This window comes from Rhodococcus sp. RCBS9 (assembly GCF_029457415.1).
GTDB lineage: Bacteria > Actinomycetota > Actinomycetes > Mycobacteriales > Mycobacteriaceae > Rhodococcus_F > Rhodococcus_F qingshengii.
In genome coordinates this window covers 3779057-3894042 of record NZ_CP120422.1, presented here as the reverse complement: position 1 = coordinate 3894042, position 114986 = coordinate 3779057, and the positions used below count along the sequence as shown (strand labels likewise).

110 protein-coding genes, 3 pseudogenes and 1 riboswitch (2 of these 114 running past the window's edge) are annotated in these 114986 nt (G+C 62.1%); of the genes and pseudogenes, 64 read left to right on the top strand and 49 right to left on the bottom strand.

Annotation, left to right across the window (positions count from 1 at the left end):
* The 10 genes from P0M12_RS18275 to P0M12_RS18230 all read right to left on the bottom strand — a co-directional run.
* A protein-coding gene (locus P0M12_RS18275) for a serine/threonine-protein kinase (RefSeq protein WP_277376679.1) crosses the window boundary here: on the bottom strand, window positions 1-747 show its beginning. 1551 nt of this gene lie to the left of the window's left edge; 747 of the gene's 2298 nt are visible here — the first part of the coding sequence; it begins with the start codon at window positions 745-747; its stop codon lies beyond the left edge, outside the window.
* An 86-nt stretch (window positions 748-833) separates the two neighbouring features.
* Complete coding sequence (locus P0M12_RS18270) at window positions 834-2249, bottom strand: FAD-dependent oxidoreductase (RefSeq protein WP_277376678.1); 1416 nt, start codon at window positions 2247-2249, stop codon at window positions 834-836.
* Between the two features lie 60 nt (window positions 2250-2309).
* Window positions 2310-3089, bottom strand: coding sequence for a glucosamine-6-phosphate deaminase (nagB, locus tag P0M12_RS18265; RefSeq protein ID WP_161120330.1), 780 nt, complete (start codon window positions 3087-3089; stop codon window positions 2310-2312).
* Window positions 3090-4007 carry an N-acetylmuramic acid 6-phosphate etherase gene (gene murQ, locus P0M12_RS18260; protein ID WP_277377926.1) on the bottom strand — a complete coding sequence of 306 codons (918 nt, stop codon included), beginning with the start codon at window positions 4005-4007 and terminating at the stop codon, window positions 3090-3092.
* 71 nt (window positions 4008-4078) lie between these two features.
* The gene (locus P0M12_RS18255) at window positions 4079-4954 is read right to left on the bottom strand and encodes a MurR/RpiR family transcriptional regulator (protein ID WP_003941452.1); all 876 of its coding nucleotides are present in this window, start codon (window positions 4952-4954) and stop codon (window positions 4079-4081) included.
* Window positions 4951-6147, bottom strand: a complete 1197-nt coding sequence (locus P0M12_RS18250; protein ID WP_042452394.1) for an anhydro-N-acetylmuramic acid kinase — start codon at window positions 6145-6147, stop codon at window positions 4951-4953. Before P0M12_RS18250 ends, P0M12_RS18255 begins: the two co-directional genes overlap by 4 nt.
* 46 nt (window positions 6148-6193) lie before the next feature.
* A complete protein-coding gene (locus P0M12_RS18245) occupies window positions 6194-7525 on the bottom strand; it encodes an MFS transporter (RefSeq protein WP_042452397.1) in 1332 nt (443 codons plus the stop codon).
* 104 nt (window positions 7526-7629) lie between these two features.
* Complete coding sequence (locus tag P0M12_RS18240; RefSeq protein WP_064075789.1) at window positions 7630-8610, bottom strand: linear amide C-N hydrolase; 981 nt, start codon at window positions 8608-8610, stop codon at window positions 7630-7632.
* Between the two features lie 17 nt (window positions 8611-8627).
* Entirely contained in the window at window positions 8628-10535 is a 1908-nt protein-coding gene (locus tag P0M12_RS18235; RefSeq protein ID WP_081557464.1) for an alkyl sulfatase dimerization domain-containing protein, read from the bottom strand.
* 109 nt (window positions 10536-10644) lie between these two features.
* A complete protein-coding gene (locus P0M12_RS18230) occupies window positions 10645-12048 on the bottom strand; it encodes an MFS transporter (RefSeq protein WP_277376677.1) in 1404 nt (467 codons plus the stop codon).
* A gap of 103 nt (window positions 12049-12151) precedes the next feature.
* On the opposite strand from P0M12_RS18230, the gene P0M12_RS18225 reads away from it, so the two are divergent.
* Window positions 12152-12763, top strand: a complete 612-nt coding sequence (locus tag P0M12_RS18225; RefSeq protein ID WP_197486235.1) for an XRE family transcriptional regulator — start codon at window positions 12152-12154, stop codon at window positions 12761-12763.
* Here the strand turns inward: P0M12_RS18225 and P0M12_RS18220 are convergent.
* Window positions 12760-13539, bottom strand: a complete 780-nt coding sequence (locus tag P0M12_RS18220) for an IclR family transcriptional regulator (protein ID WP_070160312.1) — start codon at window positions 13537-13539, stop codon at window positions 12760-12762. The two genes, P0M12_RS18225 and P0M12_RS18220, sit on opposite strands and share 4 nt — an antisense overlap.
* A 167-nt stretch (window positions 13540-13706) precedes the next feature.
* Between P0M12_RS18220 and P0M12_RS18215 the strand changes: the two genes are divergently transcribed.
* From P0M12_RS18215 to P0M12_RS18205, 3 genes are read left to right on the top strand one after another with little or no spacing between them, the layout of a single operon-like run.
* The gene (locus P0M12_RS18215; protein WP_202426212.1) at window positions 13707-14474 is read left to right on the top strand and encodes a CoA transferase subunit A; all 768 of its coding nucleotides are present in this window, start codon (window positions 13707-13709) and stop codon (window positions 14472-14474) included.
* Window positions 14471-15133: a 3-oxoacid CoA-transferase subunit B gene (locus P0M12_RS18210; RefSeq protein ID WP_007726396.1), complete on the top strand. Its 663-nt coding sequence runs from the start codon at window positions 14471-14473 to the stop codon at window positions 15131-15133. Before P0M12_RS18215 ends, P0M12_RS18210 begins: the two co-directional genes overlap by 4 nt.
* Window positions 15130-16329, top strand: coding sequence for an acetyl-CoA C-acetyltransferase (locus P0M12_RS18205; RefSeq protein ID WP_277376676.1), 1200 nt, complete (start codon window positions 15130-15132; stop codon window positions 16327-16329). Before P0M12_RS18210 ends, P0M12_RS18205 begins: the two co-directional genes overlap by 4 nt.
* Window positions 16330-16401: 72 nt before the next feature.
* Here the strand turns inward: P0M12_RS18205 and P0M12_RS18200 are convergent, their stop codons facing one another.
* The gene (locus P0M12_RS18200; protein WP_003945782.1) at window positions 16402-16617 is read right to left on the bottom strand and encodes a BldC family transcriptional regulator; all 216 of its coding nucleotides are present in this window, start codon (window positions 16615-16617) and stop codon (window positions 16402-16404) included.
* Between the two features lie 111 nt (window positions 16618-16728).
* Between P0M12_RS18200 and P0M12_RS18195 the strand changes: the two genes are divergently transcribed.
* A complete protein-coding gene (locus tag P0M12_RS18195; protein ID WP_047269303.1) occupies window positions 16729-17136 on the top strand; it encodes a Rid family hydrolase in 408 nt (135 codons plus the stop codon).
* A 22-nt stretch (window positions 17137-17158) separates the two neighbouring features.
* On the opposite strand, the gene P0M12_RS18190 is transcribed toward P0M12_RS18195, so the two are convergent.
* The gene (locus P0M12_RS18190; RefSeq protein WP_003945929.1) at window positions 17159-17428 is read right to left on the bottom strand and encodes a DUF4235 domain-containing protein; all 270 of its coding nucleotides are present in this window, start codon (window positions 17426-17428) and stop codon (window positions 17159-17161) included.
* A 187-nt stretch (window positions 17429-17615) separates the two neighbouring features.
* Here P0M12_RS18190 and P0M12_RS18185 point away from each other — a divergent pair, with 187 nt between their 5' ends.
* Window positions 17616-17831 (top strand): hypothetical protein, encoded by a 216-nt coding sequence (locus P0M12_RS18185; RefSeq protein WP_003945874.1) that lies wholly within the window; start codon window positions 17616-17618, stop codon window positions 17829-17831.
* A gap of 7 nt (window positions 17832-17838) precedes the next feature.
* On the opposite strand, the gene P0M12_RS18180 is transcribed toward P0M12_RS18185, so the two are convergent.
* The 4 genes from P0M12_RS18180 to P0M12_RS18165 form a co-directional block, all read right to left on the bottom strand.
* Complete coding sequence (locus P0M12_RS18180) at window positions 17839-18996, bottom strand: AI-2E family transporter (protein ID WP_042453495.1); 1158 nt, start codon at window positions 18994-18996, stop codon at window positions 17839-17841.
* A gap of 64 nt (window positions 18997-19060) precedes the next feature.
* The gene (locus P0M12_RS18175) at window positions 19061-19537 is read right to left on the bottom strand and encodes a hypothetical protein (RefSeq protein ID WP_042452417.1); all 477 of its coding nucleotides are present in this window, start codon (window positions 19535-19537) and stop codon (window positions 19061-19063) included.
* A 135-nt stretch (window positions 19538-19672) separates the two neighbouring features.
* Window positions 19673-19828: a DUF6131 family protein gene (locus tag P0M12_RS18170; RefSeq protein WP_003945564.1), complete on the bottom strand. Its 156-nt coding sequence runs from the start codon at window positions 19826-19828 to the stop codon at window positions 19673-19675.
* Between the two features lie 164 nt (window positions 19829-19992).
* Window positions 19993-20394 (bottom strand): nuclear transport factor 2 family protein, encoded by a 402-nt coding sequence (locus tag P0M12_RS18165; protein ID WP_007734703.1) that lies wholly within the window; start codon window positions 20392-20394, stop codon window positions 19993-19995.
* A gap of 101 nt (window positions 20395-20495) precedes the next feature.
* Between P0M12_RS18165 and P0M12_RS18160 the strand changes: the two genes are divergently transcribed.
* On the top strand, window positions 20496-21836 hold the full coding sequence (locus P0M12_RS18160) for a DUF1254 domain-containing protein (protein ID WP_054827303.1): 1341 nt from the start codon (window positions 20496-20498) through the stop codon (window positions 21834-21836).
* Between the two features lie 50 nt (window positions 21837-21886).
* On the opposite strand, the gene P0M12_RS18155 is transcribed toward P0M12_RS18160, so the two are convergent.
* Window positions 21887-22678: an SDR family oxidoreductase gene (locus P0M12_RS18155; protein ID WP_209448386.1), complete on the bottom strand. Its 792-nt coding sequence runs from the start codon at window positions 22676-22678 to the stop codon at window positions 21887-21889.
* A gap of 166 nt (window positions 22679-22844) precedes the next feature.
* Window positions 22845-23003, bottom strand: coding sequence for a hypothetical protein (locus P0M12_RS18150; RefSeq protein WP_155419158.1), 159 nt, complete (start codon window positions 23001-23003; stop codon window positions 22845-22847).
* Between the two features lie 156 nt (window positions 23004-23159).
* Between P0M12_RS18150 and P0M12_RS18145 the strand changes: the two genes are divergently transcribed.
* The 5 genes from P0M12_RS18145 to P0M12_RS18125 all read left to right on the top strand — a co-directional run bounded on the left by P0M12_RS18145 (window position 23160) and on the right by P0M12_RS18125 (window position 27871).
* The gene (locus P0M12_RS18145) at window positions 23160-24017 is read left to right on the top strand and encodes an SIP domain-containing protein (protein WP_277376674.1); all 858 of its coding nucleotides are present in this window, start codon (window positions 23160-23162) and stop codon (window positions 24015-24017) included.
* Between the two features lie 41 nt (window positions 24018-24058).
* Window positions 24059-24240: riboswitch (cobalamin riboswitch) on the top strand.
* A gap of 57 nt (window positions 24241-24297) precedes the next feature.
* On the top strand, window positions 24298-25311 hold the full coding sequence (locus tag P0M12_RS18140) for an ABC transporter substrate-binding protein (RefSeq protein ID WP_209448385.1): 1014 nt from the start codon (window positions 24298-24300) through the stop codon (window positions 25309-25311).
* Complete coding sequence (locus P0M12_RS18135; protein WP_277376673.1) at window positions 25312-26064, top strand: class I SAM-dependent methyltransferase; 753 nt, start codon at window positions 25312-25314, stop codon at window positions 26062-26064.
* Window positions 26061-27101, top strand: a complete 1041-nt coding sequence (locus P0M12_RS18130) for an iron chelate uptake ABC transporter family permease subunit (protein ID WP_042920161.1) — start codon at window positions 26061-26063, stop codon at window positions 27099-27101. The genes P0M12_RS18135 and P0M12_RS18130 overlap by 4 nt, the downstream gene beginning before the upstream one ends.
* Window positions 27098-27871 carry an ABC transporter ATP-binding protein gene (locus P0M12_RS18125; protein ID WP_003945691.1) on the top strand — a complete coding sequence of 258 codons (774 nt, stop codon included), beginning with the start codon at window positions 27098-27100 and terminating at the stop codon, window positions 27869-27871. The genes P0M12_RS18130 and P0M12_RS18125 overlap by 4 nt, the downstream gene beginning before the upstream one ends.
* A gap of 15 nt (window positions 27872-27886) precedes the next feature.
* Here P0M12_RS18125 and P0M12_RS18120 read toward each other — a convergent pair whose 3' ends face one another.
* A complete protein-coding gene (locus P0M12_RS18120; RefSeq protein WP_007734692.1) occupies window positions 27887-30247 on the bottom strand; it encodes an arylsulfatase in 2361 nt (786 codons plus the stop codon).
* Window positions 30248-30424: 177 nt separating this feature from the next.
* Between P0M12_RS18120 and P0M12_RS18115 the strand changes: the two genes are divergently transcribed.
* The 3 genes from P0M12_RS18115 to P0M12_RS18105 are packed head-to-tail and all read left to right on the top strand — an operon-like array spanning window position 30425 to window position 32750.
* Window positions 30425-31402, top strand: coding sequence for an HAD family hydrolase (locus tag P0M12_RS18115; RefSeq protein ID WP_208689817.1), 978 nt, complete (start codon window positions 30425-30427; stop codon window positions 31400-31402).
* A 12-nt stretch (window positions 31403-31414) separates the two neighbouring features.
* Entirely contained in the window at window positions 31415-32281 is an 867-nt protein-coding gene (locus tag P0M12_RS18110) for a hypothetical protein (protein WP_277376671.1), read from the top strand.
* Window positions 32282-32336: 55 nt separating this feature from the next.
* On the top strand, window positions 32337-32750 hold the full coding sequence (locus P0M12_RS18105; RefSeq protein WP_277376670.1) for a PPOX class F420-dependent oxidoreductase: 414 nt from the start codon (window positions 32337-32339) through the stop codon (window positions 32748-32750).
* 18 nt (window positions 32751-32768) lie between these two features.
* On the opposite strand, the pseudogene P0M12_RS18100 reads toward P0M12_RS18105, so the two are convergent.
* Window positions 32769-34144 (bottom strand): annotated as a pseudogene (locus P0M12_RS18100) (wax ester/triacylglycerol synthase family O-acyltransferase).
* Window positions 34145-34513: 369 nt separating this feature from the next.
* On the opposite strand from P0M12_RS18100, the gene P0M12_RS18095 reads away from it, so the two are divergent.
* The 5 genes from P0M12_RS18095 to P0M12_RS18075 all read left to right on the top strand — a co-directional run bounded on the left by P0M12_RS18095 (window position 34514) and on the right by P0M12_RS18075 (window position 39238).
* Window positions 34514-35386, top strand: coding sequence for a hypothetical protein (locus P0M12_RS18095; RefSeq protein ID WP_007734676.1), 873 nt, complete (start codon window positions 34514-34516; stop codon window positions 35384-35386).
* 70 nt (window positions 35387-35456) lie between these two features.
* A complete protein-coding gene (locus P0M12_RS18090; RefSeq protein ID WP_021333197.1) occupies window positions 35457-36245 on the top strand; it encodes a hypothetical protein in 789 nt (262 codons plus the stop codon).
* 49 nt (window positions 36246-36294) lie between these two features.
* On the top strand, window positions 36295-36909 hold the full coding sequence (locus tag P0M12_RS18085) for a hypothetical protein (RefSeq protein WP_277376669.1): 615 nt from the start codon (window positions 36295-36297) through the stop codon (window positions 36907-36909).
* A 646-nt stretch (window positions 36910-37555) separates the two neighbouring features.
* A complete protein-coding gene (locus P0M12_RS18080; protein WP_047269290.1) occupies window positions 37556-38431 on the top strand; it encodes a haloalkane dehalogenase in 876 nt (291 codons plus the stop codon).
* A 168-nt stretch (window positions 38432-38599) separates the two neighbouring features.
* Window positions 38600-39238, top strand: coding sequence for a PAS and ANTAR domain-containing protein (locus P0M12_RS18075; RefSeq protein ID WP_037132380.1), 639 nt, complete (start codon window positions 38600-38602; stop codon window positions 39236-39238).
* A 139-nt stretch (window positions 39239-39377) separates the two neighbouring features.
* Here P0M12_RS18075 and P0M12_RS18070 read toward each other — a convergent pair whose 3' ends face one another.
* Window positions 39378-39524 (bottom strand): hypothetical protein, encoded by a 147-nt coding sequence (locus P0M12_RS18070; protein ID WP_164490549.1) that lies wholly within the window; start codon window positions 39522-39524, stop codon window positions 39378-39380.
* A gap of 181 nt (window positions 39525-39705) precedes the next feature.
* Here P0M12_RS18070 and P0M12_RS18065 point away from each other — a divergent pair, with 181 nt between their 5' ends.
* From P0M12_RS18065 to P0M12_RS18050, 4 genes are all read left to right on the top strand, one after another.
* Complete coding sequence (locus P0M12_RS18065; RefSeq protein WP_042452468.1) at window positions 39706-40893, top strand: zinc-dependent alcohol dehydrogenase; 1188 nt, start codon at window positions 39706-39708, stop codon at window positions 40891-40893.
* 112 nt (window positions 40894-41005) lie between these two features.
* Window positions 41006-41533: an SRPBCC family protein gene (locus P0M12_RS18060; protein ID WP_277376668.1), complete on the top strand. Its 528-nt coding sequence runs from the start codon at window positions 41006-41008 to the stop codon at window positions 41531-41533.
* A 51-nt stretch (window positions 41534-41584) separates the two neighbouring features.
* Entirely contained in the window at window positions 41585-42172 is a 588-nt protein-coding gene (locus P0M12_RS18055; RefSeq protein WP_007734655.1) for a TetR/AcrR family transcriptional regulator, read from the top strand.
* Window positions 42169-42939: a glucose 1-dehydrogenase gene (locus P0M12_RS18050; protein ID WP_003945779.1), complete on the top strand. Its 771-nt coding sequence runs from the start codon at window positions 42169-42171 to the stop codon at window positions 42937-42939. Before P0M12_RS18055 ends, P0M12_RS18050 begins: the two co-directional genes overlap by 4 nt.
* Before the next feature lie 44 nt (window positions 42940-42983).
* Here the strand turns inward: P0M12_RS18050 and P0M12_RS18045 are convergent, their stop codons facing one another.
* Window positions 42984-43469 (bottom strand): hypothetical protein, encoded by a 486-nt coding sequence (locus tag P0M12_RS18045; protein WP_054827314.1) that lies wholly within the window; start codon window positions 43467-43469, stop codon window positions 42984-42986.
* A 384-nt stretch (window positions 43470-43853) separates the two neighbouring features.
* On the opposite strand from P0M12_RS18045, the gene P0M12_RS18040 reads away from it, so the two are divergent.
* The 3 genes from P0M12_RS18040 (at window position 43854) to P0M12_RS18030 (ending at window position 48676) form a co-directional block, all read left to right on the top strand.
* The gene (locus P0M12_RS18040) at window positions 43854-44741 is read left to right on the top strand and encodes a class I SAM-dependent methyltransferase (protein WP_228401953.1); all 888 of its coding nucleotides are present in this window, start codon (window positions 43854-43856) and stop codon (window positions 44739-44741) included.
* 184 nt (window positions 44742-44925) lie between these two features.
* Complete coding sequence (locus tag P0M12_RS18035; protein WP_054831554.1) at window positions 44926-46332, top strand: serine hydrolase; 1407 nt, start codon at window positions 44926-44928, stop codon at window positions 46330-46332.
* 1165 nt (window positions 46333-47497) lie between these two features.
* Window positions 47498-48676, top strand: coding sequence for a glutamate--cysteine ligase (locus P0M12_RS18030; RefSeq protein WP_277376667.1), 1179 nt, complete (start codon window positions 47498-47500; stop codon window positions 48674-48676).
* On the opposite strand, the gene P0M12_RS18025 is transcribed toward P0M12_RS18030, so the two are convergent.
* Window positions 48670-48825 (bottom strand): DUF6131 family protein, encoded by a 156-nt coding sequence (locus P0M12_RS18025; RefSeq protein WP_003945912.1) that lies wholly within the window; start codon window positions 48823-48825, stop codon window positions 48670-48672. The genes P0M12_RS18030 and P0M12_RS18025 overlap by 7 nt on opposite strands.
* Window positions 48826-48970: 145 nt before the next feature.
* On the opposite strand from P0M12_RS18025, the gene P0M12_RS18020 reads away from it, so the two are divergent.
* From P0M12_RS18020 to P0M12_RS18010, 3 genes are all read left to right on the top strand, one after another.
* On the top strand, window positions 48971-49174 hold the full coding sequence (locus tag P0M12_RS18020; protein WP_003945456.1) for a hypothetical protein: 204 nt from the start codon (window positions 48971-48973) through the stop codon (window positions 49172-49174).
* Window positions 49175-49251: 77 nt separating this feature from the next.
* Window positions 49252-50334, top strand: coding sequence for a M48 family metallopeptidase (locus P0M12_RS18015; protein ID WP_042452503.1), 1083 nt, complete (start codon window positions 49252-49254; stop codon window positions 50332-50334).
* Window positions 50335-50535: 201 nt separating this feature from the next.
* Window positions 50536-51570: a hypothetical protein gene (locus P0M12_RS18010; protein ID WP_007734628.1), complete on the top strand. Its 1035-nt coding sequence runs from the start codon at window positions 50536-50538 to the stop codon at window positions 51568-51570.
* A gap of 40 nt (window positions 51571-51610) precedes the next feature.
* On the opposite strand, the gene P0M12_RS18005 is transcribed toward P0M12_RS18010, so the two are convergent.
* Together P0M12_RS18005 and P0M12_RS18000 are read right to left on the bottom strand one after the other, a co-directional pair.
* The gene (locus P0M12_RS18005; protein WP_003945525.1) at window positions 51611-52777 is read right to left on the bottom strand and encodes a MinD/ParA family protein; all 1167 of its coding nucleotides are present in this window, start codon (window positions 52775-52777) and stop codon (window positions 51611-51613) included.
* A gap of 309 nt (window positions 52778-53086) precedes the next feature.
* Window positions 53087-53794, bottom strand: a complete 708-nt coding sequence (locus P0M12_RS18000; protein WP_277376666.1) for a hypothetical protein — start codon at window positions 53792-53794, stop codon at window positions 53087-53089.
* A gap of 220 nt (window positions 53795-54014) precedes the next feature.
* Here P0M12_RS18000 and P0M12_RS17995 point away from each other — a divergent pair, with 220 nt between their 5' ends.
* From P0M12_RS17995 to P0M12_RS17980, 4 genes are all read left to right on the top strand, one after another.
* On the top strand, window positions 54015-54545 hold the full coding sequence (locus P0M12_RS17995) for a hypothetical protein (protein ID WP_037132363.1): 531 nt from the start codon (window positions 54015-54017) through the stop codon (window positions 54543-54545).
* Between the two features lie 108 nt (window positions 54546-54653).
* Entirely contained in the window at window positions 54654-56084 is a 1431-nt protein-coding gene (locus P0M12_RS17990) for a PepSY domain-containing protein (protein WP_054781348.1), read from the top strand.
* Between the two features lie 25 nt (window positions 56085-56109).
* Window positions 56110-56610, top strand: coding sequence for a copper chaperone PCu(A)C (locus P0M12_RS17985; protein WP_003945769.1), 501 nt, complete (start codon window positions 56110-56112; stop codon window positions 56608-56610).
* Entirely contained in the window at window positions 56603-57820 is a 1218-nt protein-coding gene (locus P0M12_RS17980) for a Dyp-type peroxidase (protein ID WP_007734620.1), read from the top strand. The genes P0M12_RS17985 and P0M12_RS17980 overlap by 8 nt, the downstream gene beginning before the upstream one ends.
* A gap of 81 nt (window positions 57821-57901) precedes the next feature.
* Here P0M12_RS17980 and P0M12_RS17975 read toward each other — a convergent pair whose 3' ends face one another.
* Together P0M12_RS17975 and P0M12_RS17970 are read right to left on the bottom strand one after the other, a co-directional pair.
* A complete protein-coding gene (locus P0M12_RS17975; RefSeq protein WP_054800699.1) occupies window positions 57902-59038 on the bottom strand; it encodes a GIY-YIG nuclease family protein in 1137 nt (378 codons plus the stop codon).
* A 45-nt stretch (window positions 59039-59083) separates the two neighbouring features.
* On the bottom strand, window positions 59084-59671 hold the full coding sequence (locus tag P0M12_RS17970) for a TetR/AcrR family transcriptional regulator (protein ID WP_223304676.1): 588 nt from the start codon (window positions 59669-59671) through the stop codon (window positions 59084-59086).
* Window positions 59672-59849: 178 nt separating this feature from the next.
* Between P0M12_RS17970 and P0M12_RS17965 the strand changes: the two genes are divergently transcribed.
* From P0M12_RS17965 to P0M12_RS17955, 3 genes are all read left to right on the top strand, one after another.
* Window positions 59850-61415, top strand: a complete 1566-nt coding sequence (locus P0M12_RS17965) for a hypothetical protein (RefSeq protein ID WP_277376665.1) — start codon at window positions 59850-59852, stop codon at window positions 61413-61415.
* Entirely contained in the window at window positions 61412-62068 is a 657-nt protein-coding gene (locus tag P0M12_RS17960; RefSeq protein ID WP_007734614.1) for a DUF305 domain-containing protein, read from the top strand. The genes P0M12_RS17965 and P0M12_RS17960 overlap by 4 nt, the downstream gene beginning before the upstream one ends.
* 65 nt (window positions 62069-62133) lie before the next feature.
* Window positions 62134-63057: a DUF2797 domain-containing protein gene (locus tag P0M12_RS17955; protein WP_042452517.1), complete on the top strand. Its 924-nt coding sequence runs from the start codon at window positions 62134-62136 to the stop codon at window positions 63055-63057.
* 7 nt (window positions 63058-63064) lie between these two features.
* Here P0M12_RS17955 and P0M12_RS17950 read toward each other — a convergent pair whose 3' ends face one another.
* A complete protein-coding gene (locus tag P0M12_RS17950) occupies window positions 63065-63535 on the bottom strand; it encodes a hypothetical protein (protein WP_277376663.1) in 471 nt (156 codons plus the stop codon).
* Between the two features lie 704 nt (window positions 63536-64239).
* Here P0M12_RS17950 and P0M12_RS17945 point away from each other — a divergent pair.
* The 3 genes and pseudogenes from P0M12_RS17945 to P0M12_RS17935 form a co-directional block, all read left to right on the top strand.
* Window positions 64240-64608, top strand: a complete 369-nt coding sequence (locus tag P0M12_RS17945; protein ID WP_020906454.1) for a hypothetical protein — start codon at window positions 64240-64242, stop codon at window positions 64606-64608.
* Between the two features lie 112 nt (window positions 64609-64720).
* On the top strand, window positions 64721-65086 hold the full coding sequence (locus P0M12_RS17940) for a pyridoxamine 5'-phosphate oxidase family protein (protein WP_232319051.1): 366 nt from the start codon (window positions 64721-64723) through the stop codon (window positions 65084-65086).
* A gap of 78 nt (window positions 65087-65164) precedes the next feature.
* Window positions 65165-65899, top strand: a pseudogene (locus P0M12_RS17935) (HNH endonuclease family protein); the annotation flags it as partial.
* A gap of 25 nt (window positions 65900-65924) precedes the next feature.
* On the opposite strand, the gene P0M12_RS17930 reads toward P0M12_RS17935, so the two are convergent.
* The 4 genes from P0M12_RS17930 to P0M12_RS17915 all read right to left on the bottom strand — a co-directional run bounded on the left by P0M12_RS17930 (window position 65925) and on the right by P0M12_RS17915 (window position 69495).
* The gene (locus P0M12_RS17930) at window positions 65925-66095 is read right to left on the bottom strand and encodes a hypothetical protein (RefSeq protein WP_007734610.1); all 171 of its coding nucleotides are present in this window, start codon (window positions 66093-66095) and stop codon (window positions 65925-65927) included.
* Window positions 66096-66448: 353 nt separating this feature from the next.
* Window positions 66449-66817 carry a hypothetical protein gene (locus P0M12_RS17925; RefSeq protein ID WP_003945774.1) on the bottom strand — a complete coding sequence of 123 codons (369 nt, stop codon included), beginning with the start codon at window positions 66815-66817 and terminating at the stop codon, window positions 66449-66451.
* A gap of 289 nt (window positions 66818-67106) precedes the next feature.
* A complete protein-coding gene (locus P0M12_RS17920) occupies window positions 67107-68225 on the bottom strand; it encodes an Ig-like domain-containing protein (protein ID WP_277376662.1) in 1119 nt (372 codons plus the stop codon).
* A 55-nt stretch (window positions 68226-68280) separates the two neighbouring features.
* A complete protein-coding gene (locus P0M12_RS17915; RefSeq protein ID WP_064074104.1) occupies window positions 68281-69495 on the bottom strand; it encodes an Ig-like domain-containing protein in 1215 nt (404 codons plus the stop codon).
* Between the two features lie 297 nt (window positions 69496-69792).
* Here P0M12_RS17915 and P0M12_RS17910 point away from each other — a divergent pair, with 297 nt between their 5' ends.
* Genes P0M12_RS17910 through P0M12_RS17900 form a run of 3 tightly spaced genes read left to right on the top strand, consistent with a single transcriptional unit; the run spans window position 69793 to window position 72400 of the window.
* The gene (locus P0M12_RS17910; protein ID WP_233405659.1) at window positions 69793-71292 is read left to right on the top strand and encodes a SulP family inorganic anion transporter; all 1500 of its coding nucleotides are present in this window, start codon (window positions 69793-69795) and stop codon (window positions 71290-71292) included.
* Between the two features lie 35 nt (window positions 71293-71327).
* Complete coding sequence (locus P0M12_RS17905) at window positions 71328-71753, top strand: MerR family transcriptional regulator (protein ID WP_007734605.1); 426 nt, start codon at window positions 71328-71330, stop codon at window positions 71751-71753.
* A gap of 26 nt (window positions 71754-71779) precedes the next feature.
* Window positions 71780-72400 (top strand): L-threonylcarbamoyladenylate synthase, encoded by a 621-nt coding sequence (locus tag P0M12_RS17900; protein WP_003945756.1) that lies wholly within the window; start codon window positions 71780-71782, stop codon window positions 72398-72400.
* A 34-nt stretch (window positions 72401-72434) separates the two neighbouring features.
* Here the strand turns inward: P0M12_RS17900 and P0M12_RS17895 are convergent, their stop codons facing one another.
* From P0M12_RS17895 to P0M12_RS17885, 3 genes are all read right to left on the bottom strand, one after another.
* Complete coding sequence (locus P0M12_RS17895; RefSeq protein ID WP_003945738.1) at window positions 72435-74348, bottom strand: alkyl sulfatase dimerization domain-containing protein; 1914 nt, start codon at window positions 74346-74348, stop codon at window positions 72435-72437.
* A 99-nt stretch (window positions 74349-74447) separates the two neighbouring features.
* Window positions 74448-75011, bottom strand: a complete 564-nt coding sequence (locus P0M12_RS17890; protein WP_054827319.1) for a helix-turn-helix domain-containing protein — start codon at window positions 75009-75011, stop codon at window positions 74448-74450.
* Window positions 75008-76243: a cytochrome P450 gene (locus P0M12_RS17885; protein WP_042920218.1), complete on the bottom strand. Its 1236-nt coding sequence runs from the start codon at window positions 76241-76243 to the stop codon at window positions 75008-75010. The genes P0M12_RS17890 and P0M12_RS17885 overlap by 4 nt, the downstream gene beginning before the upstream one ends.
* 108 nt (window positions 76244-76351) lie before the next feature.
* Here P0M12_RS17885 and P0M12_RS17880 point away from each other — a divergent pair, with 108 nt between their 5' ends.
* Window positions 76352-77197, top strand: a complete 846-nt coding sequence (locus tag P0M12_RS17880; protein ID WP_277376661.1) for a hypothetical protein — start codon at window positions 76352-76354, stop codon at window positions 77195-77197.
* A 105-nt stretch (window positions 77198-77302) separates the two neighbouring features.
* Here the strand turns inward: P0M12_RS17880 and P0M12_RS17875 are convergent, their stop codons facing one another.
* Window positions 77303-77431 (bottom strand): hypothetical protein, encoded by a 129-nt coding sequence (locus P0M12_RS17875; RefSeq protein WP_007734598.1) that lies wholly within the window; start codon window positions 77429-77431, stop codon window positions 77303-77305.
* Window positions 77432-77638: 207 nt separating this feature from the next.
* Between P0M12_RS17875 and P0M12_RS17870 the strand changes: the two genes are divergently transcribed.
* Window positions 77639-78400, top strand: coding sequence for an SDR family oxidoreductase (locus P0M12_RS17870; RefSeq protein ID WP_042452547.1), 762 nt, complete (start codon window positions 77639-77641; stop codon window positions 78398-78400).
* On the opposite strand, the gene P0M12_RS17865 is transcribed toward P0M12_RS17870, so the two are convergent.
* Window positions 78382-78519: a hypothetical protein gene (locus tag P0M12_RS17865; RefSeq protein ID WP_003945592.1), complete on the bottom strand. Its 138-nt coding sequence runs from the start codon at window positions 78517-78519 to the stop codon at window positions 78382-78384. The genes P0M12_RS17870 and P0M12_RS17865 overlap by 19 nt on opposite strands.
* Window positions 78520-78738: 219 nt before the next feature.
* Between P0M12_RS17865 and P0M12_RS17860 the strand changes: the two genes are divergently transcribed.
* The 3 genes from P0M12_RS17860 to P0M12_RS17850 all read left to right on the top strand — a co-directional run bounded on the left by P0M12_RS17860 (window position 78739) and on the right by P0M12_RS17850 (window position 82010).
* Entirely contained in the window at window positions 78739-79683 is a 945-nt protein-coding gene (locus P0M12_RS17860; protein ID WP_277376660.1) for an alpha/beta hydrolase, read from the top strand.
* A gap of 263 nt (window positions 79684-79946) precedes the next feature.
* Window positions 79947-80720: a VOC family protein gene (locus P0M12_RS17855; RefSeq protein WP_042452552.1), complete on the top strand. Its 774-nt coding sequence runs from the start codon at window positions 79947-79949 to the stop codon at window positions 80718-80720.
* 135 nt (window positions 80721-80855) lie between these two features.
* Window positions 80856-82010: a nucleotide pyrophosphatase/phosphodiesterase family protein gene (locus tag P0M12_RS17850; RefSeq protein ID WP_277376658.1), complete on the top strand. Its 1155-nt coding sequence runs from the start codon at window positions 80856-80858 to the stop codon at window positions 82008-82010.
* On the opposite strand, the gene P0M12_RS17845 is transcribed toward P0M12_RS17850, so the two are convergent.
* The 4 genes from P0M12_RS17845 to P0M12_RS17830 all read right to left on the bottom strand — a co-directional run bounded on the left by P0M12_RS17845 (window position 81996) and on the right by P0M12_RS17830 (window position 86779).
* Window positions 81996-83624: a lipid II flippase MurJ gene (locus tag P0M12_RS17845; protein WP_277376657.1), complete on the bottom strand. Its 1629-nt coding sequence runs from the start codon at window positions 83622-83624 to the stop codon at window positions 81996-81998. The genes P0M12_RS17850 and P0M12_RS17845 overlap by 15 nt on opposite strands.
* Before the next feature lie 97 nt (window positions 83625-83721).
* Entirely contained in the window at window positions 83722-84750 is a 1029-nt protein-coding gene (locus P0M12_RS17840; RefSeq protein WP_003945837.1) for a beta-ketoacyl-ACP synthase III, read from the bottom strand.
* A gap of 161 nt (window positions 84751-84911) precedes the next feature.
* Complete coding sequence (locus P0M12_RS17835; RefSeq protein WP_042452561.1) at window positions 84912-85553, bottom strand: response regulator transcription factor; 642 nt, start codon at window positions 85551-85553, stop codon at window positions 84912-84914.
* Complete coding sequence (locus tag P0M12_RS17830) at window positions 85541-86779, bottom strand: sensor histidine kinase (RefSeq protein ID WP_277376656.1); 1239 nt, start codon at window positions 86777-86779, stop codon at window positions 85541-85543. Before P0M12_RS17830 ends, P0M12_RS17835 begins: the two co-directional genes overlap by 13 nt.
* A 109-nt stretch (window positions 86780-86888) precedes the next feature.
* Here P0M12_RS17830 and P0M12_RS17825 point away from each other — a divergent pair, with 109 nt between their 5' ends.
* The 4 genes from P0M12_RS17825 (at window position 86889) to P0M12_RS17810 (ending at window position 92733) form a co-directional block, all read left to right on the top strand.
* Window positions 86889-87671 (top strand): ABC transporter ATP-binding protein, encoded by a 783-nt coding sequence (locus tag P0M12_RS17825; RefSeq protein ID WP_047269551.1) that lies wholly within the window; start codon window positions 86889-86891, stop codon window positions 87669-87671.
* Window positions 87671-90154, top strand: coding sequence for an ABC transporter permease (locus tag P0M12_RS17820; protein ID WP_277376653.1), 2484 nt, complete (start codon window positions 87671-87673; stop codon window positions 90152-90154). The genes P0M12_RS17825 and P0M12_RS17820 overlap by 1 nt, the downstream gene beginning before the upstream one ends.
* A 21-nt stretch (window positions 90155-90175) precedes the next feature.
* Window positions 90176-90808 carry a class I SAM-dependent methyltransferase gene (locus P0M12_RS17815; RefSeq protein WP_064443187.1) on the top strand — a complete coding sequence of 211 codons (633 nt, stop codon included), beginning with the start codon at window positions 90176-90178 and terminating at the stop codon, window positions 90806-90808.
* Between the two features lie 89 nt (window positions 90809-90897).
* Window positions 90898-92733 carry an acyl-CoA dehydrogenase gene (locus P0M12_RS17810; protein ID WP_007734578.1) on the top strand — a complete coding sequence of 612 codons (1836 nt, stop codon included), beginning with the start codon at window positions 90898-90900 and terminating at the stop codon, window positions 92731-92733.
* Window positions 92734-92818: 85 nt separating this feature from the next.
* On the opposite strand, the gene P0M12_RS17805 is transcribed toward P0M12_RS17810, so the two are convergent.
* Window positions 92819-93451: a hypothetical protein gene (locus tag P0M12_RS17805; protein ID WP_230359540.1), complete on the bottom strand. Its 633-nt coding sequence runs from the start codon at window positions 93449-93451 to the stop codon at window positions 92819-92821.
* 179 nt (window positions 93452-93630) lie between these two features.
* On the opposite strand from P0M12_RS17805, the gene P0M12_RS17800 reads away from it, so the two are divergent.
* The gene (locus P0M12_RS17800; RefSeq protein WP_346772255.1) at window positions 93631-94353 is read left to right on the top strand and encodes an ATP-binding cassette domain-containing protein; all 723 of its coding nucleotides are present in this window, start codon (window positions 93631-93633) and stop codon (window positions 94351-94353) included.
* 5 nt (window positions 94354-94358) lie between these two features.
* Complete coding sequence (locus P0M12_RS17795; RefSeq protein ID WP_047269555.1) at window positions 94359-96371, top strand: YhgE/Pip domain-containing protein; 2013 nt, start codon at window positions 94359-94361, stop codon at window positions 96369-96371.
* A gap of 2 nt (window positions 96372-96373) precedes the next feature.
* Here the strand turns inward: P0M12_RS17795 and P0M12_RS17790 are convergent, their stop codons facing one another.
* Window positions 96374-96877, bottom strand: a complete 504-nt coding sequence (locus P0M12_RS17790) for a nucleotidyltransferase family protein (RefSeq protein WP_277376650.1) — start codon at window positions 96875-96877, stop codon at window positions 96374-96376.
* 126 nt (window positions 96878-97003) lie between these two features.
* Between P0M12_RS17790 and P0M12_RS17785 the strand changes: the two genes are divergently transcribed.
* From P0M12_RS17785 to P0M12_RS17775, 3 genes are all read left to right on the top strand, one after another.
* Window positions 97004-97249 (top strand): helix-turn-helix domain-containing protein, encoded by a 246-nt coding sequence (locus P0M12_RS17785; protein ID WP_007734566.1) that lies wholly within the window; start codon window positions 97004-97006, stop codon window positions 97247-97249.
* Entirely contained in the window at window positions 97246-97734 is a 489-nt protein-coding gene (locus P0M12_RS17780; RefSeq protein WP_007734564.1) for a hypothetical protein, read from the top strand. The genes P0M12_RS17785 and P0M12_RS17780 overlap by 4 nt, the downstream gene beginning before the upstream one ends.
* Before the next feature lie 85 nt (window positions 97735-97819).
* The gene (locus tag P0M12_RS17775; RefSeq protein ID WP_007734562.1) at window positions 97820-98803 is read left to right on the top strand and encodes an LLM class F420-dependent oxidoreductase; all 984 of its coding nucleotides are present in this window, start codon (window positions 97820-97822) and stop codon (window positions 98801-98803) included.
* A 4-nt stretch (window positions 98804-98807) separates the two neighbouring features.
* Here P0M12_RS17775 and P0M12_RS17770 read toward each other — a convergent pair whose 3' ends face one another.
* Together P0M12_RS17770 and P0M12_RS17765 are read right to left on the bottom strand one after the other, a co-directional pair.
* A complete protein-coding gene (locus tag P0M12_RS17770; RefSeq protein WP_277376648.1) occupies window positions 98808-101048 on the bottom strand; it encodes a VanW family protein in 2241 nt (746 codons plus the stop codon).
* Window positions 101049-101342: 294 nt separating this feature from the next.
* The gene (locus P0M12_RS17765; RefSeq protein WP_277376647.1) at window positions 101343-102698 is read right to left on the bottom strand and encodes an acetyl-CoA C-acetyltransferase; all 1356 of its coding nucleotides are present in this window, start codon (window positions 102696-102698) and stop codon (window positions 101343-101345) included.
* Window positions 102699-102828: 130 nt separating this feature from the next.
* Between P0M12_RS17765 and P0M12_RS17760 the strand changes: the two genes are divergently transcribed.
* Together P0M12_RS17760 and P0M12_RS17755 are read left to right on the top strand one after the other, a co-directional pair.
* Window positions 102829-104175 (top strand): 3-oxoacyl-ACP reductase, encoded by a 1347-nt coding sequence (locus P0M12_RS17760; RefSeq protein ID WP_277376646.1) that lies wholly within the window; start codon window positions 102829-102831, stop codon window positions 104173-104175.
* Complete coding sequence (locus P0M12_RS17755) at window positions 104175-105038, top strand: MaoC/PaaZ C-terminal domain-containing protein (protein WP_064443183.1); 864 nt, start codon at window positions 104175-104177, stop codon at window positions 105036-105038. Before P0M12_RS17760 ends, P0M12_RS17755 begins: the two co-directional genes overlap by 1 nt.
* Window positions 105039-105138: 100 nt before the next feature.
* Here P0M12_RS17755 and P0M12_RS17750 read toward each other — a convergent pair whose 3' ends face one another.
* On the bottom strand, window positions 105139-105738 hold the full coding sequence (locus P0M12_RS17750; RefSeq protein WP_003945885.1) for a TetR/AcrR family transcriptional regulator: 600 nt from the start codon (window positions 105736-105738) through the stop codon (window positions 105139-105141).
* Between the two features lie 72 nt (window positions 105739-105810).
* Complete coding sequence (locus P0M12_RS17745; RefSeq protein ID WP_277376645.1) at window positions 105811-106989, bottom strand: glycoside hydrolase family 3 N-terminal domain-containing protein; 1179 nt, start codon at window positions 106987-106989, stop codon at window positions 105811-105813.
* A 101-nt stretch (window positions 106990-107090) separates the two neighbouring features.
* On the opposite strand from P0M12_RS17745, the gene P0M12_RS17740 reads away from it, so the two are divergent.
* From P0M12_RS17740 to P0M12_RS30425, 4 genes are all read left to right on the top strand, one after another.
* The gene (locus P0M12_RS17740) at window positions 107091-107558 is read left to right on the top strand and encodes a universal stress protein (protein ID WP_058039142.1); all 468 of its coding nucleotides are present in this window, start codon (window positions 107091-107093) and stop codon (window positions 107556-107558) included.
* A gap of 45 nt (window positions 107559-107603) precedes the next feature.
* Window positions 107604-108692, top strand: a complete 1089-nt coding sequence (locus tag P0M12_RS17735; protein WP_118602748.1) for an isochorismate synthase — start codon at window positions 107604-107606, stop codon at window positions 108690-108692.
* Between the two features lie 129 nt (window positions 108693-108821).
* Window positions 108822-108995 carry a DUF2613 domain-containing protein gene (locus P0M12_RS17730; protein ID WP_003945488.1) on the top strand — a complete coding sequence of 58 codons (174 nt, stop codon included), beginning with the start codon at window positions 108822-108824 and terminating at the stop codon, window positions 108993-108995.
* A 43-nt stretch (window positions 108996-109038) separates the two neighbouring features.
* The gene (locus tag P0M12_RS30425) at window positions 109039-113373 is read left to right on the top strand and encodes an alpha-(1->3)-arabinofuranosyltransferase (RefSeq protein ID WP_346772266.1); all 4335 of its coding nucleotides are present in this window, start codon (window positions 109039-109041) and stop codon (window positions 113371-113373) included.
* On the opposite strand, the pseudogene P0M12_RS17720 reads toward P0M12_RS30425, so the two are convergent.
* Window positions 113331-114446: pseudogene (locus tag P0M12_RS17720) on the bottom strand (acyltransferase); the annotation flags it as partial. The gene P0M12_RS30425 and the pseudogene P0M12_RS17720 overlap by 43 nt on opposite strands.
* Before the next feature lie 216 nt (window positions 114447-114662).
* On the opposite strand from P0M12_RS17720, the gene P0M12_RS17715 reads away from it, so the two are divergent.
* Window positions 114663-114986, top strand: the 5' portion of a protein-coding gene (locus tag P0M12_RS17715) for a DUF3068 domain-containing protein (RefSeq protein ID WP_007734539.1). 810 nt of this gene lie beyond the right edge of the window; only the first 324 of its 1134 coding nucleotides appear in the window; the start codon lies at window positions 114663-114665; its stop codon lies off the right edge, out of view.

Sequence of the window (114986 nt, the reverse complement as noted above, 5' to 3'; positions counted from 1 at the left end):
GAACAGGACTCGCAGTGCGCGTTCCTCGAGCAGCCGTTGATCGAAGACCCGGACGATGTTGGGATGGTCGAGCTGGGCGAGAGTCTGCGGCTCGACTCCGACGTTGCGCGAGATTTTCAACGCAACCCACCGCTGCATCGAGAGTTGCCGAGCGAGGAACACTCGGGCGAATGCGCCGTGCCCGAGTTCCAACACCAGCTCGAAATCGTCCAGGTGCTGCCCGATTTCGAACTCGTCGAAACCCGACAGTCCCAACATCATCACGTCTTCGCGACCGGCCATCGAATCACGGTCGAACATCTGCTCGAAACTCTCTGCCTGCAAGGGAAACTCGCTGAGGTACTCGGCTGCTGCGACGTCCTCCCCACCCTGCTTCCGCAGCCGGAACTCCTCGTACAGGAGCTCGGCCGGTAATGGTTCTTCGAGTAATTCGGGATACTCGGCACAGTAATCCGTGAGCCGTTTCGGGCAATCATTTTTCAGCCAGCGGTACTCCATGTCGATTCCGACCAGTTCGATCAGCGCCGCCCGACGAATCTTGGCTGGATCAGGCAGATAGTCGCTCAGGTCGGACGGGGTTCGTCCCTCCTCCCAATCCGCCACAAGGCGGCCGAGGCCGTCTGCACCGTTCTGGCCGTCACGCACCACCGGCAGCGTTGGAGGGCGCAACTCGGTGACGGTGCCCCGTTCGGTCAGGGGCCCGCTCGCGATTGTCGCGTCACTGGCCTGCGCACCACGTTCATTCATGACACTTCTGTTCCGCACCTCGATCACAATGAATCGGAGTGACTCACTTCAGCGTAACCCCGGTGGTACTCCAGACCCCAGCGAATCTATTCGGCGTGAACTGCCGACTCCGTGCCGATGCGAACGAGTTCGTCGCGCTCTTTGATTTTGATCCGATCACGCCCATGCTTCACACCGAGGGCACGTTCGGCGGCATCGATGCGAAGCCATCCGTCCCAATCGACGGGCACCACTCTGCCGGCCCCGAGGACCTCCGCGATCCGGCCGTGACCGGCTCGACGCTCGTATGCCGAATCAAGTTGGTGCAGCATCGTTTCGACTGTCTGGCGAGCGTCTGGCCGCGCCGCACCGATCAGCCCCGCGGCACCTCGCTTCATCCAGCCCGTCACGAACAAGCCCGCGATCGGTAGACCGCTCTCGTCGACCGCTGCGCCGCCCTGGTGCGCAACATTGCCGCGTCCGTGATCGAAAAGCACCCCGGCAAGTGGCGTCCCGAGAAATCCGATTGCCCGGTACACAGCTTGAACCGGATAGTCGGTACAGATACCCGAAGCGGTGACGTGACCATATCCGTCCGGGTCTGTCCGCTCGACGCGGAGTGCTTCGACTTTCCCGCTGCCGAGAATCTGCGCCGGCTGTCGGTAGAAGTGCAGGTGAACTCGGCGCCGGGAAGTCCGATCGGCAGAAGCAGCGTCCGCGAAACCACGGAGTGTCTCGACTGTCAGTCGGGTGTGCGCCAACTGTTTGGTCATCCGCTCGACATGCCGGTCCGGTACGACATCGACAGAATCGACGACAACATCTACGCCGGGTAGTTCACCGAGAGCGCGCAACTCGTTCGGGGAGAAGCGAGCGTCGGCTGGTCCGCGCCGGACAAAGATGTGTACTTCGCGAACTCGACTGCCGGCGATCCCTTCCCGAACTTGGTCGGAGACGTCCGTGGCCTGCAGCGATTGCGCCTCGGCGAGGAGCATACGGGTGACGTCGAGTGCGACGTTGCCACCTCCGATCACTGCGACCGATTCCGCGTTCAGCGGCCACTGCGGCGAGCTGTCCGGGTGATCGTTGTACCAACCGACAAACTCGGCGCCACCGAAAGAACCTGGAAGCTCGACGCCGGGAATGTCGAGAGGTGCATCCCGCGGCGCACCGGTTGCAATGATCACGGCATCGTAGGACGAACGTAGGTCATCGACGGAAAGGTCCTTTCCGATCTCCACGTTGCAGAACAGCCGGAACTCACTGGCGACCAGCGTGGTGTGCAGAGAATGGGCGAACTTTTCGGACTCGGGGTGCCCTGGTGCGAGACCGTAGCGCACCAGTCCGTACGGCGTCGGTAGACGCTCGAACACGTCTGTCTTGGTGCCGGGCGCAAGTTCGGCGAGAGCGCCGGCGGCGTGGATTCCCGCCGGCCCCGCTCCGACGATCGCGACACTGAGCGGTGGTGAGAAGAATCGGGGCGCCGCAGGCGGGGATACCGCTGGACCTCTGGCGTTGATCATCCCCCGAGGCTAGGACCTCAACTGCGCTGGAGATCAAGTCCGCTTTCAGCAGCCCGCTTTTCAGTAACCCTGCTCTGCAGGCTTGTGCTCGGTTGTGTAGCGGTAGAAGTCCGCTAGTTGGAGTTCGCCGGCAGCTGCCTCGTCGACTATGACGGTCACGTGTGGATGCAGCTGCAGCACCGACGCCGGGCAGAATGCCGAGACCGGACCTTCGACCGCGGCCCGGACGGCGGGCGCTTTGCGGGCGCCGTCCGCGATCAGGACGAGATGCCGTGCATCACTGATGGTTCCGAGCCCTTGCGTGATCACATGATGCGGTACGTCGGCTGGGTCTGCGAAGAACCGTGCATTGTCGGCGCGGGTCCTCTCGGTCAAGGTCTTCACTCGGGTGCGCGATGCAAGCGAGGAGGAGGGCTCGTTGAAACCGATGTGTCCGTTCAGGCCGATGCCGAGGATCTGCACGTCGATGGGACCGTTTTCGGCGATGGCAGCGTCGTAACGCCGGGCAGCGTCACTGGGATCCGCGGCCCCGCCGTCGGGGCTGAACACTCGCGCATTGTCGATGTCGAGGTGATCCACGAGTTCCGTGCGGATGGTGTGCGCGTAGGACTGCGGCTTATCGGACGTGAGACCTACATACTCGTCGAGAAGATACGCGCTCATCGCCGCGAACGACACTCCCGATTCTCGATGCCTCTTGATCAGCTCTCGATACGTGTGCAGCGGTGATGATCCGGTCGCGAGGCCGAGCGTCCGCGCTCCGTTTTCGATTGCGCCACAAACGATATCTGCAGCGATTCGCCCGCCGTCCTCCGGACTGGGAACTATGACGATTTCCATTCAGACTTCCTCGCCGCTCTTGCCCGCTCCGACGATGGCCTCACGTACCGAACCCGAAGCGCGGTCCAACAGTTCGGTTGCTTCGGCGAAGTCGCATTCGGCCAACAACATGACGACCGCTGCCTTCACATGACCATCGGCATCGTCGATGGTCTCCGCAGCGATCTCGGTATCGACTCCGGTGGCTGCCGCGACGATCCGGTTCGCACGATCGACAAGCTTGGCATTGGTCGGCCGAAGATCGACCATCAGATTGTGGAATGCCTTCCCGGAGCGAACCATACTGGCCGTGGAGAGCATGTTGCACACCATCTTCTGCGCAGTTCCGGCCTTGAGCCTCGTCGATCCGGTGAGGATTTCGGGGCCGGTCTCCACTTCGATGGCCACGCCGGCGTGAGAACTCATTGCCGCGTTCCGGTTGCACGAGACTGCCACTGTTGCAGCGCCGAGTTCGCGGGCGTGATCGAGTCCCCCGATGACGTAGGGGGTACGACCGCTGGCAGCCAGACCCACCACGACGTCGTTGGCGTTCAACGAGATTGCGTCGAGATCGACCCCAGCCGCTCGCGGATCGTCCTCTGCCCCCTCGACGGCGTTCAGAAACGCTCCTGGGCCACCGGCGATGATGCCGATCACCTCGCCCGGATCGGTCCCGAACGTCGGAGGGCATTCCACTGCGTCGAGAACTCCCAGACGCCCACTTGTCCCCGCTCCCAGGTAGATCAGTCGACCACCTTGTGCTCGGGCCGCGACGATCAAGTCGACTGCGGCTTCGATGGCGGGTAGTACCGCTGCTACCGCGTCGGCCACGATTGCGTCCTGTTGATTCATCACCGTCAGCAGACCCGACACCGACATGACATCGAGATCGTGGGTCAGAGGGTTGGGTCTCTCGGTGGAGAGCATTTCCAATTGCATTGTGGCGAGTCCTCCTCGATCGATATTCATTACGACGACTCCTCGTCAGTACTCACAGCGACGACTCCTCGTCAGTGCCGCTTCGAAGCAATGGCATCATGGCTTCGTTGCAGAGCAGAGAGTGCGCTGGGCAGCGAGTGCGCCACCATCGCAAAAATTGTGTCGACTACCAACAGCTGACCGGTGCGGCTTGCCATCGCAGCCGATCGGAAACCGAATTCTCTACCGGCAGTGAGCAGAACGTGATGTGACTGCACGGCAAGCGTCGATCGTGCCCCTCCGGTGATCGCAGCCGTCGACGCCCCGGTTCGACGCGCAAGGGCAAGTGGTTCCACGACATCCGAAGTCTCACCCGAATGTGAGATCCCCACTGCGATGTCGTCCGGTCCGAGCAAGCTGGCGCTGACCATGGCCGCGTCTCGGTCGAGATGAACCCGGCAGTTGACGTCGATGCGAGAGAGCTTCAACGTGAGGTCTTGCGCGACGATGCCAGAGGCGCCGATGCCGTAGACCTCGACGCGGCGGGCGGATCGAATCCGGGACACAACTTCTTCGAGCGCAGCAGGATCTGTCAATTGCGCCGTGCCCTTGAGTTGTTCGGATTCGAACTCGGCGAGCTTGGCCATCACTTCACCGGCCGAGTCGGCAGCAACGATGTCCACACCGAGCGGGATCGTGTTCTCTGTACCGGACCCGCTGATCGCCGCCAGCGCGAGACGAAGCTGTGGATAACCCTCGAAACCGAGTCGTTTGGCTGTGCGGACCACTGTCGCCGTGCTTGTCGACGCTCGTTCGGCGAGGTCGTTGACCGTCAGGGTGGAGGCCAGACTGGGGTCGGCTTCGATGATTTCGGCGATCCGCAGCTCGGCAGGCGAGAGGCTACTCAGTGATGCACGAATACGAGCAAGCAGGTCGACGGACGCCGGAGCACTCCGGTCCAAAGTCATAACGCCTCGATTCGCATCGTTTTCGGAGCTGACGGTACCGATGTGATTCTAGGCAGCCCACGGCTTCCTGGCGTCAGAGATCCGAGCACACTGGCGTGACGCGCACCGGTGCACGAAGCGATGCTTCCAGGCAATCCGTGTGCGGTGAGATAGCCGAGAACCGCGAAAGCCAATGCTTCCTTGATGTCGGAAGTGACGCCGAGTTCGTCCGAAGAGACAAGCGCGATGTCGCCCAGTTCGTCACGGAGCATCGCCATCAACGTCGGGTTCTTGGTGCCACCGCCTGACACCACCACTTCGGTAGCCGCCAGCGCTTTGACGGAATCGGCGACGGTCCGGGCGGTCAGTGCAGTCAGTGTCGCGACGATGTCGGCCAGAGACAAGGATTCGTAGCCCCGCAGTGCGGCGAGTAGGTAGTCCCGATGGAACAATTCCTTGCCTGTGCTCTTGGGAGCGGGCTGCGCGTAATACGGTTCGCTCAGTAGTTGTGCGAGCAGATCGACGTTCGGTGTGCCGGCTGCGCCCAGAGCACCTCCGAGATCGAACCACTGCTCCCCCGCGGTGAATTCGCTTACCGCAGCGTCGATCAACGCATTTGCGGGGCCGGTGTCGAAGGCAATCGGTACTGCGGCACCATCTGCCGTCGATGTCGGAGCGCCTCCCGGAGCAGTGACGTTCGCGATGCCACCGAGATTGAGCGCGACGGAACCCGAAGTTCTTCCGTTGAGCCACAATACGTCGAACGCACTGACCAGTGGTGCGCCCTGACCACCCGTCGCCACGTCGCGAGAGCGCAGGTCCGACACGACCGTGCATCCGGTCTTCTCGGCTATCCAGGCCGGCTGCCCGAGCTGGAGAGTGCCTTTTACTTGCGCTCCTTCGACCCAGTGGAACATCGTCTGACCATGTGAGGAGATCAATTCCGCACTGCCACCGCACAGTTCCTCGTTCGCCCGCGCAGCGACGGCCGCAAATGCCTGTCCGATCTCGGTGTCAAGTTGGCAGATCTGACCGACAGTGGTGGACGCCGGCGGGACCGCAGCCGCCACCGCAGCCCGCAACTCACCGGAATACGGTTCGCTGACCATGCCCAGTGGGGTGAGCACAAGAGTGTCCCCGTCGATCCGGATGTCTGCTGCGGCAGCATCGATAGCGTCGTACGAAGTACCGGACATCAGGCCGATGACTCTCATGAAATATCCCTTACTCGCATCGTTTCGGCATTCGGAAAAGCTGCGGTCAGTCGACGAGTGCCCGCTTGTGGGCATTTCCTCGCAAGGTACTCAAGGCGATCGCACTGACGGCGCACGTTGCCATCACGAAGTAGGCCGGAATATCGAGATTGGAAGTTTCCTTGATCAGCCACGTGATGATCAAACCGGCGCAGCCCGAAAAGACCGCGTTGGACAGGGAGTATGCGAGTCCCAATCCGGTGTACCGAACCGAGGTGGGGAACATCTCGGAGAGCATGGCGGGTCCGGGTCCGGCAACAAGTCCCACTGCGGCGCCGGCGGCAAACACTGCAAATCCCTTGGCTGTCAGAGACGTCTGCTCGTTCTGCAGGACGTTGAGCAGCGGCAGAGCCAAGACCAGAATTATCACGGTGCCGGTGAGCATGACCGCGCGTCGTCCGATGCGATCGCTGAGTCCACCCGCGATCGGAATGGTCACCGCGAAGCCCGCATTGGCAAGCACGGAAGCAACAAGTGCCTGATGGAAAGTCGCGTTGAGCGAACTCTGAAGATAAGTCGGCATCACGACGAGGAACGTGTAACCGGCAGCAGACCACCCCATCAACCGCCCGATTCCGAGCAGAATCGCCCTGGCCGTCTCTCCGACAGTCGGCTGCACTACCGGCGCCGGCGCATCAGCTGTCGGTTCGGACTGGACTGATCGAGCACGCTCGAACGACGGCGTTTCTTCGAGCCGGAGCCTGAGCCACAGGGCAACCAGCCCCATCGGCAGTGCAAGGAGGAACGGGATACGCCAGCCCCAGTCACCGAGCTGTGACGGGTCGAGGACAGTGGCGAGGAGTGCTGCGATACCCGCACCGGCGAGCAGTCCGAGTGCGACGGTGAACGACTGCCACGAGCCGTACAGCCCACGTCGTCCGGGCGGAGCGAACTCGGTCATCACCGACACTGCACCGCCGAACTCACCACCGGCCGACAATCCCTGCAGAATTCGAAGGACCGTCAAGAGAAGCGGTGCCAGAATTCCGACGCTCTCGTAGGTGGGGAGCACACCGATCAGGGTCGTCGCAGCCGACATCAGCAGAAGAACGATCACCAGGGTAGGACGTCGGCCGATGCGGTCACCGAGTCGACCGAACAGCGCGGCCCCCACTGGGCGGAAGAAAAACGCCAACGCAAACGACGCATACGTCTTGATCAGGCTTTCGAGGTCGCCGGAACCGTCGGCGCTGAAGAAGTTCGACGCGATGATTGTCGCGAAGAACCCGTACACACCGAACTCGTACCACTCGATGAAATTTCCGACGGAGCCGGCGACGAGCGCCCTGCGCCGTTTGAGCTGCGCACCATCGTTCCGTGTCTGCACTGTGATGCCCATGCCGTCCTCCGTTGACGAAACCCGAATATGCAACAAAGTTTCATCTGAACGGAGTGGAAATGTCAAGAAGTTTCACGATTGGATTTTTACTACGCCCCGAAGCCTTATGCTCCCGCGAACGTGAATGCCTCCGCCCGTTCGAACTGGTCAGTGGAGTCACCGGAATAGACGGTGCTCTCGTTCGGTCCGAGTCCGAGCTTTCGGACGGGTGTCCCTTCCGCGAGATCCATCGACGCCACGTCCACCCAGAAGGTATTGGGCGTCATTGCCGACTCGAAGAAATAGAGCGTGCGTTTGTGATCGACGACCGTACGCCAACGGGTCGATGAAATGTTGGGCTCATCGGGAGTCGAAATCCCCAGGGGCACCGACACATTCCGAATAACACTGAAGGTGGATGCCAACGCCGCCCGCGGATCGTCCGTCTGCGGTATCGCATCGACATAGAACGACGCCCGAGCGAATCTGTCAGCGGCACGGTTGGTTCCGGGCAGCATGACGGTCCCGTTGATCTGCTTCCAGTACTCGTTGACGGCGAGTTGCTGATCGAAGATCGGCGAATTGGTCATCACCTGGTACTCACGGCTGTGATGAATCGTCGGGCGTCCACCGACGTACTCGATGATCGCGCTGTCTCCCCCGGCGTCCGAGAGCGACATGTGCAGCGTTGCGAGGCGGTCTTCGCCGGGAACGGCAGCGGTCACTACCGTGAACGGTTCCGACGCGAGTACTTCGACCGCTTCCTGAACTGTCGCAAAGCGATCCAGGACGTATTGCGCCCACGCCGCGATCGACAATCCCGGGGTCGAACCGTCATACGTCGGGTACTCGGACTCGACCAACCACAAAAGATTGGCAGACAGCCCAGCCTCGTTGACCCCGTCGGTCGTGCACATGTCGTAGGCCGTCGCGACAACACTTCCGTATTTCGACGTCCACTGTATCGAGTTCGGACCTGCACAGCCCTCTCTGGTCATGCCGCGCGGGAATGCCCAGAGGTTTGTTCCGAGGTCGACCTTCCAATCCATCGATCGAGCAGTGATCACAGTGTCGTTGGGCCCCAAGTAGACCAAGCGTGTACACATCGAAAACTATCCCTTCGTTACGGCGTGACGATATTGAAACTGGGATCGAAGGTATCGAGCAACCCTCCCAGCGTCTCGAGCGCTGATTCGTCTCCGTCGAGCGAAATCTTCCCGGCCTTGGCCAGTTCGGCGGCCGCGCCCGGTTGCAGAAGCGCTCCCACGAGTGCCGCTTTCGGGCCCGAGACCGTCAGTTGTGTGTTCGGTGACGCGCCCTTACGTGCATTGAGGACACCGCGCTTGACCCACGCAGTCCATGCCTCGTCGCCGCGATCGGTGAACACGAAATCGATCCGCAGTTCCGCGTCGGTGGCCTTGTCGCCGATGAGATGTATTGCAACGAAGTCGAAGAGGATGTCGATGGGCATCGCGAGGACACTGTCCTGACTTGCCGTGACGTACGGGGCAGGCTGGGCGCCCTCGCGTAGTTCCAACGCGGCCGAGAGATAGATCCCACGCCACTGCGGCCCTTCGGCTTGATAGCCCATCTGCTCGTAGACGTCGGCTTGCAGGTTCCTCGCTTCGGCGTTCTCCGGTTGCGCGAACACCAACTTGTGCAGGATCTCTGCCGCCCATCGGTAGTCCGCGGCGTCGAATGCCCGCTTACCCTCGTCCAGGATCTTCTGCGCGCCAAGGAGATCGACGAACCTCTTCGCCGATTCGACCGGCGGATGAGGATGAAGCGACACCGGATCGCCGTCCCACATTCCCAGTTCCTTGGTGTACACGGCGCGAACGTCGTGGTGCAGAGTGCCGTGATATCCGCGGTTGTACCACTTGCGCCCGAGTTCGTCCGGTAGTTCGATCACCTCGGCAGCTTCGAGCGGCGTGTACCCCTTGTTCGCGAGACGGAGTGCCTGGTCGTGAATGTACTTGTAAGTGTCCCTTTGCGATTCGATGAACGGCACCAGGTTCTCGTTTCCCCACACCGGCCACGTGTGCGGTCCGTAGTGAACAGCCGCGTCGTCTCCCCACCGCTCGAGAGTCTCGTCCAGATACCGCGCGAAGTTCCGAGCGTCGCGAGTGCGCGCACCTCTTAAGGTCTGGATGTTGTGGAGCGAATGATTGGCATTCTCCGCACAGGTCAGCGCGGCGAGTTCGGGGATCCAGATGTGCATTTCCTCCGGGGCCTCGGTGTCCGGCGCGTAGAGGAACTCGAATTCCAGACCGGCTATCTCACGCTTCGTTCCGGTCTCCGTGATGCTGTCAGTGGGGGAAATATACGAGACAAGTGGACCTTTCGTGCTGATCGTGCCGATGCCGCAGGTAACCATCCCTTTGGCATCGAGATCGAGCAATCCACCGAAGGCGTAGAAGGACCGTCTCGCCATGGCATTTCCGGCGACGACGTTTTCCCCGATCGCGAACTTGTCGAACGACGCGATCGTGCCCGGTGCGATGATCGGAACTCGCCCGGACGTCACGTCGTCCAGATCGACGATCCCTTTGACTCCGCCGTAGTGGTCGATGTGGGTGTGCGTGTAGATGATCGCCGAAACTGGCTTGTCGCTGACGTGCTCACGAATCATCTTCATACCCTGGCGCGCCGATTCGACCCCCGCCATACAGTCGATGACGATCAGTCCCTCGCCACCTTCGACAACCGTCAAATTTGCCAGGTCGTTGTTCCGTACCTGGTAAAGGCGATCCGTCACCTGATACAGACCACCTCGGCGCATCAGTTGTCCTTGACGCCACAGGCTCGGATTGACTGTCTCCGGCGCGGCAACATCGTCACCGAGGTATGCCATCGCATCAGGATCGAAGACCGTATGCCCGTCATCGGCGACAACCTTGCCCGGCAACGGAGCGATCAACCCTCGATCCGCGTCGGCAAAATCCTGCCGGTCGTCCATGGCATACCGTGCGACTGCCTCGCGATTCGCCGTGACTGTGGCCGGTGTTGCGTCCTTCGGTGTCTGGCACATGGCACTCCCCGCTCGGATACGACGATCTGATACCCCATCATCTGTATCGGTTGGGCACGCGCTTGGAATCACCCGCGCAGGGTGAAGCTCCCACGAACACGCGAGGTGATCAGCCGGGGAGTTCCTCGGAATTCCGAGATGCGAGTGCAATCACCAGGACCGCGATCCCACATCCGGCAACCAGGATCCATCCCGACCTCGATGCCTGCGCGACATCCACCGATGCACTGCCGCCGATGATGCCACCGGCCAGCGCAACACCGAGAGCAGCACCGAATTGGCGTGCACTGGAGGTTATTCCACCAGCAAGCCCCGCCTGCGATCTCGGCAACCCGTTGACGGCGGTGTTGGTGATCGGGGCATTCGAGAACCCGAATCCGATACCGAGGAACAGGTAAGCGGCCAAGAGCATCGGAATCGCCGTGTTGTTGTCGAGCGAGACCAGGCACAGTCCACCGAGCGTCGTGAAACTACCGGCGATCAGCAGCGGTCGCCGCGGGCCGAAGCGTCCGACGAGTATTCCGGACAACGGCGCGCAGACCGTTGCCGCAACAGCCATCGGGAGGGTGATCGCGCCGGCCAGGGCCGGACTCATACCGCGGGAGTGCTGCAAGTAGAACGTGCCGAGCAGTAGCGTCGCGTTCAACGCTACGAACACCACGACAGCGCCGACCACAGCCGACGAGAACGTTCTGCGGCGAAAGAGCGCCAGATCCATCAGCGGCTCGCGCTTGCGTGATTCGACGCGGATGAATGCGGCCAACGCTGCAGCAACAACGACATACCCTGCCGTCGCCGCGGCAGAGAACCATCCGATTCGCGGACCCTCGATCAGAAGGGCGACCGCCCCGCCGACAAGAATCACCAGTAGCAACTGACCGGGAAGATCGAGTCGTCGCGACTGCTGCGCTCGGGACTCCGGAACAAACACAGCAGTCAGGGCGAGCACGGCCAAGATCACGGGCGCGTTGATCCAGAAAACCGATCGCCAGCCGAAACTTTCGATGAGCACGCCGCCGACGATCGGACCTGCCGCCATACTCAGACCGAAGACCGCGGCCCACACCCCGATTGCCTTGGCCCGCTCCTTCGGGTCGGTCATCACGTTGACGACGATCGCCAAGGCAACCGGACTGAGCATCGACCCGCCGACGCCTTGGACGATCCGCGCCGCGATCAACATCTCGACGGACGGAGCGAGCGCGCAGGCAATCGACGCCACCCCGAAAACCACCAGACCGATCTGAAAGACTCGTCTCCTGCCGAAACGATCGGCCACTGCTCCGGACGAGATCAGCACGCTCGCCAGGACGAGTGTGTATGCGTTGACGACCCATTCCAGACCACGGGTTCCCACGCGAAATCCCTCACCGATCGTCGGCAGGGCCACGTTGACGATGGTGGTGTCCAACCCGACGACGAACAGGCTCGTGCAGCAGATCGCCAGGATGCCCCATCGCCGCCGTGCATCAAGTCCGATCACTTGCGGTTCGATCCCGCTCGAAGGTTTCATGGTCGGACTCCATCTCTCGAAGTGCTCTGCCGTACTCGACTGTCGAAAGGATCGTTGCTCTCCAGCGTCCGAAGTTGGTAAGAATTTTGCGGAAACTGCAAAGATGGACGGCATGGATGCTGAATTCGAGCAGTTGATCACCGATATCGGACCGAGACTGCGCACGCTCCGACGCGATCGCGGATTGACCCTCGAGGGCCTGTCCGAAGCCACCGGCATCTCTGTCAGCGCACTCTCACGCCTCGAATCGGGGAAGCGTCGTCCCACCCTCGATCTGCTGTTGCCGCTTGCCCGAGCGCACCGGGTCGCGCTGGACCAACTCGTCGGCGCCCCCGCTACGGGCGATCCTCGGGTCCATCTCACCCCGAGCCGACGCAAGAACGGCAGTGCCGTCGTTCCGTTGACGCGCTATCCCGGCCGCGTGCAGGTCTTCAAGCAGGTGATCGGTCCGCGTCCACCGAAGCTGGTCACCCACGCCGGCTACGAATGGCTCTACGTCCTCGCCGGGGATCTGCGTCTCATCCTGGGGGCGAACGAGGTTCTCCTACACCCCGGGGAAGTCGCGGAGTTCGACACTGCCGAGCCCCACTGGTTCGGGCCTGCCGATGAACAGGTGGTGGAAATCTTGCATCTTTTCGGCCCGCAAGGCGAGAAGGCACATGTGCGCACGAAGGCAAAAACTACTACTGCACAAGACCTGGTTCCCGAAAGTTAGTTCACTGCATGCGTTTTCAATCGGTTCGACAGTGTGTGAGCGTGCTCGAGGAGCAGCGTTCCCAACTCGGCATGACGCGCGGGCCGGAAGCGTGTTTCCACTCCGGTCAGGCTCAGCGCCCAGGCCGGGCGACCGTTGCGATCGAACACCGCGGCACCCATCCCCCAGCTTCCCTCGACGATGAGGGCTGGATTGACCGCGTACCCGGTGACACGCGTCGACTCGATTCGCTCACGGATCGATGTCTCACTGTGGATCTCACCCCATTCCGAATCCAGATTCACCCGGGCGAAATAGTCGTCGACGTCCCGCGTCGGTAAATGGCTCAAGATGGCAAGCCCCGCCGACGCGACCCCCAACGGGAACCGCTTCCCCTCGTGCAGCACGTGAGATCGCAGTGGAAAACTACCTTCCTGACTCAGGATGCAGACGGTCTCGTCACCTCGGCGTGCCGACAGGAAGGCGCTCTCCCCCGTGACCCGGGCAAGTTCGTCGACGACGTCGCGAGCCCGGTCGGTGATGTCGTACCGATTTCCGGCCGCCGCCCCCAGGAGGTACAACTCCGGGCCGAGAGACCACCGACCGGTTCGTGCGTCACGGTCGACCAGTCCTTCGGCAGCCAGGGACGTGAGCAGTCGGTGCGCAGTGGGCCGAGCGAGGCCGGTGACCTTGCCCAATTCCGTGGTGGAAGTGCCCGTTGGTTCGGACGCGCCGAGGGCTCGCAGAAGTGCAGCCACCCGCGCGACCATGGCCGGCGATTGCCCGTGAGTTGGCATGCAGCCATCCTAGCGTCCATTCAATGAACGAAATTCCTTCAGACGATCAGTAGTCGATCAGTTCTCGGTTGATGTTCGAGATTCCTTGAACCTGTGAACTGGAGATAGTTCACTGGATATCGAAGTGAGTGAGTGTCTACTCAATGAACGCTTGGCAGGGAGAGAACATGACAGCAAAGGTGTACGAGTCCGCAGCGGAGGCGGTCGCCGACATCGTCGACGGCGCAACGCTGGCCGTCGGCGGATTCGGCTTGTGCGGCATCCCCGACGTGTTGATCGACGCGATCGCAGCTACGAGTGCAACCCACCTCGAGGTGTTCTCCAACAACTGCGGCGTCGACGATCACGGTCTCGGAATCTTGCTGAGCGCCGGCCGTATCCGACGAGTGACCGCGTCGTACGTCGGCGAGAACAAGGAGTTCGCCCGGCAGTACCTGGCCGGCGAACTCGAAGTGGAACTGACGCCGCAGGGAACGCTCGCCGAGCGTCTGCGCGCCGGCGGAACCGGAATCCCCGCATTCTTCACACCGGCCGGAGTGGGTAGCCCCATCTCCGACGGCGGAATGCCATGGCGCTACGACGCCGACGGCTCGATCGCTATTGCATCGCCTCCGAAGGAGACTCGCGTCTTCGGAACCAAGCGTTACGTGATGGAAGAGGCGATCAACGCCGACTACGCACTCGTGCACGCCGTTCTCGGTGACACCGACGGCAACCTGGTGTTCGACAAGACCGCGATGAACTTCAACCCGCTCGCCGCGATGGCGGGACGGGTCACCATCGCGCAGGTGGAACGTCTGGTCGAGCCCGGTGAAATCGACCCGGCATCGGTGCACCTGCCCGGAGTCTTCGTGCAGAGAATTGTGCACACCGGCCCTCAGAACAAGCGAATCGAAAAGCGAACCGTCAGCGCTTCGGAAGGAACCTCACGATGACCGCACCAGTGACAGTGACGGGTTGGACGCGCCAGCAGATGGCAGCGCGGGCGGCTGCAGAGATGATCGACGGGGAGTACGTCAATCTCGGAATCGGCCTTCCCACACTGATTCCCGGATACCTGGGCTCGGACGTTCGTGTGGTCCTGCACTCGGAGAACGGAATTCTCGGCACCGGACCGTATCCCACCGAGGACAACGTCGATCCTGACCTCATCAACGCCGGCAAAGAGACCGTGACCGTCAATCCCGGTGCAGCATATTTTGATTCGGCCCTCTCGTTCGGGATGATCCGCGGCGGCCACATCGACACCGCAGTCCTCGGCGGTATGCAGGTGTCGAAGACGGGCGACCTCGCCAACTGGATGGTCCCCGGGAAGATGGTCAAGGGCATGGGCGGCGCGATGGACCTGGTCCACGGAGCCCGACGCGTCATCGTCGTCATGGAGCACAACGACCGCGACGGCAACCCCAAGATCGTTGACGCCTGCACCCTGCCGCTCACCGGCCAGGGCGTGGTGAATCGGATCATCACCAACCTCGCCGTCATCGACGTGAGCGAAGAAGGTCCACTCGTCCTGCGTGAGCTCGCCCCCGATGTCAGCGTCGAAGACGTAGTCGCCGCAACCGGCACCGAACTGAAAGTTGAACTGGCATGACCGACACGACCACTGTGATTGTTGCGGGAGCTCGTACCCCGATGGGTCGACTCCTCGGATCGTTGAAAGACCTCTCCGGGTCCGACCTCGGCGGCATCGCCATCAAAGGCGCCCTCGACAAGTCCGGAGTCGCACCCGAACAGGTCGACTACGTCATCATGGGACAGGTCCTCACCGCCGGCGCCGGCCAGATGCCCGCCCGCCAAGCCGCCGTCGCCGCCGGCATCCCCATGAACGTCCCCGCCCTGAGCATCAACAAAGTGTGCCTGTCCGGCATCGACGCCATCGCCCTCGCCGACCAACTCATCCGCGCCGGCGAATTCGACATCGTCGTCGCCGGCGGGCAGGAATCGATGTCCCGCGCACCCCACATGCTCGAAAAAAGCCGCGAAGGCTTCAAATACGGCGACGTCACCCTCCGCGACCACATGGCCTACGACGGCCTCCACGACATCTTCACCGACCAGGCCATGGGCCTGCTCACCGAACAGGTCAACCAACAAGAAACCGCCCACATCACCCGCGCCGAGCAGGACGCCTTCGCCGCCGCCTCACACCAGAACGCGGCCCGCGCCTGGAAAGACGGCCTCTTCGACAACGAAGTCGTCCCCGTCTCCATCCCCCAACGCAGGGGCGAGCCCATCGTCTTCGCCCAGGACGAAGGCATCCGCGCCGACACCACCACCGAATCCCTCGGCAAACTGCGTCCCGCGTTCAGCAAGGACGGCACCATCACCGCCGGCTCCGCCTCCCCGATCTCCGACGGCGCCGCCGCCGTCGTGGTGATGAGCAAAACCAAAGCCGAAGAACTCGGCCTGACCTGGATCGCGGAAATCGGCGCCCACGGCGTCGTCGCCGGACCCGACTCCACCCTCCAGTCCCAGCCCGCCCGTGCCATCGCGAAGGCCTGCGCCAAGGAAGGCATCGACCCCACCGACCTCGACCTCGTCGAAATCAACGAAGCATTCGCCGCCGTCGGGATCGCCTCCACCCGCGAACTCGGCCTCGACCCCGCCAAGGTCAACGTCAACGGCGGCGCCATCGCCGTCGGCCACCCCCTGGGCATGTCCGGCGCCCGCATCGCCCTGCACCTCGCCCTCGAACTGCAACGCCGCGGCGGTGGCATCGGCGCAGCCGCACTCTGCGGCGGCGGCGGACAAGGCGACGCACTCATCGTCCGCGTCCCCAAGGCGTAATTACTTCCTGCTCACCAGACAGGTCGCCGAGCCCTCATCATGCTCGGCGACCTGTCTGTTTCGTGCCGGAGGTTATTGGTGATCGAGCGTCGTCGAGCGGTTACGCAGCAACGTCTCGATCTCCGATCGCCGGTACCTCCGATGCCCGCCAAGCGTTCTCAGAGTGCCGACTTTGCCCTCCCTCGCCCATCTGGACACCGTGGTCCTGTCGACGTGGAACAGTGCTGCAACCTGTTTGGTCGTCAGCCACTCGTCGACAGGTGCTGTGTGCTCTTCTTCTCGGCTCATTGGCAGTCATTCGTAGCTGCCGACTGAAGGGATGGGTCCGACGATGAATTGGCAACCCCTGGCGTGCTGTGAAAGACTCGCTGCAAAACTTTACTATTCCTTGGGGAAATAATGTCGAAGTCGGTAACTCTGATCCGTTCCACGTCACTCTCTTCGGTGGCTGAATATGCCTATGCAGCAACGGCTCCCGCCGATGCACGGCTGATCTTCCTGGCCGGATCCTGTCCTCTGAACGCGGACGGCTCTACTGCCGCCATCGGTGACTACGCAGGACAGGCAGCCAAGGCCGTCGACAACCTGAGAACAGCTCTCTCGGACGCGGGCGCGTCCATCACCGACGTGATCAACACCCGCGTCCTCGTGGCGTCGAGCAATCAAGCCGACCTGGTTGCGGCGTGGGAGGTAGTCCGCGACGCGTTCGGTGATCACGACGCCCCGAGCACTCTGATGGGTGTGACCGTTCTCGGTTACGACGATCAACTGGTCGAGATCGAGGCAATCGCGGCCGTCGTCGACTGAACTCGAACCGAACCGGGCGTTCCTACCGAGGATCTTCATGAGCAAGGGCCCGGTAGCCCTTTGCCCCCGCACGATCCACTGCGGCTCGCACAACAGCGAAGATGGCTCCCTGCAGGGCTGCGGCGATCAGGACTTCCTTGCTCGACCTGCTCAAGTCTTTGGGCTCGGGCGCATTCTTGTCGTCACCGATGCGCTTCCACACCTGTTGGAAGACAGCGCCGGCCAAGATGCCGCCCAGGACGCTGGTCGCCAGTGAGAGTGGCTTGTACATCGCTTTCGATACTGCGCTCATTGCGCGGATCCTCCGTGGTTCGATACGTACCGCCTGAGCGGCTGACCGACTCTCACTACCCAGCAGGCGAGGTGTCGAAACATTGCACCGGCAAGGCACGAAGACGACTGTCGCACGTTGTGTTCCACGGGTTTGCCACTTCTCGAGCCGGGTAGGATCGTCTTAGCGAAAGAAGGTTGTGTAAGTCATGGAAAACTACAGAATCGAACTACCGGACGGTACAACGGTGATGGAAGATTTCGTCTCGGATCGCGCCGCAATCGCATACGCGGTCGATCTGAATCACGGTTGTAGCGAGAAAGTCTCGGTATTCCGTATCACCGCCGAGGGAGAAACCATCCCGACTCGGATGTGTCCCAAGCCGAATCCTGGTTCTCGGCGTCGCGCGCGAAGCGTCCGATAGAAGCCGGTCAAGAAGCGTCGAGGCGCGGAAAGAGCGTCTCCCTTGCAAGCAGCAGCAAGGCCGCAGCGACCGGAATCGCCAGCAACGCACCGACAATACCGAGCAACGCTCCACCCAACAGAACCGCGACAACGGTCACCAGTGCCGGGACCGCCACCGTCTTCCCGATGATCTTCGGAACGAGCAGGTAGTCCTCGAGCAGACGTAACGCAATGAAGAACGCAACTGTCGCCAATGCCGTTGGGACAGAGACTGTCAGGGAGACCAGGGCGACGACAACCCCTGCGATCGTGGAACCGACTATCGGAATCAGATCGAGCAGAGCGACCAGCAGCGCCAGGATCAACGGATACGGCACGTCGAAGATCAACAACCACGCGAAGGTGCACACTGCGGTGATCACGGAGATCAGAACATTGCCGAGGACGTACCCACCCACACCTGCCAGTATCTGATCACCGATGGCGATTGCTCGTGGCCGCCGCGAATGTGGCACCAGCCGATACAGATTCGTGCGGATTCGTGGGTAGTCGATCAAGAAGTACGTCGTCAGTACAGCAACGATTCCAGCGTCGGCGACTGCGCTGAACACCGCCCGCCCCGCTCCGAGCAAACCCGTCGCGAGCGCAGACCCCGAACCGTCCAGTTGGGTGGTGAGGTGCTCCTCGAGGTGATACTTCTCGTCGAGGTCGCTGACGATCGGATACCGGTCACGAATGTGTGTCAGAAGTTCGGGAGCGTGTGATGCGAACTGACGTCCCTGCTCGACCAGCGGAGTGATCGCAGCAACGAGAAACAGCGCGAGCATCACCGCAATTCCGAGGAGTACCACGGTGACCGCGATCCAGCGCCGGAAATGTCTCCGCTCCAGCCAGACGATCATCGGTTCGATGCCCACCGCGAGAAACAGCGCGACCACGATCAGGATCAGCATGCCTCGCGCCGCCAGGAGCACTTCGATCACCGCGTACGTCACGGCAACACCGGCCGCCGCGCTCAGACCGATGAAGAACGGTGAACGACGATCGAACCTCGGCCCCGGTTCGCCCAGCGGCCGGACGGGCGTCGCCAATGCTGCGGCTTCACGTTCGGCTTCCGCCATCGGATCTGCAGCTTTGACTTCACTGTCGGAATCCGGTGAGGTGTCCGCGGAACTGGGATCCATTCAAGCCACCTCACGATCCGCGCGACTTCCCGGCACGGGAGTGAGTACCCGTGCCGTGGCCGGATCAACCTCGAGGCTTCTCCGCTCCGCTTCGTGTCAGCGCGAGACCGGTTCCTACCACTCCGATAATCGACACAGCGATGGCGATGCTGGGCCAACCGTCGCTCTGCCAGTAGACGTCGTCGAGAGTGATCAGTAACGCAGCCTCGTCGACGATGAGCCCGAGTGCGATGCCCAACGCGATGCCCATCCATGTTCTTGCGCGAGGGCTTCGGTCTACGAGTCCGAAGATCGCCACCCCGGCCAACAGCAGAATTCCCCATAGATAGTGATGCAGATGAGTGCCACCGGCGCTGATGTCGCCGACGTCTCTGGTGTCGATCTGGATCAACCACGTCACCAGACGTGCTCCGCCGAACGTCAACGTGAAGGCCACCCACGCCAACACCAAACCGCGGCGCGATTCGTCAACCTGATTCCATCTGCGAGGGAATCTGAATCGCTCGGCAGATTTCTCTTCGTCATGGCCTCGAGAAAGCATCCTTCATGTTTACCCGATGCCGCTCAGATCGATAATTCGGGGTAGAGAGACCGAAAACTAGTTGGAGCACAAAAAGCGGTACCCGATCTCCGAAGAGATCGGGTACCGCCTTCTCAGCTACTCGCGCAGTATTGATCAATACCAGACTTTTCGTCCGCCCACTGCGCGCCCGGTAGCACCGAGGATGGACAAAACTGCACCTACGACGACCAAGATGATGCCGACGGTGGTCAGAATGCTCAACCCCGTGAAAAAGCCGATCAACGCCAGAATAATGCCGAGAACAATCATGCGAGAACCTCATCCGGTATGCGTATCAAAATGATCTACTCAACTGACGCTACTACAGAAACTTCACAATCGATAAATCCGATAAATACATTCATAAATGCGAAACTCGTATTAATACCCAATAGTGTCACCGTTAAAACATCAGCCTTTCTCTTATCTCTACGTCATAGTTCCACGTCCTCGATCTTCGCCTCGACCGCCGGCGTGATGTGGCTCAACACGCAGCACCAACGACCGTCTCGCCGCGCGAACACGTCGGTGGTCCACTCGTCGGCGTCGTATTGTCTGCCGCCGTAGTGCGCGGTATTGACGATCCGCGTGGTGAACAGTGCGACGTCACCGAAGAAACGCACGCGAGCGCTCCCGACGCGGTCCATCGCCGAATGAGTCAGGTCGCCCGAGGCCACGAAACCCAGGAACTCCGCTTTGGTCGACACTCCGGATTCCGAGACGATCACCCAGTCGTCTGCCATGAAATCGCCGATCCGTTCGGCGTCGTTCGAGCACATCGCGACGTTCCACTCGTCTGCGACAGCGACCAATGCCGCACTCTCCTGATCCGACATGTCTTCTCCCTCTACCGTCGTCACCCTCGGCGGGTGATGCCCCGACGGCAGGGTTCCCGCAGGGTGGACTTCGAACCGACGTGCACGACGAGAGGGCAGAGATGACAGACACCAGTCGCACCGAGCTTGCAGCTCAGGCGTATATCTACGGATTTCCCCTCGTTTTCAATCTCGACCAGGTCCATCGGTATGTTCACAACGGTGTCGGAGCGAACCCCGCCGCACCTTTCAACACCTTCAGCCACGCCCGAACACTGGCCGGGCCGGCAGACACTTTCGTCACGATCAACAACGACACCGTGTATTCCATGGCGCAGATCGATCTCTCTGTCGGCCCCGTTGCGCTGCACGTCCCCGATACCGATGGCCGTTACTACGTCCTCCAGTTCGTGGACGCCTGGACAAACAATTTCGCTTACGTCGGGCATCGGGCCACCGGCACGAAGAGCGGAGACTTCCTTCTCGTCCCACCCACCTGGACGGGAACCCCGGCGGACCAGACCACGGTGATCAGATTTCCCACGAACATTGCGTCGATCGTGGGCCGGTGGGCATGCGGTGGCGACGACGACCTCCCTGCGGTGCACGCCTTGCAGGACGCCACCACGCTGACCGTCGTCGACTCCACCGGAAACTCGGCGGGTCTCCCAGTGCCCGAACCCGGGGTAAGCCAGGACCTCCTGTTCCTCGAGAAACTCCGCATCTGGTCACAGGCGTTTCCGCCGGCCCCGCGCGATCGAGAACTCCAGGATTCCTTCTCCCTGATCGGAATCACCGAGCACGGGGCCTCTCCCTACGTATCGCTGTCTGCCGACGAGGCAGCCGCGTTGGCTGACGGATTGACGATCGGTGAGAAGAACCTGCTCGAGGCCCTCACGAAAGGCTCCAGCCCCGAAGTCAACGGATGGAAGCTCACATTCCACGCCTTCGACTACAACCTCGACTACTTCGAGGTCGGCACAATCGACGATTCACAATTCAAGATCGCCGATCCCAAGTTGCGCATCGTCGAACGCGCCGCGGCTGCCAAGGGCGGGCTGTGGGGCAACCACCCTTACGAAGCGGCGTACATCATGACCTACGTCGACGATCAGGGCGAGCAGTTGAACGGAACCCACACCTACACAATAAGACTCGACCCCACTCCGCCGGTGAGCGCCTTCTGGTCGCTGACGATGTACTCGGTGCCGGACTTCTTCCTCGTGGCGAACCCCGTCGACCGATACTCGATCGGCGACCGCACTCCAGGAATCGTCCACGACGCCGACGGTGCGTTGACGATCACGATCAGCCACGAGGAGCCGAAAGACCCCACGGCGAAGGCAAACTGGCTGCCCGCACCGCGCGGGGATTTCCGACCGGTACTGAGAATGTACGAACCTTCGCCCGCCGTGCTCGATCAGTCCTACGTCGTCCCCGCCATCACTCGCTCGCAAGAATGACGGCTCGCGTCTGACGGCCTGCCTGTGCGGGCCGTCAGACGGACTCAGAATCAGGCGTGTGTGCCGCCGTCGACACGGATCTCCGTGCCCGTGATGAAGGCACCATCGTCGGATGCCAACATCGCGATAACTCCCGCAACACTTTCCGGCCCGGCCATGGGGGCACCACCGGACTCCAGATCAGTGCTCAGAATCGGTGACAACTTGCCGAAGAGCGACCAGTCGGTGTCTTCCGGCAAGTACGACGCCGTAGTATCGGTGATCCCGCTCTTCACACTGCCCGGAGCCACCGCGACGGCACGCAGACCCTGCTTGCCGTATTCGAGAGCCAGTGCGTGAGTGAAGGACTGGATTCCTCCCTTACTTGCGGCATACGCGGCCATGTACGGGTGCGCGAAGGCAGCGGAGGTGGAACTGAAATTCACCACGACTGCGTTGCCGGTGGCAAGGAGAGCCGGCAGTGCCTGGCGCGTGACGAGGAAAGTGCCCGTCAAATTCACGGAGAGCACCTGATTCCACAGGTCCAGCGAGGTCTCGTGGGTGTGCCCACCACGCAGTATCCCGGCGGCGTTGACCAGTACGTCCAATCCCCCGAGAGACGAAATCGCCTGACCCACAACCTTGATGACGGAACCCTCGTCACCGATATCGACGACGACGGTGTCGAGGCGATCCTCCGTCGAAGCATGTTCTGCCGATTTCCGGGTGTTCGCCAAACCCTGCTCGGAGATGTCGGCAGCGACCACGCGGCCACCTTCGGCGAGCAACCGCAGCGCGGTGGCCTGCCCGATTCCAGATCCTGCGCCGGTGACGAGAATACGACGACCTTCGAAACGATTCATTGCTGTGTACCTTTCACGAAAACGAGTTGGCTGGCATTCCAGGCTCGGTGGCGCCGACACTCACAACTCACCCGCGAGCAACTTCAGGTACGGGAAATGCGCAGCACTGCAACAGGTGTGGCACTGCGAAATCTCGGCGAGGCAATGCTCGCCGAAGTGGCGAATGTCAGACGGATCCGGCCGGTGCGGCCAAGGCTCTTTCGATCCAGACAAGACCGGACGGGCGGCGGTCGATCGCCTTACGCCCACGTCGGAAAGTCGCTACGCCGAATCGGGCCGTGCGCAGTGCACGGCCGGAAGCGAGAGAACAGCGGCGTATGGACATCACAGGCACGGTAGCAGCGCCGGCACCACTCGCTCAACCGCGTCGTTTCGAGACCCGAATCATTCAGGTAATCAGATGTCACTTCTGGACAACTCGCTCGACTTAGGCGGCACTAACCTGGCGGCATCCCGAAAACCCGATCCAGGAGCACAGTCGATGACACATGCAGACGCCTCGCGCACAACAACTCCCCCGACGACCGTCCTACGGACCGCTGACCACAATCGCGGACTCAACGACGTTCTCGCGATCGTCGAAGCGATGGAGCGACCGAGCGATCACCTGCTGCGGATCACGGCTCGTTTGACGGAGTCGACCGACGATCCGACCTGGTCACGCCCGAATGTGACCGTACGCATGAATCTCGGGCCGGCCTTCGACGACGCTTCGCGCGTGTACACGGTGCGTTCCTACGATTCAGCGAGCGGATCGATCGTCGTCGATGTGGTCCTGCACGGACAGACCAGTCCGATGATGAGGTGGGCAGCAGCGTTGGCCGTCGGTGACACCTTCGGCCTCACCGGTCCGCGGCCACACTTCTTGATCCCTGATGTTCCTGGTCGACGTATCGCACTTTTTCTGGACGGCACCGCAATACCCGCGTTGCACTCGATCATCGAACAGCTGCCTACCGACGTCGCCGGAATCGGCTGGGTCACAACAGATGACGAGGTCGCCTTCGCCGAACTACCCACCCTCCCCTGCCTGGAACTTCACCGCGTCAGCGTCGATCTCGCCGAGCCCGAAGGCCCGCTGTCAGTACGGGCGCGCGAGCTCACCGATCCCGAGAGCTACGTCGTGTGGGGCGCCGGTGAACGCAACGAGATGCGCGCAATCCGGAAGCACTTTCGATCGACCGTCGGACTCGACAAAAACGACGTCGCGATATTCGGATATTGGAAGGAGGGCGTCAGCAACACCGAAATCGACCTCCGTCGACGCGAGAACTACGAGCGCATCCTCGCCGACGGCGGAACCCTCACCGACATCGACGACCTGGCCATCGAGATCTGATTGCCTCACACCAGCCGACCTGACCGGCGGTGCACTGCGGTGATAAGTTCCTCTGTGCCAGCGGACCTCCACACAGGGGGTCAGGGAATCCGGTGTGAATCCGGAACTGACGCGCAGCGGTGAGGGTGACCGCCCGGGCTTACGCCACTGGATGAGAATCTGGGAAGGCGCTCGGGTGGGGCGATCTCGAGTCCGAATACCGGCTGGCAGCAGGGGTCAACAGGCGCCTGTTCACACGGTAACGGGCTCCGCGAACGAGCCCCTGCGAGAACGAGATTCCATGCGTCTGTCCAGACTTCGCCTACCCGCCGCCGCCGTCGCTGCCCTGTTGAGCGCGTCGTTGGTTGCCTGCTCCTCCGACGACAGTGCTGCCCGACTATCCAACTCTTCCGAACAATCGCGCGTGACAGTCCAGAACTGTGGCCGAGACGTCACGGTGGAGCGACCGATCGAACGGGCAATCGCGGTAAATCAACCTGCAGCAGAGATGCTGTTCGCGCTGGGAGTGCAGGACCGGATGGCCGGGTACGCCATGAGCGATGACGATGTCCTCCCAGAACTGCGCGAGGCGCGTGGTCAGGTCCAGGCGTTCGACACCGAGTTCCCGTCATTCGAAAGTGTCCTCGAACGCGAACCGGACATGGTTTACACGACGTTCAACTACACGTTCACCTCGGAGGGCATCGCCGACCGGATCAAGTTCACCGACCTCGGTGTCGCGACATATCAGTCACCCAGCGAGTGCACCGGTCAGGATGCCGAGCAGAGCAAGGCCCTCACGCTCGACGACTTGTACGACGAAATCAACGACGTGGCAACACTGTTCGATGTCAAGAACAAAGGTGTCGAGCTCACCGAGAATTTGAAGGATCGCGCGGCCACCGCCACGGCGGCACTGGGAGCTGAGAACGTGACGCTGGCGTGGTGGTACGCAGCCACGAAGACTCCGTACTTCGCCGGGTGCTGCGGTGCACCGGGAATCATGACCGACGCGGTGGGTGCGAAGAACGCCTTCGACGACAACAAGCAGTATTGGCCCGAAATCGGTTGGGAGAGTGTGCTCGATCGAGACCCGACCGTGCTGGTGCTCGCAGATCTCGACCGCGGTGGAGACGGCGACAGTGCCGCAGACAAGATCGCGTTCCTCGAATCGGACCCGGTCGCCAGCAAGCTCACCGCAGTGAAGAACAAGCGTTACATCATCCTCGAAGGAACGACGATGGATCCCTCGATCCGCAATGTCGGTGGCATCGAACAGCTCTCCGACGGGCTGCGCCAGTTGGGTGTGGTCTAGATGTCCGCGGAGATCTGTGAACTGGTGCGTCGGTGGGACGACCAGCAGGCGGCATACATCGCCGACCGTGAGAAGCGCTTCGACGTGATTCTCGACGTTCTCGAATTGCAGCACGCGCACACCCCGTTCACGGTTGTCGACCTGGCCTGCGGGCCGGGTTCACTGAGCGCCCGAATTCTCGAGAAGTTCGAGCATGCGAGCGTTGTGGGGATCGACTACGACCCGATGCTGCTGGAGCTCGCCCGCCAGTCGTCGACGCGTTTCGGTGACCGACTGCAGCTGATCGACGCAGATCTGGCGGGAGCCGATTGGCCGAATTCGGTGGCTGCGCCGGTTCAGGCGATAGTGTCGACAACCGCGCTGCACTGGTTGCAACCGCAGCAGCTCGTCGAGGTGTACCGGCAGTGCCGCGAACTGCTGAGTCCGGACGGAGTCCTGCTCAACGGTGATCACTTTCGTTTCGACAGCCGCTTCCCTGTCATCGGGCGATGGGCGAAGGCTCACGACGAGCAGACGCAACGCTCCGCCTTTGCTGCCGGTGCTCCCGAGTGGGAGAGCTGGTGGGAGGAGTTGCGGGCAACTCCCGGCATCGGGGCACTGACCGACGAGCGTGAGCGTAGATTCGCCGGACGTGACGCCACCGCGCCCACGGCCGTCGACTTCCAGTTGGCGGCGCTCGCGCAAGCAGGTTTTCGGGAGTCGGGGACGGTCTGGCAACTGTTCGACGACTACGTGGTCTACGGCGTGAGATGACGACAAGAGTTCGGCTGCGTGACAACCCGACGACCGTCACCCTGCTGTGGATGATCGGTGTTGTCACGCTGGCCGGATCGGCTGCCGTGGCAATCACGTTGGGGCCGGCCGGTCTGTCGGTCGGTGAGGTGGCTTCGATCGTCGTCGGCCATCTCGGCGGTACCGCGGCGGACGTCACCCCTATCCGTGACGGCATCGTCTGGGACCTCCGTCTGCCGCGTACCCTGCTCGCCGCGCTCTGCGGTGCCGGTCTCGGGTTGTGCGGTGCGATCATGCAGTCGCTGCTTCGCAATCCGCTGGCCGATCCATTTGTCCTCGGTATCTCGTCCGGCGCCTCGACCGGTGCCGTACTGATCGTGATCCTCGGAGTCGGGTCGGGAGTGATCGGCTTGTCGAGCGGCGCCTTCATCGGCGCGGTGATCTCCTTCGCCCTTGTGTTGCTGCTCGCCCATGCGGCCGGCGGCACGCCGGATCGGGTGATCCTGGCCGGTGTTGCCGCGACCCAACTGTTCTCCGCGCTCACCTCGTTCATCGTCATCACCTCGGCCGATCCCGAGCAGACCCGCGGCGTGATGTTCTGGCTCCTGGGCTCACTCGGCGGCGCCGACTGGCTCGACGTCGCACTCTGCGCTGCGGTGGTCGCAGTCGGCCTCGCGGTCTGTCTGACTCACTCCCGCGCACTCGACGCCTTTGCCTTCGGCGAGGACGCGGCGTCGTCGCTGGGGGTGAACGTGTGGCGGGTGCGTGTGACCCTGTTGTTGGCAACAGCCTTGATGACCGCGGTGATCGTGAGCGTCGCAGGTGCCATCGGCTTCGTGGGGCTGGTCCTCCCGCACGCGGCGCGGGCTCTCGTCGGTTCGAACCACCGCCGACTCCTGCCCGCGTCCGCACTGATCGGCTCCATCTTCCTTGTCTGGGTCGACGCTGTGGCACGCACAGCCATTGCGCCGCAGGAACTCCCGGCCGGTGTGGTGACCGCGCTGGTCGGTGTGCCTGCGTTTGCCGTCATCCTCTGGAGACGGAAGGCCAGGCCATGACACTCGAAGCTACCGGCGTCAGTTGGCGGGTCGGCGGGGCGCTCATAGTCGACGACCTCGACGTCTCGCCTACAACCGGAAGTACGGTGGGGCTTCTCGGCCCCAACGGCTCGGGGAAATCGACGCTGCTGAAACTGCTTGCCGGGCACAATCGTCCGACATCCGGTGTCGTGACCCTGGACCGAACCCCGTTGTCCGACTGGAAACGCCGCGACATCGCGCGTCGGATCGCGACCGTTGATCAGCACAGCAACACCGAGATCGATCTGACGGTCGCGGAGGTAGTCGAACTCGGACGCACACCTCACCGCGGACTGTGGGGTGGGCAATCGGATTCCGATCGCGACGCCGTCCGGGCAGCGATCGAACACACCGACCTCGCCGGCATGCTGGACCGGTCGTGGCACACCCTGTCCGGCGGGGAGCGCCAACGCGTACAGATCGCGCGCGCCCTCGCTCAGGAACCCCACGAGTTGCTACTCGACGAGCCGACCAATCACCTGGACATCAATCACCAACTCGAACTGCTCGCGCTCGTGCGACGCCTCCCCACCACCACGATCATGGCATTGCACGATCTGAATCTGGCCGCCATGTTCTGCGATTCGATAGTGATGCTGAACCGTGGATCCATCGTTGCCCACGGAAGCCCGACCGAGGTCCTCACCGCCGACCTGATAGCCGAGGTCTACCAGGTCGACGCCGAGGTCCGCTTGGACGGTCCCGGCGGAGTACCTACCGTGAGATACCTTCCGCCCGGCACAGATTAGACGCACTCGGAACTGTCATTCACGCGAGAGCATCGCCACTGCTTCGCGTTCGAGGTCGACGTAAGGTTCACCACTGACGTCGATGGCCACCCGGTTGAGCGTTCCACCCGTGAACGCCCATGGCGACGTACCCGGGTAGTCGTCGGTTACGGGCTCCCCGCTGTCACGGCCTGCGTTGAGCCCTTCGCCGCCACCGATGCTGAACTTGCCTGGCTGAGTGCGGATTCTGCCCTCACCGACTTTCCGATCGCCGTAGTAGAGGCCGAGCACCCCGTGCGCAGTGCCCGGCGGATCCTCGCCTTCCTTCTCGAAAGTTGCTGCCAAGATTATATTTTCGCCGATCGGAAGGTCTTCGGTGGCATCGATCTTCTGCTGTTCACTGCCGAGGAAGTTGTACACGTAATGCAGGCGGTTGTCCTTGACGTACAGCGAATGACCACCGAACCTGCCGCCATGCGAGAAAAGCACACCGGTCGCACCTGGCTCGGCCAAATCGACAACTGCCCCGATCGAGAATGAACGATTACGAAGGTTGACGGCGACGGCCTCCGGCACCTCGGCTCCGCCCGGGCGGTAGACATACCGGTTTCGCGGCGGGGCCAACTGAGGGCGAGGCGTGGTGAGAAGTTCGACACCGGACCGATCGTCCAGTGGCAGAGCTTGATTGGCACCGGCCTCGTGGAACCACAACCCCACCAGCTCTGCCAGCCTGCCGGGTTCTTCATCCGCAAGGTTCCGGAGCTCGGCTCGGTCCAACTCTGTGTGGTAGAGCTCCCAGGTGTCTTCCGAGAAATGGCCCCACCCGCTCAGAGTCGGGTGCGTGGTGACGGCCTTCCAGCCGTCATGCCAAATTCCTCGTCCTCCGAGCATCGAATAGAACTGGGTGTGCTTGGCGGTGGGGATGTTGCCGGCATCGAAGCTGTACCGCATGCTCACGCCTTGAATCGGGTGCTGGGTGTACCCCTTCACCGTGTCAGGCAAGTCGACGCCGACGCAGTCGAGCAGAGTCGGGACGACGTCAATGGCGTGATGGTACTGATCTCGAATCTCGCCACGGGCATCGATGCCCTCCGGCCACGAGATGATGCATGGGTCGCAGGTTCCACCGTTGAACGAGTACCGCTTCCACATCTTGAAGGGCGTGTTGAACGCCATCGCCCACCCGTTGGGATAGTGGTTGTACGTCTCGGTGCTGCCCAACTCGTCCAGCTTCGCCAGGTTCTCGGCTAGGTCGTCGGGTACACCGTTCGCAATCTTGTTCTCGTTGACAGATCCGTCGGGTCCGCCCTCACCGCTGGCACCGTTGTCGGAGACCACCACGATGATCGTGTTGTCGAGCTGCTCGATTTCTTCGAGGTATCCGAGCAGGCGTCCGATCTGATCGTCACAGTGCGAGAGGAAGCCCGCGTATACCTCCGCCATCCGTGAGAACAGTCGCTGCTCGTCAGCGGAGAGGGTGTCCCAGGGGCGGGTGAAATCCAGCGGCGGGAACGGTTCGCCGTCGGGCCCGGTGCGGGTCTCAGGAGTGCCTATCGGGTTGAGTGAGGGCAGGGTCGTGTCTTTCGGGACAAGTCCCATTTCCTTCTGTCTGGCCAGAATCTCGTCCCGCATGGCTTCGTACCCTGCGTCGAACCTGCCTGCGTAGCGATCGGCCCATTCGCGGGGCGCGTGATGCGGAGCGTGTGCGCACCCGGGTGCGTAGTAGAGAAATACAGGCCGGTCCGGAGCTATCGACTTCACGTCACCGATGTATTCGAGCGCTCTGTCGGTGATATCGACGCTGAAGTGATACCCCTCTTCGGGCGTCGACGGCTGTTCGACGGGGTGGTTGTCGTGGACGAGATCGGGATACCACTGATTGGTCTCGGCGCCGAGAAAGCCGTAGAACCGCTCGAATCCGCGGCCGACCGGCCAATTCCGTTTCGTGGAAGCAAGATTCATCTCGTCTTCTGCGCACAGGTGCCACTTGCCGACCATCGCGGTGCTGAATCCCTGCTCGACCAGAACCTCGGCGAGCGTGGCACATTCGGGAGGGATGTGACCGTTTCCGCCGGGAAAACCGACCGCGCACTCGCTGATGCAGGCCATGCCGTTGGTCGTGTGGTTTCGCCCGGTGAGCAGACACGATCGCGTCGGGGAGCACAGCGCTGTGGTGTGCCACTGCCCGTACCGCAATCCGTTGCCCGCGATGCGGTCGATGTTGGGCGTCTCGATCGGTCCCCCGTAACAACCCAAGGCGCCGTATCCGACGTCGTCGAGAACGATGTAAAGAATATTCGGTGTGCCGGCGGCGGCCTTCGGCTGCTCGTACGGGCTCCAGTCGGGAATCGAATCGCGAATATCGAGGTTGACGACGCCTTTGAATGCGTTGGCCATGATCTGGCTCCTTGTAGGTCATCTGATTTCCAGCCTCTACGGCCGCATGGTGAATCGCATACCCCGATTGTGGTCACCGAACCGCTGTCGCCCGAAATGGGCGATGCCATTTTCGGCAGGAGATCCGAGTATGAGAGTGCCGGATTTGTCATCGACTCACTGGAAGCCAGGGACCACATGAGCAGTCAATTCGTTGAAGCCTCCACCTCCGACACCTGCGACCCGCTACCGAGCTGGCAAGACGGCCCGCCGAAGCAGGCCGTCCGGCGATTCGTCGAACGCGCGACGACTGAGGGAAGTCCGGACGAAATCGCACCGGAAGACAGGATCGCAGTCTTCGACAACGACGGAACCCTGTGGTGTGAGAAGCCGATGCCGATCCAACTCGACTTCATCCTGCGCCGCCTCGTCGAGATGACCAACCAGGATCCGACTCTTCGCAACCGTCAACCGTGGCAGGCGGCGTTCGAAAAGGACTACGCCTGGTTGAACGATGTGATCTCGAAGCACTATCGCGGCGACGACAGCGCACTGAAGGTGCTCGCGGCCGGTGTCCTGGCGGCATTCGCCGAAGTCACGGTCGACGAATTCGAAACCCACGCCGATACCTACCTGCGCACTGCTTCGCACCCCACTCTCGGTCGCGAGTATCTGCACTGCAGCTATGCACCCATGGTGGAGTTGCTCGATTACCTTGCAGCCAAGGGATTCTCGAACTACATAGTCTCTGGAGGCGGACGTGACTTCATGCGTCCGATCAGCCAGGAGGTCTACGGAATCCCCCGAGATCGCGTCATCGGCAGCGGCGTGGCCTTGACGTGGAAGGACGACGGGCACAGCGGCACAATTCTCCGTCAGCCCCAAACCGATGTCGTCGACGACGGGCCGGCCAAGCCCGTACAGATCTGGAACCGAATCGGCCGACGACCTGTCATCGCGGCCGGAAACAGCAACGGTGACCTACCTATGTTGAAGTTCGCCGAACACCCGAACGTTCCGGCACTTCGCCTTCTGGTGCTCCATGACGATCCGGAACGCGAGTTCGACTACGTGGACGGGGCCGAGCACGCACTCGACGTCTCGCGCGCAAACGGGTGGACGGTGGTGAGCATCAAGAACGACTGGAAGACAGTCTTCGAACGATTCGCCGAATGACAGTATTGATACGTGACCCTCGATGATGTCGCCGACGAACTCTACGGCCTCGACCCCGGCGAGTTCGTAGAGGCGCGTACAAAGCATGTGAAGGCTGCCCGGGACGACAACGACCGCGCACTGGCCGCAGAGATCGGAAAACTTCGGAAGCCGACCACCGTGGGGTGGTTGGTCAATCTCATCTCGCGCGATGCACCAGAGGATCTGGATGCACTTCTCGCGCTTGGCGAATCGCTACGCGACGCTCAACGCCATCTCTCGGGCGCGGACTTGCGACGGCTGACGACACAGAGGCAGCAGGTGGTGCGGAGTCTCGCCCACAAATCCGGTGAGATCGCCGCTTCACGGGGAAAAAGCGTCGGCGAGGATTCGTTGCGCGATGTCGCGCAGACTCTCAATGCCGCCCTGGCCGATGAGGAGACTGCCGCGCAGGTTAGACTCGGACGGGTCGTGACCGCTGCGAGTTACAGCGGTTTCGGGCCGGCGGGACTTGCTGTAGTGGAGGAGGATTCTGCACAAGACGCCCCTGCGATCCACACCGAAGAACACGCTCCGGCCAAGTCCACTGCTCCGGATCGCAAGGCCGAACAAGCCAAGGCGAAAGCAGAATTGAAGGAAGCCAGGGCAGGCGTCGAGAAGATCCGACGACGGGTCAAGGCCGAGACCGCCCAGTTCGAGGATGCCAGGTCAAAGCTGTTCCACCTCGACCGTCGCATCGAAGAACTCCGCGCCGATCTCGAACACGCAGAACAAGAACGACAGTTCGCCAAGAACACCGAGAAGGCTGCCCGCGTCGCAGTTCGAGAGTCCGAGGAGGAACTTCGCGAGGCCGAGTGGCGGGTCGACGAAGCAGAAGAGGCCCTCGACGAGATGGAATGAGTTGTACGTTCGGAGATCTTGACCTCTACAGCAGTTCAGGTTCTAGCGTAATTTCATGACATTCACCCGAATCGAACTCGACTACCTGGCCACACAGACTCTCGGTCGCCTCGCGACGGTTCAACGGAACGGAACGCTGCAAGTCAGTCCGGTCGGGTTCCACTACAACCCGGATACAGCCACGATCGACATCAGCGGTTACAACATGACGGGCAGCCGTAAGTTTCACAATGTCGCAGACAACGGTCGGATCGCGTTCGTCGTGGACGACATCGCATCCGTAGATCCATGGCAGGTCAGGTGCGTCGAAATCCGTGGACGGGCAGAGGCTTTGGATGCTACAGGTGCTGCTGCGCATGGTCTCGACGCGCCGATCATCCGTATCCACCCCGAACGCATCATCAGCTTCGGCCTCGACGACAAAGAACTGGACGTCCACCAGTTGGTCGTGAACGGACGTGACGTCTGAATGCCCAAATCGAATTGATCAGCCTGCGGCGGCTTCGAGCTCACTCAGTGATTCCTCGAGGTGACCGAGAAGCCGCTGCAGGTGCGGAACATTGCGGCGGCAACCGACGAGACCGAACTGCATGGTGTCCGCATAGCCGATGACGGTGATGTTCATTGCCTGCCCGTCCAACGGAATCGATGCCGGATAGCAGCTCTCGAGCTTCGCGCCGTTCCAGTATCGCGTCGTCGTCGGGCCGGGGACGTTGGAAATCACCAGATTGAAGACTGGGCGCCCAGTGATCAGTCGGGATGAACCAGGGATCAGCGGCAACCCGAGGCCGGCAACATTCAATGCACTGAGCGCCGTGATCTGCAGGGGCGTCAGGCCCGACATCAGGGACTTGGCGCTACTCATCGAGTCGTGAACTCTCTGAAGTCTGGCCGCCGGATCCGCCAATTCGGTTGCCAGATCACACAACACCGCACCAACAGCATTGCCGGAAGCCTCACCCTCATCGCCTTACGAAGTGATACCGGCACCATCGCGATCAACGGTTTGTCCGGCAACTCGTCCAGTTCGATCAGGTAACGCCGCAGCGCGCCCGCGCACATAGCCAACACCGCATCGTTGAGCGTCACGTCTGCAACGCAACTGACCTTGCGCAGGCGCTCGATCGGCCACGACTGCGCGGCGACACGCCTCGCGCCGGTGATCGGGACGTTGAAGATCGATTTCGGAGCAGCGAACGGTAACGGTGCGACGTGGTCCTTCACCGCCGAGGCAGCGGCGTTCACTATCGCAGGGCCGACCCCGACCACATCTTGCACGGTCTCGATCACGGAGCCCACCCGCCTATGCAGGTCCAGCCCGCGACCGGCACGAACCCGCCCCGAAGAAGGTCGTTGCGCCCATGGAGGCATCGAATGTCGATCGTGCGGATCCGACGAGAGGCTGCGGTACCACGCCTGAACAGCAGACACACCATCCATGAGCGCGTGGTGCGTCTTCATGTACACGGCAACTCGGCCGTCGGCGAGACCTTCGATCACGTACGCCTCCCACAGCGGCCGATGCCGATCGAGCAGCGTGCCGTGGAGCATGGAGGTCAGCTCGAGCAACTCGCGGACTCGACCCGGCTTGGGCAGCGCGAGCAACCGGACGTGATACTCGAGATCGACGTCTGCGTCCTCCGTCCAACGCACCGGCGCGAAGTTCGACAAGAACTGCACCGGCTTGCGACGGAAGAGGGGCCGAATCGAGTCGACGTCGGTGCGCGAACGGTAGAGCGATCTGGCGAATTCGCCGTCGTCCCCTTCCGGCGGAACGAAAAGCGACAGGCCACCGACGTGCATGGGATGCTCCCGTGACTCCATCAGAAGGAACATCGAGTCGAGCGGCAGCATCAGCGTCATGGCGATCCGTTCTCTCGGGCAGCTGCCCGGAGTACCGATCAGCCGCTGTTCGACAAAGTTACTCGCCCTGACTTCCCTCATTGGCGACTCCGACAAAACATTGCCCCCTCGATTTCGACAGGAGTCCGATATTCCCGTCGACGAACGCCTTTTCGGGTCGAAGCACCTCACAGCGATTCGTGGGTGAATGACGAGACACAGAGCACTGCAACAAATTTCAATCCTCACAGCCACAAGTAGTAGCGGAGGCGATCGCAGTAATACTTTTGTCGGAATTGTTTCAAATTGTCTGTACATCCAAGTCACACGTGACTACCGTCACTCATCATCACAATCCCGACTGGTCGGTTGTACCCAAAGGAGAAATACATGTCCCGACGTTCGACGTCGCGTGGGCTTTTCGGCGCACTCGCCACCGCAACTGTGTTCGCCACCGCCGCTGCGGTGGGAAGCTTGTCAGCAAGCATTGCAGGAGCCGCCCCGGCAGCGGAGATCCCCTTCGGCGGTTGGGATTCATGTCCGATCGACAATCCCGAGACCAGCACCTGTATGGACGTCACGGTCACCGGCGGAAACATGAAGATCGGCAAGCTTTCCGTCAGCATTCCCGCCGGGGCGATGCGCATCGCAGGCGGAGTTGCATACCGGGAGAATCCAGAGGCTGAATTCGGATTCGACCAAGTATTCATCCCGCCGAACGACAACAGTCGGGGGATCTACGCCAAACCCATCGACATCCCCGGGGGCGCACTCGGAATCGACCTGCCATTCAACAATCTCTTCGGACTGAACAAGGCTTCGGCCACCGTAGAGTCGACGTCTGCACTCCCCACCGTGGATGCATTTCAGCTTGGTGTGAAGCTACCCGTCAAATTGAAGATCGCGAACCCTCTCCTCGGCGGCAAATGCTACCTGGGCTCGGACAACAACCCCGTCCAACTCAACTTGGATGTGACCGAATACGGTGTCCTCGAAGAGGTTCCAGGTTTCCCGGATACTGCCGTCGTTCGAAACACCGGGCACACCGGACAGCCCTTCGCGGTCCCGACAGCTTCCGGGTGTGGCCCGTTCGGCGTTCTGAATCCAATCGTCAACTGGCGCGCCGGGCTTCCCTCGTCCACCACGTCCAACTCCCTCGCCACGACGAGTGACGTCTACAACATCGGTGCCGACAGCCTCAGGCCCCAGCCGGCCGGCTCACCCGAACCCGCTGCCGTCGTTGCCGAACGTAGTGCCAACTAGCAATCCAACCGACTGCCACAGAACCGTCATCGACGACAGATTGCCACCTCGAAACGGAGTTCACTTGTCCATGCGCACAATACGATTCAGAGCCGCGCTCGCCGTCGTCGCAGCGGGAGTCCTCACTCTCGGGGCGGTGTCAACCGCGACGGCGGCCCCGCTGCCCAATGCGCCGTTCGGGGGCTGGGGAAAATGCCCGATAGCCAATCCGGAGACAAGCACCTGTGTCGATGTCGTCGTCAAAGGCGGCGAAATGAACATCAACGGGCTCAAAGTACCGATTCCTTCCGGCTCGTTGAATATCGCCGGCGGTGTCGCCTATCGCGAGAACCCCGACGCTGAATTCGGGTTCGACCAGATCTTCATTCCTCCCACTGACGGCACCAAAGGCGTCTATTCCAGCCCCATCGAGGTACCAGGAGGAATCTTCGGGCTCGGTATACCGTTCCCCGGCGGCTTGACCACCATCAAGGCAACAGTCGAACCGGTCGCGTTGCCAACAGTCGACGCATTCCAACTCGGTGTCACACTTCCGGCAAGATTGAAGATCTCCAACCCCTTGCTGGGCGGCAACTGCTATCTGGGTTCTGCGAGCAACCCGATCATGTTCAAACTCGGAGTTTCCGAAAATGGTGTCCTGGAGGAAGTTCCAGGATTTCCGGATACCGCCGCCGTCAGAAACGTGACGCACGCCGACCAGACGTTCGCGGTACCGGGCGCATCTGGATGTGGACTGTTCGGCGCACTGAATTGGGCCGTCAATCTTCGCGCCAACGTTCCGTCTTCGAGTGGTCACAACTCGTTGACCACCACAAGCGATGTGTTCAACATCGGCGCCGACAGCCTGCGGACGCAGTAGAGCAAGCACCGGCGACTCACGAAGTATCACCGACAACAAGGAGATATCGATGTCCCATGCAGTTCGCCGCACCACCTTCGTCACAGCTGCCGCAGTAGCCGCGATCGCGGTCGCAGCCGGCGCCGCTTCGGCTTCCACCGTCGTCACTCCAGCGGGTCAAGCCGTGACTGCCTCGAGCAGCAATCTCAGTATCAAGACTGGCACAATCACGCTTACCTGCTCCAGCACGACGGGATCCGGAACCATCCCAGCGGCGCCGGGTAACTCCACCACCGGCACGGGCGGGATCAACGTAAACATCGGCACCCCCAGCCTGACCGGGTGCAAGGCTAACGGCCTACCCGCTGTGGTCACGACCTCCGGCTCGTGGCTATTGAACGTCTCGGCAGACACCGGATCGGCTCAGGGATCCCTGGTCATTCCTGCAGGAGGCGCAGTCGTCACGATGCCCGGATCAACATGCACAGTCACCGTCGGGGCCAGCACTGTCGGACCGCTGCCATTCGATATTCCCAACCAGCGCGTCGTGGCAAGCAACACCGGCACCGTGAACTACACACGCACCGGCACCGGACCCGTCTGCCCCGCCGCAGCCACTGGCACGGCAACAATGTCGGGCACACTGCAGTTCGCATCGGCCACACCGATCAACGTGACACCGTGACGATCGACAGCTAGACAATAGGGCTCGTTGGGGGATCGACGCTTCCGTCGGTCCTCCAACGAACGTCCTGTGGACCGGGTCCGCACACGATCGCCTTCGGTTTCGCCACGAAGCGGACCGGCGCATTATCCATCTGCTGCTTCGGTGGCGTCGAGTAACGCGTCAAGGGCGCGGTGGAGCTCGGCGAGTTCCCGCCCTCCGGTTTTCGTCAGCACTTCCGTATTCTTTGCATCCAATTGGCGGACAATGTCTTTAGCGAGCTCTATGACTCGTTTGCCCTCGTCACTGAGATCGAGGCGAACGGCTCGCGCATCGCGTCTATCGCGTTCACTGACAACAAACCCGCTCTTCTCCAACGCTCGCACGAGCTTGGATATGTAGATTCGCTGCAATCCTGTGTGCGCTGAGAGTTCTCGCTGACTCGGCCTCTCCCCCGCACTCACCAGACCATGCAGAGACGCGAGCACTGAATACTGGGCGTGAGTCAACCCCAGGTGCGCGATCGCTCGGTCAACCCCCGCCCGCCAGCGCAAGCCAAGGTGCCACACCAGCGACCCTGTCGTCCATGTTTCTCGATCTTGCATACAAATAGAATACATGGCTACTATCTCAATTAGAGTATATGGAAACTATTTGAGGAGTCGCAATGCCCACAATTCCCGTGCTCGACTCGACCATGGCCTACCGCTCGCGCGGTGAAGGAACACCCTTCGTACTCATCCACGGAAACCCCACATCCTCGCACTTGTGGCGAAACATCCTGCCGCAGATAGGAAATCTAGGCCGCGCACTTGCCCCTGACCTCATCGGAATGGGGCAGTCAGGCAAACCGCCAATCAACTACGGCTTCCTCGACACCGCCCGCTACCTCGACGCCTGGTTCGACCAGATGGAACTCGACGACGTCGTACTCGTCGGACACGACTGGGGCGGGGCACTTGCACTGGACTGGGCTGCCCGCCACCCCGATCGCGTCCGAGGTGTGGCCTTCTTCGAAACGATCCTTCGTCCGATGACCTGGGACGAACACTTCCCGGGAGAGGCACGGGCACGGGTGGAAGCTCTGAGGGACTCCGACACAGGAGAGACGAAGGTACTCGACGAGAACTTCTTTCTCGAAATAGCGCTTCACAGAACGGTTCTCGGTGAAATGACCGAAACCGATGCCGAGGCCTATCGCTCCCCTTATCCGTCACGAGAGAGTCGCCGACCCCTTCTCGAGTGGCCACGATCCTTCCCCATCGAAGGAACTCCCGGTGACGTGAATGCACGTGTGGCGGCGTACAGCGATTGGCTCGCAGAAAGCACCGACGTACCCAAACTTCTTCTCACCTTCAGCGGCCCCGCAGAACTTCTCATGATCGGACCTGACGAAGTCACGTGGAGCCGATCGAATATCGCAAATCTCGAGGTGGAACAGTGCGGTCCCGCAGGACATCTCGCCCCCGAGGATCAGCCTGCGGCCATCGCGGCGGCGATCACCGAATGGACAGAGCGGCAACACTGTTTCAACCGCGAGTGACGTGGGACCGTCGCCAAGTACTCTGAGCGCCGGTTTCCCCGACCCATGCGGTAGCGATCCAGACGATGCTCCGAAATATGGGACCGACACCACCTCCGCCGGATTTGTCCGATATAACTAACTGGCGAGTACGCCGGTTGGGACGAGGTCGAGAACGAGGGGGCGTGTGTGGTGAACGAGGACGGGTTGGGGCGAACGTCAGGATCGGGGGCTCCACACCGGGTGGGCGGCTTTCTCTATCACCGCAACGGCGACCGGTGGGAGTGGTCGGACGAAGTTGCACGGATTCACGGATACGAACCCGACCAAGTAGCTCCGACGACAGAATTGATGCTCTCGCACAAGCATCCCGACGACCGAAGACACGTTGCCCAGACACTGCACGCCATCCGCACTTCAGGCGGACCGTTCAGCAGCCGCCACCGCATCATCGACACTGCAGGGGATACTCACTCGGTAATCGTCGTCGGCGACAGCGTCGTGGACGAGTCGGGTGCCGTGGTCGGCAGCTCAGGCTTCTACATCGACGTCACCGAAACCCTCGACAGCACGGTGAAAGCGTCTGTCGACGTGCTGGTCAACGAAATCACCGCTTCTCGCGGAGTAATCGAGCAAGCCAAAGGCATGCTCATGGTGATCTACGGCATTTCGGCCGATCGCGCCTTCGACATACTCGTGTGGCGTTCTCAAGAGACCAACGTGAAACTCCGGGATGTTGCCGAGCAGTTGATAGTTCGAACGCTTGACGACTTCCGGGTCCCGACACTACTGCGGACCCGATTCGATCACGTGCTGTTACAGGGTTGAATGACAACAGGGTTGAGGGATCTGCTCAAGGCGGTTCCCGTGGCTGGCTGCTCAACCTCGAGGAACCTCGCCCGCATTGATTCCGGGACGGTCCGATGCGGCCTATCCCCGTTGTTACCCAACGCGGAGTAAAAGGAAACTACTCGTCGTCAGACTTCTCGCCGGAGGTCTCCTCGACCAGTTCAGGCGCCTGTTCTCGCGTTGCCATTCCCCCGTCGCCGCCCTTGTCCACGGGTCCTGGGTGCCCACCCTTGGGCGACTGGTCGTTGTCGTCTTTGTCGGTCATGCGATCGTCCTCATCATCTCGTCGTCTCAGTCCTGGAGCCGGTGCAAAGAGACCGGGACCCAGCTCCATCTCAATCTAACGCGCTCAGGACTTCTCGCAACCCTCACCGATTTTGTTTGCATTTCAGTGCTTTCGGGCAGGTGACTGCGAACAGCATTTCCACGATGAGAGGTCGATCCCAGTGCGCGCAGTGACTTGGCAAGGCAAACGGAAAGTAAGCGTCGATACGGTTCCGGACCCGAAGATCGTCGAACCCACCGACGCGATCATCAAGGTCACCACGACGAATATCTGCGGATCCGATCTGCACCTGTACGAGACTCTGGGTGCGTTCATGAATGCCGGCGACATTCTCGGCCATGAACCGATGGGAATCGTCGAAGAAGTCGGTTCGGAAGTCACGAATCTCGAGATAGGTGACCGCGTCGTGATTCCGTTCCAGATCTCGTGTGGCAACTGTTTCATGTGCGATTCGAGCCTCTACACACAGTGCGAGACGACGCAGGTCCGCGATCAGGGAACGGGCGCAGCATTGTTCGGCTTCTCCGAGCTCTACGGCTCGGTGCCCGGCGGGCAGGCTGAGTACCTCCGAGTACCGCAAGCACATTTCACACACATCAAAGTTCCCGAAGGTCCCGCGGATTCGCGATTCGTCTACCTCTCCGACGTGCTCCCCACCGCTTGGCAGTCGGTCGAATACGCCGACATTCCGCCGGGTGGGTCCGTGACAATCCTCGGCCTCGGACCGATCGGTGACATGGCGGCTCGTATCGCCCACCACAAGGGGTTTCGAGTAATCGGTGTGGACCGTGTACCCGAACGCCTTGCGCGCCTTGCCGAACGCGGCATCGAGACCCTCAACCTGGACGACTACGGCAGCAAGATCGGCGATGCCATCAGAGACGCGACAAACGGCCGCGGAACCGATTCGGTGATCGACGCTGTCGGTATGGAAGCGCACGGGTCTCCGATCGGAAAGCTCGCGCAGCAGTTCGTCGGACTCCTTCCCGATGCTCTTGCCGCGCCTGCGATGCGTAACGCAGGAATCGATCGCCTTGGCGCTGTCTATTCGGCCATCGACATCGTTCGGCGCGGCGGAACCATTTCTTTGATCGGTGTCTACGGCGGAATGGTTGATCCGCTGCCGCTGATGACCATGTTCGACAAGCAGATTCAGCTCAGGATGGGCCAGGCGAACGTCAAGAAGTGGGTAGAGGACATCATGCCCCTGCTCACTGACGACGACCCACTCGGCGTCGACACCTTTTCCACCCATCAGCTGCCGCTCGATCAGGCGCCACACGCCTACGAGATCTTCCAGAAGAAGCAGGAAGGCGCGGTCAAGATCCAACTGAAACCGCACCTGTAGTTCAACGCCGATCAGGTCGACGGTTCATCCGCCACGTCCGCATCTTGTTCGCGAAACCACCGATCGTCATACTCACCTCACACACGCTCGACAGAAAGAACCTGAAACCGAAATGGCTCGCGAACTTACCGTCTCCGACAGCATCGTCGTCAGCTCCGACGCGTTTTCCCTCTACGAGGTCATCAGCGATCCCACTCGTATGGGTGCCTGGAGTCCCGAAAACACAGGCGCAACCTTGCGGGGAGACCGCGAAAGCGCTTTCCTGGGCATGGAGTTCGACGGGCACAACAAGCGTGGGCGCGCGCAGTGGACCACGCGATGCACCGTCACCGCTGCCGAGGCCGGGAAGCTCTTCGAATTCCGTGTTCACAAGATCGGCCTCGGTACTCCCCGGATCCCCGCCTCTATCGCAACCTGGCAGTACCGATTCTCGCCGGTGCCCGACGGAACCCGAGTTACCGAAACGTGGACCGACGACAGGCGCGGCTGGCCGGACTTCGCCGCCGACATGTTCGACAAAATTGCCACCGGAGGAAAAACCTTCGCCGATTTTCAGCGCGGCAACATCCGCAAGACGCTCCTGAACCTCAAGAACGCAGTTGAGCAGGAGGTTTCCGGAATCGAAGATAACGTCGGCTGACCGGCCGACACCATTTGTGGCAGTTTCTGCCACTTTTGGTACAGTGCGGATATGGCAACAGCCCGCCGCACTGCACTACTTCTCCGCGTCTCGCAGAGTTGTGCTGCCGCTTTCGTCGAACGCGGCGACACTTCGACGACCATCGCGGAGCTCGCCGAGCGGGCAGAAATCTCCGAGCGAACGTTCTACCGTTGCTTCGCCACCAAAGAGGAGAGCATCTGGCCGATGCTCGACGAGGGAAACCGCAGTCTGGCCACCGCACTCAGCGCGCAAGCCCGCGAATTCGGGCTCGCAGCGGCTGTGAAGAATGCCTTTATCGCATCGGTCGGCGAGTCCTTCGAGCCGATGACCCGGTCACTGATGCCCATCATCTTCGGTGATGCGGCACTCCGGAGAGTTTGGGAATCAGCAACTTTCGAGACGATGGAACTGATTCGCCCAGAAGTCGCACGCCTGATCGACCGTCCGGAAACCTCGCTCGACACCACAGCGGCTTCGGGCCAGGCAACACTTGCGGTAGTCGCCGCACTGCGTGAGATGGCAGACCTCCGGACGCCCGCACCCGAGGCCATCACCCGCGCGCTCGGGGCGTTCTCGAAGCCATATCTCGCAACACCTACAGGTAAGGAACAATCATGACTCAGGATCTCTCCGGAAAAATCGTTCTCGTCACCGGCGGCGCACGCGGCCTGGGCGAGGCGTTTGCCCGCGGCATCGTCGCGGGCAACGGCCGCGTCGTCATCGGCGACCTACTCGACGACGACGGTCGAGCAGTGGCCGAATCTCTCGGCGACGCAGCGCGTTACGTTCACCTCGACGTCACCGATCCAGCGTCTTGGAAGTCCGCCGCCGAGTACGCAGTATCCGAGTTCGGCGCGATCAACGGTTTGGTCAACAACGCCGGAATCTCGGCGTCCGGCCAGACAGTCGCCGAGGAACCACTCGAGACGTTCCAGCGCATCATCCAGATCAACCTGGTGTCCGTGCACACCGGTATCCACACGGTGGTGCCGTTCATGAAGGCAGCCGGCGGCGGATCCATCGTGAACATCTCCTCGGCCGCCGGCCTGATGGGCATGGCTCTGACCAGCGGTTACGGCGCAGCCAAGTGGGGCGTGCGTGGGCTGAGCAAGATCGCCGCCGTCGAACTCGGCCGCGACAAGATCCGGGTCAACTCGGTTCACCCCGGCATGGTCCTGACGCCCATGACTGCACCGACGGGCATCAGCCTCGAAGAGGGCGCATTCCCCAACAATCCGTATCGCCGTGTCGGTCGCCCGGAGGAGTTGGTCGGAGCGGTCACCTACCTGCTTTCCGACGATGCCTCGTACACAACGGGTTCCGAGATCGCCGTCGACGGCGGTTGGACTGCCGGCCCGTCGATCGAATACATCGCCGGCCAGTAAGGGAGGGATCCGTTCCCGCCCGAATCTGCGCATTCCGAACGCCCTCAGGTGAATACCAAGCTCTCCCTGATTGCATTCGAAGAAGACAACTTTCGCAGTCGCCGCAGCGCCCGATGCAGGTCGAGCGACACCTCGTCTGTCGTACGGGCAAGCGACGTTGCGGTCGCCTTTGTATCGAGCCCGACGATCAGCCGCAACACCAGGACATCGCGTTCGACAATCGGGAGCGTTGTCGGAGGCGGGAGCGATCCACCGCTGAACCCGTCGGATGCCGCCCGAGCAATCGCGATGCTTGTACTCGCGTACAGCACGCGTAGAAAAGGCTGATACGTCTCCGATCCGTCGCACACTGCCGTGAGAACGGCGACGCACGCGGCATCCGCGGCGGAATCGGAAACGGCCTGATCAAGCTCGGCGCGGCACCGCAGCACAACCATCGGACGAAACGCCGCATACAAACTGGCCATGGACTCACGGCTACCGCTCCGCGCCGCGGCGGCCAATACATCCAGCGAGCCTTCCTGCAACATGGGCTCACATCTCTCTTTCTCGACGGGACATTCGTTGTGCGGTCCGAGAGATCAACTGGAACCGAACGGTCCCACGAAGTGGTTCCGGCGGATGGTCATGCCACGATCAATCCCCTGCCCGAAGGATTCTCGAGGCTCTCTCTCAGCCCTGAGGCACACCCCAGTGAAGTCCTGCATCCTTGCCGCTCACTGGCACTGACCTGGCAAATTCCTGGCAGGATGCTGATTCAAACCGAACGCCTTGCACTGCAGAATTTTTCGATCCGGTCAGCGTGTATTTGCTGCTCCCAGTCCGACCGTTCCGTTCCAGGCGACGAGGGGTCACACGGGCGTAGGGTCGAGAGAGTTCGGCTCAGTCGTCAAGAGCGGAAGGACACCCAGACAATGCGGAGCGATGGAGATACGTGGGACATCGTCAGTAGCGTCGGACTTACCGCGCTGGCAGTGGCAACGTTCCGAGCACTGGAGAGCACCCGTCCGGACGCGATCATCGAAGACAAGTTCGCATCGTGGTTCGTAGAAGCTGCAGCCGAGCCGCATTTCACAGCTCTTCTGAAAGATCCCACGCTCCTCGAGGACACCCCCTTCGGCGGTTTCATGGGGTTGCGAACCAGGTTCTTCGACGAATTCTTCTCGTCGTCAACCGAATCCGGAGTAAGGCAGGCGGTAATCGTTGCAGCAGGGTTGGATTCGCGTGCGTACCGGCTGGATTGGAGCTCAGGATCGACGGTATTCGAAGTGGATCAGCCAAAGGTGCTGGAGTTCAAAGCCGAAGTGCTCGCGGCGCACGACGCCCAGCCGAAGACCGATAGACGCACTGTGCCTACTGATCTGCGAAACGACTGGCCGGCCGCACTCGAGGAGGCTGGTTTCGACCCGAACGAACCCACAGCCTGGTCGGCGGAAGGCCTGCTCGCCTATCTCCCCGGCCCGGCCCACGACGCCCTGTTCGAGCGGATCGACGAACTCTCGGCCACCGGTAGTCGCTTGGCGGTGAACGACTTTCCGGCCGGAACCGACCCGAGCAAGCTTGCGGCCATCAGATCCAAGTACTTCGCCAAGGACCCGTTCGGAGACCTGGACATTTCGCAACTGTTCTACAGCGACAATCGATCCGATCCGGGCCAGTGGTTGGCTGAACACAATTGGACTGTCCGACGCTTCAGCTCGGTCGAGTTGGCAGAACTGTACGATCGTCGGATCCCCGAACTCCCCGAAGAAATCGCAGCGCTGTCAACGCAACCGTCCTTTTTGGCCGCGACCAAGAACTAGCTCTCGCAGTCATCACGAAAGTTCTTCGAGTGCAGCCTTTCTCCCATTTGTCCAGCGGCAAGGCGCGTGTCACCACTACAAGTGGTTGACGGTACTCCAGAATGAAGCGATTCAGTACCTCAGGCTGAGTATGTCTACACCTCAGACGGACGCGCGCCGAAGAAGATGCTGATGAAATAAGTCCATGAAACTCGAACACACACGCAGGAAGAGTCGCCCGCTCACGCTGGTAGCACTTGCCTCCGCAGCGGTATTCGCCCTCGCCGCATGTACTTCCGGGACTGATTCCGCACAAACCTCTGAAAACCGCACAAAGACCTCCCCCACCGCGGCACCCGCTACGGTCACGATCCCTGACAGCTCCGTCGGCAAGCAGATCACCTGGCTTCTCAGTGCGTTCAACACGAGCACGCCGTTGACCCAGGAAGAAATCGCCGAACACTTCGGGCCCACTGCACCCGTCGTCCTGACACCTCCGGACTTCGACTCCATCCGAGCCGGACAGCCTTGGACAACAGTGAAGTACAAGGGAGGCGACTCCGACGGCACAGTTTCCATCACCAGCACCACCGGCGGTGCGTTCGACGTCAACGTCGTCGTCGACGGCAACGGGCTGATCCTCGGAATGGCGATCACACCGACCAAGGACGTTCATGTGCCGGCCGCATCTTGGCAAGAACTCGAGGCAGCTGTCAAAGCGCTTCCCGCGCCGACCAATCTGACCGTCACCGAGGTCACCGAAGGAAAGAACGCCGAAGTCTTCAGTGTCGGCGACACCTCACCACAGCCCACAGGGTCAACGATCAAGCTGTACGTTCTCGGCGCGGTCGCGACGGCCGTCCAGAACGGGACACTCTCCTGGGATCAGAAGCTCACCATCACCGACGACCTCAAATCGATGCCCGGCGGGACCATGCAGGACCTGCCATCGGGAACTGAAGTCACGGTCCGAGATACCGCCGGCAAGATGATCTCGATCAGCGACAACACCGCCACCGACATGCTGATCGCTGCTGTCGGGCGCGAGCAGGTAGAAGCCGAGTTCGCCCCGATGGGCATGGCAAATCCTTCGCTCAACATCCCGCTCAAGCCGACCCGCGCACTGTTCCAACTCGGCTGGGGTGACCAAGGCGCACAACGTATCGCTTGGCGCGACGGAACTCCGGACGAGCGTCGAGCGATACTCGCGGCACTACCTGGCGGCCTGGTGGACATCCCGGCGTCAGCATTCACCACCCCCGCATGGCCTTTCGACATCGATTGGTTCGCCTCGCCCGCCGACCTGCGTGCCGCGTTGGTCACGTTGCAAGAGAAGGCGAAGACCGAGAGCGGCGCACCGGTTCGAAACATTCTCGCCGAGGATCCGGCGCTCAGTGACGAGTCCGCGAAATGGTTCACTTACGGCGGATTCAAGGGCGGCAGTTCCATCGGGGTCCTCGCGGGTGCCTATTACGTGGAACACGACGATCGTGCCTGGGTTGTCACCATGCAAACTCATGGTGACGACGCTGCACTGGTTGCCGACCCGGCTCTGTACTTCGATCCGGTCGACGACGCGATGCTCTTGATCCAGAATGATGCGACCAGCTAGTGCCCAGTGGCGGGCCGAAACCACGCACGCCGATTCATTGCCTTCGCCGATGAAGGCGCCGGATACAGAGAAGCCGCTGCGCATCCAGTGTCATCCGGATGCACAGCGGCTTCGCTAAGTCTTAGCCCGTGGGGGTCTCGGTCTCGTCCGACGAGAATCCGTCGAAGAATGCGATGACCTTCTGAAGAAGTGCCGCGATGTCGAAATCTTCCAAGCTACCCATTGCGTTCGTCCTTTCGTTTAACACTGAGGATGAAACGTGCATCTTGCAATTTCCAATGTAAAGCATGAAAAGCATTATTTCTCGACCGCGCGACACTTCGGTCGCAAATACGTCACTCAGCAAGATATGGGCAAATCACCGGAAATAACAGCTCCCACCCGCAATATTTCGGTCTTCCGCAACCCGCTGAATTCCCCAATTAGCAAGTGGGTAAATCTTGAGAAAAATTTCCCGGCGCGTCGATCACGAAAGATATTCCTGGTGAAACTCTCAATCCAAGAACACAAAGGCAGAGGAAGCTCCGACACAGCTGACACGCAGTTTTGCCCGCCTTCAAGAGTCGTCATCCACGCACATAGTGGACACTCGTATGCGATAACGAACCGGTAGCAACACAATCCCAGGCACTTTCTCCCATCTTCTGACTTTTACTCATGACCACTGAAGATTTGCGCTGGTGAAACGCAATACCAGTTCGAAAGTTCCACAACTTCTCCGGATGCTGTGCACGCGATTAACTGATCAAATATCTGTTGACTCACCGAACCCACACACTCCGCCAGAACGTCACATCCGAATGCTGGACGTTAGTTTAGATGGGTTCGTATTCTCGGAATCTGCTCGATAACGGCGGCCCCACGGATAAAACCGAGACTGCACCACCGCAGGCCGCCAGGTCATGATCCGCGACTCGGCGAAGGGTGTGCGGACAAGTCCACACGAGGGTGAAATAGGGGGTGAGACATGCCTTGGGGTCTCGTTTTACCGAGTCCGACACAGTACGTTTTCCCAGGCACGCCAGTCCCCAGATTCATACGGTGTGCAAGGACTCGTTGACGCTTCCGAGATGTTGGCAAGGCCGACCACAGGCCCCGTTCTCCCGACGAGAACGGGGCTTCCTCGGGTCGGTTTCCGCCTTCGACCGACCGGGTAGACGCGAGCATGGGCGCCACCTGCTCGGCCGAATCCACCGCTGGCCGCCACGAATCGACGACCCCGACCGTCGGCGTCGAAGAAGAATTCATCCTCGTCGACCCAACCTCCTGGTTGCCGTCCACCGACAATGTTGCGGTTGCGGAAACCGCGTCGACACTGGGGTTGGATCTTCAGCTCGAGTTGTCCCGCTGCCAAGTCGAGACCAACTCTCCCGTGTGCCATGGCATCGACGAACTCCGAACCCACTTGATCGACATGCGTCGGCTCGCGGCAAAAGCTGCCGAGTTGAACGGCTGCAGGCTGTTGGCCGTCGGCGCACCGCTTTCGGGGCCTTCGCGTTTCGAGATCAGCGACTCGCCTCGCTACCGCCGGATGGGCGAACGCTTCGGCGCCCTCGCTGCCGAACAAAGCATCTGCGGTTGCCACATCCATGTGGGCGTCGCTGATCAAGTACAGGCCGTGCAGGTCTGCAATCACGTGCGCATCTGGTTGCCCGCCTTGTTGGCACTGAGCGCCAATTCCCGTGTCCACCAAGAAGTCGACACCGACTTCGCGAGTTGGCGGGCGATCCAATGGTCCAGGTGGCCAGTCGCCGGGCCGCCGCCGTACTTCGAGACCACCGGGGACTTCGACACCGCGGTTGCGAAGATGGTGGATTGCGGCGTGATGCTCGACAAGCGGATGGCCTACTGGGATATCCGACCTTCCTGCCACCTACCGACCGTCGAGATCCGAGTCTGCGACGTTCAACCGACAGCAGAGGATGCAGCGCTACTTGCAACCCTTGGACGGGCTCTGGTGGCAACTGCGTTACGCGCGATAGACCGGGGCATCGAGGCTCCGAACATTTCCCTCGAGAGCCTCCGCCTCGCAACCTGGGTGTCCGCGAAGGAAGGCGTCCTGGGAGCGTCGATCGATCCGATTACCTCACAAAGAATTTCAGCCACGGAACTGTTGCACCGGCTCCTGATCCATGTCCGTGACTCCCTCGACGAGGGAGGCGAGTACGCGAGCGTGGAGTCGGCGCTGCAGCTCAAGTCAGTCACAGGCAACGGCAGCGACTGGCAACAGCGAACGCTGCGCCAGGTCTGCCTTCGGGAACTGATTGCGCGTGCCGTTCAGCGCACCGTACCGACCGCGCCGACTGGCACGGATACGCACGACGAGCCGACAACGGATCAGTAGTAATGCCGCCGACCACCGATGGCGTGCCCGGCCGCGCCCAGCGCGTACAGGATGATTCCGATCACCAGCAAGACGACACCAATCGTCCACAGGATCGGAATGTTCACCACGAAACCGATTATCAGCAGGATCACGCCGAGGATGATCATCACAAGCTCCTTCAGTGCGTTCACTCGGGCGGATACGCCCGCCTCGAGCCGCATACACCGTGGATACCCGTCGGCAGAGCGTTTCATACCCACTCTGACCGGGTATTTCGCTGGGCACCATAATATTTGAAGAATCGAGCCCGCCATGATGAGAATTGTGACTCTGATCGTTCTGATCTGGCTGATAGTCGGGGCCGTCGCGGCCGGCCAACGCGGCTACTACAGCAGTTCGCCGACCAACTGCGCCGGCGTCGGGACCATCGCGCTCACGGTCATCGCGGGTCCGCTGAACTACTTCGGCGTCAACCCCAAAGTCACCGATTGCACGCTCCCCCAGCCCACCGAGTGAGCTGCGGGAAATCCACGCTAAACCGACTAGTCGTTACCCTGGAGGTGAGTCGACACACATCGAAGTGAGGGGCCACCATGACCACTGCACCAGATCGCACCCGAATCGAGTTCCCGGACATCAGCTCGCGTGCGTGGGAACACCCAGCCGATCGGGCTGCATTGGTGACGCTCCGGACGCTTCGGGGGTTCGACACTGTCCTGCGGACGCTGTCCGGACTGCTCCAAGAACGTCAGCACCGCCTCATGTACCTGGCCACGTCGGTGCGAGTCGACGAACGCCAGTTCAGCGACCTGAACGACCTGCGCCGTGACTGCGTCGACATCCTGCAGGCCGACGAGACACCCGAGCTGTTCGTACTCCAGACCCCGATGGTCAACGCCTTCACCATCGGCATGGACAAGCCGTTCATGGTGGTCACTACCGGCCTATTGGACGTGATGAACTACGAGGAACAGCGGTTCATCATCGGCCACGAACTTGGCCACGCGCTGTCCGGTCATGCTGTGTATCGGACCATCCTGATGCATTTGATGCGACTGGCCGGAACCATCGGATGGCTGCCCGTCGGCGGATGGGCATTGCGCGCGATCATCGCCGCCCTCATGGAATGGCAGCGCAAGTCAGAACTGTCCGGTGATCGTGCCGGACTGTTGTGCGGGCAGGACGTACACACCGCGATTCGCGTCCAGATGAAATTGGCGGGCGGATCCCGAGTCAGTGAAATCGACATCGACGCGTTTCTTGCCCAGGCCGCCGAGTACGACGCCAGCGGCGACCTCCGCGACGGTGTACTCAAGCTCCTCAACATCGAACTGCTCTCTCACCCGTTCTCGGTGCTTCGCGCCGCCGAGCTCAAGAAGTGGGTGGACAGCGGAGACTACGCCGCGATTCTGCGCGGAAACTACCCCCGTCGCGGCGATGACGACGGAGCGAAGATCAGCGACGAGTTCAAGAATGCAGCCAAGACCTACAAGCAGAACTTCGACGAGTCGGAGGACCCTTTGATCCGCATGGTGCGCGACATCGGTAGCGGATTGGGCGGTGCGGTCGGCGCCGTGGGGAATGGCGTCGGCGATGTAGCGTCGGACATCAAGGAACGATTCACCCACTGGCGCAAGAGTTCCGACAGGTCGAAGGGCACCGACGACGCCGAGTAAGCAGAATCGGGACCTGCCGCCGAAGGCAGTCGGCGGCAGGTCCCGGGCTCTTGGCGTGAAGGTGATGCAGGCTTCCCTCTGCACCACCCTCACGTTCACAGACAGTACCAGCAGTCGAACAAACGTGCGAACTGAAAGCGGTCGTGTCGAATCACCGGTTGTCGGGTACGCGGCATAGGACCACTACAGAAGGGAGCCGACATGCATGCTGGGCGACTGAAGAAGGTCGGTTCGAGTGACGGCCCGTTTGCCTCCGTGTACTTCGAAGACGTCCGTAACCGGGAAGATGCGCGCGAGCGCTTCGAACTCGAATGGCGCTCGATGCGCAATCAACTCACGAAACAGGGAGCATCGGAATCGCTGATCGCACGACTGGACGAGGTGAAGGACAACCATCACGGCATCTCAGGTCGCGCCGGGCGCGCGATCGTCGCCACTTCCGAGGCAGTGCTGATCGACGATATTCTGCTCGAACCTGCCGGCTCCACTATCGCGACCTTGGGCGAACTGCCCTACCTGATTCCACTGATCGCACACGGATACGACACCGAACCGTTCCTCATCGCCAAGGTCGACCACACTGGCGCGGACCTGTGCGTGCGCGATGCTCGCGGGCGTGACGTGTACGGCGAAACGGTAGACGGAGACGGCTTCCCGGTCCACAAGGCACACGTGGGCGGTCAGGAGCGATACACCGACAGCCAAAGCCTCGTGGAGGAGAATATCCGGAAGAACCTGACTCAGGCTGTGGAGCGCGCGGCGGCGCTCGCCCGTGAACACAAGGTCGCGCTGGTGGTTGTCATCGGAGAAGTACAATCCCGCAAAGCTTTTGCACAGCTTTTGCCGTCGACGCTACGGGTGGTGGACGTCGAAAAGGGTTCGCGTTCAGTCGGTTCGACACCCGCCGAGGTGTCCAAGTCGATTCGTGAACTGATCGACACGCAGCGACTGCGCAGAATGGATGTGGAAACCGAACGCTACGTCGCAGAGCAGGGCCGGGACTCCGGCCTCTCCATCGACGGGACCGCACGCGTCCTCGACGCCCTCGAACAGGGCAAGGTCGAGACGCTGCTGCTCACCGATCCTGACGACAAGGAAGTCACCAGTGGAGAGTTGATCGGGCCCGCCGATCGCGTACTCCCCTACATCGCAATCGGGACCGGCACCGAGTTGGTACAGATCGACGAACGCCTCGTTCTCGCCGACGGGTACGGCGCGATACTTCGGCACCCTTGAACGCCGGAGCCTGCTGATCAGATTCGGTGGCGAGCACGTTCTATCGAGAAGCGTGCTTGCCCACCGAGTCCGGGAACCCATCGGCAATTGCTGCGACGAGTTCCAGATATGCCCGTGCCGTGCGCTTGTTCAACAACTTCAAGTCGATCGGACCGCCTTCGCCCAGGTGATCGTCGTAGGGCAACGTCTTGACCGCTCGCACTCCACGCTGAGCGAAAACGTCCTCGAGTTGATCGAGGTCGAGCGAAGACGAACCCGGCCGCGTCGAATTGATCGCCACGACCGACCTGCTCACCAGATCTGCGTATCCGTGCTTGGTCAGCCAACTGAGCGTTGCTGCAGCACTACGGGCACCATCCTGAGCTGTCGGGCTGACGACAACCAAAGCATCTGCTTCGTCGAGAATTCCGTACATGGCCGAGTGCATGATTCCGGTGCCACAGTCGGTGATGACGATGTTGTAGTGCACCTCGAGAATTCGGAGAGTATCGAGGTAGTCCTGCTCGTTGAACGACTCCGAAGTTTCCGGATCTGCCTCACTCGCAAGGATTTCGAGTCGGCTGTCGCCTTGCGAGGTGTAGTAGCGAACATCGCTGTACGTACGAATGTCACCGTCGGCCAACAGATCACGAACGGTCAGGTGATGTTCACGTCGTTCGCGATCAGCCAGAGTCCCCAGGTCGGGATTGGCGTCGATGGCTACGATTCGATCCCCACGGATCGATGCGAACGTCGAACCGACAGTTTTGGCCGCCGTGGTTTTCCCCACTCCACCCTTGAGTGAGATGAAAGCAATCTTGTACACGCCGCGCACCGTTCGGTTGGCACGGCGCACGAGAGCCTGGTGTTCGAGTTCGGCAGCCGACTGCCCAGTGTTGATCCGGCCCCCGGTGAGTTTGAACAACACACTGCCCAAACCGCGTTCGGGTGGACGCTTCGCCCGCTTGATGATGTCCAGGTCGTCGACGGAGGTCATAGGCCTGGGCGTCGAGGTCCGGAAATCGGTCGGCTCTTCACGACGTTGCTGGCGCATCCGCTGACTGGGCAACGGTTTTGCTGCAGGCTCGTCGAATTGTGGTGTGAAGGTGACGGTTCGAATCGACGTTGCATAGCCGTCGTCGGACGCGTCGAAATGGCCGTCGCCCTGAGTCGTTCCGGAGTTGTTCCCCAGGACTCCGTTATTCGAACCGTTGTTATCGCTGCGCACCGTTTTCCTAGGTCGAGTTCGGAATCATTTCGGACATAGCCTCTCGGACGCTATCACTCTGGCGGGCTTGCCGTTCTCTGCTCAATACCGTCGTGGCACAACAGACCGTTACACCCGCACTTCGATGACTTTGGTCCCCAAGCTTGTGCCGATCTCAGCAAATACGAACGTCGTAACGATATGCGGCACAGATATCTTCATCTGCCGCTAGAAACAGCCTTCCGCAATGTCAGGGCAAATCCCTTGGTAACAAACGAGAAAAGGGAGGGCGATCGCCTCGGCGATCGCCCTCCCTTCATGGACAAGTGTTCAGCTGCTGCAGAATTCCGAACTACCGAGACTTCCGAAAATCGTCGACAGATCCACACTTCCGAACGAACTGCCCGTATCGCAGCCGTCGGCAGTGAGCGCGAAGTCGACACCGGTGACGTCATTCGTGCTCAGATTCACCGGAATTACTGCTGGATCGGCACCGCATCCGCTGCCGGGAACCACTTCTACGGAATAGCCGTCCTTGGCCGGCTTGTACTGAAAGAAGTAGTCACCGGAATCATCCGTCGTTGTCGTCGCGATTTGCGTGCCGGCATCGAGGAGATTCAACGTCACGTCAGACGCCCCGACCCCGTCGGCACCCGGACACCCAGTGACAGTTCCGACGATGCTGAACACCTTCACCAACTCGAAGTCGATCCCGGTCGCGTCGGACGTCGTCAGATCTACCGCCGTCCTGTCGGGTACGAATCCGCATCCAGCCGGCGAGTATGGACTGACCGTGTAATTGCCCGGAGGAACGTTCGTGATCGTGTATGCGCCACCCACCCCGACAGTGGCCGAGGATATCTGCGTCGAGCCATCCCATACGACCATCCATATCCCGACCGGATCGCCAGTATCGCTACACGAGTTGACAAGGGTGCCCGACACGGAGCGTGTGACCGGGTCCGCCGAGGCCACCGAAGACAGGAAGAGACCGAACGCACCCATCAGGGCGAATATCGCAAAGAATCGACGCCTCATGAAACTCTCCTATGTGTTTGCCCTGCCGTCGACCCGTTGCCGGCGACCAGAGCCAAGTCTGGCACCGGAAAATGACCGTCACGTTTGTTTCACCCGGTCCTCGGCAAAGTTTGGCGAATCGGACAAATCCCCCACCTAACGCGTTCGTCGGTCGGCCACCGAAACGATCCCGACCGATCACCTACTAAGCCCGGTAGTAGGCGCCTGTATCCTTTCGCGTATGACGCCGGGTCCGAAAGATGTCGCGCAGCTGCGCGGTGCTTTCGTGGGCGGCACCTCCGGCGCGGTTTCCGTCGCAGCCCACGCGCTCGGTGGTGGCGGCATGGCCCCGTCCGAAAGCGCTGTCGTGTTGCTGATCCTCGCCTGCGCGAGCGTCGGCGCGGTGGTCACGTCCATCGACACCCGTCGCTCCCCCGCGCTCTTGCTCGCCCTCATGCTCGTTGCGGGTCAGGCCATCGGTCACGCGACGTTGACCATCGCTTCGGATCATCAACACGGCCTGCTCCTGTCCCTTCCGATGCTCGCAGCACACATCGCTGCCGTCGGAGTGTGCGCAGTGCTGATCCGCGGCGCAGAACGCGGATACGTCGTGGCCGCATCGACGGTAGCGGCAATCGTCGCCGTTCTATTGCGCCCGTGGGCAGCTGAACCGTCACCGTTCGCTGCACGTACTCGATACCGCGCCAAAGTTGTTCTGCGTCAACTTCTCACCTCTGGCCTGGGCACTCGCGGCCCACCGGCATTCGTGTAACTCACCTCCCCTTTCCTTTCACGCACGTGATTACGTGCGCCACTTTGCTGTGCGCCTTTATTAACCGCCCGCGGTTAATAAAGGCGCACAGCGGGATCGAGTACACGCATGTCCGCACCCGAATTGGAGCGCGCACAGACGCGCGCGTCCAACGACAGTTCTCCCCCGAAGAAGCAGGTTGGCGGCGCCAGACCACTGATCCTGCGTCTGCACTTCTACGCCGGCGTCCTGATCGGACCGTTCATCCTCATCGCCGCTTTGAGCGGTGGTCTCTACGCGATGGCACCCACCATCGAGAAGTTCGCTTACAGCGACTACCTCCAGACCGACACCACCGGACAGATCGCGTCACTGAACGATCAGATCCGTTCCGCTCAGCAGTACCGCCCCGACTTGACCGTCTCGGCAGTACGTCCGTCCCCTGCTGCCGGCGAAACCACCCGAGTCCTGTTCACCGATCCGTCACTGGGCGAATCGGAGAGGCTCGCCGTCTTCGTCGATCCGGTGCTCGCACAGCCGGTCGGCGAGTTGGCGGTCTACGGAAGCAGTGGTTCGCTGCCACTGCGAACCTGGATCTCCCAACTGCATCGCCACCTTCATCTGGGCGAACCCGGCCGCCTCTACAGCGAATTGGCCGCGTCGTGGATGTGGGTGGTCGCACTCGGCGGTGTCTACCTCTGGTTCCGTCGTTACCGCACCGCCCGGAACGCTCGACTGCTCACGATCGACCGAGCATCCACCGGACGAAGCCGGACCCTGAACTGGCACGGTGTCGTCGGCATCTGGATAGCAGTTGCATTGGTCTTCCTCTCGGCGACCGGCCTCACGTGGTCGACCTACGCCGGAGAGAACGTCAGCAATCTGAGAACCGCGTTGAGTTGGACGACGCCCTCAGTTGTGAAAACTCTCGGCGACGCTCCCCCTCCGGCGACAGGCGGGCACGAGGGTCACGACATGGCCCCCGCCGCCACCGGCACGCTGACGGACACCAACGTCGGACGCGTCGACACCGTCCTCGGTATCGCCAGGTACAACGGGATCACCGGTCCCGTCGAAGTATCGATACCCGCGAACGCCGAGACGGCGTTCACCGTCGCCCAGACACGTCAGCCCTGGGTGTACAGCAACAACACCATCGCAATCGACGGAGCGACGCAAAAGGTCACCGACGAGTTGTGGTTCTCGGATTGGCCACTCGCAGCCAAACTTTCGGCCTGGGGAATCCAACTCCACATGGGCCTGCTGTTCGGTCTTGCCAACCAGATCGCACTCGCCGCACTGGCACTCGCACTGGTCAGCGTGGTCATTCGGGGCTACATCATGTGGTGGCGCCGACGCCCCACTCGTGGCTCCGACTGGGCAGTCGGCCGGGTTCCTGCCCGCGGCGGAATCCGCAACCTCTCCCCGGTCGGCCTCGTTGCTCTCGTCGCGATCACGGCGTTGGTCGGCTGGTTCGTTCCGCTACTCGGCATCAGCCTTCTCGCATTCCTGCTGATCGACCTGTGCATTGCGGCGTTCAAACGCCGTGCCACCACCTGACACTTCACGAATTACGGAGACACACATGACTGTTCGCACAAAGATATTCGCGGCTGTTGCACTGTCCGCAGCTCTCGCCCTGACCGGCTGTTCTTCCAACTCCGACAAGGAAACCGAAGCTGCACAATCCATCACAGTTCAGGATCAATGGGTCAAGGCCGCGCCGGAAGGAATGAGCGCGGCGTTCGCCGAACTCGTCAACTCCAGTGACAAGGACGTACGCGTGGTCTCGGCCACCAGCCCCGCGTCGTCTCGACTCGAACTGCACGAAGTCGTGACCGGCGACGGCGGAACGATGACGATGCGTCCCAAGGACGGCGGTTTCCTGGTCCCTGCCAACGGGTCCGCCTCCCTCACCCCGGGCGGTGACCACCTCATGTTCATGGACCTGTCCGCGCCGCTGCTCCCAGGCGCAGAAACCGACCTCACCTTGATCTACGACGACGGTTCCAGCACCACGTTCACAGCCCAGATTCGCGACTTCTCCGGTAATCAGGAGAACTACGACCCGAATCACGGTGGCTGAGAACACGAACCCGCCCAGCCGAGCAGTCAGTCGGCGGCGCCTTCTCGGAGGAGGCGCCGCCGCGCTCGGCGTCGCGGGAATAACTTGGGGCGCAACCACAGTGGTCGAGCGCAGCGAACAGGAGCAGCAAGCAGGCAAGCTGGTGGAACCGTTCTACGGAGTCCACCAAGCCGGCATCGACACCACGCCGCAAGCGCACGGAACCTTCATCGGGTTCGACCTCTTGCCTGGAACCGATCGAGCAGTCGTCGTCGGAATCATGAAGATGTGGTCCGAGGATGCGTCACGGCTCACCGCGGGCAACCCGGCGTTGGCGGACACCGAACGGGAACTGGCTGTGGATCCGGCACGCTTGACAGTGACCGTCGGCTACGGCCCTGGCCTGTTCACCAAGCTGGGATTGCAAGCACGTCAACCGGACTGGTTCGAGCCGTTGCCGAGCTACGCGATCGACCGACTTGACGATCGATGGGGCGGATCGGACCTGTTGCTGCAGATTTGTGGCGACGATCCGGTGACCATTGCTCATGCTGTGCGAGTTCTGACCAAGAACGTCCGATCACTGACAACCATCCGGTGGACGCAAAAGGGATTCCGCAACGCTCGCGGCACCACGCCTGAGGGAACCACGATGCGCAATCTCATGGGCCAAGTGGACGGGACCGTCAATCCTGCTCCGGGAACAGTGGATTTCGATTCACTGATCTGGCACGACGGCGCGGGTCAGTCGTGGCTGGCGGGCGGAACCTCGTTGGTACTGCGACGCATTCGCATGGAAATGGATACCTGGGACGAACTCGACCGTTCGGGGCGCGAACTCACGATGGGGCGCACGTTGTCCAATGGCGCTCCGCTCAACGGAACCAACGAATTCGACGAAGCGGATTTCACACTCACGGACAAGTTCGGGATTCCGGTGATCCCGCCAGGATCACACATCGCGCGAGCCCACCAGACGCATGAGAAGGAGCAGTTCTTCCGTCGGGCATACAACTACGACGACGCACCCGAGAGCGGGCAGACCTCGAATTCGGGATTGATCTTCGCAGCATTCCAACGGGACATCGCCGAGCAATATCTACCGGTCCAACAGCGATTGAGTGACTTCGACGCACTCAACGAGTGGACGACGCCGATCGGTTCTGCGGTGTATCTCATTCCGCCGGGATGCACCGAGAACGACTATCTGGGAAGCGGATTGCTCGGCTGACAACCCCCGGGCAACGATATTGTGGGGGCTGGATCCGAACGGATCCAGCCCCCACAATTCCTTCTACCTGAAGTTGTTGCGTTACTTGGACTTACGAGGTCCCGGCATGACCGCACCTGGACGGGCGGTAGTCAACCTCGTGACCCAACCACTGACGGGCCACTTCTTCAGTCCGACGTTGTGTGGGGTGACCTCGGTTCCGACGTACTTGGCAGCAAGCTCGTCGTCGACGGTTCCGTTGAACCGCCACAGTTGGCTTCCGTCGGCATTGCGGGTGGACACCTCCCATGACTGAGCACGGAAGGCACCACGAATGATGCTGTCGGCAAACACCAGAACGGGAATTCCGATCTCGGCACGAACAGCCGCACCGGCAGACCACTCGGCGCGCGCGAGTTCGTAGATCTCTTCCGGCGTTGCTCCCGGACGGGCGGAGGCCGGTACGTGGAGGACGATGCTCGGCGTCGGGAGTTCCGGCGCGGGATCAGCCGAGTAGCGCAATGCGAGTTCCTCGACGCGGGTCGCTCGGGCGTCCTTGTCCGAGGTATCGCCTGCGAGATTGGTCAGACCCTCTCCCGCGTCGGTGATCCGCAAGGCTTCCACGATGCCGCGGACGACCTCGTCGGTAGTGGCGGCCGAATCCGTGGCGGCAGAGACCGAGCGGAGGAGTACGAAGTGCTCCACCGCCGAACCTGCGTCGTAGATCTCGCGGATCCGAGCGATCTTGGCTGCCGTCACAGCACCATTCGACTCGGCCGGAGCGTCCGCTCCTTCGAGGTTCGCGAGTTCACCGAGCGCTTCGAACACCGGCGCGAATACTTGATTTCCCGTGCCGTGCCCGACATGGAACACCTGGTCGTTACGCGGGTCACGCAAAGCAAAGACATACTGCCCCAGCCTCTTCCCGACCTTCTCGGAGAACGGCTGCGGAGCGGGCTTCCTGACGACGACCTCGGTGGACAGAGTGCGCATCACGGCCAGACGTAGTGCGTCTGGCACGCTGGTGGAACCGGCAGCACCGGAAAAGATTGCCGCCGAAGCAGCGCTGATCGAGGTGAACGTGCGGCCGACTTGCTTCTCGAGAGAGGCAGAGACCGTACCGACCGCAGTCAGTTTTGCATCGAGGGTGCCGTCACCCTCGACAAGGAACTCCTTGATCAACGGAGCAACGAGCAAGGTGGAGCCGATAGCGCGAGGAACTGTCCAGACAATAGCCATGCCACGAGCCTAGGCGATCACCTCGAGGCGCGAGGCGAACGCGACTCAGCCCGCCGCTGCCGGCCCGGCCAGTCCCTGCACAAGTAGGTTCCAGGCCGAGTGCGCGACTTCTTTTCGCGAGCTCTCGGCAGTCCGTTCCATGATCGCGGCGAACATCGCGATCGCCAGAATCACGTCCTCAGCAGTCACGGACTCGCGTATCTTCCCAGCTCGACGCGCCTCCTCGAGGCGTCCTTCGAGGAGATCGGTCAGGCGGGTGCCTGCCGAATTCAGTCGTGAGTCGCCGAAGGAGACGGGCTTGATGACCTCCACGAACACGATGGAGGTGGTGATCTGGTCTACCAACAATCGAAAAAGATCGTCGAGAGTCGAATCCGGATCGGCAGCCATATCTTGCAGCTCGACGATGTTCTCGTCGAACACCGCGAGTGCGAGGCTTTCGCGAGTGGGAAAGTGCCGGTAGAGGCTGCCCTGACCGACGCCGGCCGTGCGGGCGATCAGGCTGAGCGGAGCAGCAAAACCCTGAGTGGCGAACACCTCACGAGCTGCTGAGACGAGTGCCGCACGATTGCGCGCCGCATCTCTCGGCCCTCTGTTGAGAGATCCGCTATTGACGCGGCCAGACGATGTCACGCACACTACGATACCAACCGGACAGCATTGTCCGGTTGGTTGCGGCCCGACACCGGTTCACACCCCGACCCGATCGTCGTGAGCGCTCGAACACGCGCCTGCCCTCCGTGCTGCCTGTCCGTGAGATACGTCTGCCCGTGAGATACGAAAGGCAATCCCGCACCGGGAGTTGGACTCGATGAAATCGTTCACGACCATCAGAACCAGATCTGCCATCGCACTCGTCGCCTTGATCACCGTCCTTCCCGTGTGCGTCGCGTCGGCTGAGCCCGCCACTGCCCCGGGCTCGATCCACGAGAACCCGGGTGTCGCTTCCACCGCCGCAAGCCGCGCCGAATGCGGCCCGGGATCGATGCCCGAGACCGGGTTGCAGGGTGATGTTCCGGCCGAGGACCGAAACAGCGGACGCAGCCGAGACGGCTACAGCTGCAACATGTCTCAGATCGGCGGCTACTCGGGTCGCGGCGGCGGGATCACGTCCACCAACTTCGAACACTGCTCGTACGTCGGCAGTTTCTTCCCCGGGAACCTCCTGGGCCCCGCCCAGGGCGTCCAAGTTCTCGACGTATCGGATCCTGCCAATCCCGCTCTCACCGCCACGCTGACCGAACCCGCGATGCTGGCCGGAACGTGGGAGAGCCTCAAGGTCAACACCGTGCGAAAGCTGCTGGTGGGCACGGGCGTTCCGCTCTTGACCGGCGTCGGCCTGATGTCGGTCTACGACATCTCCGATTGCGCGCACCCGAAACTACTCAACCCCGGACCAGGAACCGATCTGGGGATGCTGCTGCCCATCACCAATCACGAGGGAGGATTTTCACCGGACGGGAACACCTACTGGTCTTCCGGCACCGCTCCCGGCGTGGTGAGCGCCGTCGATCTCACCGATCCCGCCAACCCACGCGTCGTCTGGCAGGACCTCATCGGGTTGTCGACGCACGGCTTCGGAATCAGTCCCGACGGAAATCGCATGTACTTGTCGAACAATCTCGGCGGAATACATGTCCTCGACATCAGTGAGGTTCAGCGCCGCGTCCCGAATCCTCGGGTGCGCCAACTGTCCCAGCTCTCGTGGACCGACGGGTGGGCCACCCAACACAGCATTCCGGTCACCTACGACGGTTCGCCGTACCTGTTCACCGTCGACGAAGGTGGTTCCGGCGGAGTCAAATTGATCGACGTCTCCGATGACGACGAACCGTCGGTCGTCAATTCGGTGAAGCTCGAAATCAATCTGCCGGAGAATCAAGACGCTGCGCTGGCGTCTGCTGCCGGCGGATCGCTGTTCGCGTACGAATCTCACTACTGTTCGGCAGATCGCCCGGTCGACCCGACGGCGCTGGCATGTGGATGGATCTCGAGCGGGATTCGGGTCTTCGATGTTCGAGATCCCTTCGACGTCCACGAAATTGCGTACTTCAACCCACCTGCTCGGACCGGCGGCAATCTCGAACTCGCCAACTCGCCACACGCTCTCGCGTCGCTCATCGGGGTACCCGTTCTCAGCACCCCGGCAATCGCGCAGTCGATCGCGCAGGGCCAGTTCGACCCCGGCCAAGCACTGAGTTCGCGGTCGGGCATGGTCGCTCTCGGCGACATCTCGACCGATTGGTGCTTCTCCCCGCCCGAATGGCGCGGGACCACGTTGTGGGCGACGTGCGCCGACAACGGCTTTGTTGCCATGCAACTCGAAAACGGTGTCTACACACCACCGGCTGACCAGAAGACGACCGTGGGATCATGACGGCACCGCGAGCGGTCAAAGCCGTCGCACTCGTGGCTGCAGCACTGATGCTGCTCGTACTCGGCGCAGCACTACGTCCGCTGTTCGCACCCGAGAACCACACGCAGAGAGCTGTTCTGAGCGAAACCGAAATCGGATTCGTGCACGACATGGCGGCCCACCATCAACAGGCCCTCTTCATTCTCGCGCGTCTGAGTCCCGATGTGGACCCGGCGGTGACGAGACTGGCCCAGCAGATCGACGATGTTCAACGAACGGAAATCGGTGTCATGCTCGGTTGGCTGAGGTTGGCCGGTGTCCCGCCGAACAGTAGAACGCCGATGGCGTGGATGGAGGCGTCGCCGAGCGGCGCGGGTGACTCTCGTCATCACCCGGCAACGCTGGACACCGAGACCGACTCCATGCCTGGTATGGCTACGACCGAAGAACTCGAGAAACTGAGCAGCGCTCGCGGGCTCGACGCCGAGGTCCTTTTCCTTCAACTGATGGAACGCCACCACCGTGGCGGGATCGCCATGGCGCAGGCCGCCGACGCCCTACTCGAGAGCGGGCCGGTGAAACAGTCCGCCCGCGACATGATCAACACCCAGAGTCAGGAATCCGGGCTGATGACGCTGATGCTCGAACAACGTGGGGCACAACCACTGCACTGACCCGCATGTGCAGTGACTACCATAGGTGTCGACCTGCGAACTACAGAAGGAATCGACACTTCATCATGACCCTGCTTGTTCGCGGAATCGATTGGTCGAACCCGACAGCACCGCGGATCCGATGCGTCGACGACACCACTTCCGCTACGACCTTCTTCACTCACGACTCGGTGCTGCGATTCTCCGTCGACGAGACGAAGGGCCGCCGCTGCCTCGGCTGGCGAGATCTCACCGCCGAAGGTCCAGGACACTCGCCGTGCGACCGCGGGGCGACGGTCACCGCAGGACGCCAGTGCGACCGATGCCGAAATCGTGAGGGGTTCACCACGGTTCATCAGGCACACGTCAGCGGCGCGCACATTCATCCGAATGTGCGTACCTACCTCGCACAACCACAATGGCTCTACGTCGACGTATTCGCCGGCGGCCAGATGAAGGTGGGGACGGCGTCCGAGTTCCGCAAGCATCCGCGAGTCGCCGAACAAGGGGCAGTCTGCGCATTGTTCGTAGCGCGGTCGACGGACGGTTACAGCATTCGCGCCCTCGAAGCCCGAGTTTCGGAGCACTTCCACTTGAGCCAGGCAATACGTACGTCTCGGAAGATCGAAGCGTTGACAGGGCCCTTGGATCGAGAGAAACTACGAAAGTCGTTGCACCACTTCGTATCGTCGATCAAAGACGAGCTGAATGACATCGGATCGGACATCGACGGAATCGAGATCCTGGAGGCTCCCGAAGAATGGACGGCGCCGGCGTGCGCTGACGCGGTCTTCGATGCGGCACCGTTGATCGCGTATCCGCACACTTTCGAGTCCGGGGAACATTCCTTGTATCTGGAGGGCCTTGCCGGTTCGATCGCCTCGCTGCGGATCGACCCCGATCCTGAATCGCCACGCTTCGTCGCGGATGTGTCCGGACTGGTCGGTCGAACCATCACCGTCGGCGAGTTCGAGTCCCCTGGCGTGGCGATTCAGGAATCGTTGTTCTGAAAGTAGGTCAGCAACTTCCCGCGGTCGCTGCGGCGAATCCGCGAGTGACCTCGGCCTGCTCGTCGGCAGACAGGCTCGACCATTCGGGATAAGCCTGGATGGAGGTCAGCATGTCGTTTGCCAATGATTCACGCGTCATGCCCATTTCCTCTCCGGACTCGTCGATGGCCGGCTGGTATGCGTCGAGGTACCGGAGAACGTCGGAGCACGCCTGCGCGTAGGTCCGTGGCAGCGCCGAACTCACATTCGGGTCGGACGGGACCTCAGCCGGAGCACTCGAGTCGACCGAAGGGGTCTCGGTAGGTATTTCCGACGACGTCGCCGGAGCCTCGGATGACGTCGTCGACGTCGCCGTGGTGGTCGCCGAAGCAGAGGTAGTGAGTGTTCCGACCTCGGTCGGCTTGTCTCCGTCAGAACCGCAGGCAACCAGCGCCACCAGCGAGCAGGCACCGATGAACCCGGTGATCGTTTTCTTCATCCCTCAAGGATGCCAGAGGGCCACTGGCGCTCGAACGGACCGGCGTCGCCCGTCAGCGCCAATTGCCCGAGCATCCTGCCGAATCCGAGCGCCTCGCCCTCCCGACTGCGGGATTGGACTGTATGCCCCGTTCGCGAACCCATGCTACGGTGACTTAACTGCAAAATAACTACGGGTGGGATTGTCCGGTCTGCCGCGTTCATCCGGAACGCTCCGATCGGAAATAGTTCGTCTATAAGGGGCTGGAACGAGTGGGACTTTTTCGTCGACGAGGTTCCCGCGAGGAAGACGACGATCGCGGGCAAAACCTCGATCGCAGCGACCCCGGGTACGCCGCCTGGTTCGCGAACGTCGCCGACGCGGGTGGTCAGCCGATTCCGTACAAGCGACCGCTGACCGCACCGGTGTATCCGCAACTCCAGCCGCCGGCCCCGGACTACGAGACGGATACGAGACGGCCACTCAACGCACCCGCCGGAGACGGCTGGCTACCCGCAGACCGCATCGACGAATTCGAGTCGTCGAATGGCCGCCCATCTGCACCGAACGGAACGAGCCCACAAATCTCACAAACTGAAAAGTTGCCGCCCGACCCACTCCCGACGCCGCAACCAACGATTCCACCTCGAAATGTACCGATGACTTCACCACCGAAGCATCACCTGGAGTCGCCCCGCGCGACTCGGCCCTACCAAGGAGAAGCAATGAGCAACATCGACAAGATCCTCGGCGAATTGATGCGCATCGACGGTGCCAGCGGTGCAGCCGTCGTCGACGCCGACAGCGGAATGGTTCTCGGCATGAGCGGCAACCCGTCATTCAGCCTCGAGTACGCCGGCGCCGGCAACTCCGAGGTTGTGCGAGCAAAGCTCCGCACGATGAGTAACTTGGGGATTACCGACACCCTGGAAGACATCCTGATCACCCTGAGCAACCAGTACCACCTCATTCGCGTCCTCGAGACGCCCGGACTGTCGACGCTGTTCGTGTACCTCGTTTTGGACCGTGCGCGTGCGAACCTGGCGCTGGCCCGCCACAAGCTGGGCGAACAGACCCCCAAGATCGAGATCTGACGCTTCCACTCCCTTCCCGACAATGCCCGGTCCTCGCCAACGGCGAGGGCCGGGCATTGTTCGTTCCGAACACTCGATTGGTGAACCTCGCGCCGGCGCCGATACTGGGACCGTGACTATCGCGGATGCTCCTTGCGTGTGGTTGACCACCCTCCGAAGCGACGGCTCGCCGCACACGACTCCGGTCTGGTTCTTACTGCATCAGAACACATTCTGGATACCGAGCGCTGAGCAGAATCGTAAGGTTCGGAACCTGCTGGACGATCCTCGGGTCTCGTTGGCAGTCGACGGATCCGCTGGCGACCCGTGGGTCGCACAGGGCCTCGCGACAATTCATCACGATGTCGGCGAATTCGTCGACCTCCTGAGACTTTTCGGCGAGAAGTACGACGGCTGGGATGCCGCAGACGAAACTCGTGAAGGTCCGCGGGTCCTCGTCTCGGTCCCGGTGACTCGATGGTTCCTTCGACCGGACTGACAGACAGTGCCGGTTAGGCCCGAATTGTCGTGAATGACATACTTGTAGTTCATCTCTCGCAGAAATGGACTCTCACACATGGCACGCACGGCACATCACAGGCGCGGCATCACCGGCGTCACCATCGGCATTGCTGCCGTGATCGTGCTGGGAGGTTGCGCCAATTCCAACGCCGACGCGCCCGAAACATCTTCTCTCGGTTCGGGAATCGGATCCGGTGTCACCACGACGGTCGTGACCGAAGCCTCGGCTCCTTCGTCCGCCGCAATTGAACTGCTGGCACAGATCCCCGTCAAGGGACGCGCACCCAAGACCGGATACGACCGCGCGCTGTTCGGTACCGCCTGGACCGACGACGTCACCGTCGAATTCGGCCACAACGGCTGCGATACTCGCAACGACATCCTGCGGCGTGACCTCACCGACCTGACATTCAAGGACGGCTCCAAAAGCTGCTCGGTCCAAACCGGTACGCTCCGTGACCCGTACACGAACAAGACCATCGCGTTCACCCGCGGCCAGGACACGTCTTCTGCAGTCCAGATCGATCATGTAGTCGCACTCTCGGACGCCTGGCAGAAGGGCGCACAACAGCTCGATACACAGACGCGAACCAATCTGGCCAACGACCCTCGAAACCTGCGCGCTGTCGACGGCCCCACGAACCAGAAGAAGTCGGATTCCGACGCGGCGACCTGGCTGCCACCCAACAAGGCCTACCGCTGCCAGTACGTGACTGCTCAAGTGGAAGTCAAAGCGGCATACGGTTTGTGGGTCACCCAAGCCGAACACGACACCATCGCAGACATTCTCGCGACCTGCTGAACTCTTGCGGTGATCAGCGGCCCTTGATCAGATACCGCACAATCGCCATTCCGAGCGCGAGGCCCACTACGGTGGCGAGCGCTGCAACCAGACCGTGACCGGTCAGTGCGACGAACACACCGGTGATGACTGCGACGACGGCAATGATCCCCGCGTCCACTCTGCTTTGACCACGTTCAGGCATGGCACTCTCTCGTGCTGTCAGGTCCGTCCGCTCCCCTCGTAGCGGACGGACCCAGCGGCAATCTGTCGAAATGCGCGAACTCCGGTGGCCTCATCGGGCTGACTTTGCGGGCGGTCCTGCGAGGCCGGCACGTCCCCCGGAGCCAACTCACATCGGTTCACGAAGTCCGTACCTTCGCAGAATATACCGATTGGTAGGTAATTACCGAGGGCTAAAGTCCCTGGTCATGGACTCATGCGACGAGTGGTCGGAAACTCGAGACGAACGAGCACATCCGCGAGGCGAGCGTTAGCCGAGATAGCAGAGGTCCGTGGCCAGGGCCAGAGGCCCATCTGGAATCAGAGCGGCGACGTCTATGACCCGAAAAGTGATCCGAGATCCAACGATCCGACTGACGACACTCGCTTCCAATCAGAGCAATATGCGGTGGTGAAGCGAGAATCCGTCAAGAGAATCGTGACTGTCGCCGGTTCGAGGGTGCTTTCGAACTCGAGTACATTCAATTCACCATCGCCGTCGACTTTTGCTCGGCCGTATATGCACGGCATGTCAGCTGATACGGGCCCAGACGTCGTGTAGGTTCCCGGCAACACCTCCCACGGCACGTCGAACAGCCCGTGACCGGGAATCGTTCCCGGCGCTGCTGAGGCCGCAGACGTCCCGATCATTGCCACACCGACAGCTACTGCTGCAGCGGACGCGAGCAAACTAACCTTGCGCATTTTCCCTACCTTGTTCATACCTGAACCGCAGCGGCGAGTTCGAAGGCTTGTTGATGTAAGAACCCGCGGTTCGCGCAGTTCTTCAACTAACGGTAGTAAAAGGGCACGAGTTTTGGTGAGCTACCTTTTTGTGGTTCTGGCCCGATTTCCGTGACGGAGACTCCCATTGAGAAGATCAGAGAACGCCGGCGTTGCGGCTCTCGGCATGATTCGAACCTGTCATTCCAGTATTCGATCACACACCCGCATTCGAGCCGAAACGTCGACGCTCCCCTGCCGTTTGGGTGACTCAGCCTCCGAGTGAGCCCGTCGGCAGCTTCGAGAAGATGTCCCCGAGGCTTCCGGTTCCACCAGGAGTTTCCGGTTCCGTCGGATCCACCGGCTCGACGACGATGACACCAGGCACGGTGACGGTCACGGTCTTGTCCGCAGATTCCGAAGAACTGAACTTCTTGGTACCCAAGAACTTTGCGGTGATGCGATGCTCGCCCTGGTCGCGGAACGGCCAGACCAGTTCTGCATGGCCATTGGAATCGACTGTGGCGCTGCCGATCTTCGTATCGCCGTCGAAGAACTCGACCGTTCCCTCACCCGGGTTCGGGTCGATACTCGCCGCAATCTTGACGTCTTCGCCCGTCAGTGCCTCCAGCGCGACAGCGACCGTCGTCTCGGTCTGGTTGGTCGTGAATACCTCGGTAGTCGAGAGGGCGCTGCGTCCCTCGCCCGAAGCAACACAATACCCAGCGGCATTGACCCACCGGGACTCACCGAAACTCATGCTCGTTTCTTTGATCTTGATACTCGGGCTCGTCGCCCCGGCGCGCAGGTGCGTCGTCGCGTTTCCCTCGTCGGACCGAGCTTCAAGTTTCAATTCGACTGCCGGCAAACGAAAGTCCGTGTTGGCCTTGACTTGCAGCCCTTCCTTGGGGTTGTTGTCGCTGGCGCTCGGACCGTCGTTGACTGTCTTGTTGCCGGTACCGGTAATTCGCAGGTACTCACCCGCCGGGTTCGCGTTTCCGTCTGCGCCCACCCGGAGCAGCACCGCAGTCTCGCCGGTCAAGTTGGACGACGAATCACCGACGAGGGAGTACGAAACCAGGGTTGCCCCTTGCGGTAGTGCGATGTCGTACTTGATACGACCGGTGTCCGAATCCGAACTACGCATGGTGCCTGGATGCAATTTCACTGTGAACTGTTCGCCGGGACGCACGGACGTGGGCGCGGTTACCTCCATGTTGTCGGAGAACGACGAATCCCAATCGGTGGCGCCGTCGACCCGGCACTTGTGTTCGAATGAAACTGTCCGCGTCACGGTATCGGAAGCCGCTGCCACCGGCGCGAACACAGCGAGGAGTCCGGCCGCGAGTGCTGGTACGACAGCGCAAACTGCCAGAGTGCGGGGGTTCATGTGTTGCCTTTCAGAAGAACTCGGCCATTGAAAGTTCAGTGAGGTAGGACCGTGATCACTTGCCACCGAGCGAACCCGTCGGCAGCTGCGGCAGAACGGACTCGAGGCTGCCGAGACCGCCCGGAGTGCCCGGATCGGTCGGGTCGGGATCGACCGGACCTGTGGTGTCACCGGTCACCGTGAGTACGTGTGCCGCCGACGTGTACTTCGCCTCGTCTCCGGTAGCGGTGAATACTGCAGTCACGGACTTGGTACCCGCCTTACCGAAGGTGAGATCCAGGCGCGCAATACCGCGAACCACCGGCCGCGGGTCACCGACGGGTTTGCCGTCGACCATGAACTGTACTGTTCCCGTTGTGTTTTCCGGATCGACGTGAGAAGCAAAAGACACCTTGGTACCGGTCGCGGCGGTAGCCGGTCCTTCGAGCTTAGTCACGATGTCCGCGCCTGGCTCAGGATCAACGGGCCCCAGGTCCCCGTCGATCTTCGTGGATGCCAGGGCGCCGGCACCGGCATTGAGGGGGCCGGTCTCAGCGTCGCGCGGCGAGCAGGATGTGGGCGCCCAGATGGTTCCCGCGAGCCAGTGACTGACCTGAGGGAGGAAGGTCAAAAATGACTCGGGCCCACCGAAAGTACCTGCAGCACCCGAAGTCCGCACATTGGTTTCGACTGCGCCGGACGGCCCGGCCTTTACGGTGATTCTGATCTTCGGAAAGACGATGTTGGTCTCGGCTCCGGACTGAGCATTGATCGCAAGCCCGCCGTGCGCACCCGACGACGATGACGGACTGTTGCCGATCGCTTCGTTTGCGCCGGACAACCGGAGTATCGGACCGTCCGCTGCGGGAGTGCCGTCTTCGTTGACACGAATCACCGAAGCAGGTTTCCCGGCAATAACATTGCCCGGATCGGTGACCGTCGCCGAAACGAACTCCGCGTTGGTCGGAATCGGCAGATCAATCTTCAGACGCGAGATCTTCTTGACGCTTGCGCCGCTCACATCGTTCGGGATCTGGACGCTACCCGGATCCACGTCGATGTCGAAGACCTGACCTGGCGCGACTACCGTCGGAGCCGAAACCCGCACCGTAGCAGGCTTTCCGTCTGACGAAGGACCGGAGAACGCACTCGGAACTGCGCGGCACGTGACCTGGAACGTTGTCGACGTGGTTTCTGCAACGGGCGCCGCGGTTGCCGGAATCACGGCCACAGCGGTTCCACCGGCAAGGAGGCCGGTAAGGAGCGCAGCATTCAGTAGGCGTTTTGACATGATGTCCTCTCGGAACAACCTGATTGACGTTTGCCGCCGAACTGTAACGGAGCCAGCGCCCGAGTTGACCCTTTTTCAATAAACAAAAACCACACAGTAGGTAAATACTTGGTAAGGGTTACTGGTCGTCACATCTGACCGCCGCCGCAGGCCTTTCCCCTCTCGATCAATCTCGCGATTCGAGATTCACTGCGGGGAAACACAATTCGACAGAAGTTCGCACCGTAGCGAGATCTCCGGTCATACTCTACCCTTACAGGAGGGTAGAGTATGAGAACCTCGTCAGGACGGAATCTCATGGCAGTAACCATCGCTTCATCCACCAACGACAATTCGGTTCGGGCCGCGCTCCGGTCACCTCACCGTCTCAAAACGGAGGTTTTGGCCGGACTGGTCGTGGCGTTGGCACTGATTCCCGAGGCGATCTCGTTCTCGATCATCGCCGGCGTCGATCCGCGGGTAGGACTGTTCGCGTCGTTCACGATGGCAGTGACCATCGCCGTCGTCGGCGGACGACCCGCAATGATCTCCGCAGCGACCGGCGCCGTCGCACTGGTCGTCGCTCCACTGACGCGCGAGTACGGAATCGACTACCTGATTGCGACAGTCCTTCTGGCCGGCCTTCTCCAGATCGTGCTGAGCCTCCTGGGCGTCGCAAAGTTGATGCGCTTCATTCCGCGCAGCGTCATGGTGGGATTCGTCAACGCACTCGCCATCTTGATCTTCATCGCCCAACTCCCCCACCTGATCGATGTTCCGTGGCTCGTCTACCCACTCCTTGCAGTCGCACTTCTGCTACTCGTATTCCTGCCGAAACTGACGAACGCCGTCCCGGCTCCACTGGTGGCAATCGTGCTACTGACAACCGCCACAGTCGTTTTCGCGTTCGATGTCCCCAACGTCGGCGACGAGGGCGAGCTTCCGTCGAGCCTACCGACGCTACTGTTCCCCGATGTCCCCCTGGACATGCACACACTGTCGATCATTGCGCCGTACGCATTGGCCATGGCGCTCGTCGGACTCCTCGAATCGTTGATGACGGCCAAGCTCGTCGACGACGTCACGGATACTCACTCGAACAAGACCCGAGAAGGGTGGGGCCAAGGCGTCGCGAACATCGTCACCGGCTTCTTCGGGGGCATGGGAGGGTGCGCGATGATCGGCCAGACCATGATCAACGTCAAGGTCTCCGGCGCTCGCACTCGAATCTCGACTTTCCTGGCGGGCGTGTTCTTGCTGATACTCGTCGTCGGCCTCGGCGATGTGGTGGCGTTGATTCCCATGGCCGCATTGGTGGCCGTCATGATCATGGTCTCGGTCGGCACTTTCGATTGGCACAGCATCAATCCGAAGACCCTGCGCCGCATGCCGATCGGCGAGACAGTGGTCATGTTGGTCACCGTGGTAGTCACCGTCGCGACCCACAATCTTGCCTACGGCGTGATCGTCGGAGTGATCACCGCGATGGTCATCTTCGCTCGCCGCGTCGCGCATCTCACCGAAGTGATCGACGTCGCGCATCCGGACGAGGACACCCGTGTCTATGCGGTTCGAGGCGAACTGTTCTTCGCATCCAGCAACGATCTGATCTACCAATTCGACTACGCCGGCGACCCGAAGAACATTGTCATCGATCTGTCCGAGTCTCATGTCTGGGACGCGTCGACCGTCGCGACACTGGACGCCATCACCACCAAGTACGCGGCCAGAGGCAAGAATGTCGAGATCGTGGGGCTCGACGACGCATCGGCCGAGCGCCACCTGCGCCTGTCCGGTCGCCTGGGTGACGGTCACTGAGAGTATGGAAGCCCAGCGCGAGGAAAGTGGGAGTGATGTCTGAGCCGGAACATGCGGGCCAAGGGCCGAACATGCAGATCGGACAGGTTGCCGAACGCACCGAACTGTCGATCAAGACGATTCGTCATTACGACGAGGTCGGTCTGGTTACTCCGTCCGAGCGGAGCGCCGGAGGATTCCGCCTCTATACCGAGGCCGATGTCCAACGGCTACTGGTAATCCGACGAATGAAGCCGCTCGGATTCAGTCTCGAAGAAATGAAACAACTTCTCGATTCTCTGGCAGTGCTCGGCGACGAAGCTTCGGACGCGTCAACGCGTACCGCTGCAACCGAATTCGTCACCGACTGCCACACCCGGGCGGAAGAAAGCTGCACACACTTACGTAAGCAACTCGCCTACGCCGAAGAGCTGACGGGTTTGCTCGCCGACCACAGTCTCAACGGTGAACGGCATTCGTGATCTGCAAGCTGAACTAAGCTGAGTTGATGGCCCGATACTTCGACGTTCACCCGGAAAACCCGCAGCCGCGCGCGATCAGCCAGATCGTCGAAATGCTGCGCAACGACGCGGTCATCGCCTACCCCACCGACTCCTGCTACGCCCTGGGCGCCCGAATGGACAATCACTCGGGCACCGATCGGATCCGCGAGATCCGTCATCTGCGTTCGGACCATCACTTCACGCTGGTCTGTGCCGATTTCGCGCAGCTCGGGCACTTCGTCCACGTCACCAACTCGGCGTTCCGCGCGGTGAAAGCGGCTACGCCTGGGCAGTACACGTTCATCCTTCCCGCCACGAAGGAAGTTCCGCGTCGGCTGGCACACGCCAAGAAGAAGACCGTCGGAGTGCGTATCCCCAGCCACCCGGTAGTGCGGGCACTCTTGCAAGAGTTGGGTGAACCCATCCTCTCCAGCACCCTTCTCCTGCCCGGCGCCGAGGAACCGATGACGGACGGCTGGCAGATCAAGGAAGAACTCGACCACCAACTCGACGCCGTCATCGACTCGGGTGACTGCGGAACCGAACCCACCACAGTCGTCGACTATTCGTCCGGTGTTCCCGAAATCGTGCGCGTCGGCGCGGGAGATCCTTCTCGTTTCGAATGATCCCCAACCCGGGCCACATCATGGAGTCGACCAGTCACGGCGTGACGATATCGAACCACAGATCGAAGTCCTCCAGCAGCGAGATGAACGTCTCCAGTTCGGACTGATCTCCCACAGCTTTTGCCGTTCCGGCCTTGATGGATTCGGTGAGCGAGGTCGTTCCCAGATACACCTCGTTGAACACGGCACGGGTCAAGGTCAGAGTCAGGGCGGCCGAAGCATCTGCCTTGTCCATGTCGTAGTTCAGCACGCCGTTGCGCACTGTGACCAGGACGTTGTCCGCGGTGTCCGACAACACGAATCGCAACGACAGGTCTACATCGGCTGCTTTGGGACCGTCGAGGCGAACTGCCCAGAAATCCAGCATCTGTTCGAGCGGCATCACTGCGACCACGGCCGGGCCGGTGGGGTTGTTGGACGGCATCGGTGCCAGCGGATGCCGCAATTCCATCGCTCCGACCAGGTAGAAGTTGCGCCACGTACCGTTCTCGGCTTGGTAGCCGAGTTGTTCGTACGTGTCCGCCAACAACTCTCGCGCTTTCTGATTGCTCGGATCGGCGAACACCAGATGGTTCACCAGCTCGGCCGCCCAGCGGTAGTCGCCGTCGTCGAACGCCTGCTTGCCCTTGGTCAAAAGTGCGTCCGGTCCGCCGACGGCTTCGACGTAGCGCTTGCCGTTCTCCACCGGCGGATGGGGATTGAGGTGAGCGGGAACGCCGTCGAACCAACCGAGATAGAAGGTGTAGATCGCTTTGACGTTGTGACTGAGCGAGCCGTAGTACCCACGGTTGTACCACTGCTTTCCGATGGCGTCGGGTACCTCGATCTGGTCGGCAATCTCTACCGGTGTCAGTCCCTTGTTGGCAAGGCGCAACGTCTGATCGTGCAGATACTTGTACAGATCTGCCTGATCCGACATCAGCTTCAAGATCTTGTCGTTGCCCCACGTGGGCCAATGATGCTGCGCAAAGATGATTTCGACGTCGGGGAACAGTTCCATTGCCAGACGCACGTAGTGCGACCACGCTTTGGCGTCGCGAGTCTTGGCGCCGCGCAACGTGTACAGATTGTGCATCGTGTGCGTGACGTCCTCAGCTGACCCGAGCGCCTTGAAATCTGGTAAATAGAAGAGCATTTCGGATGGCGCTTCGGTTCCCGGCGCGAGCATGAACGTCACGCGCACACCGTCGATGACCTCTTCGTGCACCGGTTCGGTGATGACGTCGGTAGGCACGGCAAACGTCGAAGTGCCGTGCGAAGTGGACAGGCCGAGACCACCGGATACCTGCCCTTGTGGCCCCGGACGCAGGAACGATCCGTACATGTACATTCCGCGACGTGTCATCGCCGTGCCGGCAAGTACGTTCTCGGAAATCGCTTCCTCCGTGAAACTGTCTGGTGCGTAGACCTTTACGGCACCGGACTCGATCTCTTCGTCGGTGACAAATCCTTTGACACCGCCGAAGTGATCGCCGTGGGAGTGCGTGAAGATGATTGCCTTGACCGGAACCTTCGGGCGGTGCTGGTAGTACAACTCCAGCGCGAGAGCGGCTGTTTCCGCGGACATCAGAGTGTCACCGATGATCAACCCGGTGTCGCCCTCGATGATCGTCGTGTTGGACAAGTCCTGGCCGATCACCTGGTACAGACGATCAGCCAGCTTGAACAGTCCACCGCCCTTTCCCATCAAAGTGGCTTGGCGCCACAGACTCGGGTTGACGGTATCCGGTGCATCGCCGTCGGCGAACCCGTAGGCGTCGTACGAGAAGATGAACTGCCCTTTGTCACCTTTGACCAGTCCGCCATCGATGAGCGGTGCCACGAGACCTCGAGAAATCAGTTCGAAGTCGAAGGTGTCGTCGAAAGGAAGGTCACGGAGAACCTGGGCATTTGCCAGGCGAGTCGCTTCGGTGGCGGGCTTGGGGTCGAGTTCGGACGGTGTAGTCATCTTCTCTTACGCTCCTCGGGAACTCGCGGTGACCTGTGTCGGGATATCGGTTCATCCTCGATTCCCACGCAGCCCTCGCGCATCACCCGGAAGGGATGATCAGGTGGCCCGTCCAGCAATCAACAGCGCAACGACGAACTCACGCACCAACGTCCGCTCGTCGTTCTCGTCCGCCCCCGGCACCATGAGCAGCGAGAGGATCACCCGCACGATCCAGCGTGCCCGCGACGCTGTGCCTGCTCCGAGTTCACCGAGCATCGCGACACCAAGTCCGTTGATGACGTCGGACGAATTGGCGAGTTCACCGGCAAGACTCGCATCGCCCGGGGCGAACCATGCAGCCAACGTCGGAGTGCTACGCACCGCGGACACTGCAGTGAGTATGGCCGTCTCCAGACGCTCACTCGGATCGTCGATGGTCGCTACCGATTCCGCGATCGCAGTTCCCAGCCTGCGAGCTTCGCGGTGAACGAACGCAATGTGAAGAGCCTGCCGATTCTCGAAGTACCGATACAAGGTGGCCCGGGAACATCCTGCAGCAGAGGCTATCTCCGCCATACCGACCGCGTTGACGCCTTTCGCGACGAACAATTGTGCCGCGCTGTCGAGGATCTTCTCGGCTGCCGCCAAGGCGCGCCCCTCGCCGAGCCAGTCGTTGCTCATGGCCGAGTCACCGACATCGGAGCCGAGAGCGGACGGCGCACGTAGTTGCCCGGCGCGTATTGCATCGCGTCGATGTCGACATGGAAGTCGGGAATCCGGGAAAGCAACTCTTCCAAAGCAACTCGCGCCTGCATTCGAGCTGCCGACGCGCCCAGACAATGGTGGGCGCCATGGCTGAAGGTGAGGATCTTCTGCGGTCGACGCAAGACGTCCAACTCCGCCGCGTCGGGTCCGTACTTCTCGGGATCACGATTGGCCGCACCGTACATCAGCAGAACCTTACGTCCTGCCGGAATCACTTTGCCACCCAAGGCCACATCTCGCGTCGTGGTGCGTGCCAGTCCTTGGACCGGCGAGGTGAGTCGAAGCAACTCGTCGACCGCGTCGGTGATCAATGCGGGATCGTCCAGCAGGATCTGACGCTGGTCGAGGCGTTCGGTCAGCATCGCCACCGAACCACCCAGCATTCCTGTCGTGGTGTCGTTTCCCCCGGCCACCATGGTGAAGGCGAAGCCCAGAATCGACAGCAGGCCGGACATGTCGCCGTCTTCACCGAGTCCAGCGGCGAGTAGGTGCGAAATCGTGTCGTCACCCGGTTCGACCTTGCGGCGTTCGATCAGCGAAGCGAAGTACATCATCAGCTCACCGGTGGCGGCCTGCGCCGTCGTCGCTGCCGCGGCCACACCACCTGCCGAATTGGCAGCGACAATGGCTTCGGTCCAGCCGTCGAACTGGTCACGGTCCGATTCCGGCACACCCAGATAGTGTGCGACAACCATAGACGGCAACGGTTTGAAGAGCTCGACGACGATATCGCCGCTGCCACGCGCTTTCAGCGCCTCGATACGTTCGACGACAAATTCGCGAACCATCGGCTCGACCGCCGATACCTGACGCGGAGTGAAACCCTTCGACACCATGCGCCGGAACTCCGACTGCACTGGCGGATCCTGCATCACGAACGGCGGATTGTCCTGCATCCCGATCTGTTCGAGTTCACCGTAGACAGTGGTCAATCCCTTTGCCGACGAATATGTCTCGTAGTCGCGAGCGGCGTTGTAGACGTCTTCGTGACGGGTAAGCACCCAGTAGTCGTCCTGCGGCGCAGCTTCCGGCACAACGTTGTGCACCGGGTCGTTCTCGCGCAATGCGTCGTACATGGCCCAGGGCGAACGCCAGGACTCCCCGGTTGAAGGTACAAACCGTGGCGAATGTGACACAGAAGTTGTCATGACTCGACTATGAGACAAATTGCCGAATGTGTCAACGTTCTACGATCAACCGTTCACACGAGCAGCATTGAGTAACTCGCATCCACGCAGAGCACTATCGTGTGTCGGGTGATCACGGATCCGAAGAATCATCCGAACAGCTCTGACGCCGGGCGCCGCGCCGTGGTTGCGGTCCTGCTCCCCCGCGAACATCTTCCCTTCATCAGGGACTGGTGCCTGCACCACATCGAGCAAGGCTGGGAGGTTGTTCTCTACGACAACACCGGTTCCGTCGGGTCCACCCGCAAGACAAGCGCATTCAGTCTCAACCGTTGGCACGGCCGCAGCGAGGACAAGAGAGGCAACTCTTACGGCGCCTTCACCCGATCGATGTCGGACAGTGAAGTTCAGGTCGCATTCCGCAAAGAACTGCACGACCTTCCGGTGACGATCGTCGACTGGCAACCGCGCGACGCGGACGGTCGGATCGTGCACGGACAGGTAGAGGCGTACGTCGATCACGTGAGCCGGTACCGCGACACCGTCGCATGGGCAGCATTCATCGACGCCGACGAATACCTCCAACACGCACCAGGATTGGACTGGGAGGTTCTACTTGCCGGCGTTACTCAAGCGGGTTCGCACCGCGTCGTTCTCGATGCTCTGGTCTACGAATCCAGGTGGACGCGCGACGGGCAATTGCGAGACGTCGAGGAATTGAAATGCCTTGGGCTACAGAGCCATGGTTGCAAGAACATACTGGAGCTGTCGGAGATTCTGCGAGCAGACGTCCACTGGGGATGGAAGACAAGCGAACCGGACAGCCTGGTGCGGCCGGACAGATCGCTCTACTACTTCCGCCACTACCGCGGTTCGGAAGCGATGCTCGACTACACTCCGTTGCCGAACTTCGGACCCCAGGTCTACGAAGAAGGTGTGGATGTTCCGGCAGCAATGGACGTATCACAGAATTGAATGTGCCTGCAAGACACAGATATTCAGGTGCAGACAAACCTCCGGCCCGCGTCCACGAAGGCAATGCCTTCAGGCCACGGGCCGGAGGATCAGCTCAGCGAAAAATCAGCTGAAGGACTGCAGGGCAACGCCCAGTCCGACGATTGCGCCGATGCCCGAGATCAGGCCAGCAACACCCGTGATAACCGGCTGAATCTGCTTGATCAATGCCAGGTCTGCGTCCGAAGAACCCATGTCTAACTCCTCATCATGGAATGTGTGTACGCGTTCCGCGCGTCCGGTGTGTAACGGCGCTCACAATATACGTAAGACGGCCGAAATTTGAAGCGGCACCGCTGAGTGGGACGTAACTCACATCTCATCCAGCGGGAACCCACGAGTAACAATGCGCGATTCGGACAACGCTTCGGGAACCGTTGAATGACGAGCAGGAGAACAGCAGTGGGCAAGTTGGATGGAAAAGTGGCCCTGATCACTGGCGCAGGGCAAGGCGTCGGCCAGGGAGTTGCGTTTGCGCTCGCCAAGGAGGGCGCTTCCGTCGCGGTCGCGGGCCGCACTGAGTCGAAACTCGTCGTCACATGTAACGAGATCGCCGAACGCGGAGGCCGTGCCGAACCGGTGCTCATGGATATCGCCGACGCGGATTCCATCACCGGAGCCGTGGCGCGAACGGTGGAACTGTTCGGCGGCGTCGACATTCTGATCAACAACGCCAGCCTCAACCCGCTCGGCAACGTCCTCGACCTCACTCCGGAGCGCCTTGCCGACGGATTGACGTCCGGCCCCGTCGCGACTCTGCGAACCATGCAAGCCTGTTACCCGTTCATGAAGGAGCGCGGCGGCGGGGCAATCATCAACATGGTCAGCTCCGTGGCCGTCCGCTGGGACGCTGCCGGCTACGGCGGCTACGCGGCCGTGAAGGAATCCGTCCGAGCCCTCAGTCGCGCGGCAGCATGCGAATGGGGCGTCGACGGGATCCGGGTCAACGCGGTTGCTCCCCACGCGTCGTCGCCGGGGCTGCAGCGGTGGGCAGATGCACGCCCGGAGGAGGCTGCCGCCTTTGTTGCCGGGATTCCGCTACGGAGGATCGGCGACTGCGAAACGGACATCGGAACCGCGGTGGCTTTCCTGGTCGGCCCGGATGCCGCGTATCTGACTGGAGCAACAATTCCGCTCGACGGTGGTCAGTCGCGCTGGGGCTGAGAGCTGGCGTCGTCGAAGGCAAGCACCGCCGACTTGGCTTCGGCGATCGGGCGGCGGAAAACGAAACCGACCAGAACGGATGCCAAAACCAAGGCGGCCAGAACAATGAGCCCGACCATCCACCACATGGTTTTCAGTATGCCCGAACCGACCTCCGCCGGACGCGCGCCACGGCCGTCGGAAAGCGGCGACAGCCTCGAAAAGTGCTGAACACCAGTCAAATTCCGTTTTGCCCGTTTCCTGAGCTTCTTGAGAAGCCGTGATCGATGACACATATTCGGATCCCGAACCGGAACGAGTGCGTGACTACGACGACACCTCGGTGCATCCTGGCATGTATGGAATCCGCTGTTTCGGCCCAACTCGTCGACGGAAGCACCCTCACACACCCGTGGGGCGGGACAAGCAACATCACCGATCTCGGCGGTGACGTTCACTGGATCGACTTCGGCGGTCCCAGCGGAGCGCCGCCCATCGTGCTCGTTCACGGTCTGGGCGGCTCGCACCTGAACTGGGTGCGGGTCGCACCGGCGCTGGCGGCGCGCACGCGCGTGTACGCCCTTGACCTCGCCGGATTCGGACTCACCTCTGCCCGTGGGCGACACACCGGCGTCGACGCCAACGCAGTACTTCTGAATCGCTTTCTCGACACAGTGGTGGGTGAGCCCGCCGTCCTGTTCGGCAATTCCATGGGCGGAATGGTCTCGGCAATGTCGACCCATGCCAGTCCCGAATCAGTCGCCGGCCTGGTCCTGGTGGATCCGGCGCTCCCCCTGCCCGTCCAACTTCCCGATCTGACCGTCGCCGCCCAGTTCGCGCTCTACTCGATGCCGTACGTCGGTGAGCAGGTTCTCGGCTTCGGACGCCGAAAGATGTCAGACCGGCAGTTGGCCGCTCAGATGACCAGATTGTGTTTTGCCGATCCGACGCGAGCCGACCCCGCGGTCCTCGACGCGGGCGCTGCCTTGACGGCGATTCGCCGCAACGATCCTACCCAGGATGCCGAATTCCTTCAGGCAGCACGGTCACTGCTGATGACCCTCGCCCGTCCTGCCTCCTATCGAAAGACATTGCGAGAGATCACGACTCCGACGCTCCTGATGCACGGCGATCGCGATCGGCTTGTCCCGGTCGAGGCCGCACGGGCAGCCGCTGCTGCACATCCACACTGGACCACCATCATTCTCGGCGACACCGGCCACACCCCACAATTGGAGATTCCGGACGAGTTCACCCGTCATGCGCTCGCGTGGCTCGATCGCACGGGGCTGATCAGGAGCTGACATGTACCGGCCCTACACCCGCGGAACGGCCTCGCCGATCGAGCAAGTGCCCCATCAACTTCGGAGTATCAAGAACGATTCGGCGGTCGTCTGCGTTGGCAGGTCCGGCCCACCGGGGAACGCGAAACGGTCACATACCCCAAAGCTCTCGAACCCTGGGAATGTGTCGGGGTACGCGCGTAGCGTGAGATTCAGGCCTTCCTCGGCCAAACATTTCCGCGTCCCCTGCTTGTGTATCCGTTTCGGTTAAGGAGAGTTTTCAGATGCCCGCACGCACAGCGCTCGACGGAACACCCTGTTGGATCGACCTCACCAGCTCCGACACCGAGGTTGCCAAATCCTTCTACACCAACGTGTTCGGCTGGCAGGCTGACACAAACGACGACCCGCAGTACGGCGGCTACGCGATCTTCAGCAAAGACGGGCAGCCCATCGCCGGGCTCGGACCCCAGCAGGAGGGAAACCCCTACGGCAACGTGTGGACCACCTACATCTCCTCGACTGATGCGGCAGCGTCGGCGTCCAAGGCCCAAGCCGCGGGCGGAACGATCATGATGCCGTCGATGCAGGTCGGTCCTCAGGGCAGCATGGCGATCGTGGGCGATCCGGCCGGTGCCGTCGTCGGCATCTGGCAGGCAGATCAGCATCACGGCTTCGGTTTGGTCGGCGAGGCCGGAGCGCCGGTCTGGCACGAGACCTTGTCCAAGAACTACGCCGCGGTCCTGCCGTTCTACACCGACGTGTTCGGCTGGACTTACGAGTCGATCGGTGACAGCGACGAGTTCCGGTACTCACAGGCCAAGCAGGGTGACACCGTCGTCGCCGGTTTGATGGATGCCAGCTCGTTCCTCCCGGCAGAGGCGCCGTCGTTCTGGCAGGTGTACTTCGGGGCGGACGACACCGATGCGGCCGTCGCCAAGGTCGTCGAATTCGGCGGCAGCGTCTTGCGCGATCCCGAGGACACGCCCTTCGGTCGTCTCGCGTCGGTGGCCGATCCACTAGGTGCCAAGTTCCAGATCTCCACGATCATGGAATGAATCTCCGCGCGGAGGCCGCACCGGTCCGCGGTCTCTGCGCGCTGATCATCTGGAAAGTCCGGATTTGACCGCACAGATTTGAACACTCGCCCAGAAGGTATGCAGTTTTCTGCGTCCAACGCCTAATCTCATGGGATGCCCGCCCCCGCCCCTCTCCTCGATGTGTACTCGCAGCCGACTCTGTCGACGCTTGCGCCGTCGGTACTCGCTTCTCTCGGAGTGAGCGGCGAAGCGAACCGTCTCGATCTACGGCCCAGCAAGAAGACCGTAATTCTGCTGGTAGACGGGATGGGCGCGAACTTGCTCGCCCGCAACGCCGAACACGCACCATTCCTGAATTCACTCGTCGGAACGCCCATCCGGGCAGGCTTCCCCACGACGACGGCCACCAGCATCGTCTCACTGGGGACCGGTCTGCCTTCGGGAGCGCACGGCATCACCGGCTACCAGTCCTACGTCGAAGAAGCCGATTCGGTGTTCAACTGGCTGGGTTGGCACAGCGCGGGCAAGAAGGAATCTCAGACCGACTCCATCGTCCCGGAAACCCTGCAGCCGCAGGCCACGACGTTCGATCGCGCCGCCGCAGCCGGCATCACCGTTACAACCGTCGTACCGTCGAAGTTCGACGGCAGCGGCCTCACCCGTGCCGGGATGCGCGGTGCCCAGTTCGCCGGAATCCAGGCATACGGAGACCTCCTCGCTCGCACCGTGGCGGCGTCGAAATCTGCCGACCGCACGTTCACGTACTGCTACATCAGCGAGATCGATGCACTCGGCCACGTCTACGGACCCGAGTCCGAGCCGTGGATTTTCCAACTGATGCTGGTCGATCGACTGGTCGAGCAACTCGCCGCGGCTCTCGGTCCGGACGTGAGATTGCTGGTGACGGCAGACCACGGAATGGTCGACGTGTCGGACGAGAACAAGATCGACTTCGACAACACTCCGATTCTGTCCAAAGATGTACTCGCTCTTGCCGGTGAACCTAGATGTCGTCACATCCACACCCGAGAAGGCGCTGCACAAGATGTTGCGGACCGCTGGCGCGCCGAACTGGGTGACCGCATGTGGATCGGGACGAGGTCCGAGGGCATAGTCGCAGGATTGTTCGGGCCTGCAGTGCATTCCGAGTATCACGGCCGGATCGGTGATGTCATCGCCATTGCGTCCGGGGACGTGGCCGTCGTACGTCGATCTGTCGAATCGGGACTGTCCGGACTCCGTGGACAGCACGGCGCCCTCACTCCGGACGAACTGCTGGTACCGCTCTTGTCCTCAGGACAGCAATAGGGTTCGCGCCCGGCGAATCTCGGGAACACCGACGACCTTGCATGCAACTAACAGGACGACGGCACCGACGGCCGCACCCGCCGACAATGAAATAACAGCAGCAAGCCTGGGCTCGGGAACTCGGTTCTGAACCGCCACCACCAAAGCGAGCGCACAACCACCTGCCAGAATTGCCGCCGCCGAAATCCTTCCGACGGTGGCCTGCACGCGACGGAATCCCAACAGCCCGTATCGCTTTCGAAGAAGGTTGTGGCCGAGTACCGCTCCACACACGTAGGAGAACGAGCCGGCGGCACAGACGGCCAGGACCAGCCTTTCGTCACTAGCCGACAGTGACGCAAGAAGGACGAGCGCAGTCTTGGCGACCACCATCACCAGGGCGATCACCGCGGGAGTTCGGGTGTTGTTGTCGGCGTAGAACACTCGCAGCTGAAGCATGACCATCGCAAAGGGCACCAGCCCGAATGCACTGACCGCAACGGCCGTCCCGATCAACCGGGCACTGCTGCCGTCGACCCGGCCGAAGAAGATCAAGGTGGTCAACGAGGGACCGAACACCATGAGCGCCACAGTGACCGGAATCAGCGCCACCACAGAATACCGGGCTCCCCGGCCGAGATCGGATACGACGCCGACGTCGTCACCCGCGGCAACCGACCTGGCGATCCGCGGCATCAGCACCGTCAACAACGACACACCGAGAATGCCGTACGCCACTTGAAACAGCAGATCCGCGTGCGTGTACATCGAGTAGACGTGACGGGAGAGAGTGACCTTCATCGTCACCCACACACCGATCTGGCCGGCAACGACGTACACAAGTACCCAGCCGAGCAACGGTGCCCCGACGCGCACCGGTCGCCAGGTGTGCGGTACGACGCGCACGCGAAGTCGCCACCGAAACCCGTTGCGGTGCAGCGCTCGAGCAACGACGGCGGTTTGCGCCACGATCCCGAGCAGAGTGCCGATACCGATCACCAGAACCTGCGCGGTGGTCATCGACTCGGGAGTCAGAGCCACCGGTCCCGGGATACACAGGAAGACCGCGACCGTCACCAGAAGGACGACGTTGTTGATCACCGGTGCCCAGGCCGGCGCGCCGAATACCGATCGAACGCTGAGCACAGCCGTCATCATCGCCGTGACGCCGTAGAAGAAGATCTCCGGAAGAAGCAAGTACGCGAAGAGCGTCGTCAGCTCTCGTTGAGCCGGATCATCGATCACGGCCGAGACCAGAGGCGGCGCGCACACCACGGCCACTACCGTCACGAGCGCAAGAGCCAGCGCTCCGACGGTGAGAACGCGCTGCGTCTGCTCTCGTTCGAGCGTCCGCCCACGGCTCCGTTGCCGCGTCAGATACGGAAGCAGGACGCTGGCGAGAATCCCGCCGAGGAGGAGCTGATAGACCATGTTCGGGAAGCTGTTGGCCGCGTTGTACGCATCACTGACGAGGGCAATGCCCAGGACCGCGGCAAGGGCAAGGGTGCGGACGAAGCCGGTGACCCGACTGACCGTGCTGGCGAGCGCCACTTGCCCACCCATCTTTGCCAAGCTGCCGCCCGTCTCAGCTGAACGTTCGGACTTGCGTTCGGACTCCCCCACACTCTCGACCATCTCGCCAGAGTGCCACATCGCAGACGTTCGACGATCCGGACGGAAACGGAAGGGCGCCCCGAACCGTGGGTTCGAGGCGCCCTTGCGAAAGGAACAATCAGGCGGATTCTGCTCCAGCCAACGGCGGCATGACGACAACCTGACCGGCGAAGGACAGGCCCGCACCGAAGGCGAGAAGCAATGCCTTGTCGCCCGGCTTGCACTGGCCGTCGCGCAGCATCTGCTCCATGGCGAGCGGGATCGAGGCCGCGGACGTGTTGCCCGTCTCGGCGATGTCGTTGGAGACGGGGAAGCCCTCGGGCAGCTTCATGCTGCGAGCGATGACCTCGTTGATGCGCTGGTTTGCCTGGTGCGGCACAAAAGCGTCGATGTCTTCGATACCCAGCCCCGACTTCTCCAGGGTGCGAGTGGCGACCTTGCCCATCTCGAAGGCAGCCCAGCGGAACACCGCGGTGCCGGCCATCTTGATCCACGGCCGAGGTCCGGTCGGGTTCTTGGTGTAGTCGAGCCAGCTGGGCTCCTGAACGATGGCGTCGGACTGGCTGCCGTCCGAACCCCACTCGACCGGGCCGATTCCGACGGTGTCGCTCGGGCCGACGACAACTGCGCCTGCGCCGTCACCGAAGATGAAGCGAACGCTGCGATCGGTGGGCTCGGTGGCCTCGCTCATCAACTCGACGCCGACGACGAGTACGTGATCAACCGTGCCGCCGCGAACCAGGTCGCTGGCCACCGCAAGGGCGGTACAGAAACCGGCGCAGCCTGCCGCGACGTCGAATGCAGCCGGACCCTTGATGCCGAGCTCGTGGGCGACGATGGACGCAGCCTGAGGAGTCTGCAGGTCCCACGTCGACGTCGCGATGATCACGGCGCCGATCTGCTCAGGGGCAATGCCGCTGACGTCCAGTGCTTTACGCGCCGCGCTGATCGACATCGCGAGGATGCCTTCACCTTCGCCGGAGAACCGGCGCGACTTGATACCCGATCGCGTCTGGATCCACTCGTCGGTGGAATCGATCAGCTCGCAGATCTCGTCGTTGGTCACGACTCGCTCCGGGCGGTGAACGCCGAGCCCGAGAAGGACGGACTGCCGACCTCCGGCCACACTGGCAATCGGCTTACCCATTGATCGATCTCCTCGTTGGTTTCTGGTGATGACGCGCATTCGACATCACACGTTACGTACAGGACATAAGCCCCTGCCTCTCAGGTCACCGTTCGATCACGGCAACAACATGAGGCTGGCTCACATTACGCTTCGGTCAGGTATGTAGTCCAGATCCATGATCAGGCGCGCAAATGAGCTAGAACTGCCAAAACACGACGATGCCCGCTTTCGGAAGCCGACAGGCCGAGTTTTGCGAAGATATTTCCTATGTGCTTGCTCACAGCGGTGTCGCTGACGACCAGTTTCCTGGCGATTTCCTGATTTCCCAACCCCTCCGCCATCAGTCCGAGAACTTCGGACTCGCGTGGAGTCAGCGATCTGATCGGATCGTCGGCGCGTCGACGGCTCATCAATTGGGATACGACCTCGGGATCCATCACGGTTCCACCGTCGACGACCCGGTTCAATGCGTCGACGAACTCGGCTACCTTCCCGACTCGTTCCTTGAGCAGGTACCCGACCCCGCCAGCGCCTCCTGCCAACAATTCACCGGCGTAGCGATCCTCGACGTAAGCGGAAAGGACCAGGACGGGAAAGCCCGGGCGAAGCTTGCGCACCTCGATCGCCGCTCGAAGTCCCTCGTTGGTGAAAGTAGGAGGCATCCGGACGTCGAGCACCGCGGCGTCGGGGGTTGTCTCCTCGAACACCGTGAGGAACTGTGCGGCGTCGGAGACGGCAGACACCTCGAAGCCCTCTCCACGGAGCAGCAGGGCCAGCCCCTCTCGCAGGAGAGCGTCGTCCTCGGCAATCAGAATCCGCACGGTAGTTCCACCCTCATCGTTGTCGGTCCACCCTCCGGGCTCTCCAATACTGCGGTTCCTTCGAAAGCCTCGACCCGGCGTCGAATACCCGCCACGCCGCCGCCCGGGCGTTCGTTCGCGCCGCCGTGACCGTCGTCGATCACGTCGATGAGCATCGTCTCACCCGACGAGTCGTCCGACGTCTCCGTCCGTGCCGTGACGGTGACCCTGCGGGCTCCGCTGTGTTTTGCGACGTTGGTCAAGGCCTCGGCGACGACGAAGTACGCAGCAGCCTCGACGGCAGCCGGGGCACGGCGGAGCTCGTCGATCTCGAGTACGCAGGGCACGGCGGAGCGCCCGGCGAGCGCCGAGATCGCGCCCTCCAGACCCAACTCGTCGAGGATCGGCGGGTAGATGTCGTGCACCAACGTCCGGAGTTCGCTCAACGCCTCGGTGGCCGCATCCTGGGCCCGATGCAGTTGTGGCAGAGCCTGGTCCGGATTGTTCTGCAACGACCGCTCGGCCATCCCCAACATCATCACCACCGCGACCAGACGGTTCTGCGCTCCGTCGTGCAGATCCCGCTCGATGCGCTTGAGTTCGGCCGAATGCGCGTCGAACGCCGCAGCGCGGCTGGCCGTCAGGGCGGTGACGCGCTTCGAGAGGTCCGAACGCGTATCCGGCGCAAGCAAAGTCGTGGTCGACCAGCTGATCCATTTCGCCATCGCGGGGATCAACCACCACGCGATCAGGAAGTACAGGATGCCGATCAACGGCATTCCGGCAGCGCCCAGCCACGACGTCACGGGGTACGGGTTGTTGACGGGTTCGCCCGCGGGCATCTGCTGCCAGTACAGCGGGACGGCAATCGCATTGAGCGCACCGAGTGGCAGAGCAATGGTCAGCATCGCCGCGACGAAAGCACCCAGACCATGAATCGACAACCAGGCCGCGTCGCGCCTCGTCGACTGATCGGTGAGGAACCGGCTCCAGTCCCCGAATGTCGGATTGCTGGGCATCGGTGGGTATCGCTGCAGAACAGGGCGTCCGGTGTACGCAGCGGTGCGTTTGCGAGCCAGGCCGGCCCACCACCGGAGCACTCGCACGTACGACGGCAACAGCAACCAGCCGACGATCAGAATCGAGAGCGACAACAGAATGAGACCGACCATCAGCAAGAACAGGGAAACAACAGCTGCCGCACCCTCGACGAGCACGTACACCGCAGCCCTGGTTCTCTTCTTCACTGCCCCAGCATGCCGCACCACACCGCACGATCCACTACAGCTGGCTACACCATTGATTCGGGACTCTGCTGGATGTCGACGAATGCCGAATCTCCATAGCGTTCTTCCCATGAAGAATCGACACTCGGTCCTCGCCTCGCCGGCCCCTGGTGCCACGGGAGCTCGAACATCTGCCGTGCGACTAGAAGGGGTCAGCAAGGTCTACGGCAACGGCCGCGGCGCCGTGACCGCCCTCGACAACGTCAGCCTCACTCTGCCGCGCAGCACCTTCACCGCAGTGATGGGCCCGTCCGGCTCGGGCAAGAGCACTTTCCTGCACTGCGCCGCCGGGCTCGACCGACCGAGCGGCGGATCGGTGTGGCTGGGCGATACCGAAATTTCACAGCTGAAGCCGAAGGCCCGCAGCATCTTCCGTCGCGATCACATCGGTTTCGTCTTCCAGGCCTACAACCTGCTCGGCGCTCTCGACGTCGAGCAGAACGTCACGCTCCCCCTACTCCTCGCCGGGCGACGAGCCGACAAGCAGTACCTGACCTTCGTCCTCGAATCCGTCGGACTCGGATCACACCGAAAGCGCAAACCCTCCGAGTTGTCCGGCGGTCAGCAGCAACGCGTCGCCATCGCACGCGCCCTCGTCACCCACCCCGACGCACTCTTTGCCGACGAACCGACCGGCGCCCTCGACTCCCGTAGCGCCAAGCAGGTTCTGGAGTTGTTGCGCCGGACAGCCGCCGAGTTCGATCAGACCATCGTCATGGTCACGCACGACCCGGTGGCCGCGTCGTACGCCGATCGTGTGCTGTTCCTCGCCGACGGGAAACTTGTCGGGCACATCGACCGCCCGACCCCGCAGCAGATCGCCGAGCGCATGACACACCTCGGGGACTGGTGATGATGAAAGCGCACACCTTTGCGCACCTGAAAGCGCATCGCTCCGGTTTCGTCGCCGTGTTCGTCTCCGTATTCTGCGCAGCGCTCCTCACCTGCGGTCTGGGTGTGCTGCTGGAATCGGGAGTGCGAGGCGGTGTCTCACCACATCTCTACGCCGGTGCCGACGCCGTCGTGAGTGCACCACAGGCGCTCGAGGTCAAGGAAGACGCCGATCAGCCTTTTGCCGAGCGAGTTCTCCTCGCCGGCGATACGGTCCGCAAGCTCGACGCACTCGATGTCACCGTGGTTCCCGACATCTCCGTCCCCGTCAGCACCGCCGAGGGCGTCGTACTCGACGCACATCCTTGGGAAACAGCACAATTGGCGCCGTACTCGCTCATCGAGGGGCGCGCTCCGCAGAGCCGCGACGAGGTGGTCTCGACCACGGGCGCCGCGCTCGGCGAGCGAATCACGCTGGCTCACGGCGCGATAGCCGACGAGTACACCGTCGTCGGCACAGCTGATTCGGCTTCGGCGCCGTCACCCGACCGTCCGGCACTCGTCTTCCTCGACTACGGAGAGGCCGAACGGTTGTGGCCGCACCAGAACTCGGTCACCGCAGTCGGATTGCTCGCTCCCGAAGGCGTCAACGCCGCCGCTCTCGCTCGCGACGCACTCGCCGGATCCGGTGCGGAGGTCTCGACCGGCACCGCACGCGGAGGCATCGAATTCCTCGACGCCGGTGCTGCGCGGACGCAGTTGATCGTGCTCTGCGCGTCGTTTGCCGGTCTCGCGTTGATGGTCAGTATGTTCGTCGTTTCCAGCACGCTGTCGCTCTCGATCAACGCCAGGCGCCGAGAGTTCGCTCTGTTGCGGGCAATCGGGGCCACCACGCGGCAAGTGCACGTCATGATCGGACGTGAAGTGCTGCTCGTTGCTGCTGCGGCGGCAGCTCTCGGCGCGGTGCCCGGATACCTGCTCGCCCGAGTGCTGGGCGCACAGTTCGCCGACGCCGGGGTCATGCCCACCGATTTCGCGCTGGCCTACAGCCCGCTTCCGGCGATCGCAGCTTTCCTGATCTGCGTACTCACTGCCCGCGCGGCAGCGGCGATCGCGGCACGACGACCGGCGAAGCTCGACCCCGTCGAAGCGCTTCGCGAATCCGAAAGCGGCCCGGCGAAACTGAGCCGCGGACGTATCGTCACCGGGCTGATCTTCGGCGCCGCCGGCCTCAGCGCCTGCGTCCTCCCTGCTTTCCTGCCCGGCAGCGTGGCGGCCGCTGGAGCCGGTTCGAGCGCACTGTTGTTGATCTTCTCGGTCGCGCTGCTCGGCCCCTTGTTGGTGCGCGGCATCATCAAGGTGATCGGCGGTCCGCTGCGCCGCAGTGGGTCGGCGTCCAAAGTTCTCGCTGCCGCCAACGCCGAATCCAATTCGAGACGGCTCTCGTCGGCGGTTGTTCCGTTGGCTCTCGCAATCGCACTGGGCTCGGTGCAGTTCTTCAGCCAGAGCACCGTCGCCGCCGAGGCGACCAACCAGTCGATCAAGGGCGTCACCGCCGACCTGATCGTCGGCGCACCAGCCGGTATCGCTCCCTCGCTCCTCGAGTCGATCGCATCGGTGCCCGGAGTGAGTGCGGCAAACCCGGTGGTCCGCAGTCAAGTCCTCCCGGTACCCAGCGGTGAGGAAGGCGGCTCAGCCGACAGCGCGATCGCGGCCCAGGGCATCGACGCCGCCAGCGCCGACGCGACCCTCGATCTCGCGGTGACCGAGGGCGACCTCAGCGCTCTGACCGGCGATACCGTTGCCGTGAGCGAAGACGGCGCCTTCACCCTCGGAGCCAAGGTAGGCCAGCGCGTCGACCTCTATCTGGGTGACGGAACACTGGTACATCCCATGGTCGTCGCAAAATATGGTCGCGGCCTCGGATTCGGGGACGTGACCATGCCGATCGAGACTTTGCGTCAGCACTCCACCGACGCTCTGATCGACACCGTTCTGGTTGCTGCCGAACCCGGACGGTCGGCCGAAGTCCAGCAGTCGTTGCGCTCGTTCCCCTCGATCGCCGCGATGAACCAGGACCAGTTCGGGGCCGCGGGCGAAGATCAGCGTCGTATGCAGTCGTGGGTCAGCATCCTCGCCGTCCTCGTCCTGCTCGGCTATCTCGCAGTCGCAGTCGTGAACACCCTGGTCGCTGCCACTGCCGAGCGTTCCCGCGAGTTCGCGCTCCTTCAACTGGTGGGCTCGCGGACGAGGCAGGTCCGAGCAATGATGCGCATCGAGTCGTTGATGGTGGTGGGAATCGCCATCGTGGTCGGATCACTGATCGCCCTGCCGCCTCTGATGGGCATTGCCGTAGCGGTGTCCGGGCAGCCGATCCCGGCGATTTCACCGGCGATCTACGGTTCCATCGTCGCGGTGACCGCTGTTCTGGGATTTGTCTCCATCGCGATCCCGACGCGCGCCGCTCTACGCAAGAACCCGATGGACGGAGTGCGTAACCACTGAGTGGCACTACCGTCGTCATCTATGGATGCGGCGGCCTGGGACAAGAAGTACGAAGAAACCGAGCTCGTCTGGGGCGCTCCTCCCAACGAATTGCTGGTGGAATACGCGACGGCCCTCCCCCACGGCCAGGCACTGGACCTGGCGTGCGGCGAGGGCCGTAACGCGTTGTGGCTCGCGACCCGCGGTTGGGAGGTCACCGGGATCGACTACTCGGCCGTCGCGATCGAGAAAGCCCGCACGATCGCGGCCCGCTCGCCCCGATCGGTTCTCGACCGGCTCGACTACCGATGCGGCGACGTCACCGTCGCGGATTACGCCTCGAGGAACGGGCAGGGATACGACTTGGCCCTGCTTCTTTACCTTCATCTGCCCGCACCACAACGCACCCTGGTTGTGAACCGTGCCATAAATTCTCTGAAACCTGACGGAATCCTCATGATTTTGGGTCACGACCGAAGCAACATCGACTACGGCGTCGGCGGGCCGCAAGATCCCGAAATCCTTTACACACCAGAAGAATTGATGCAGGAGTTCCACGGAAAGCTCGAGTTCGAGATCGCCGGAAATCCCCACAGGCACACCGAAACGGGAATCGCGGTCGACGCGCTTGTCATCGGACGCAAATCCGGTGTTGGCAATGCAAAGAACGGCTAGTAACATGTATTAAGTTACCGACGAGTAATAAACTTCGGGCGGTACTAGGAGTGCTGGACCGCACCACCTCACTGGGAGAAGCAGAAGACATGGGCCATTACAAGAGCAACGTTCGGGACCTGGAGTTCAACCTCTTCGAGGTTCTCGGACTGGAGAAGCCACTGAGCGAAGGCGCTTGGGGCGACCTGGATGCCGACACTGTCCGCAACATGCTGGCAGAGGTCGCACGCCTGGCCGAGGGACCGCTTGGCGAATCTTTCGCCGATGCGGACCGCAACCCCCCTGTCTTCGATCCCGAGACGCACACCGTTGCACTTCCGGAATCCTTCAAGAAGTCGTTCAAGGCTCTGTGGGATGCCGAGTGGTACCGCATGGGATTGAGCGAAGAGGTCGGCGGCGTGCCGGTTCCCCGCTCCGTCGTGTGGGCCATCGGTGAGCTGATCCTGGGCGCACAGCCTGCAGCGCACATGTACCAGGCCGGACCCGCCTTCGCGGACGTGCTGTTCAACAACGGCACCGAAGAGCAGAAGAAGTGGGCAGCCACCATCGTCGAACGCGGATGGGGCGCCACGATGGTCCTCACCGAGCCCGACGCCGGCTCCGACGTCGGTGCCGGACGCACCAAGGCGATCAAGCAGGACGACGGCTCCTGGCACATCGAGGGCGTCAAGCGCTTCATCACCTCGGCCGACTCGGACGACCTGTTCGAGAACATCTTCCACCTCGTTCTCGCTCGCCCCGAAGGTGCCGGACCGGGCACCAAGGGCCTGAGCCTGTTCTTCGTCCCGAAGACGCACTTCAACTTCGAGACCGAAGAGTTCGGCGAGCGTAACGGTGTCTTCGTCACCAACGTCGAGCACAAGATGGGCCTGAAGGTCTCCGCCACATGTGAGGTCACCTTCGGCGGCCACGGCATCCCCGCACAGGGCTGGCTGGTCGGCGAGGTCCACAACGGCATCGCCCAGATGTTCGACGTCATCGAGCACGCTCGAATGATGGTCGGCACCAAGGCAATCGCCACCCTCTCCACCGGTTACCTCAACGCTCTCGATTACGCCAAGCAGCGCGTGCAGGGCGCAGACCTGACCCAGATGACCAACAAGGCAGCACCGCGCGTGACCATCACGCACCACCCCGACGTGCGTCGTAGCCTGGCAATGCAGAAGGCATACGCCGAAGGCCTGCGCGCGGTGTACCTCTACACCGCAGCTCACCAGGACGAGGTTGTCGCCCAGCTCGTCTCGGGCGCAGACAAGGACACCGCGTTCCGCGTCAACGACCTGCTGCTCCCGATCGTCAAGGGCGTCGGCTCCGAGCGTGCGTACCAGTACCTGACGGACAGCCTGCAGACCCTCGGTGGCTCCGGCTTCCTGCAGGACTACCCGATCGAGCAGTACATCCGCGACTCCAAGATCGACTCGCTGTACGAAGGCACGACGGCCATCCAGGCTCAGGACTTCTTCTTCCGCAAGATCGCTCGTGACCGCGGCGTCGCGCTCGCTCACGTTGCCGGACAGATCAAGACCTTCATCGACAGCGAAGCCGGCAACGGTCGTCTGAAGGCGGAGCGCGCACTGCTCGCCACCGCACTCGAAGACGTCCAGGCCATGGCCGCCACGCTCACCGGCTTCCTCATGGGAGCTCAGGAGCAGCCCACCGAGCTGTACAAGGTCGGCCTCGGCTCCGTCCGCTTCCTGATGTCCGTCGGCGACCTGCTCATCGGCTGGCAGCTGCTCCGCCAGTCCGAGATCGCTCTCGCAGCACTCGACAACGGCGCTTCCGACAAGGACAAGGGCTTCTACGAGGGCAAGGTCGCCATCGCTTCCTTCTTCGCCAAGAACGTCCTGCCCGAGCTCACCGCTTCACGCGAGATCATCGCGAACACCGAGAACGACATCATGGAGATCGACGAAGCCGCATTCTGATTCGTTCCTGATTCATGAAAAGTGCCGGTCCCGAGAACGTTTCGGGGCCGGCATTTTCATGCTCAGCAGTCCATGGAATCCGAGGTCATCTGCGCTCGACGGTCGGACAACTGATCTGTGCGGACAGTACGGACGTCGTCGGTTGTTCGCCGGGCCGTGCCGCCCTTCCCACCAGGGAAAGCGCCACGCGCCTGCGGTCCGGAGAACTGACGATTTCGATGGACTTGTCGTCACCGCCCCCGAAGGACACGAACTGTCCGCTCTGATCCGAGAACTTCATGATCGCCGACCCGTGCTGACCTGGTTCCGGTTTTTCGTTCACGTAGACCTGCAACTGGAAATCACGTCCCGGATACTCGCCGCCGCCGTCGTACTCGTAAAAGGAACTGGTGTGCACCTCGTAGGCCCACTGGCGGTGACCGGCGGGCAGCGAATCCGCCCAGTTGTGCTCGAAACACGTGACGGATCCGGGCAGCGAGACATTGGCTGCGCCGCTCCACCCACCGGACAGGGTGATGGCTCCGTACGGCGCTGCTTCGGACTCGTGCCGATCGGAAGGCAAGGGCGGAACGGTCACGGGTCCGACATTGCGACCGGTGAACTCGAAAAGCCTCTCGCTCGACACGAACGGGGGCGACTCGCGCTCACCGGCACAGGAGACAACCGACAGGGTGGCCATGACCAGTAACGCACACATACCGCGTCTACGAACCGGCACCTCGACTCCCCCGTTCCGTTTCCAACAGAATACATACCGTTCGGTCTTCAAGTTGTCGAACGTGTCCGACACATCCCATTCATGGGACCGCTCGCCCGCTACCGATGTGATTGGGTGAGCACGAACGTCCACTGAACCAGCACTCGGTTCTTTCGCAGGCCGAGTAGATCAACAGACAGGTGATCATCGTGGTCGCACCAGAGCACGCACAACCCGATTACGCCCCTGACCTGGCATTGACCGCCACGGACTTGGCGCTCGACGGCCCATGGGGGCCGGTGTTCGGACCCGTCAATCTCGAGATTCGTGCGGGCGGTGTGACCATCCTCGAAGGCTCGGCCGGTTCAGGACGTACGTCCTTACTTCTGACACTCAGCGGACGAATGAAAGCCAGTTCCGGCTCACTGTCCGTCTTCGGTCGAATGCGTCCCCGCGAGATCTTCGAGATCGCCGGGGTCGCCGGGTTCGAGGACATCGACGAGCTTGCCGAATCCGTCACCGTCCGCGATCTGATCACCGAACAAATTCGCTGGGATGCGCCCTGGTACAAGCTCATCGGACGCGCCGGAGACCGCGAACTCGAAGCGGTGTGCGCTCCCGTCTTCGGCGATCATCCGTTACCTGCGCTCGGCCGGTACGTCAGCGATCTCGGGGAACTCGAGGCGATCCTGCTGCGTATCGCCGTCGCGAACACGAAAAAGCCGGCCCTGCTTGTCGTCGACGATCTCGAACAAGTGCGGCGCGACTCCGAACGTGCGTACCTCGTCGAGCGACTCGTCGAGATGGGGAGCTACCAGACCATCATCGCGTCGACCGTCAACCCGCTGCCAGACGGATCACCCATCGATGCCGTCACCCTGCTCCAAGAAGTCACCAATCCCGACCAAGAAGGGGCGAGGTAACCGCGATGCTCGCTGGAATGTCTCTCGGAACCGAACTCAAGCGGTTCTCCCGCGGCGCGATGCCCAGGATCGCACTCGTCACCATCATCTTGATGCCACTGCTGTACGGCGCGATGTACCTGTGGGCGTTCTGGAATCCGTTCGGTGAGGTCAACAAGGTCCCCGTCGCGCTGGTCAACACCGACCGCGGCGCGATGGTGCAGGGTCAGGAGCTCAACGCGGGCGACGAGGTAAGCCAAGCGCTGCTCGATTCCGGTGAGCTCGATCTCCACCTGGTCTCGCAGCAGGAAGCCGCTCAGGGAGTCTCGGACGGCACGTACTACTTCTCTCTCACATTGCCTGAGAATTTCAGCGAGGCCGTCGCCTCCCCGACGACCAAGGACCCCCACAAAGCTCAGTTGCAGTTCACCTTCAACGACGTCAACAACTACCTCGGCACCATCATCGGCCAAAACGCCGCCCAGCAGGTCCTCAGTCAGGTCAGCGACAAGATCGGCGCGCAGTCCGTCGAGACAGTTCTGGTCGGATTGACCGATGCGGGTGCTGGTTTGAAGCAGGCCGCCGACGGAGCGCTCCAGCTCTCGGCCGGAGTGAACACTGCCAACGCCGGAGCCGGCGAATTGGCGTCGGGCTCGAAAACTCTGGCCGACAACATGGTTACCGCACGTGACGGTGCAGCCACTCTTGCCGGCGGTACAGCGCAACTCTCGACTGGCATCAACACCGCCACGGACGGCGTCCTCGCACTGACCGACGGTCTGGGGCAGCTCGATCTCGGAGCCGTCCAACTTGGCGACGGCGCAAGCCAACTCAGTGGTGGCGTCACCCAGGTCGTCGACCAACTGAGTGTCCTCGGGAACACACAAGCAGACGTCGCACAGCTGGTCGGGCAGGCAGTGGCCAGCCTTCGACTTAACCCGGATCCCGTCAGCCAACAGATCGCCAATGCCCTCGCGCCTGCCCAGGACATACTGCGCACTCAGGGTTTCGGTGAAGCGACCATGGGCCAACTGGGCGAACTCAAGAGCGGTGCACAACAACTCGCCTACCAACTCGACGATCCGTCGAGCACCTTCCGAGCCGGGCTCAGCGCCGCGGCCAACGGCGGTGGTGAACTCCGCAACGGCCTGGTACAGCTGCGTGACGGCGGTCAGCAAGTCAACGACGGCGCTCAAACCCTCAGTAGTGGACTGGTTCAACTCACCGACGGAAGCGTTCAACTCTCCGATGGTGCAGCCAAACTCGCAGACGGCACCGAGCAACTCCGTGCCGGGTCTGCCGAACTCGCGACCAAACTCACCGAGGGCGCCGGTCAGGTCCCCAGTTGGAGCGATCAGCAGCGAACCGCAACCGCTCAAACCCTCTCCAGCCCGGTCGAACTACAGGAGACGTACGAGAACCGGGCAAGCACGTTCGGTACCGGTTTTGCTCCGTTCTTCCTGCCCCTCGCGCTGTTCGTGGGCGGCATCATCACCTGGATGCTGCTCAAGCCGCTCCAGAACCGGCCCATCGCAAACGGACTCGGCGCGCTGCGAGTGGTCCTCGCCTCGTACTGGCCGGCATTGCTCATCGGCATCTGCCAGGTGATCGTGATGTACCTGGTCGTGCACTTCGCCGTCGGTCTGCACCCCACGCATGCCCTCGGTACCGTCGGGTTCCTGATGCTCATCACCGCCACCTACATGGCGTTGATCCAGGCATTCAACGCCATCTTCGGAGTCTCCGTCGGACGCGTCATCACCCTGGCGTTCCTGATGCTGCAACTGGTTTCGGCCGGCGGCATCTATCCCGTCGAAACCACCGCGAAACCGTTCCAGATCATCCACCCGTTCGACCCGATGACCTACGCGGTGAACGGGCTACGACAACTCACCGTCGGCGGTATCGACTCGAGACTGTGGGTCTCGATCGCCGTCCTCGGCGGCCTTCTCGTCGCCTCACTCGGCGCCAGTTCACTTGCTGCACGCCGAAATCGGCAATGGACCATGGACAGGTTGCATCCGCCGATCGAGGTCTAGGTTTAGGTCTCAGGCCAAGGCTCCACGGTCAGTGCAGGCCATTCCCTGCGCCACCGTGCCGCCTTGGCCTCGTAAACCTCTCGCGGCGCCAGCACCGGGTTGGGGCGGACGATCATGTCGAAAAGATCGTCGTATCCATGCGGGGCATACACGTCCAAGGTCCCATCCGATCCCTTGGTGATCCCGAAACAGCAAGTTGTGGAAGCGAAGTGGTCGACAGCGTCGCGGCAACTGGTGAACGGAACGCCGGGAATCCCGAAATGCTGCTCGTACCACAGGTGCACGCGGGCTTCGTTGCGTACTTCGACATCGGCATCCACATCGGCGAACAGTTCTGCCGCCGAACGAATCACACGGTCCTCCGCGTCGTAGCTCAGATCGCCGGCGTCGAAGTAGAACAGGTCGTAGTCCTTGATTCCGGCGCCGAGATCACGGCCGTCGATGTGATTCCAGACGGTTTGGAAGAGCCCACCCGCCGTCAGGTACCACTCCGGCAATCGGCGCACGATCCACGATCGTTGCGACCACCGGATTGGCCAAGGCGATCTCGAGAAATCGTTCACGCATGCTCTTCAGCCTCTCATATGACAAGCAAACTTGACATCTAGTGACAAGTATTCTTTACTTTTTGCATGACTGGAAAGGCTGGCGACAACAACGTGCGGGAGCACCGACGCCTCGCCGGCCTCACCCAGGCGCAACTGGCCACGGCAGGTCAGGTGAGCAGACAGAGCATCGTCTCCGTCGAACGCGGTGACTATGCACCGAGTGTCTACCTGGCACTTCGCCTGGCCCTGGCGCTGGGGACCACCGTCGAAGCGCTCTTCCCCTTACCCGAATCGGAACTCACCACAGAAATTCCAGAGGAGACGGCATGAGCACCATGATGAAGGCAATGCGGTTCGTCGGAGATCTGGACGACGACTTCTACAAGGACGAGCGTCAGCGCGACGTCTGGAACGAAGCCTCGGCGGTGGGACTCCAGAGTGTCTTCTGGGCAATATTCGTCAGCTCGGCGATTCTGCCCTGGGTCGCCGGCCGAACAGGGGCGTGGATCTCGCTCGCCCTGCTGATCGTTGCGTTGTTCGGCTCGTTGATCACGATCATCTATGCACTTCGGTGCGACGTCGATGTCTATGTATTGTCCAACTACAACCGCCCCCGGGTCGTGATCGGCATCGCGCTGTACCTCGTCGCCGCAGTCGGCATCATGGCGCGTCTCAAATTCGATTCCTACGAAGAATCGTCTACCTGGGTCGGCGCTCTCGTCGGCGGAATTGTCGGTGGCGGCATCGCAATCGCGGCAGTCAAGCTTCACCAGCAGCGAGCCAAGCGACGCGAAGCGGCCGAAGAACTTCTCTGAATTCCGGAAGTCTGCCCAGCACAACGGAATCCATAGAGTTGGTAAAATCGTGCCAGGTCAACCGATCGCGAGTAACGTCGAAACGGTGAGCACTCGCCTCGGATACCAGATGCCCAACTTCAGCTACGGCGGTCCGGTCAAGGACCTCTTCCCCACCGTCATAGCGCAGGCCCGCGAAGCCGAAGCCGCAGGCTTCGACACTGCATTCGTGATGGATCACTTCTACCAACTCCCCGGAATCGGAGCGCCGGACGCCCCGATGCTCGAGGCCTACTCGGCGCTCTCCGCGCTGGCGACGGCCACCGAGACCATCCAGTTGTCTGCACTGGTCACGGGAAACACCTACCGCAATCCGCCCATGCTCGCCAAGACCGTCACCACCCTCGACGTGGTGAGCGGCGGTCGGGCCATCCTGGGCATCGGCGCCGGTTGGTTCGAACTCGAACACAATTCGTTCGGATACGAGTTCGGAACGTTCACCGAGCGCTTCCAGAAACTCGACGAAGCACTGCAGATCATCGCGCCGATGCTCCGCGGTGATCGCCCCACCTTCGACGGCAAGTGGTACCACGTCAAGGACGCCATCAACGAGCCTCGCGTCCGCGACGACCTGCCGATCCTGCTGGGCGGTGGCGGTGAGAAAAAGACGTTCGGCCTCGCCGCTCGCTTCGCGGATCACCTCAACATCATCTGCGACCCGTCGGAACTGCCGCGCAAGATGGAAGCACTTGCGGCACGCTGCGACGAAGCCGGTCGCGATCCCGCAACCCTCGAGACCAGCTTCCTCACGTTCATGATGATCGACGAGGACGGCGACAAGGCTCGCGCCCATCAGCGAACGTTTCTCGCGGAGCGTGGCCTCGACATCACCACGGCGCCGGAAGACGTGGTCGCCAAGGCCACCGAACGCCATTTCGTCGGCAGCCCGGACGACGTCGCCGAGCAGGTTCAGACGCGCATCCTCGACCACGGCATCGACGGCGTCGTGATCAACCTGATCACCAACGGCGAAGAGCCAGGCATCGTCGACCTCGCGGGCCGCACCCTCGGCCCACTCGTCGGCAAGTAGTTCCCTACTCGCACTTCACGATCGGCACCGGGTCGTACTTGACGGTTCGGGTGTTCGAGGAAATCTCGGCGCCACTCGCGTGGTCGGTGATCACGCGAGTGTCGCTGACCGTGAACCCGGGCGCACCGCTCGAAGCCACACAGCCAGGCCCCTCCGGCAAGGTCACGGTGTTCGGCGACGTCGGCGACGTCCGCGGGCCGGTCGTCGACGTGACATCGACAGTTTTGGTTCCCCAGATCCGAACGGTGATGTTCGACGACGTCGCAATCGTCTCGATCATCACGCCGGTCTTCGCCGGATTACGGAACTGCAGGTCGATCGCACCATCGAAGATGGTCGCCTCACGAGCCTCGGGGTACCGCGAGATGTAGTAACTGTGCTCGGTGTGCGCGACGTCCTCCATACCTGCGAAATACGTCGCGTTGTAGAGCGTCGTCGCGAGCTGGCTGATACCGCCGCCGACAGCCTTGTCCGGGCGACCGTTGTTGATGATCCCCGACTCGATGTATCCCTGCGCCGCACCGCGCGGGCCCGTGTACTCGTTGAGCGAGAACGTGTCACCGGGCTTGATCACGGCCCCGTCGATCTCCGACGCGGCCAGGCCGATGTTCACACCAGACGCGTATTCGAAACCACCGGTAGTGAATTCGCCGATCACCTCGTTGATGCCGAGGGCCTCCGCGGCTTCGGTGGTCAACGCCGGCGGGACCGGTCCGTAAACGGCGGGCGTTGCCCGAGAAGCCGTGCTGCCCAACAGAACCGGAAGTTCCTTGACCGTGTCCGGCCAGTTGATCAGATCACCGACGACACCGGGCACAACCGACGGTTTGCCACCGGCGAAGGTGAACGACGCGTCCTTGGGTTGTACTTCCGTCGACGCCAACTGCGGAGTCAGAATCTTGATCGCAGCATCCGTGTTGTACTGCGGAGTCAGCCCACCCGAGCCGTCGGGTGTGAAGGTCAGAACCTCGCCGATCTGATCGACGCCGAGTGTCGCGACCTTGCCGTCACGGCCGTTGACCACGACGTCACCCGAGACAGCTGGAATAGCGATCTCCTGCAGCGCACGATCGACACCGGCCTGAGTGACCGTCACCGGAACCTCGTCGACCGGAAGATCGACGACGCCACCATCGGACCATTCAGCGGCGAAGGTCGAACCCGCCTGCTGCGTTTCGAGCGCCTGACCGGCAGCGGGCGAAACACCAGTCGCCTTCCCGTTCTCGAACACGACTGCACCTTCGACGGGCGCACGATCGCTGTTCGCCGCGAGCTGCGCCATCGACGCATCCAACGCACCCTGGTCGATTGCCGACACCACGGGCACCTCGCGGGAGCCGAAGAACGACGTGATGCGGGTGATCGGGTTGATGGGCTGAGCGTTCACGCCCGACAGCGTCGCCGACCAGTCGACGTCCACACCCGCAGACGCGGGAACGATCTCGGAGTCGACGCCGCCTGCATGTACCGCTACCGGTTCGACGAGCCTCGGGCCGAGTTGGGCGCGCAGCGTGGCCTCCGCGTCGGCGGGCGTGAGATCACCGATGTCCACCCCGGCGACCTGAGTGCCGCGTGGTGTCTTCCCGGACGAGGTGAAGATGTCCACTCCGTAGGCAATCGCTGCGACGGCAAAGATGGCGCCGACTGCTATCGCCGGTTTGACCCACTTGCGGGAAGACTGCGAAGCGGGCGCCACCGGTTGTTGCGGCGCCGGGGGTGCAACTACCTCTGGTTCTCGGACAACAGGCTCGTACTGCTGCTGGATGGGTTCGAGTTGCTGGGTGTCGTACTGCTGCACGAACTCGGGACGCGGCGGCTTCGGGGGAACCACCACTGCCGGGGGCTCGAACTGCTCTGTCTGCTCGTCGATGGCTTCTGTCGCCGGAGCCGAGTTGACTACTTCCGTCGGCGGTGCGTCCTCCGCTGGGACGACAGGGATGACGGTGGTGACCTCGTTTGCCGATTCGTCGACTGTCGCTTCCGTGGAATCGCTTGCTTCTTCGTCGACAAGCCTTGGTGCTTCGGCTGGTTCAGGTTCTACTGATTCAGCCTCGACAACGGCCTCAGTGTCCTCAGGGGCCTCGGGTTCCTCGACCGACTGGGGTTCCTCGACCGACTGGGTTTCCTCGACCGACTCGGTCTCTTCGACCGCCTGAGGTTCCTCGACCGACTCGAGTTCCTGTTCCGGGAGGGACGAGTCCTCGCTGTTCGTCTTCTCGACGGACGGACCCTCTTCGTCACTCACCTGTTGGCTCCTCGCTGCATCAACCGTCGCTGCGGCGCTCACCGACAACTCAATACAGGATATCCGGACATACGAGAGCCCCGCGCTGCTGCCAGGTCGGGGGTCAGGCAGCAACACGGGGCTGTCATGAATATCGGTAGCTATTCTGCAGCGTTACACGCCTGCGCGAAAAAGTTTGCAAAGAGTTCGGGGATCCGGCCACCCCTCGTGGCCGGATCCCCGATTACGCATCCCCTCGCGACGATCACTGCAGGTGAGCGCAGTTTTCAGTCGCATGGGGAGATTGTGGAGCGGTTACCGCTCGATGATCGCCGTGACACCCTGGCCACCGGCCGCACAGATCGAGATGAGGCCGCGGCCCGAACCCTTCTCCGCGAGCATCTTTGCGAGGGAAGCCACAATACGTCCGCCGGTTGCCGCGAATGGGTGACCTGCAGCCAAGGACGATCCGTTGACATTGAGCTTGCTTCGGTCGATCGATCCCAATGCGCCGTCGAGGCCGAGGCGTTCCTTGCAGTACTCGTCCGACTCGAAGGCCTGCAGGGTTGCCAGAACCACCGAAGCGAAGGCTTCGTGGATCTCGTAGTAATCGAAGTCCTGCAAGGTCAGACCGTTGCGGGCCAGCAAACGCGGGATCGCGTACGTGGGAGCCATGAGCAACCCGTCTTTGCCGTGGACGTAGTCGACGGCAGCGGTTTCGGAATCGACGAGGTGCGCCAGAACCGGAAGATTGCGCTCGGCTGCCCACTCGTCGGTGGAGAGGAGCACTGCAGAAGCGCCGTCGGTGAGCGGCGTCGAGTTGCCTGCCGTCATCGTCGCGTCGCCGAGCTTGGTACCGAAGACGGGCTTGAGCGTCGACAGCTTCTCGACGGTCGAGCCGGGACGGAGGTTGTCGTCGCGGGTCAGGCCGAGGAACGGGGTGACGAGGTCGTCGAAGAAACCGCGGTCGTAGGCAGCTGCCATGTTCTTGTGGCTGGCAGCGGCAACTTCGTCCTGGTCCTCGCGCTTGATGCCGAATTCCTTGGCGGTGATCGCAGCGTGGTCACCCATCGACTTGCCGGTGCGAGGCTCGCCGTTGCGCGGAATTTCCAGGCCGAGCATGCCCGCACGGACGTTGCCGAGCAGCTTGATGCGGTCGCCCGTGGACTTCGCGCGATTGAGGGAGAGCAGGAACTCGCGCGCCTGATCGTTGACGCCGATCGGGGCGTCGGACGTGGTGTCCGTGCCGCCGCCGATGCCGGAATCGATGCGGCCGGCCGAAATGGCGTCGCCGACGGCGATGATCGACTGCAGTCCCGTGCCACACGCCTGCTGAAGGTCGTACGCCGACGTGTACGGGCTCAGCGCGCTGCCGAGAACGGACTCGCGAATGAGATTGAAATCACGGCTGTGCTTGAGCACCGCACCGCCGACGACCATGCCGAGCTTCTCGCCCTGCAGATTGAATCGGCTCACCAGACCGTCGAGCGTCGCAGTGAACATGTCCTGGTTGGACGCCTGTGCGTACGCCTTGTCCGAGCGTGCGAAGGGAATGCGATTTCCGCCGACGATCGCAACCGGACGGCGCTGACCTGCAGAATTTGCAGCGGCTGCGGCCGGTGCAGTGCGCGGTGCGGCGGGCTTTGCATTTGAACGGGCTTTGCTTGTCACTTGCGTCTCCAAGGATGGTGCGATTACCTGTTGAAGACTATTCTTACTCAGTAGTAAGTTACTTGTCTATCGCCGCATTCTTTCGATTGCCCGGTGAGAGACAACCCGAAACACAACAGAAGGTAGGACCGTGGCAGCCAGCAAGGGAGCTCCCGACCTCTATTCACAGTTCCTCTCGTCCGCCCCCGGCGCATTCATCGCGTCGAAGGCCGGCCTGCCCAGGCCCGAGAACCTGCGTCGATACAAAGCAGGAGAACCCGCACTCGCCGGACCTGTCCTCATCGGCGGCAAGGGTCGACTCGCAGAACCACTTCGCGTACTGCTCTCCGACTACCCGGCGGCTCAGGCACACGACAGCAGCTTCGGTGGACTCGTGTTCGACGCCACCGGAATCACTCAGGTCAGCGAGCTCGAGCAGCTGTTCGAGTTCTTCCAGCCCGTGATCCGCAACCTCGCACCGTCGGCTCGCGTCGTCGTTCTCGGCACGACGCCGGAAGAAACGTCGAGCGTCGACGAGCATGTCGCGCAGCGCGCTCTGGAAGGCTTCACCCGCAGCGTCGGCAAGGAGATCAAGCGCGGCTCCACCGCTCAGCTGGTCTACGCCTCCCCCAAGGCATCCACCGGACTCTCCGGCGTGGAATCGACTCTGCGCTTTCTCCTTTCGGCAAAGTCCGCCTTCGTCGACGGCCAGGTCATCGTCGTCGGCGCTGAAGATTCCGTCGCGCCCGCAAGCTGGGACAAGCCGCTCGAAGGCAAGGTTGCCGTCGTCACCGGCGCAGCCCGCGGTATCGGCGCCACCATCGCCGAGGTCCTGGCCCGCGACGGCGCGCACGTCGTCTGCGCTGACATCCCGGCCGCCGGCGAAGCGCTGTCCGAGACCGCGAACAAGGTCGGCGGCACGTCCCTCGCCCTCGACGTCACGGCAGCCGACGCAGCCGAGGTCCTCGCAGCTCACCTCCTCGAGCGTCACGGTGGAGCGGACATCATCGTCCACAACGCCGGCATCACCCGCGACAAGACCCTCGCCAACATGGACGAGGGCCGCTGGAACATGGTCATGAACGTCAATCTTCTTGCACCGCAGAAGATCACCGAGCACCTCGTCGAGAAGGGCGCCCTCAAGGAAGGCGGCCGCGTCGTCGACGTCTCCTCCATCGCCGGCATCGCGGGCAACCGCGGCCAGACCAACTACGGCACCTCCAAGGCCGGCGTCATCGGCCTCGTACACGCCGAAGCTCCCGTCCTGGCGAAGAAGAACATCACCATCAACGCCGTCGCACCGGGCTTCATCGAGACCGCCATGACCGCAGCCATCCCCTTCGCCACCCGCGAAGCCGGCCGCCGCATGAGCTCGCTCCTGCAGGGCGGCGAGACCGTCGACGTCGCCGAGACCGTCGCATACTTCGCCAGCCCGGCCTCCAATGCCGTTACGGGACAGGTCGTTCGCGTCTGCGGCCAGAGCCTCCTGGGCGCATGATGGCAACAAGGACCGTCGCGCTCACCGAGCAGCCGAAGACCCTCGACATCTACTCCCGCGCGGTACTGGGATTGTTGCCGTGGAACAAGTCCAACTCACGCTCGGTGCCACAGCAGACCTTCACCCTCACCGGATTGAAGGTCGACACCGACAATCTGGCGGCGTACTGCCGCGTGACCGGACTGCGGTTCGGCGACACTTTGCCGATCACCTACCCCTTCACCTTGGCCTTCCCGACCGTGATGAAGCTGATGGTGTCGAAGGACTTCCCCTTCGCCGCCGTCGGTTCCGTTCACGCCGAGAACGTCATCGAATCGCTGCGGCCCATCTCCGTCAGCGAACCGCTGGACCTCTCGGTGCATGCCGAGAACCTGCGTGAGCACCGCAAGGGCCTGCTGATCGACGTGATCACCGAAATTCGGGTGGGACGGGAACTGGTCTGGCGACAGACCTCGAGCTTCCTGAACCAGCAGAAGACCTCCCTGTCCGGCCAGCCCGGTCCGGAGCCCAAAGCCGACGAGGTCCCCCCGATGCCGATGAGCACCATCCGCGTCGACCAGACCACGATCAGCAAGTACGCCGCTGTCTCCGGCGACCGTAATCCGATTCACGTCTCGTCTCTGGGCGCGAAGGCTTTCGGTTTCCCGAAGACCATTGCTCACGGAATGTGGAGTGCCGCGGCAGTTCTGCGGACCGTCGAGGGGTCCGTCGCGGACAAGGTCACCTACAGCGTGCGTTTCGGGAAGCCGATTCTGCTACCGGCGACGCTGAATGCCTACGCTGATCGCACCGACGACGGCTGGGATCTGTCACTGCGCCACCCGAAGAAGGGTTACCCGCACGTCACTGCGACGCTGCGCTGACCTGAGTTTTGTCGGGTTCCCACCCGCCCCAATTGAGCGAACGTACCTCTCGGCGCCTTGGATGCGCTGAAAGGTACGTTCGCTCAGATTGGTTTGAGAGCTATTCGGACTTCTTCTTGCCCGACAGACCGCGCCACGCGAGGGATTCGAGTAGATCCGCTGCGGCATCCACTTCGATTTCCCCACCCGCAACCCGGTCCGCTACCGCCTCACCTGCGCCGACGAGCGCGATGGCGATGATCCCGTAATCGTGCGCGGCATCAGGATCCTTGGTGCTGGACTCGAGCAGATGCGCGGTCAACTCGATCAACCGATCGCGACTGGACTGCACGGTGCCCGCAAAAGCCTGCTGCCCGACTGCCTGACGGTAGAGCACCATCCACGACTTGCGGTTTGCGCCCACGAACCCGAGGAAGCCCTCGAGAGCGGCGCGCAATTGTTCACGCGGAGTCAGGTTCGGCGCGCCCGCCGGGGCGAGCGCTTCAAGGAAGCGGAGCCCTTCACGATGAATGCACGCCGCGAACAACTCTTCCTTCGAGCCGTAGTACAGGTACAGCATCGGCTTCGAGATCTCGGCCTTGGCCGCGATGGTGTCCATCGAAGTTTCGTGAAACCCCCTGTCGGAGAACACGTCCACAGCCGCGTCGAGCATCTGCTGCTCACGCACTGCGCGTGGCAGTCGCTTGGTACCGCCGGCCATGCTTCCTCCAACCACAGGGTAAATGTCGATCTTACTCTACGGTAAGATTGCGCGTCGAATCCTGACTTCGACTCAGCAGGTCACGGCACCTTTGGCAGCGGCAACTGTGACCACAGCCTGATCGACCCGCGTCTGCGGAAGCTCACCCGACGCGACGGCCTGCTCGAGATGGTCGAGAACCCGCGGAACGTCGTCGGTGGTCAGCCACAATGCCTGATCGACTCCAGCCACCAGCGCAGCCTGAACCGCGTCGGCAATATCGTATCGGTCGGTGATCGCCTGCATGCCGCTGAGGTCGTCGGTGAACACCGGACCAGTGAACGGCGCTGCGCCGTAACCCACTCCGTCGCGAAGCAACGCGACGGCGGCGGGGCTGATGCTGGCAGGGGTACCGGGCTCGGTCAGACCGGGAACCTCGAGGTGACCCATCATGACGCCGACTCCGGTTCCCGACAGTTCACGGAAGGGAATCAGGTCCGACGCGATCAGATCCTGTAGCGGCGGCGTGGTCACCTCACCGCGGTGCGAGTCACCCGACGCGCTGCCGTGCCCCGGAAAGTGCTTGATCACCGGGAAGATTCCGGCGTCGCGCATCCCCTGCGCGTACGCACCGGCGTAGGCAACCACGGTCTGGGGGTCGTCGGAGTACGAGCGGTCCCCGATCACGGAGTCGTCGGGTTGGCTGCTGACGTCGACGTCGGGTGCGTAGTTGACGGTGATCCCGAGATCCTTCAAACCGCGTCCACGCTCGAGTGCCATCTGGTACGTCTGTTCCACTGTCATGGTCTGCGCCGTTTCCCTGGCCGACGGATCTGGCCCGAGGATGTCCGCGAAGCGCGAAACCCGTCCACCTTCTTCGTCGATCGTCACCATCAACGGCAACTTCGACGCCGAAGCAACCTGCGGCACTTCGCGATTGGTGAGCATCGACTGATCGGTCCAACTTCCGACGAAGATGCCGCCGATCTCCTCGTTCTGCACTATCGACAACGCGTCGTCGGTCCCGGTGACGCCGACGTTGAGCAGCTGGGCAAGTTTCTGACGCAAGGACAGCGAGGCTAGAAGGTCACTACCGCACGACGCGGCGACGGGTGCGGAGCTCGATGCCGCAGGCGTCGACGTGATCTCGGAGGTGGTGCTGGTCGGGGCGCTCGAAACCGGATCGGCGGTCCCGTTTTCGCCCGAGCATCCCGCAACCAACCCTCCGCACAAAGCAATGGTCGTCGCAGCCTTCAGAAACTTGATCCGCATACCTCGACCGTAACGGACCCGGTACCCATACACTCCCTCACGGGCACATCGGGACGGTAGCCTGGAAGAGAACCGATTCCCCCGCTGACGAGGAGGTCGTGATGCCACAAGGTCTGATGCTCATCGCGTACGACGGTTCCGACAACGCCAAGCGTGCAGTCGACTATGCGGGGCGTTTCCTCTCCGCCAATCGTGCTGTTCTCGTCACTGCCTGGGAGCCCATGGTTCGCCAGGCCGCTCGCATGTCCGGCCTGTCCGGGGTGATGCAACCGGAGTGGGTTCCCGACGACGACGTCGAGGACATCGCGTACACCGACGCCAAAGTCACCCTCGCCGAGGGCGTCGCACTGGCCGAGGCCGCAGGCCTGACCGTCGAAGGTAGAAGCGCCGAGTGCCGATCCGCGATCTGGTCTGCAATCGTCGAAACCGCAGACGAATTGGACGTCGACATCATCGTGACCGGCACCCGCGGCACCACGGGTTTGCGGTCGCTACTGCAGAGCAGCGTCGCGGATCATGTTCTGCGTCACAGTCATCGGCCGGTGTTGATCGTCCCTCCGGGGAAGTGACCTTCGCGCATTCCTGATCCGTGGCCGACTAGTGTCGAAAGCACCATGGACGGTTTTGTTCTCTCGCGCCCCGATCACAGCGTGGTCACCCGCGGCGTACGACGCAGCTTCGACAGCTCCGACGCGGCCACCAACGCTCTGTCGGCAGGTACGACAAAGCTGATCGTCGGAGCGCTCCCCTTCGACCCCGCTGCCGCAACGGCGTTGTACGAACCCGCCGAGGCGACGATCGCGTCGCGGCCGTGGCAACCGCGCGATCCCCAGGCCCTGCCCACGACCCGAGTTGACCGGGAGATCCCGTCGTCGTCGGAGCATCTTCGTCGAGTGGAAAAGTTGATCGGACGCCTCCGCAGTGGAGAGATCGACAAGGTTGTCGCGGCTCGCACTGTGGAACTTCGCACGCAGACCCCGATCTCCCCAACCGCGCTCGCCGCACGCATGGCGGCGCTCAATCCCGTCGCCAACACCTTTGCCGTCGACCTCTCTGCTGCGGGAGCCGAATTCGAGGGCCACAGCCTGGTCGGCGCGACGCCCGAAGTATTGGTCAGTCGACGCGGGCGCGTCGTGACGTGTCGCCCGTTGGCCGGGACCACCAAGCGATCCGCCGACGCCGATCAAGACCGCGAGGCAGGCGAAAGCCTTCTGCATTCGACGAAGAATCTGGCCGAGCACGCCTTCGTGACGTCGTGGATCCGCCAGGTCCTGCAACCGATGTGCAGTGATCTGTCGGTGCCGGCAACTCCCGAACTGACCAATACTCACGAGGTCTGGCACTTGGCCAGCCCGATCCGCGGCACGCTGCGAAACGACACTACTGCGCTCGACCTCGCCATCGCGCTGCATCCGACGCCCGCGCTGTGCGGAACACCCACTGACACGGCACTGAAGGTCATCCGCGAGACCGAGGAACCTCGGCGTTTCTACGGCGGCGCCGTGGGATGGTGCGACGAGGCCGGTGACGGCGATTGGGTGGTTGCCATCCGCTGCGCCGAGATCGGTGCAGACGGCTTCACTGCCTGGGCCAGCGCGGGTGGCGGAATCGTCGCCGAATCGGATCCGCAGGACGAACTCGACGAGACGTCCACGAAACTGCGCACTCTGTTGACCGCGCTTGGTGCCGAAACCCTCGACTGACCAGCACGTCACGAGGGTAATCGTCCGGATTCTCGAGTGCGGGTGATACCTTGACCCGAGCAGTTCGTACGGGCCGGTAAGTCCGTCCGACCGCGAACGACCGACTAACGACCAATTGGGAGATCCGCGATGACGAAGTTCCTTGTCCCCGGTGTGGCCAGCGCTGTCATCGGTGCCGTTCTGGGTGCCGGCGTCATCTTCGGTGTCACGGCCGCCGCGTCGGACAACACTCGTCCCGAGATCGACCGCAGCGGAAACGCAGATTCTTCCGTGCTGAACCAGGTTGAGTACGGCAGCCGCTGAGAGCGCAGGCCTCGCGAGTTCCCGTTCTTCCGCCGACGCAGCGGTGTCTTCGGTAGACACCGCCCCGTCGGCAGAGCCCCTGTCGAAGCGGTGGCTGTTCGGCGCCTCCGTCGTAGCGTTTCTTCTCACTTTTCTGCAATCGCCGGGTCTGATCACCGCTGACACCAAGTACGACCTGACGCAGAATCCGTTCGGTTTTCTCGAACGCGCCTCGCATCAGTGGAGTAGTCAGGCCCCGCTCGGCCAGGTTCAAAACCAGGCCTACGGATATTTCTTTCCGCACGGGCCGTTCTTCGCGCTCGGCGAGTTGGCGAACGTTCCGCCGTGGGTCACCCAGCGCATCTGGTGGGCGCTGCTTCTGATCGCAGGTTTCTGGGGCATCATCCGAGTTGCCGAGGCTCTCGGCATCGGCAGCCGTAGTTCGCGCGTGATCGCAGCAGTTGCCTTTGTTCTTTCTCCCCGCGTGCTGACCACGCTCGGTTCGATTTCCTCGGAAACCCTTCCGATGATGTTGGCGCCGTGGGTGTTGTTGCCGGTGGTTTTGGCCTTCGGCCCTGTGCGTGGAAAAGGAGTCCCTGGACTCCCTGACCACTCACGGGGGTTGAGGCGGTTGGCCGCACAATCCGCACTTGCCGTCGCACTCATGGGTTCGATCAACGCCGTCGCCACCGCCGCGGCCTGCCTGGTCGCGATCATCTGGTGGCTCTCGCACAAACCCAACCGAACATGGCTGACGTTCACCGCGTGGTGGGCGCTGTTCGTCGCTCTCGGCACCCTCTGGTGGATCGTGCCGCTACTTCTGCTCGGCAAGATCAGCCCACCGTTTCTCGACTACATCGAGTCCGCCGGTGTCACCACTCAGTGGGCATCGCTCGCCGAGATACTTCGCGGCACGGACAGTTGGACCCCGTTCGTCTCCCCCGAACGCATTGCCGGCGCCGTCCTGGTCACCCAACCCGCAGCAGTCGTCGCCACCGGCCTGGTTGCCGCCGCCGGCCTCGCCGGGCTCTGCATGCGGTCCATGCCTGCTCGCGGCCGGCTGACGCTCATCCTGTTCGTCGGTATCACCGGCCTGGCCGCGGGTTACTTGGGTGAACTCAGCTCGCCGGTGTCGGAGTCGGTGCGCCTGTTCCTCGACTCGGCAGGCGCGCCGCTGCGCAACGTCCACAAGCTCGAGCCGTTGGTCCGTCTGCCGCTGGTGCTCGGACTCGCACACCTGCTGGCCAAAGTGCCACTGCCGGGATCGGTTCCACTCGCCCGATGGCGCCGCGCGTTCGCCCATCCCGAGCGCGAACCGATGGTCGCACTGACCAGCCTGATCCTCGTTGCCCTCACCCTCTCGACCGCCTTGGCCTGGACGGGAAAGCTCGCTCCCCGCGGTGCGTATCCGGACGTCCCCTCGTACTGGAACGAGGCGGCGCAGTGGCTCGAGGACAACACCTCCCCCGGATCGGAAGCCGAACGTGCCCTGGTCGTCCCGGGAGCGCCCTTCGGCAGCCAGGTGTGGGGTCTGACGCGTGACGAACCGCTTCAGGCGTTGGCGAGTACCCCGTGGGCAGTACGTGACTCGGTCCCGCTGACCCCTCCCGGCGCCATCCGAGCGCTCGATTCGGTGCAACGTCTCATCGCCGACGGACGTCCGTCGGACGGCCTCGCACAGACCTTGCTGGGGCAGGGCATCCACTACCTGGTGATGCGCAACGACCTCGACGGCGAAACGTCGCGCTCGGCCAGACCGATACTCGTGCACCAGGCGGTCGAAGGCTCGCCGGGGATCAAGCGAGTCGCCCACTTCGGTGAAGACGACAGCCCCGAACCGATCGAAGGGCTGATCGCGGACAGCGATCTGCGGCCCGGTTACCCAGCCATCGAGATCTTCGAGGTCACCCCGCCCGACGGCACCCCGGCGGTCAGCGGCCCGTACTCCGTCGACCTGAACCAGGTTCCGCGTGTACAAGGTGGGCCGGAATCGTCTGTGCGACTTCACGAAAGCGGGCTGGTTCCGGGGACCGGGCCGATGATTCTTGCCGCCGACGCCGAAGCTGCGGGACTGCCCGTCGATTCTGTCACCGTCACCGACACACCGCGCGATCGGGAAACCGATTTCGGTCAGGTCGACAACCACAGTTCCGCCCTGCGCACCCCCGACGACGCTCGTCGTACCTACAATCTGGTGCCCGACTACCCGGTTGCGAACACGCCTCTCGTGGAAGGCCGTTGGAGCGGAGCTTCGATCACCGTCTCCAGCGCCGCCTCGGATGCCACCCAGCTGGGCGGCACTTCACCGTCGAGCAGTCCCGCGTCGACGGTCGACGGCGATCCCGCCACCGGCTGGTTCAGCAACGGCATCGAGCGAGCCCTGGGCCAGTGGTTGCAGATCGACTTCGACACACCGATTTCCAGCGGGTTGCTTCATCTGACCACCAGTGCCGCGGCAATCGGTGCTCCCGTCAAATGGCTCGAGGTCTCGACACCGAACGGCAGCACAGCGGTGAAGGTGGAGCGTCCCGGTGAGCCCATCACCGTCTCGATCCCGGGCGGCACCACTCCGTGGGTACGCATCACAGCGACTCACACCGAAAACGGATCGCCTGGAACACAGTTCGGCATCAGCGAACTCTCCGTCGAAGACTTCTCCGATCGCAGCGCACCGAAGACCGTACCGATCCGTTTCGACACGGTCCTGCCGAATACGCCGACGGGCGCATCCGTGAACGCCTGGAATCTGAGCCAGGAGTTCCCCGGTCGCAACGCGTGCGCGGACTCGACCGACCGCGTGCGGTGCAGCAATGCATTCATGGCGATACCCGAAGAGCCGAGCCGTTTCCAACGCACACTCACGGTGCCCGAAAATACAGTCGTTGCACCGACACTGACCGTCCGGGCGCGTCAGGGCAACGCCCTCGAAGATCTGCTTTCCGTCCCCGGCCGAATCACGGCTTCGGGTTCGAGCGACATCGGCGACACACGCGGATCTGCCTTCGCTGCCACCGACGGCGACGCACGCACCACGTGGTCGGCGCCGCAGAGCACCACCGAACCGGGCGGCCCGAAACCGACGCTGACTCTCAATCTTCCCGAGCCGACCCTGGTCACCGGCCTGGACATCACGCGGGGACTCGGCACCCTGCCGTCGCTGCCGACCAGCGTCGCGGTGAATCTCGGCAACGGGCCGCAGGTGCGAGAGCTGCCCGAACCCTCGGACGATACGCCTCGAACCATTCGAATTACCCTCTCCCCCTTCGTCACCGACAAGATCGTCCTGAGCATCACCGATTGGGAACCGGTCCTCGATCAGACGGCGCTCGGCTTCGCCCAGGCGCAGCCCACCGGCCTCGCCGAGGTCGGCGTCATCGGTGCCGACGGAACCCCGATCGCCGGTTCGGGAGTGCAGGGCTCGGACTCATTCGACAACCGCACCGTCACCGTCACCTGTGGCGATGGCCCGACCATTTCGGTTGCCGGACAGCAATTCCCCACCTCGATCACGGCGACGGCGACGCAACTTCGGACCGGCGCACCCGTCGAGGCACGTGTGTGCGGTCTGGACGCTTCGGCGACTTTGCCGGCGGGACAGCCTGAAGTGGTCGTCGAACCAGGCCCCGCATTCTCGGTCGACAATCTCGACCTGACGGCGGTCGGTCCTTCAGCCGCGCAGCGGAATACACCGCTCGAATCGACCGCGTGGACGGCGAATCACCGCGAACTCACCGTCACGAACTCGTCCATCGATCAGCTGATCGTCAATCCCGAGAGCACCAGCATCGGTTGGATCGCCACCGCGCCGGACGGTTCCGAGCTGACGCCGGTGGTCGTGAACGGTTGGCAGCAGGGCTGGATCGTGCCGGCAGGCACCGCGGGAACCGTCACCATCGACTTCCCCAGCGACCGTTGGTACCGCCTCGGCATATTCGGCGGGCTCGTGTTGCTGATCCCGCTGCTGTTCGCGGCACTTGTCCCTACGCGCCGAGAGCCCAAGTCCCTCACACCACCCCGTCCGTGGCGCAGCGTCGCGGCAGGATGGGTGGGCGTGCTCGCGGCGGCCACCGTCATCGGCGGCGGAGTGGGAGCGGCGATCGCAGTTGTGTGCTCGATCCTCGGACTTGCCGCGCTGCGAATCTTCGGCCCGGCTCGGACCGCACGCATTCTCGTCGGCACCGCCGGCGTGGCCGCGATGATCGGCATCACGCTGCTCTCGACCGGACCGTGGCGAGCACCGGGCGGCTATGTGGGCGACTCGTTCGCGATTCAGTTCTCGATGTTGGTGGCCTTGGTCGTGACCGGGTTGGCCGCGTTGCCCTTTGCCGGTTCACCGATATGGCGGCGCTTCTCCCAGCGCGTCACCGCGACGCGCGCCGGTTCCTCCACCAAGGCGTAACTGGCCGAGGCCACAGCGACGCTCAGGACGACCGTCAGCGCCAGGACGTAGAAGAAGCTGCCCGAGAACGGAACTATGCCGAACACGGGGAACACAGCGTTCAGTACGGCCAGGTGCCAGATGAACAGGCCGTAGGACCAGCGTCCGATTGCCAGCGCCAGCGGGCTCGCCAGGAATCGATGCTGCGATTGATCGCGCAGAACCAGTGGAGCGATCAACGAGAAGCTGATGATCGCACCGAGTGCAATCTTGATCGCGTACTGCCACGGCTCAGGCCGCACCAGACCTTCGGGCCCGGCCAGATCGGTGCACGAGAGAACGAAGGCCACAAACGCAACAAAAGTCAGGAGCACCCGCCGGTGCGCGAGGCGATGCATCCACGTCGACGGGCCCACGGCCAACTCGGCCAGCACCATGCCTGCGCCGAACCACGGCAGGTAGCCCGGCAGCCAGTTGTCGTGGTGAATGGCGTCCGGAGTCGGGATCGGAATGAAAGCCCACGTCAGCGCCAACACCGACACCCCGAGCAGAAGCGGTAGCCGGAACCGGGCCGAGTTTCCGCGTAGTCGCACCATCAGATACGCGAACAGCGGCAGCAGAACATAGAACGCCACCTCGACCGACAGGCTCCACATCTGCGTGAGGCCCTCGGTGAGTGTCAACGGCACGAAGACCTGCGCCAACCCGAGATTCGCCAACCACACTTGGTAGCCCCCGCCGGCACCGGGCAGGAACAGCAGGATCAGGACCACTGCCACCCAGTACGCCGGCAGAATGCGCGTCGCGCGGGAGATCCAGTACCGGACGGTCGACTGCGGCTGCCCGATTCCGCGGGCCTTTGCCGCGTGGGGGCGCCACAGGAGAAATCCGGACAAGGCAAAGAACACCGCTACGGCGAGATCGAGTCGACCGAACGCGCGCCCGATCGCGCCGGACTGCGCTTCACCGGTTTGGAACGCGACATGGGTGACGAGGACACCGAGCGCCGCCAATCCACGCATACCGTCCAAAGCCGGAACGAAGCCCCGAGCCTGTGGCGGGACCGTCTGAGGGGAATTCGTGGAACTGATCATCACGGATAAGTGTGCACCCCAGGCCGATTGAGGGAAACCACCAGGGACTCACAACAAAATGCCTGGCCAATTCATGCCCTCATGCGACAAACCGGGCCGGTGGACTGTTAGTGTTCTGCCACACATGGTGTCCATCGGGGGCCCCATGCGATCTGCGCAGCTCATATTGTGCCGGTTGGGGAACCTCGAAAGACTTAACGGGTTAGGAGTCACAGCATGGCGGAACGCTCAGGGCCGAGCCGGATACTTCCTTGCATTCTGGTGGGCCTCGGTGCCTTCCTTTTGGCCATCGCCATCCTCATTCCTACCTACACGGTAGGCAAGCTGGAGAAGACGCCACTCGACCTCGAGGTGACCACTGTCGCCACAGGCACCGGTAGCGTCCTCAACTCGGCGGCCCTCCTCGGCGGAAAGGCACAGGTCGACACCAACGTGCCGATCGTCGCTCAGCGCTACGTCACCACGCAGGACCCGTCCGACGCCGACATCATCACCGTCGAAGCCGGCCAGACCGTCCGTCGTACCGACAAGCAGGGTGAC

Coding starts and splice junctions, on each gene's coding strand:
- P0M12_RS17895 (WP_003945738.1), bottom strand. CDS start 74,348: ATGACTACACCGTCCGAACTCGACCCCAAGCCCGCCACCGAAGCGACT.
- P0M12_RS18055 (WP_007734655.1), top strand. CDS start 41,585: ATGGCAACAGCCCGCCGCACTGCACTACTTCTCCGCGTCTCGCAGAGT.
- P0M12_RS18140 (WP_209448385.1), top strand. CDS start 24,298: ATGCGTCTGTCCAGACTTCGCCTACCCGCCGCCGCCGTCGCTGCCCTG.
- P0M12_RS17745 (WP_277376645.1), bottom strand. CDS start 106,989: ATGCGGATCAAGTTTCTGAAGGCTGCGACGACCATTGCTTTGTGCGGA.
- P0M12_RS17965 (WP_277376665.1), top strand. CDS start 59,850: ATGAAATCGTTCACGACCATCAGAACCAGATCTGCCATCGCACTCGTC.
- P0M12_RS18085 (WP_277376669.1), top strand. CDS start 36,295: ATGTCCCATGCAGTTCGCCGCACCACCTTCGTCACAGCTGCCGCAGTA.
- P0M12_RS18180 (WP_042453495.1), bottom strand. CDS start 18,996: ATGGATCCCAGTTCCGCGGACACCTCACCGGATTCCGACAGTGAAGTC.
- P0M12_RS18090 (WP_021333197.1), top strand. CDS start 35,457: ATGCGCACAATACGATTCAGAGCCGCGCTCGCCGTCGTCGCAGCGGGA.
- P0M12_RS17865 (WP_003945592.1), bottom strand. CDS start 78,519: ATGGTCGGGCTCATTGTTCTGGCCGCCTTGGTTTTGGCATCCGTTCTG.
- P0M12_RS17890 (WP_054827319.1), bottom strand. CDS start 75,011: ATGAGCAACGACTGGCTCGGCGAGGGGCGCGCCTTGGCGGCAGCCGAG.
- P0M12_RS17850 (WP_277376658.1), top strand. CDS start 80,856: ATGCCCGCCCCCGCCCCTCTCCTCGATGTGTACTCGCAGCCGACTCTG.
- P0M12_RS18200 (WP_003945782.1), bottom strand. CDS start 16,617: ATGAGCCGAGAAGAAGAGCACACAGCACCTGTCGACGAGTGGCTGACG.
- P0M12_RS18135 (WP_277376673.1), top strand. CDS start 25,312: ATGTCCGCGGAGATCTGTGAACTGGTGCGTCGGTGGGACGACCAGCAG.
- P0M12_RS17975 (WP_054800699.1), bottom strand. CDS start 59,038: ATGGCTATTGTCTGGACAGTTCCTCGCGCTATCGGCTCCACCTTGCTC.
- P0M12_RS17920 (WP_277376662.1), bottom strand. CDS start 68,225: ATGAACCCCCGCACTCTGGCAGTTTGCGCTGTCGTACCAGCACTCGCG.
- P0M12_RS17730 (WP_003945488.1), top strand. CDS start 108,822: ATGACGAAGTTCCTTGTCCCCGGTGTGGCCAGCGCTGTCATCGGTGCC.
- P0M12_RS18035 (WP_054831554.1), top strand. CDS start 44,926: ATGAAACTCGAACACACACGCAGGAAGAGTCGCCCGCTCACGCTGGTA.
- P0M12_RS18095 (WP_007734676.1), top strand. CDS start 34,514: ATGTCCCGACGTTCGACGTCGCGTGGGCTTTTCGGCGCACTCGCCACC.
- P0M12_RS18130 (WP_042920161.1), top strand. CDS start 26,061: ATGACGACAAGAGTTCGGCTGCGTGACAACCCGACGACCGTCACCCTG.
- P0M12_RS18020 (WP_003945456.1), top strand. CDS start 48,971: ATGATGAGAATTGTGACTCTGATCGTTCTGATCTGGCTGATAGTCGGG.
- P0M12_RS17955 (WP_042452517.1), top strand. CDS start 62,134: ATGACCCTGCTTGTTCGCGGAATCGATTGGTCGAACCCGACAGCACCG.
- P0M12_RS17840 (WP_003945837.1), bottom strand. CDS start 84,750: ATGGGTAAGCCGATTGCCAGTGTGGCCGGAGGTCGGCAGTCCGTCCTT.
- P0M12_RS17755 (WP_064443183.1), top strand. CDS start 104,175: ATGGCAACAAGGACCGTCGCGCTCACCGAGCAGCCGAAGACCCTCGAC.
- P0M12_RS17810 (WP_007734578.1), top strand. CDS start 90,898: ATGGGCCATTACAAGAGCAACGTTCGGGACCTGGAGTTCAACCTCTTC.
- P0M12_RS18205 (WP_277376676.1), top strand. CDS start 15,130: ATGACCGACACGACCACTGTGATTGTTGCGGGAGCTCGTACCCCGATG.
- P0M12_RS18105 (WP_277376670.1), top strand. CDS start 32,337: ATGACATTCACCCGAATCGAACTCGACTACCTGGCCACACAGACTCTC.
- P0M12_RS18240 (WP_064075789.1), bottom strand. CDS start 8,610: ATGTGTACACGCTTGGTCTACTTGGGGCCCAACGACACTGTGATCACT.
- P0M12_RS18165 (WP_007734703.1), bottom strand. CDS start 20,394: ATGTCGGATCAGGAGAGTGCGGCATTGGTCGCTGTCGCAGACGAGTGG.
- P0M12_RS17995 (WP_037132363.1), top strand. CDS start 54,015: ATGACGCCGGGTCCGAAAGATGTCGCGCAGCTGCGCGGTGCTTTCGTG.
- P0M12_RS17885 (WP_042920218.1), bottom strand. CDS start 76,243: ATGACAACTTCTGTGTCACATTCGCCACGGTTTGTACCTTCAACCGGG.
- P0M12_RS18190 (WP_003945929.1), bottom strand. CDS start 17,428: ATGAGCGCAGTATCGAAAGCGATGTACAAGCCACTCTCACTGGCGACC.
- P0M12_RS18235 (WP_081557464.1), bottom strand. CDS start 10,535: ATGTGCCAGACACCGAAGGACGCAACACCGGCCACAGTCACGGCGAAT.
- P0M12_RS18060 (WP_277376668.1), top strand. CDS start 41,006: ATGGCTCGCGAACTTACCGTCTCCGACAGCATCGTCGTCAGCTCCGAC.
- P0M12_RS18050 (WP_003945779.1), top strand. CDS start 42,169: ATGACTCAGGATCTCTCCGGAAAAATCGTTCTCGTCACCGGCGGCGCA.
- P0M12_RS18175 (WP_042452417.1), bottom strand. CDS start 19,537: ATGCTTTCTCGAGGCCATGACGAAGAGAAATCTGCCGAGCGATTCAGA.
- P0M12_RS18025 (WP_003945912.1), bottom strand. CDS start 48,825: ATGATCATCCTCGGCGTGATCCTGCTGATAATCGGTTTCGTGGTGAAC.
- P0M12_RS18080 (WP_047269290.1), top strand. CDS start 37,556: ATGCCCACAATTCCCGTGCTCGACTCGACCATGGCCTACCGCTCGCGC.
- P0M12_RS18160 (WP_054827303.1), top strand. CDS start 20,496: ATGACAGACACCAGTCGCACCGAGCTTGCAGCTCAGGCGTATATCTAC.
- P0M12_RS18015 (WP_042452503.1), top strand. CDS start 49,252: ATGACCACTGCACCAGATCGCACCCGAATCGAGTTCCCGGACATCAGC.
- P0M12_RS17900 (WP_003945756.1), top strand. CDS start 71,780: ATGGCCCGATACTTCGACGTTCACCCGGAAAACCCGCAGCCGCGCGCG.
- P0M12_RS18045 (WP_054827314.1), bottom strand. CDS start 43,469: ATGTTGCAGGAAGGCTCGCTGGATGTATTGGCCGCCGCGGCGCGGAGC.
- P0M12_RS17990 (WP_054781348.1), top strand. CDS start 54,654: ATGTCCGCACCCGAATTGGAGCGCGCACAGACGCGCGCGTCCAACGAC.
- P0M12_RS18145 (WP_277376674.1), top strand. CDS start 23,160: ATGACACATGCAGACGCCTCGCGCACAACAACTCCCCCGACGACCGTC.
- P0M12_RS17875 (WP_007734598.1), bottom strand. CDS start 77,431: ATGGGTTCTTCGGACGCAGACCTGGCATTGATCAAGCAGATTCAGCCG.
- P0M12_RS17945 (WP_020906454.1), top strand. CDS start 64,240: ATGAGCAACATCGACAAGATCCTCGGCGAATTGATGCGCATCGACGGT.
- P0M12_RS17740 (WP_058039142.1), top strand. CDS start 107,091: ATGCCACAAGGTCTGATGCTCATCGCGTACGACGGTTCCGACAACGCC.
- P0M12_RS17735 (WP_118602748.1), top strand. CDS start 107,604: ATGGACGGTTTTGTTCTCTCGCGCCCCGATCACAGCGTGGTCACCCGC.
- P0M12_RS17780 (WP_007734564.1), top strand. CDS start 97,246: ATGAGCACCATGATGAAGGCAATGCGGTTCGTCGGAGATCTGGACGAC.
- P0M12_RS17815 (WP_064443187.1), top strand. CDS start 90,176: ATGGATGCGGCGGCCTGGGACAAGAAGTACGAAGAAACCGAGCTCGTC.
- P0M12_RS18000 (WP_277376666.1), bottom strand. CDS start 53,794: ATGAGGCGTCGATTCTTTGCGATATTCGCCCTGATGGGTGCGTTCGGT.
- nagB (WP_161120330.1), bottom strand. CDS start 3,089: ATGGAAATCGTCATAGTTCCCAGTCCGGAGGACGGCGGGCGAATCGCT.
- P0M12_RS17825 (WP_047269551.1), top strand. CDS start 86,889: ATGAAGAATCGACACTCGGTCCTCGCCTCGCCGGCCCCTGGTGCCACG.
- P0M12_RS17905 (WP_007734605.1), top strand. CDS start 71,328: ATGTCTGAGCCGGAACATGCGGGCCAAGGGCCGAACATGCAGATCGGA.
- P0M12_RS17925 (WP_003945774.1), bottom strand. CDS start 66,817: ATGCGCAAGGTTAGTTTGCTCGCGTCCGCTGCAGCAGTAGCTGTCGGT.
- P0M12_RS17750 (WP_003945885.1), bottom strand. CDS start 105,738: ATGGCCGGCGGTACCAAGCGACTGCCACGCGCAGTGCGTGAGCAGCAG.
- P0M12_RS17910 (WP_233405659.1), top strand. CDS start 69,793: ATGGCAGTAACCATCGCTTCATCCACCAACGACAATTCGGTTCGGGCC.
- P0M12_RS18070 (WP_164490549.1), bottom strand. CDS start 39,524: ATGACCGACAAAGACGACAACGACCAGTCGCCCAAGGGTGGGCACCCA.
- P0M12_RS18115 (WP_208689817.1), top strand. CDS start 30,425: ATGAGCAGTCAATTCGTTGAAGCCTCCACCTCCGACACCTGCGACCCG.
- P0M12_RS18010 (WP_007734628.1), top strand. CDS start 50,536: ATGCATGCTGGGCGACTGAAGAAGGTCGGTTCGAGTGACGGCCCGTTT.
- murQ (WP_277377926.1), bottom strand. CDS start 4,007: ATGCAATTGGAAATGCTCTCCACCGAGAGACCCAACCCTCTGACCCAC.
- P0M12_RS18250 (WP_042452394.1), bottom strand. CDS start 6,147: ATGAGAGTCATCGGCCTGATGTCCGGTACTTCGTACGACGCTATCGAT.
- P0M12_RS18225 (WP_197486235.1), top strand. CDS start 12,152: ATGGACGGCATGGATGCTGAATTCGAGCAGTTGATCACCGATATCGGA.
- P0M12_RS18120 (WP_007734692.1), bottom strand. CDS start 30,247: ATGGCCAACGCATTCAAAGGCGTCGTCAACCTCGATATTCGCGATTCG.
- P0M12_RS18040 (WP_228401953.1), top strand. CDS start 43,854: ATGCGGAGCGATGGAGATACGTGGGACATCGTCAGTAGCGTCGGACTT.
- P0M12_RS18185 (WP_003945874.1), top strand. CDS start 17,616: ATGGAAAACTACAGAATCGAACTACCGGACGGTACAACGGTGATGGAA.
- P0M12_RS18150 (WP_155419158.1), bottom strand. CDS start 23,003: ATGTCCATACGCCGCTGTTCTCTCGCTTCCGGCCGTGCACTGCGCACG.
- P0M12_RS18230 (WP_277376677.1), bottom strand. CDS start 12,048: ATGAAACCTTCGAGCGGGATCGAACCGCAAGTGATCGGACTTGATGCA.
- P0M12_RS18170 (WP_003945564.1), bottom strand. CDS start 19,828: ATGATTGTTCTCGGCATTATTCTGGCGTTGATCGGCTTTTTCACGGGG.
- P0M12_RS18210 (WP_007726396.1), top strand. CDS start 14,471: ATGACCGCACCAGTGACAGTGACGGGTTGGACGCGCCAGCAGATGGCA.
- P0M12_RS17855 (WP_042452552.1), top strand. CDS start 79,947: ATGCCCGCACGCACAGCGCTCGACGGAACACCCTGTTGGATCGACCTC.
- P0M12_RS17950 (WP_277376663.1), bottom strand. CDS start 63,535: ATGAAGAAAACGATCACCGGGTTCATCGGTGCCTGCTCGCTGGTGGCG.
- P0M12_RS17930 (WP_007734610.1), bottom strand. CDS start 66,095: ATGCCTGAACGTGGTCAAAGCAGAGTGGACGCGGGGATCATTGCCGTC.
- P0M12_RS17860 (WP_277376660.1), top strand. CDS start 78,739: ATGGAATCCGCTGTTTCGGCCCAACTCGTCGACGGAAGCACCCTCACA.
- P0M12_RS18125 (WP_003945691.1), top strand. CDS start 27,098: ATGACACTCGAAGCTACCGGCGTCAGTTGGCGGGTCGGCGGGGCGCTC.
- P0M12_RS18215 (WP_202426212.1), top strand. CDS start 13,707: ATGACAGCAAAGGTGTACGAGTCCGCAGCGGAGGCGGTCGCCGACATC.
- P0M12_RS18270 (WP_277376678.1), bottom strand. CDS start 2,249: ATGATCAACGCCAGAGGTCCAGCGGTATCCCCGCCTGCGGCGCCCCGA.
- P0M12_RS17845 (WP_277376657.1), bottom strand. CDS start 83,624: ATGGTCGAGAGTGTGGGGGAGTCCGAACGCAAGTCCGAACGTTCAGCT.
- P0M12_RS18255 (WP_003941452.1), bottom strand. CDS start 4,954: ATGACTTTGGACCGGAGTGCTCCGGCGTCCGTCGACCTGCTTGCTCGT.
- P0M12_RS17795 (WP_047269555.1), top strand. CDS start 94,359: ATGCTCGCTGGAATGTCTCTCGGAACCGAACTCAAGCGGTTCTCCCGC.
- P0M12_RS17915 (WP_064074104.1), bottom strand. CDS start 69,495: ATGTCAAAACGCCTACTGAATGCTGCGCTCCTTACCGGCCTCCTTGCC.
- P0M12_RS17960 (WP_007734614.1), top strand. CDS start 61,412: ATGACGGCACCGCGAGCGGTCAAAGCCGTCGCACTCGTGGCTGCAGCA.
- P0M12_RS17985 (WP_003945769.1), top strand. CDS start 56,110: ATGACTGTTCGCACAAAGATATTCGCGGCTGTTGCACTGTCCGCAGCT.
- P0M12_RS18195 (WP_047269303.1), top strand. CDS start 16,729: ATGTCGAAGTCGGTAACTCTGATCCGTTCCACGTCACTCTCTTCGGTG.
- P0M12_RS18030 (WP_277376667.1), top strand. CDS start 47,498: ATGGGCGCCACCTGCTCGGCCGAATCCACCGCTGGCCGCCACGAATCG.
- P0M12_RS18220 (WP_070160312.1), bottom strand. CDS start 13,539: ATGCCAACTCACGGGCAATCGCCGGCCATGGTCGCGCGGGTGGCTGCA.
- P0M12_RS18155 (WP_209448386.1), bottom strand. CDS start 22,678: ATGAATCGTTTCGAAGGTCGTCGTATTCTCGTCACCGGCGCAGGATCT.
- P0M12_RS18245 (WP_042452397.1), bottom strand. CDS start 7,525: ATGGGCATCACAGTGCAGACACGGAACGATGGTGCGCAGCTCAAACGG.
- P0M12_RS17785 (WP_007734566.1), top strand. CDS start 97,004: ATGACTGGAAAGGCTGGCGACAACAACGTGCGGGAGCACCGACGCCTC.
- P0M12_RS17820 (WP_277376653.1), top strand. CDS start 87,671: ATGATGAAAGCGCACACCTTTGCGCACCTGAAAGCGCATCGCTCCGGT.